Annotated in this window: 112 protein-coding genes, 2 tRNA genes and 2 pseudogenes (2 of these 116 cut by a window edge); 17 read left to right on the forward strand and 99 right to left on the reverse strand. The window is 39.3% G+C overall.

From position 1 onward, the window contains the following. Window positions 1-630, forward strand: the 3' portion of a protein-coding gene (locus tag A3217_RS04720) for an LL-diaminopimelate aminotransferase (protein ID WP_066388545.1). 588 nt of this gene lie to the left of the window's left edge; the window shows 630 of its 1,218 coding nt (coding positions 589-1,218); its start codon lies off the left edge, out of view; its stop codon occupies window positions 628-630. Further along, window positions 627-1,907, forward strand: a complete 1,281-nt coding sequence (locus A3217_RS04725; RefSeq protein WP_066388546.1) for a homoserine dehydrogenase — start codon at window positions 627-629, stop codon at window positions 1,905-1,907. Before A3217_RS04720 ends, A3217_RS04725 begins: the two co-directional genes overlap by 4 nt. Before the next feature lie 28 nt (window positions 1,908-1,935). On the opposite strand, the gene yedF is transcribed toward A3217_RS04725, so the two are convergent. The 13 genes from yedF to A3217_RS04790 form a co-directional block, all read right to left on the reverse strand. Continuing rightward, on the reverse strand, window positions 1,936-2,556 hold the full coding sequence (yedF, locus tag A3217_RS04730; RefSeq protein WP_066388547.1) for a sulfurtransferase-like selenium metabolism protein YedF: 621 nt from the start codon (window positions 2,554-2,556) through the stop codon (window positions 1,936-1,938). An 86-nt stretch (window positions 2,557-2,642) separates the two neighbouring features. Next, window positions 2,643-3,590 (reverse strand): thiamine-phosphate kinase, encoded by a 948-nt coding sequence (locus tag A3217_RS04735; protein ID WP_156471853.1) that lies wholly within the window; start codon window positions 3,588-3,590, stop codon window positions 2,643-2,645. 2 nt (window positions 3,591-3,592) lie between these two features. Then, window positions 3,593-4,444 carry a carboxylating nicotinate-nucleotide diphosphorylase gene (nadC, locus tag A3217_RS04740; RefSeq protein WP_066388549.1) on the reverse strand — a complete coding sequence of 284 codons (852 nt, stop codon included), beginning with the start codon at window positions 4,442-4,444 and terminating at the stop codon, window positions 3,593-3,595. A gap of 18 nt (window positions 4,445-4,462) precedes the next feature. Continuing rightward, window positions 4,463-5,824: a sodium/proton antiporter NhaA gene (gene nhaA / locus A3217_RS04745; protein WP_197456874.1), complete on the reverse strand. Its 1,362-nt coding sequence runs from the start codon at window positions 5,822-5,824 to the stop codon at window positions 4,463-4,465. 32 nt (window positions 5,825-5,856) lie between these two features. After that, on the reverse strand, window positions 5,857-7,437 hold the full coding sequence (gene serA / locus A3217_RS04750) for a phosphoglycerate dehydrogenase (protein WP_066388551.1): 1,581 nt from the start codon (window positions 7,435-7,437) through the stop codon (window positions 5,857-5,859). 37 nt (window positions 7,438-7,474) lie between these two features. Next, window positions 7,475-7,945 carry a hypothetical protein gene (locus A3217_RS04755; RefSeq protein WP_066388553.1) on the reverse strand — a complete coding sequence of 157 codons (471 nt, stop codon included), beginning with the start codon at window positions 7,943-7,945 and terminating at the stop codon, window positions 7,475-7,477. A 15-nt stretch (window positions 7,946-7,960) separates the two neighbouring features. Continuing rightward, on the reverse strand, window positions 7,961-9,634 hold the full coding sequence (locus tag A3217_RS04760; protein ID WP_066388555.1) for a 30S ribosomal protein S1: 1,674 nt from the start codon (window positions 9,632-9,634) through the stop codon (window positions 7,961-7,963). Between the two features lie 65 nt (window positions 9,635-9,699). After that, window positions 9,700-10,761, reverse strand: a complete 1,062-nt coding sequence (locus tag A3217_RS04765) for an AI-2E family transporter (protein WP_066388556.1) — start codon at window positions 10,759-10,761, stop codon at window positions 9,700-9,702. A 26-nt stretch (window positions 10,762-10,787) separates the two neighbouring features. Next, window positions 10,788-11,939, reverse strand: a complete 1,152-nt coding sequence (locus tag A3217_RS04770) for an Opr family porin (protein WP_066388557.1) — start codon at window positions 11,937-11,939, stop codon at window positions 10,788-10,790. 111 nt (window positions 11,940-12,050) lie between these two features. Then, entirely contained in the window at window positions 12,051-13,355 is a 1,305-nt protein-coding gene (locus A3217_RS04775) for a polysaccharide pyruvyl transferase family protein (protein WP_066388558.1), read from the reverse strand. Beyond that, complete coding sequence (locus tag A3217_RS04780) at window positions 13,352-14,623, reverse strand: Coenzyme F420 hydrogenase/dehydrogenase, beta subunit C-terminal domain (RefSeq protein ID WP_066388562.1); 1,272 nt, start codon at window positions 14,621-14,623, stop codon at window positions 13,352-13,354. The genes A3217_RS04775 and A3217_RS04780 overlap by 4 nt, the downstream gene beginning before the upstream one ends. 101 nt (window positions 14,624-14,724) lie before the next feature. After that, window positions 14,725-15,075 (reverse strand): NADH-quinone oxidoreductase subunit I, encoded by a 351-nt coding sequence (locus tag A3217_RS04785; RefSeq protein WP_066388564.1) that lies wholly within the window; start codon window positions 15,073-15,075, stop codon window positions 14,725-14,727. A 69-nt stretch (window positions 15,076-15,144) separates the two neighbouring features. After that, entirely contained in the window at window positions 15,145-16,305 is a 1,161-nt protein-coding gene (locus A3217_RS04790; protein WP_066388566.1) for an FtsW/RodA/SpoVE family cell cycle protein, read from the reverse strand. Between the two features lie 292 nt (window positions 16,306-16,597). Here A3217_RS04790 and A3217_RS04800 point away from each other — a divergent pair, with 292 nt between their 5' ends. Further along, a complete protein-coding gene (locus A3217_RS04800) occupies window positions 16,598-17,014 on the forward strand; it encodes a DUF1104 domain-containing protein (RefSeq protein WP_082807875.1) in 417 nt (138 codons plus the stop codon). Between the two features lie 748 nt (window positions 17,015-17,762). On the opposite strand, the gene A3217_RS04805 is transcribed toward A3217_RS04800, so the two are convergent. The 4 genes from A3217_RS04805 to A3217_RS04820 form a co-directional block, all read right to left on the reverse strand. Next, the gene (locus A3217_RS04805; protein WP_066388569.1) at window positions 17,763-18,686 is read right to left on the reverse strand and encodes a class II fructose-bisphosphate aldolase; all 924 of its coding nucleotides are present in this window, start codon (window positions 18,684-18,686) and stop codon (window positions 17,763-17,765) included. Window positions 18,687-18,736: 50 nt separating this feature from the next. Next, a complete protein-coding gene (locus A3217_RS04810) occupies window positions 18,737-19,564 on the reverse strand; it encodes a peptidylprolyl isomerase (RefSeq protein ID WP_066388572.1) in 828 nt (275 codons plus the stop codon). A gap of 96 nt (window positions 19,565-19,660) precedes the next feature. Continuing rightward, complete coding sequence (locus A3217_RS04815; protein WP_066388577.1) at window positions 19,661-20,329, reverse strand: uroporphyrinogen-III synthase; 669 nt, start codon at window positions 20,327-20,329, stop codon at window positions 19,661-19,663. After that, complete coding sequence (locus A3217_RS04820; protein ID WP_156471854.1) at window positions 20,326-20,859, reverse strand: DUF308 domain-containing protein; 534 nt, start codon at window positions 20,857-20,859, stop codon at window positions 20,326-20,328. Before A3217_RS04820 ends, A3217_RS04815 begins: the two co-directional genes overlap by 4 nt. A 353-nt stretch (window positions 20,860-21,212) precedes the next feature. On the opposite strand from A3217_RS04820, the gene A3217_RS04825 reads away from it, so the two are divergent. Further along, window positions 21,213-22,376: an MFS transporter gene (locus A3217_RS04825; RefSeq protein ID WP_066388580.1), complete on the forward strand. Its 1,164-nt coding sequence runs from the start codon at window positions 21,213-21,215 to the stop codon at window positions 22,374-22,376. Here A3217_RS04825 and A3217_RS04830 read toward each other — a convergent pair. From A3217_RS04830 to A3217_RS04855, 6 genes are all read right to left on the reverse strand, one after another. Continuing rightward, complete coding sequence (locus A3217_RS04830) at window positions 22,371-22,616, reverse strand: S4 domain-containing protein (protein ID WP_066388582.1); 246 nt, start codon at window positions 22,614-22,616, stop codon at window positions 22,371-22,373. The genes A3217_RS04825 and A3217_RS04830 overlap by 6 nt on opposite strands. Before the next feature lie 159 nt (window positions 22,617-22,775). Continuing rightward, window positions 22,776-22,862, reverse strand: a tRNA-Leu gene (locus A3217_RS04835). A gap of 27 nt (window positions 22,863-22,889) precedes the next feature. Further along, window positions 22,890-22,974 (reverse strand) — tRNA-Leu (locus tag A3217_RS04840). 51 nt (window positions 22,975-23,025) lie between these two features. Further along, window positions 23,026-23,358 (reverse strand): F0F1 ATP synthase subunit C, encoded by a 333-nt coding sequence (locus tag A3217_RS04845; protein ID WP_066388584.1) that lies wholly within the window; start codon window positions 23,356-23,358, stop codon window positions 23,026-23,028. 96 nt (window positions 23,359-23,454) lie between these two features. Then, complete coding sequence (locus tag A3217_RS04850) at window positions 23,455-24,837, reverse strand: peptidase U32 family protein (protein ID WP_066388586.1); 1,383 nt, start codon at window positions 24,835-24,837, stop codon at window positions 23,455-23,457. Between the two features lie 78 nt (window positions 24,838-24,915). Next, complete coding sequence (locus A3217_RS04855) at window positions 24,916-25,623, reverse strand: chemotaxis protein (RefSeq protein ID WP_066388588.1); 708 nt, start codon at window positions 25,621-25,623, stop codon at window positions 24,916-24,918. Between the two features lie 265 nt (window positions 25,624-25,888). Between A3217_RS04855 and htpG the strand changes: the two genes are divergently transcribed. Beyond that, on the forward strand, window positions 25,889-27,778 hold the full coding sequence (gene htpG, locus A3217_RS04860) for a molecular chaperone HtpG (RefSeq protein ID WP_066388590.1): 1,890 nt from the start codon (window positions 25,889-25,891) through the stop codon (window positions 27,776-27,778). 273 nt (window positions 27,779-28,051) lie between these two features. Here htpG and A3217_RS08995 read toward each other — a convergent pair whose 3' ends face one another. After that, window positions 28,052-28,228, reverse strand: a complete 177-nt coding sequence (locus A3217_RS08995; RefSeq protein ID WP_156471855.1) for a hypothetical protein — start codon at window positions 28,226-28,228, stop codon at window positions 28,052-28,054. A 51-nt stretch (window positions 28,229-28,279) separates the two neighbouring features. After that, complete coding sequence (locus A3217_RS09000; RefSeq protein ID WP_156471856.1) at window positions 28,280-28,426, reverse strand: hypothetical protein; 147 nt, start codon at window positions 28,424-28,426, stop codon at window positions 28,280-28,282. Between the two features lie 295 nt (window positions 28,427-28,721). Here A3217_RS09000 and A3217_RS04865 point away from each other — a divergent pair, with 295 nt between their 5' ends. Next, a complete protein-coding gene (locus A3217_RS04865; RefSeq protein WP_066388592.1) occupies window positions 28,722-29,318 on the forward strand; it encodes a peroxiredoxin in 597 nt (198 codons plus the stop codon). A 90-nt stretch (window positions 29,319-29,408) separates the two neighbouring features. Here the strand turns inward: A3217_RS04865 and A3217_RS04870 are convergent, their stop codons facing one another. The 4 genes from A3217_RS04870 to A3217_RS04885 form a co-directional block, all read right to left on the reverse strand. Further along, window positions 29,409-30,827: a hypothetical protein gene (locus A3217_RS04870; RefSeq protein ID WP_066388597.1), complete on the reverse strand. Its 1,419-nt coding sequence runs from the start codon at window positions 30,825-30,827 to the stop codon at window positions 29,409-29,411. Between the two features lie 68 nt (window positions 30,828-30,895). Beyond that, the gene (locus tag A3217_RS04875) at window positions 30,896-31,258 is read right to left on the reverse strand and encodes a hypothetical protein (protein ID WP_066388598.1); all 363 of its coding nucleotides are present in this window, start codon (window positions 31,256-31,258) and stop codon (window positions 30,896-30,898) included. A 77-nt stretch (window positions 31,259-31,335) separates the two neighbouring features. Next, a complete protein-coding gene (locus A3217_RS04880; RefSeq protein WP_066388599.1) occupies window positions 31,336-32,007 on the reverse strand; it encodes an HAD family hydrolase in 672 nt (223 codons plus the stop codon). A 27-nt stretch (window positions 32,008-32,034) separates the two neighbouring features. Further along, window positions 32,035-33,378 (reverse strand): MATE family efflux transporter, encoded by a 1,344-nt coding sequence (locus A3217_RS04885; RefSeq protein ID WP_066388600.1) that lies wholly within the window; start codon window positions 33,376-33,378, stop codon window positions 32,035-32,037. Window positions 33,379-33,582: 204 nt separating this feature from the next. Between A3217_RS04885 and A3217_RS04890 the strand changes: the two genes are divergently transcribed. Next, a complete protein-coding gene (locus tag A3217_RS04890; protein WP_066388602.1) occupies window positions 33,583-34,314 on the forward strand; it encodes a pseudouridine synthase family protein in 732 nt (243 codons plus the stop codon). A gap of 10 nt (window positions 34,315-34,324) precedes the next feature. On the opposite strand, the gene A3217_RS04895 is transcribed toward A3217_RS04890, so the two are convergent. The 13 genes from A3217_RS04895 to A3217_RS04950 all read right to left on the reverse strand — a co-directional run bounded on the left by A3217_RS04895 (window position 34,325) and on the right by A3217_RS04950 (window position 46,580). Beyond that, window positions 34,325-35,476: a DegT/DnrJ/EryC1/StrS family aminotransferase gene (locus tag A3217_RS04895; RefSeq protein ID WP_066388603.1), complete on the reverse strand. Its 1,152-nt coding sequence runs from the start codon at window positions 35,474-35,476 to the stop codon at window positions 34,325-34,327. Between the two features lie 16 nt (window positions 35,477-35,492). Continuing rightward, a complete protein-coding gene (locus tag A3217_RS04900; RefSeq protein WP_066388605.1) occupies window positions 35,493-36,047 on the reverse strand; it encodes a 2-oxoacid:acceptor oxidoreductase family protein in 555 nt (184 codons plus the stop codon). 2 nt (window positions 36,048-36,049) lie between these two features. After that, window positions 36,050-36,877 (reverse strand): 2-oxoglutarate ferredoxin oxidoreductase subunit beta, encoded by an 828-nt coding sequence (locus tag A3217_RS04905; RefSeq protein ID WP_066388608.1) that lies wholly within the window; start codon window positions 36,875-36,877, stop codon window positions 36,050-36,052. Between the two features lies 1 nt (window position 36,878). Next, on the reverse strand, window positions 36,879-37,997 hold the full coding sequence (locus A3217_RS04910) for a 2-oxoglutarate synthase subunit alpha (protein ID WP_066388610.1): 1,119 nt from the start codon (window positions 37,995-37,997) through the stop codon (window positions 36,879-36,881). Window positions 37,998-38,077: 80 nt separating this feature from the next. Next, window positions 38,078-38,392, reverse strand: a complete 315-nt coding sequence (locus A3217_RS04915; protein ID WP_066388612.1) for a 4Fe-4S binding protein — start codon at window positions 38,390-38,392, stop codon at window positions 38,078-38,080. 135 nt (window positions 38,393-38,527) lie between these two features. Further along, window positions 38,528-39,727: an EpsG family protein gene (locus A3217_RS04920; RefSeq protein ID WP_066388615.1), complete on the reverse strand. Its 1,200-nt coding sequence runs from the start codon at window positions 39,725-39,727 to the stop codon at window positions 38,528-38,530. Window positions 39,728-39,909: 182 nt separating this feature from the next. Next, window positions 39,910-41,079, reverse strand: coding sequence for an EpsG family protein (locus A3217_RS04925; protein ID WP_197456875.1), 1,170 nt, complete (start codon window positions 41,077-41,079; stop codon window positions 39,910-39,912). A 173-nt stretch (window positions 41,080-41,252) separates the two neighbouring features. Further along, the gene (gene msrB, locus A3217_RS04930; RefSeq protein ID WP_066388618.1) at window positions 41,253-42,329 is read right to left on the reverse strand and encodes a peptide-methionine (R)-S-oxide reductase MsrB; all 1,077 of its coding nucleotides are present in this window, start codon (window positions 42,327-42,329) and stop codon (window positions 41,253-41,255) included. Between the two features lie 92 nt (window positions 42,330-42,421). Further along, entirely contained in the window at window positions 42,422-43,207 is a 786-nt protein-coding gene (locus A3217_RS04935) for a glycosyltransferase (protein WP_335339528.1), read from the reverse strand. Next, window positions 43,188-43,475, reverse strand: coding sequence for a glycosyltransferase (locus tag A3217_RS09345; RefSeq protein ID WP_156471859.1), 288 nt, complete (start codon window positions 43,473-43,475; stop codon window positions 43,188-43,190). Before A3217_RS09345 ends, A3217_RS04935 begins: the two co-directional genes overlap by 20 nt. Window positions 43,476-43,690: 215 nt before the next feature. Further along, window positions 43,691-44,671 (reverse strand): iron-sulfur cluster assembly scaffold protein, encoded by a 981-nt coding sequence (locus A3217_RS04940; RefSeq protein WP_066388620.1) that lies wholly within the window; start codon window positions 44,669-44,671, stop codon window positions 43,691-43,693. 96 nt (window positions 44,672-44,767) lie between these two features. Further along, entirely contained in the window at window positions 44,768-45,343 is a 576-nt protein-coding gene (locus A3217_RS04945; RefSeq protein WP_156471860.1) for a hypothetical protein, read from the reverse strand. Window positions 45,344-45,413: 70 nt separating this feature from the next. Beyond that, window positions 45,414-46,580: a NifS family cysteine desulfurase gene (locus A3217_RS04950; protein ID WP_066388623.1), complete on the reverse strand. Its 1,167-nt coding sequence runs from the start codon at window positions 46,578-46,580 to the stop codon at window positions 45,414-45,416. Window positions 46,581-46,884: 304 nt separating this feature from the next. Between A3217_RS04950 and flgL the strand changes: the two genes are divergently transcribed. Together flgL and A3217_RS04960 are read left to right on the forward strand one after the other, a co-directional pair. Next, complete coding sequence (gene flgL, locus A3217_RS04955; protein WP_066388624.1) at window positions 46,885-49,449, forward strand: flagellar hook-associated protein FlgL; 2,565 nt, start codon at window positions 46,885-46,887, stop codon at window positions 49,447-49,449. Then, complete coding sequence (locus A3217_RS04960; RefSeq protein ID WP_066388625.1) at window positions 49,446-50,219, forward strand: polysaccharide deacetylase family protein; 774 nt, start codon at window positions 49,446-49,448, stop codon at window positions 50,217-50,219. Before flgL ends, A3217_RS04960 begins: the two co-directional genes overlap by 4 nt. Window positions 50,220-50,352: 133 nt before the next feature. On the opposite strand, the gene A3217_RS04965 is transcribed toward A3217_RS04960, so the two are convergent. From A3217_RS04965 to A3217_RS05080, 26 genes and pseudogenes are all read right to left on the reverse strand, one after another. Further along, window positions 50,353-51,306 carry a DUF3387 domain-containing protein gene (locus tag A3217_RS04965; protein ID WP_335339536.1) on the reverse strand — a complete coding sequence of 318 codons (954 nt, stop codon included), beginning with the start codon at window positions 51,304-51,306 and terminating at the stop codon, window positions 50,353-50,355. A 12-nt stretch (window positions 51,307-51,318) separates the two neighbouring features. Further along, window positions 51,319-51,684 carry a type I restriction enzyme subunit R domain-containing protein gene (locus A3217_RS04970; protein ID WP_066388628.1) on the reverse strand — a complete coding sequence of 122 codons (366 nt, stop codon included), beginning with the start codon at window positions 51,682-51,684 and terminating at the stop codon, window positions 51,319-51,321. Then, entirely contained in the window at window positions 51,668-51,970 is a 303-nt protein-coding gene (locus A3217_RS04975; RefSeq protein WP_066388629.1) for a nucleotidyltransferase domain-containing protein, read from the reverse strand. The genes A3217_RS04970 and A3217_RS04975 overlap by 17 nt, the downstream gene beginning before the upstream one ends. After that, window positions 51,967-52,362 carry a nucleotidyltransferase substrate binding protein gene (locus tag A3217_RS04980; RefSeq protein WP_066388630.1) on the reverse strand — a complete coding sequence of 132 codons (396 nt, stop codon included), beginning with the start codon at window positions 52,360-52,362 and terminating at the stop codon, window positions 51,967-51,969. The genes A3217_RS04975 and A3217_RS04980 overlap by 4 nt, the downstream gene beginning before the upstream one ends. A gap of 12 nt (window positions 52,363-52,374) precedes the next feature. Next, window positions 52,375-52,761, reverse strand: coding sequence for an N-6 DNA methylase (locus A3217_RS09010; protein ID WP_156471923.1), 387 nt, complete (start codon window positions 52,759-52,761; stop codon window positions 52,375-52,377). Between the two features lie 111 nt (window positions 52,762-52,872). After that, a pseudogene (locus A3217_RS09615) lies at window positions 52,873-54,110 on the reverse strand (type I restriction-modification system subunit M); the annotation flags it as partial. 213 nt (window positions 54,111-54,323) lie between these two features. Then, window positions 54,324-56,081 (reverse strand): DUF262 domain-containing protein, encoded by a 1,758-nt coding sequence (locus tag A3217_RS04990; RefSeq protein WP_066388631.1) that lies wholly within the window; start codon window positions 56,079-56,081, stop codon window positions 54,324-54,326. Between the two features lie 99 nt (window positions 56,082-56,180). Next, entirely contained in the window at window positions 56,181-56,777 is a 597-nt protein-coding gene (locus A3217_RS04995) for an HNH endonuclease (RefSeq protein ID WP_066388632.1), read from the reverse strand. After that, window positions 56,770-57,594, reverse strand: a complete 825-nt coding sequence (locus A3217_RS05000; protein WP_066388633.1) for a DNA-methyltransferase — start codon at window positions 57,592-57,594, stop codon at window positions 56,770-56,772. Before A3217_RS05000 ends, A3217_RS04995 begins: the two co-directional genes overlap by 8 nt. Then, entirely contained in the window at window positions 57,587-58,354 is a 768-nt protein-coding gene (locus A3217_RS05005) for a R.Pab1 family restriction endonuclease (protein WP_066388634.1), read from the reverse strand. Before A3217_RS05005 ends, A3217_RS05000 begins: the two co-directional genes overlap by 8 nt. Next, window positions 58,344-59,450 carry an Eco57I restriction-modification methylase domain-containing protein gene (locus A3217_RS05010; protein WP_066388635.1) on the reverse strand — a complete coding sequence of 369 codons (1,107 nt, stop codon included), beginning with the start codon at window positions 59,448-59,450 and terminating at the stop codon, window positions 58,344-58,346. The genes A3217_RS05005 and A3217_RS05010 overlap by 11 nt, the downstream gene beginning before the upstream one ends. A gap of 15 nt (window positions 59,451-59,465) precedes the next feature. After that, window positions 59,466-60,395 (reverse strand): DNA adenine methylase, encoded by a 930-nt coding sequence (locus A3217_RS05015; RefSeq protein WP_082807876.1) that lies wholly within the window; start codon window positions 60,393-60,395, stop codon window positions 59,466-59,468. Further along, window positions 60,385-61,137, reverse strand: a complete 753-nt coding sequence (locus A3217_RS05020) for a hypothetical protein (protein WP_066388636.1) — start codon at window positions 61,135-61,137, stop codon at window positions 60,385-60,387. The genes A3217_RS05015 and A3217_RS05020 overlap by 11 nt, the downstream gene beginning before the upstream one ends. Continuing rightward, the gene (locus A3217_RS05025; protein ID WP_066388638.1) at window positions 61,100-61,471 is read right to left on the reverse strand and encodes a hypothetical protein; all 372 of its coding nucleotides are present in this window, start codon (window positions 61,469-61,471) and stop codon (window positions 61,100-61,102) included. Before A3217_RS05025 ends, A3217_RS05020 begins: the two co-directional genes overlap by 38 nt. Before the next feature lie 213 nt (window positions 61,472-61,684). Beyond that, window positions 61,685-62,458, reverse strand: coding sequence for a type II restriction enzyme (locus tag A3217_RS05030; protein ID WP_197456876.1), 774 nt, complete (start codon window positions 62,456-62,458; stop codon window positions 61,685-61,687). Next, window positions 62,451-63,308 (reverse strand): DNA adenine methylase, encoded by an 858-nt coding sequence (locus A3217_RS05035; protein WP_066388640.1) that lies wholly within the window; start codon window positions 63,306-63,308, stop codon window positions 62,451-62,453. The genes A3217_RS05030 and A3217_RS05035 overlap by 8 nt, the downstream gene beginning before the upstream one ends. Next, complete coding sequence (locus A3217_RS09200; RefSeq protein WP_197456877.1) at window positions 63,266-63,448, reverse strand: hypothetical protein; 183 nt, start codon at window positions 63,446-63,448, stop codon at window positions 63,266-63,268. The genes A3217_RS05035 and A3217_RS09200 overlap by 43 nt, the downstream gene beginning before the upstream one ends. A 98-nt stretch (window positions 63,449-63,546) precedes the next feature. Beyond that, the gene (locus tag A3217_RS05040) at window positions 63,547-64,497 is read right to left on the reverse strand and encodes a DNA-methyltransferase (RefSeq protein ID WP_066388642.1); all 951 of its coding nucleotides are present in this window, start codon (window positions 64,495-64,497) and stop codon (window positions 63,547-63,549) included. A gap of 3 nt (window positions 64,498-64,500) precedes the next feature. Beyond that, window positions 64,501-65,469: a DpnII family type II restriction endonuclease gene (locus tag A3217_RS09015; RefSeq protein ID WP_156471862.1), complete on the reverse strand. Its 969-nt coding sequence runs from the start codon at window positions 65,467-65,469 to the stop codon at window positions 64,501-64,503. Between the two features lie 9 nt (window positions 65,470-65,478). After that, on the reverse strand, window positions 65,479-66,741 hold the full coding sequence (locus A3217_RS05050; protein ID WP_066388643.1) for a GMP synthase (glutamine-hydrolyzing): 1,263 nt from the start codon (window positions 66,739-66,741) through the stop codon (window positions 65,479-65,481). Further along, on the reverse strand, window positions 66,731-67,363 hold the full coding sequence (locus A3217_RS05055) for a restriction endonuclease (protein ID WP_066388647.1): 633 nt from the start codon (window positions 67,361-67,363) through the stop codon (window positions 66,731-66,733). The genes A3217_RS05050 and A3217_RS05055 overlap by 11 nt, the downstream gene beginning before the upstream one ends. Window positions 67,364-67,366: 3 nt before the next feature. Further along, window positions 67,367-67,591: pseudogene (locus A3217_RS05060) on the reverse strand (GMP synthase (glutamine-hydrolyzing)); the annotation flags it as partial. Between the two features lie 29 nt (window positions 67,592-67,620). Beyond that, complete coding sequence (locus tag A3217_RS05065) at window positions 67,621-68,910, reverse strand: modification methylase (RefSeq protein ID WP_231860202.1); 1,290 nt, start codon at window positions 68,908-68,910, stop codon at window positions 67,621-67,623. Next, window positions 68,910-69,659 carry a BsaWI family type II restriction enzyme gene (locus A3217_RS05070; protein WP_066388651.1) on the reverse strand — a complete coding sequence of 250 codons (750 nt, stop codon included), beginning with the start codon at window positions 69,657-69,659 and terminating at the stop codon, window positions 68,910-68,912. The genes A3217_RS05065 and A3217_RS05070 overlap by 1 nt, the downstream gene beginning before the upstream one ends. A 34-nt stretch (window positions 69,660-69,693) precedes the next feature. Continuing rightward, window positions 69,694-71,781 carry a glutamine-hydrolyzing GMP synthase gene (gene guaA, locus A3217_RS08775; RefSeq protein WP_082807878.1) on the reverse strand — a complete coding sequence of 696 codons (2,088 nt, stop codon included), beginning with the start codon at window positions 71,779-71,781 and terminating at the stop codon, window positions 69,694-69,696. Window positions 71,782-71,970: 189 nt separating this feature from the next. Further along, on the reverse strand, window positions 71,971-73,242 hold the full coding sequence (locus tag A3217_RS05080; RefSeq protein ID WP_066388654.1) for an ArsB/NhaD family transporter: 1,272 nt from the start codon (window positions 73,240-73,242) through the stop codon (window positions 71,971-71,973). A 162-nt stretch (window positions 73,243-73,404) separates the two neighbouring features. On the opposite strand from A3217_RS05080, the gene mnmG reads away from it, so the two are divergent. The 4 genes from mnmG to A3217_RS05100 are packed head-to-tail and all read left to right on the forward strand — an operon-like array spanning window position 73,405 to window position 77,257. Next, window positions 73,405-75,321: a tRNA uridine-5-carboxymethylaminomethyl(34) synthesis enzyme MnmG gene (gene mnmG / locus A3217_RS05085; RefSeq protein WP_066389738.1), complete on the forward strand. Its 1,917-nt coding sequence runs from the start codon at window positions 73,405-73,407 to the stop codon at window positions 75,319-75,321. A gap of 9 nt (window positions 75,322-75,330) precedes the next feature. Next, window positions 75,331-76,245 carry a PDC sensor domain-containing protein gene (locus A3217_RS05090; RefSeq protein WP_066388655.1) on the forward strand — a complete coding sequence of 305 codons (915 nt, stop codon included), beginning with the start codon at window positions 75,331-75,333 and terminating at the stop codon, window positions 76,243-76,245. A 21-nt stretch (window positions 76,246-76,266) separates the two neighbouring features. Next, window positions 76,267-76,458, forward strand: a complete 192-nt coding sequence (locus A3217_RS05095; protein WP_066388656.1) for a hypothetical protein — start codon at window positions 76,267-76,269, stop codon at window positions 76,456-76,458. Next, on the forward strand, window positions 76,433-77,257 hold the full coding sequence (locus tag A3217_RS05100) for a hypothetical protein (RefSeq protein ID WP_066388657.1): 825 nt from the start codon (window positions 76,433-76,435) through the stop codon (window positions 77,255-77,257). The genes A3217_RS05095 and A3217_RS05100 overlap by 26 nt, the downstream gene beginning before the upstream one ends. Before the next feature lie 188 nt (window positions 77,258-77,445). Here A3217_RS05100 and A3217_RS05105 read toward each other — a convergent pair whose 3' ends face one another. Together A3217_RS05105 and tpx are read right to left on the reverse strand one after the other, a co-directional pair. After that, on the reverse strand, window positions 77,446-77,874 hold the full coding sequence (locus A3217_RS05105) for a pyridoxamine 5'-phosphate oxidase family protein (protein WP_066388658.1): 429 nt from the start codon (window positions 77,872-77,874) through the stop codon (window positions 77,446-77,448). Between the two features lie 6 nt (window positions 77,875-77,880). After that, window positions 77,881-78,375 (reverse strand): thiol peroxidase, encoded by a 495-nt coding sequence (gene tpx, locus A3217_RS05110; protein WP_066388661.1) that lies wholly within the window; start codon window positions 78,373-78,375, stop codon window positions 77,881-77,883. Between the two features lie 85 nt (window positions 78,376-78,460). Here tpx and A3217_RS05115 point away from each other — a divergent pair, with 85 nt between their 5' ends. Continuing rightward, entirely contained in the window at window positions 78,461-79,885 is a 1,425-nt protein-coding gene (locus tag A3217_RS05115; RefSeq protein ID WP_066388663.1) for a PhoH family protein, read from the forward strand. A 797-nt stretch (window positions 79,886-80,682) separates the two neighbouring features. Here A3217_RS05115 and A3217_RS05120 read toward each other — a convergent pair. From A3217_RS05120 to A3217_RS05195, 16 genes are all read right to left on the reverse strand, one after another. Beyond that, entirely contained in the window at window positions 80,683-82,287 is a 1,605-nt protein-coding gene (locus A3217_RS05120) for a hypothetical protein (protein WP_066388665.1), read from the reverse strand. Between the two features lie 42 nt (window positions 82,288-82,329). Next, the gene (locus A3217_RS05125) at window positions 82,330-82,731 is read right to left on the reverse strand and encodes a GtrA family protein (RefSeq protein ID WP_066388411.1); all 402 of its coding nucleotides are present in this window, start codon (window positions 82,729-82,731) and stop codon (window positions 82,330-82,332) included. A gap of 19 nt (window positions 82,732-82,750) precedes the next feature. Further along, window positions 82,751-83,470, reverse strand: coding sequence for a glycosyltransferase family protein (locus A3217_RS05130; RefSeq protein WP_066388412.1), 720 nt, complete (start codon window positions 83,468-83,470; stop codon window positions 82,751-82,753). A 154-nt stretch (window positions 83,471-83,624) separates the two neighbouring features. Continuing rightward, on the reverse strand, window positions 83,625-84,029 hold the full coding sequence (locus tag A3217_RS05135) for a glycosyltransferase family 2 protein (RefSeq protein WP_066388415.1): 405 nt from the start codon (window positions 84,027-84,029) through the stop codon (window positions 83,625-83,627). Window positions 84,030-84,201: 172 nt separating this feature from the next. Continuing rightward, window positions 84,202-85,224: a uroporphyrinogen decarboxylase gene (hemE, locus tag A3217_RS05140; protein WP_066388667.1), complete on the reverse strand. Its 1,023-nt coding sequence runs from the start codon at window positions 85,222-85,224 to the stop codon at window positions 84,202-84,204. 24 nt (window positions 85,225-85,248) lie between these two features. Further along, window positions 85,249-86,277 (reverse strand): aspartate-semialdehyde dehydrogenase, encoded by a 1,029-nt coding sequence (locus A3217_RS05145; RefSeq protein WP_066388669.1) that lies wholly within the window; start codon window positions 86,275-86,277, stop codon window positions 85,249-85,251. Window positions 86,278-86,356: 79 nt separating this feature from the next. Next, complete coding sequence (locus tag A3217_RS05150; protein ID WP_066388670.1) at window positions 86,357-87,247, reverse strand: energy transducer TonB; 891 nt, start codon at window positions 87,245-87,247, stop codon at window positions 86,357-86,359. Next, window positions 87,231-88,361: a hypothetical protein gene (locus A3217_RS05155; RefSeq protein WP_156471863.1), complete on the reverse strand. Its 1,131-nt coding sequence runs from the start codon at window positions 88,359-88,361 to the stop codon at window positions 87,231-87,233. Before A3217_RS05155 ends, A3217_RS05150 begins: the two co-directional genes overlap by 17 nt. 47 nt (window positions 88,362-88,408) lie before the next feature. After that, a complete protein-coding gene (fliN, locus tag A3217_RS05160) occupies window positions 88,409-88,762 on the reverse strand; it encodes a flagellar motor switch protein FliN (RefSeq protein ID WP_066388673.1) in 354 nt (117 codons plus the stop codon). After that, window positions 88,762-89,175, reverse strand: a complete 414-nt coding sequence (locus tag A3217_RS05165; protein ID WP_066388674.1) for a chemotaxis protein CheX — start codon at window positions 89,173-89,175, stop codon at window positions 88,762-88,764. Before A3217_RS05165 ends, fliN begins: the two co-directional genes overlap by 1 nt. A gap of 51 nt (window positions 89,176-89,226) precedes the next feature. Continuing rightward, on the reverse strand, window positions 89,227-89,871 hold the full coding sequence (gene nth, locus A3217_RS05170) for an endonuclease III (RefSeq protein ID WP_066388675.1): 645 nt from the start codon (window positions 89,869-89,871) through the stop codon (window positions 89,227-89,229). 242 nt (window positions 89,872-90,113) lie between these two features. After that, window positions 90,114-90,875 carry an ATP-binding cassette domain-containing protein gene (locus tag A3217_RS05175; RefSeq protein ID WP_066388676.1) on the reverse strand — a complete coding sequence of 254 codons (762 nt, stop codon included), beginning with the start codon at window positions 90,873-90,875 and terminating at the stop codon, window positions 90,114-90,116. Between the two features lies 1 nt (window position 90,876). Beyond that, complete coding sequence (locus A3217_RS05180; protein ID WP_066388678.1) at window positions 90,877-91,605, reverse strand: ABC transporter ATP-binding protein; 729 nt, start codon at window positions 91,603-91,605, stop codon at window positions 90,877-90,879. After that, entirely contained in the window at window positions 91,602-92,438 is an 837-nt protein-coding gene (gene nikC, locus A3217_RS05185) for a nickel ABC transporter permease subunit NikC (protein WP_066388679.1), read from the reverse strand. The genes A3217_RS05180 and nikC overlap by 4 nt, the downstream gene beginning before the upstream one ends. A gap of 8 nt (window positions 92,439-92,446) precedes the next feature. Next, window positions 92,447-93,385 carry an ABC transporter permease subunit gene (locus A3217_RS05190; protein WP_066388682.1) on the reverse strand — a complete coding sequence of 313 codons (939 nt, stop codon included), beginning with the start codon at window positions 93,383-93,385 and terminating at the stop codon, window positions 92,447-92,449. A 160-nt stretch (window positions 93,386-93,545) separates the two neighbouring features. Then, window positions 93,546-95,300 (reverse strand): ABC transporter substrate-binding protein, encoded by a 1,755-nt coding sequence (locus A3217_RS05195; RefSeq protein WP_066388684.1) that lies wholly within the window; start codon window positions 95,298-95,300, stop codon window positions 93,546-93,548. A gap of 248 nt (window positions 95,301-95,548) precedes the next feature. Between A3217_RS05195 and A3217_RS05200 the strand changes: the two genes are divergently transcribed. After that, window positions 95,549-97,840 carry a TonB-dependent receptor gene (locus tag A3217_RS05200; protein ID WP_197456878.1) on the forward strand — a complete coding sequence of 764 codons (2,292 nt, stop codon included), beginning with the start codon at window positions 95,549-95,551 and terminating at the stop codon, window positions 97,838-97,840. A 42-nt stretch (window positions 97,841-97,882) separates the two neighbouring features. Here A3217_RS05200 and A3217_RS05205 read toward each other — a convergent pair whose 3' ends face one another. The 8 genes from A3217_RS05205 to A3217_RS05245 form a co-directional block, all read right to left on the reverse strand. Beyond that, the gene (locus A3217_RS05205) at window positions 97,883-100,000 is read right to left on the reverse strand and encodes a methyl-accepting chemotaxis protein (protein ID WP_066388688.1); all 2,118 of its coding nucleotides are present in this window, start codon (window positions 99,998-100,000) and stop codon (window positions 97,883-97,885) included. Between the two features lie 511 nt (window positions 100,001-100,511). After that, on the reverse strand, window positions 100,512-101,363 hold the full coding sequence (gene fdhD / locus A3217_RS05210; protein WP_082807881.1) for a formate dehydrogenase accessory sulfurtransferase FdhD: 852 nt from the start codon (window positions 101,361-101,363) through the stop codon (window positions 100,512-100,514). Between the two features lie 164 nt (window positions 101,364-101,527). Continuing rightward, window positions 101,528-102,604, reverse strand: a complete 1,077-nt coding sequence (locus A3217_RS05215) for a formate dehydrogenase subunit gamma (protein ID WP_082807882.1) — start codon at window positions 102,602-102,604, stop codon at window positions 101,528-101,530. A gap of 18 nt (window positions 102,605-102,622) precedes the next feature. Continuing rightward, a complete protein-coding gene (fdh3B, locus tag A3217_RS05220) occupies window positions 102,623-103,255 on the reverse strand; it encodes a formate dehydrogenase FDH3 subunit beta (RefSeq protein WP_066388690.1) in 633 nt (210 codons plus the stop codon). Between the two features lie 10 nt (window positions 103,256-103,265). Then, window positions 103,266-106,085, reverse strand: coding sequence for a molybdopterin-dependent oxidoreductase (locus A3217_RS05225; RefSeq protein ID WP_082807883.1), 2,820 nt, complete (start codon window positions 106,083-106,085; stop codon window positions 103,266-103,268). 122 nt (window positions 106,086-106,207) lie between these two features. Continuing rightward, complete coding sequence (locus A3217_RS05235; protein WP_066388697.1) at window positions 106,208-106,426, reverse strand: hypothetical protein; 219 nt, start codon at window positions 106,424-106,426, stop codon at window positions 106,208-106,210. 79 nt (window positions 106,427-106,505) lie between these two features. Beyond that, a complete protein-coding gene (locus tag A3217_RS05240) occupies window positions 106,506-107,237 on the reverse strand; it encodes a molecular chaperone TorD family protein (protein WP_066388701.1) in 732 nt (243 codons plus the stop codon). A gap of 9 nt (window positions 107,238-107,246) precedes the next feature. Next, the gene (locus A3217_RS05245; RefSeq protein WP_066388702.1) at window positions 107,247-108,842 is read right to left on the reverse strand and encodes a 4Fe-4S dicluster domain-containing protein; all 1,596 of its coding nucleotides are present in this window, start codon (window positions 108,840-108,842) and stop codon (window positions 107,247-107,249) included. Window positions 108,843-109,163: 321 nt separating this feature from the next. Here A3217_RS05245 and A3217_RS05250 point away from each other — a divergent pair, with 321 nt between their 5' ends. Continuing rightward, complete coding sequence (locus tag A3217_RS05250) at window positions 109,164-110,036, forward strand: threonine/serine exporter family protein (protein WP_082807884.1); 873 nt, start codon at window positions 109,164-109,166, stop codon at window positions 110,034-110,036. After that, entirely contained in the window at window positions 110,029-110,592 is a 564-nt protein-coding gene (locus tag A3217_RS05255; protein ID WP_082807885.1) for a threonine/serine exporter family protein, read from the forward strand. Before A3217_RS05250 ends, A3217_RS05255 begins: the two co-directional genes overlap by 8 nt. Before the next feature lie 243 nt (window positions 110,593-110,835). Here the strand turns inward: A3217_RS05255 and cmoA are convergent, their stop codons facing one another. The 5 genes in view from cmoA to argH are tightly spaced (at most 12 nt apart) and all read right to left on the reverse strand, a layout consistent with a single transcriptional unit that may run on beyond the window. Further along, entirely contained in the window at window positions 110,836-111,579 is a 744-nt protein-coding gene (gene cmoA, locus A3217_RS05260) for a carboxy-S-adenosyl-L-methionine synthase CmoA (protein WP_066388703.1), read from the reverse strand. Window positions 111,580-111,591: 12 nt separating this feature from the next. Continuing rightward, window positions 111,592-112,383, reverse strand: a complete 792-nt coding sequence (gene hisJ / locus A3217_RS05265; protein ID WP_066388704.1) for a histidinol-phosphatase HisJ — start codon at window positions 112,381-112,383, stop codon at window positions 111,592-111,594. Window positions 112,384-112,394: 11 nt separating this feature from the next. Next, entirely contained in the window at window positions 112,395-113,615 is a 1,221-nt protein-coding gene (locus A3217_RS05270; protein ID WP_066388707.1) for an EpsG family protein, read from the reverse strand. Between the two features lie 3 nt (window positions 113,616-113,618). Continuing rightward, window positions 113,619-114,347 (reverse strand): bifunctional demethylmenaquinone methyltransferase/2-methoxy-6-polyprenyl-1,4-benzoquinol methylase UbiE, encoded by a 729-nt coding sequence (gene ubiE / locus A3217_RS05275; protein WP_066388708.1) that lies wholly within the window; start codon window positions 114,345-114,347, stop codon window positions 113,619-113,621. Continuing rightward, a protein-coding gene (gene argH, locus A3217_RS05280) for an argininosuccinate lyase (protein WP_066388709.1) crosses the window boundary here: on the reverse strand, window positions 114,337-115,343 show its 3' portion. 439 nt of this gene lie beyond the right edge of the window; 1,007 of the gene's 1,446 nt are visible here — the last part of the coding sequence; the start codon falls outside the window, past its right edge — the gene reads right to left on this strand; it ends in the stop codon at window positions 114,337-114,339. The genes ubiE and argH overlap by 11 nt, the downstream gene beginning before the upstream one ends.

Consider the following 115,343-nt stretch of genomic DNA (forward strand, 5'->3'; position numbering starts at 1 on the left):
TATGAGCGTCTTGTGGCGTTGGCAAAAAAAGAACGTTTTTATATCATTAGCGACATTGCATACGCAAAGCTTTGTTTTGGGGATTATAAAGCGCCTAGTATTTTACAAGTGGAGGGCGCGCAAGATGTGGCGGTGGAGTGCTACACCTTGAGCAAAACCTACAATATGGCGGGCTGGCGCATAGGCTTTGTAGTGGGGAATACAAAGATGGTAGAGGCTTTGCAAAAAATTAAGAGCTGGCTTGATTATGGAATCTACACACCAATGCAAATCGCCGCAACAATCGCGCTCAATGGCGAGCAGGAGTGTGTGAGCGAAATTTGCGCAAAATACAAAAGGCGTATGGAAGTTTTGATAGAATCTTTTAAAGCTGCTGGCTGGGAGATGGCAAAACCACAAGCGAGTATGTTTGTTTGGGCGCAGATTCCAGAATGTGCGATGGCGTTAGGAAGTATGGAATTTTCAAAGCGCCTTTTACAAGAGGCGAAAATCGCCGTAAGCCCCGGAGTTGGCTTTGGACATCACGGAGAGGGTTATGTAAGAATAGCACTCATTGAAAATGAAAACAGAATACGTCAAGCCGCAAAAAATCTCAAAGCCTTTTTGAAGCAATTGAGGGCGCAGGCGTGAAAAAACTTAATATCGGCATTATCGGCATTGGCGTTGTGGGAAGCGCTGTTGTTAGGATTTTGGAACAAAACAAAGCACTTATTAGCGCGCGCGCTGGGGTTGAATTTGTCATCAAAAAAGGCGTGGTGCGCGATTTACAAAAAGCAAAAAAGCTCGGAATCTTAGAGGAAAGCAAACTTAGCACAGACTTAGATTCTGTGCTAGAAGATAAAGAAATTGATATTGTTATCGAGCTTATGGGTGGCGTGGAGCTAGCCTATGAAGTTGCAAAAAAGGCGTTGCAAAACAACAAAGCCCTAATTACCGCAAATAAGGCAATGCTAGCCTACCACCGCTATGATTTGGCAAATATCGCAAAGGAGCTTCCCATAGGCTTTGAAGCAAGCGTGGGCGGTGGGATTCCTATTGTACGCACACTCAAAGATTCTCTTGTCTCAAATCATATCCTTGCCATTCGTGGAATCCTAAATGGCACGAGCAATTACATTTTAAGCCAAATGTTTAACCACAATAAGGATTTTGCAAGTGCATTAAAAGAGGCGCAGAATCTCGGCTACGCAGAAGCTGACCCCACTTTGGACATTAATGGAATGGACGCAGGGCACAAACTGCTTATTCTTGCCACGCTAAGTTTTGGTATTAATGCCCTGCCAGAGGATATTTTGATTGAGGGGATTGAAGGTATTACGCCTGATGATATGGAGTTTGCACGTGAGTTTGGCTATGTGATTAAACTCCTAGGAATTGCAAAGCGCGAGGGGCAATGCGTGGAATTGCGCGTAAATCCTAGCCTTATCCCAAAAAATAGTATGATTGGCAAGGTTGATGGCGTGATGAACGGCATTAGCATCGTGGGGGATTGCGTGGGGGAAAGTATGTATTATGGTGCGGGTGCTGGAGGGAATCCTACGGCTAGCTCTGTGATCGCGGATTTGATAGAAATCGCGCGCGATACGCATTCTAGTATGCTTGGATTTTCAGGCAAGTTTGATGACATGCCGCTTTTAAAGCCCATTGAAGAAATCCGCTCACGCTATTATATCCGCCTCTACACCCAAGATAAGCCCGGTGTGCTTAGCCAAATCGCGCAAATTTTGGGACAAAATAATATCTCCATCAAAGCGCTTTTACAAAAAGAACACGACACGCAAGGTGTGGCAAAGCTCCTTCTCTCTACACATACAAGCAAAGAATCTGACATTACCACCGCGCTAGATTCTCTGCAAAAGCTCCCCATTATCATTGACACACCTTACAAAATCCGCATAGAGGATTAATTTTTTAAGGTGTTGGGTGCAAAAGAAGCTACAAACTCACCACACCTTCGCTTTTTATCATAGATTCCATTGTTTCAAGCGCATTGCCTATCATTCCAACCTTTAAGCGCTCTGTCAAAGCATAATAACTCAAGCACGAGCCACAAGAATAAATCTCCACGCCTATTTTTTCAAGCTCTTTTAGCACTTCCACGATTTCATCATTCGCAATCTCGGTATTATCAGTCGTCAGTAACACACCACGATTGACAAAAATAATCTTTTGGGGCAAAACCTCAGTATTAATGAGTGATTTTAAGAGTGCATTAATAAGCATCACGCCAAGCTCACCCTCACCCACCTTATCATTGCGCACAAAAAGCACTTTTGGCGTGATTTTATTGCTAAGCTCCTTGTCTTTTGGGTCAATCTTTGCTTTGATAAGAATCATATATTGCTCGCCTTGAGAATGTCCGATTTCAAACTCATAGCCCGCTGTGCGTAAATAGCGACTAAGATTTTCCTTTGCACTTAGCGTATTGCCCAAAATCTCGTAGTTTGCGTGCTTGAGTGCTTCTTGTGTAACGCCCATCAGCGCCTTTTTCACCTTTACCACAGGTTCAGGGCAGGGCAGATTACGCACATCAATTTGAACAACATTACCACTCATCTTTTCACTCCTTTTTATCGCAAGCCTAACACTTTACAATGCGTTGTTTTGGTTTCCTAAGATTTTAGCATATTTTGCCAGAAAATTTAATGCCATTTTTTGCAATGCAAAGACACGCGCCCTCTTGTAAGCCTCCCAAGCTCTAATAGGCTTATGCGTGCGCGCTTTGCACTTTGCTTTAACGCACGCACTTTTTTGGAATCTAGTGCAAAAAGCAATTCATACTCTTCCCCACTTTGCAAACGCCATTTTTGCGCGCTTTTTTGTAATCTCACAAACTCCCTGCTCGGCGCAAATCCAAGCCTTGCACTTGTGGAAAAATTTTGCAAATCCTGCAAGATTCCATCAGAAACATCCATACACGCACAAAGCTTTGTTCCAATATGATGCATAAAGCTAGTGCGCGGTTTTGGGGCCAAAAAACGTCCCTTAGCCTTTCTCCTCTCTTGCGTGCGCAAAAGCGCTACAAGCTCTTTGTAGCTACTCCCAATGCTACAACCACCCTTTCTCACACGCTCTTGCGTGCAAAAAAGTCGCTGATTTTTTTTTGCATTTGCGCGATACAGGGGCTTAACACATATACCAAAAAGCGTAATATGAAAATCTAAATTTTTCCCAACCGCGCTATCACCGCCCAAAATTTCTATGCCAAATTCCGCGCTTATCTCCTTTATGCCCTCTATCATTTGCAAAAGTGCGCATTTTTGCATATCTTTTGGTAACACAATGCTTAAAAGCGCGCTTTTTGGGGTGGCATTTTTAGCAATAATGTCCGAGAGATTAACCAAAAATGCCTTTTTTATCGCCTGCCTTGGACTTAGCCACGCACGCTTAAAATGGATATTTTCACAAAAGCTATCCATTGTGGCGATAATTTGGTATTTTTTTGAATGTTGCGAGATGAGATTTTTAAAATCTAGCGCGTTTAAAACACACACATCATCATCTAGCGCGTTTTTTGCGCCAGCATTTTTGCGCGCACACACGCCACTTTTTTTAAGAGATTTAATAAAAATATATTCCTGACTTTGCATAGCTATTGCATTTGCAAGCTCAAATCTATCCAAGTGGCTTGATGAATAAGCGCACCGATACTTAGCGCATTCACACCACTTTTGGCATAAGTCGCAAGGTTTTGCAAAGTAAGTTTCCCACTTGCCTCAAGCAAAATATGTGAAAAATGAGAATCCCTCAAATCCGCTACCTCGCGCACGGCTTGCGCACTCATATTATCACACATCACAATATCCGCACCCGCCTCAAAGGCTTCACGTGCTTTTTGTAAATTTGGCACTTCAATTTCAATCTTACTTCCCCAAGGAAGCTTCTTACGCGCTTGAACCACAAACGCGCGCAAATCCGCAATATGTGCTAAATGCGTATCTTTAAGCATAAGTAAAGAATCTAATCCAAAACGATGATTTTGTGCGCCACCATTACGCACGGAATATTTCTCTAGCGCACGAAGCAAGGGACGCGTTTTGCGCGTATCAAGAAGCGTGATAGATAAATGAGAATCCGCAGAATCTAGCACGCGAACAAATTCTTGTGTCTTTGTGGCAATCCCGCTACTATGCGAAAGTATGTTTAAAAGCACACGCTCAATTTGCAAAATTTTTAGATAGCTTCCGTGTAGGTTTCCCAAAATCGCACCTTTTTCAAAATTTTGAGAATCTGTAAAGTAAAACTCCAAATCAACCCCTACAAGTGCGCACAGCTCGCGCACATAGCATTCACCGCTAAAAACCCCGCCCTGCTTTGCCACAATATGCGCGCAAGATTGCCTATCTTCACTCACAAGCGCAAACAAATCGCCCCTGCCTAGATCCTCGCTCAACGCTTGCTCTAAAAATTTTCGCACAAAATTTCTCTCATTTCCAAAGTCCATGCAAAATCCCTGATTGCCTTATTTTGGGCTCTTTTTTAAACTTTTCTCACCCATAAAGAATAAAAACATCGCGCCTAAAATCCCAGCCACACTTGAAGCAAGCAAAATTGAAACTTTTGCGACATTTTGAGAATCTATGCTTTCAAACGCAAGATTTGAAACAAAAATCGACATCGTAAAACCAATGCCAGCTAACATACCCGCACCAAAAATATGCGCCCAAGAGATACCCGCAGGGCGCGAGGCGATTTTACACTTTTCGCACAAAAAAGTAAAAAGCAAGATTCCCACAGGCTTGCCTATCACAAGCCCAAAAAACACACCAAGCATAATATGGTCAATCGAAAAATTCATCTCGCCTCGAATATCCACGCCCGCATTTGCAAAGGCAAAAAGAGGCATAATTAAATACGCGCAAAGTGGCTGCAATGCGTGCTCAAGGCGCATAAGTGGATTTTGCACATCAATAGAATCTCGCGCTAAAGTCCCAAGTAGCTGCACTTGCTTATGTGTGAGCAAGATATTTTTGCGCTCATTTTTTTCGATATTTTTAAAATTTTGTGGCAATTCATCAAGAAGCTTGATAAATTCTTGACTTTGCATTTTTGGCTTTACAGGGATACAAAATGCAAGCGCGACAGCCGCGATTGTAGCGTGTATCCCGCTATGATGCACGCAAAACCACAGAATCACGCCAAGCCCAAGATAAGGCGCAAGCGTGCGGATTCCGAGTTTATTAAGCGCGATAAGTGCGCCAATAACCACAATTGCGCAAAGTAGCCACACAAAATGCAAACCTTCTGGTGATGGATAAGCCGTAGCTATCACAATCACCGCGCCCAAGTCATCAGCCACCGCAAGCGTGACTAAAAAAACCTTTAACGCCATAGGCACGCGCTTGCCAAGCAATAAAATCACGCCCAAAGCAAAGGCAATGTCTGTCGCCATTGGGATTCCAAAGCCATGCCAAGAATCTGTATTGTAATTCAACCCAAAATAAATAAGCGCTGGGACGACCATACCGCCAAGCGCGCCAATAACAGGAAATGCCGCCTTTTTGAATCCGCTCAAATCCCCAAAAAGCACCTCACGCTTAATCTCCAAGCCCACCATAAGGAAAAATAACGCCATCAAAACATCATTAATCCAATCGTGCAACCTAAAGCCATAAAAATGTTCGCCAAAACTAAAGCCAAAGTTTTCGTGCCACAGCCAAAAATATGTCTCGCTTAGAAAGGAATTTGCCACAATCATCGCGCACACCGCACAAAAAAACAGCAAAATACCGCTAAAAGATTCTGCCTTAAGAAACTCTACAAAAGTTTGCGTCAAGCTCCGTTTGGTAATATCGTGCAAATATTCATCGTGTGTTGTAATCATCGTCTGCCTTATTTAAAAGATTCTAAGAAGCCTTAGCACACCACATAGCGCAAACCAAGGCACTCTGGAATCGCCTTAAGCTCGCTTAATACACTCTCATCCAAAGACTCATCAACAACAACCACCGCTAGCGCCTCTTTATCCTTGCGCGCAAGGCGGAAGTCGGCGATATTAATATTATGCTTTGCAAGTGTATTGCCCACTGCGCCGATAACTCCGGGCACATCGGTATTTTTGAAAAACACCATTTTACCCTCCGGCGCAAGATCAAGCACAAAGCCATTTACTGCGGTGATTCTCAAATATTTATCCTCAAACACTGCACCTTCTAGGCTAAAGCTCTCGTTTTGCGTGCTAAGGGTAAGTTTGAGATGATTTTTGTAGGTTTGCGAAAGCTCTTTTGCGCTAAATTTCACCTCCAAGCCACGTTCTTTTGCCACAAATAGCGCATTGACATAATTGATATGATCACCAAGGCTCGCGCTAAGCGCACCCACAAGCGCAAAAGTGCTAAGAGAATCTTTATACTGGCTCACCTCGCCATATGCTTCAATTTGCAAACTTACAAAAGCACCTTTATTTGCCTGTGCAGCGATAAAAGAAAGCTTTTGTATGAGCTCTAAATAAGGTTTAATATTTGCGGGCAAATCCACCTCTTTAATAGGCAAATTAAGTGCATTTGGGTAGCTTGAGCCACGCGCAGATTCAATAGCGGCAAGCGCAGCTTCAATGGCGATTTTCTCTTGAGATTCTAGTGTGTTTGCGCCGATATGCGGCGTCACATAGACATTTGGTAAGTCTAGGAGTCTATTATCAGTTGCTGGCTCTTTATTGAAAACATCAATTCCTGCCCAGCGGATTTTCCCACTTTTTAACCCATCGAACAAATCATCTTCATTGTAAAGCCCACCGCGCGCGCAGTTAATAAGCACCACACCGTCTTTCATTTTAGCGATTTCCTTGGCGGTTATCATATTTTTTGTTTCGCTATTTTTAGGCGTGTGGATAGTGATGATATCACATTTCAAAATCTCATCAAAATCTGTGGTGTATTTGATGCCGACATCTAGGGCTTTTGTCGCGTTAATATAAGGATCATACGCAAATACATCCATTTCAAATGCTTTCGCACGCAATGCCACGCGTGAGCCGATATTCCCAAAACCAATAACGCCCAAACTCTTGCCCTTTAGCTCCGTGCCATACCAATCCTCTCTATTCCATTTGCGCTCAATCTTTAGCTGGGTATTTGCGCCAGGAAAATTACGCACACTATTAATGAGATGTGCCATTGTAAGCTCAACTGCGGCGATTGTGTTTGCGGTAGGGACATTCATCACAACAATGCCTCTTTTGCTGCAAGATTCTATATCCACATTATCCACGCCCACACCCGCGCGCACAATGGCTTTTAGAGAATCTACACTTTCTAAAAAACGCGTATCCACATCAGTAGAACTCCTTGTAACCACCACATCCACGCCTTTTAAACGTTTTAAAAGCTCGTCTTTTGGTAGCGATGCGAGATTTTCAAACTCGATATCATTTTGTGCCTTGAGTAAATCCAACCCACTTTGGTGTATATGATCGCACACAACAACTTTTAGTGCCATTTCCTCGACTCCTTCATATAAGATTGTGTAATTATAGCTACTTTAGCACATATTGGATTCTGTAATAATCCAAATCTTCTAAAAACTTTTTTAGCACCGTGCTATCCTCGATAAACACCATAAGGCGCAATTTTTCACCCATTTTGTAATAAGTGCTTTCAAGCTTGTGCTGTTTCAAAACCTGCGCGACACAAAAATATTTATATTCATCAAGTTCTTTAATTTCAATACTTCTAATGCTTTTTGCATCGCCCTCATCTGCAAAATCAAACTTTACAAAAAGTTCCGTGGCTGGGTATTGAAAAGTTTGATTCTGCGCAGTCGTATCAGAAAATCCCTCAAGCCACGCTTTTGAATCTTCTTGCGTGATGAGATTTTCTAAATTTGGAATCTCAGATTCTGTTGCTGATAAAGGCGGGGCTTTGCCCTGCTGATAAACGATATAAAACCCGCTAGCAAGTGCCACACACGCTAACAAAGCAATCGCAACATACAGAGCTTTTTTCATTATCCAAAAGCTTCGCTATTTTGAATCGCTTATCTTATTTTTGATTTTATCCCCTAGCGTCATTCTCTCTTCGCCTTGTCTCGCTTCAAACGCGCGCAATTCCTCTCTTTCTAGCTGTTTTTGGAGATTGCGTACGGAAGCGCGGATTCTGTTTGCATAAATATCAATACTATAAAGCACGCATTGAAGTGTATCACCTACTTTGAGATTTTCTTTTTGCGCATTTGGAATATCCTCGTTTTTAATCAGCACTTCCACGTCATCGACATTAATAAACACGCCAAAATCTTTAATCTCTGTAATTGGACCTTCAACAATGTCATTTACCTTGTATTTTTGCCCGAAATTTTTTGCTGGAGAATCATCAAGCACCTTTTTGCTTAGCGAAATGCGCTCATTTTTAGAATCTATTTTGATGATTTTTACTTCCACCTCATCACCAACTTTGAACTTATCCTTGCATTTAAGCCCGCGCTCCCAAAACGCGTCCTCATTATGAAGCAATCCATCAACTGCGCCAAGATTGACAAACGCACCAAAATCAGTGAGTGTTACGATTTTACCCTTTAGCACATCGCCTTCCTTATGCTCTTGCAAGAATCCAGCAAATGGCTTACGCAAAAGCTTTTTAAGCGAAACACGCAAGCGACGATTTTTGGAATCTATTTCAATAATCTCCACATCAAGTTCTTGATTAAGTGCTAAATACTCGCTTGGGTGCTTGATATTCTTATCCCACGAGATTTCAGAGATATGCAAAAAGCCCTCAATCTCATTGCCCAAATCCACAAACGCACCATATTCCTCAATATTACTCACCACGACTTTGATAGTGTAGCCCACTTCTAGCTCTTTTTCCACTTCTTTCCATGGATCCTCGCTCAAAGCCTTGTAAGAAAGTGCTAGGCGACGTTTTTCCGCGTCATAATCGATAATTTTTACTTTTATCTTATCGCCTACTTTGAAAAATTTATCAGGATTTACCGGACCTCTGTGACTAATCTCTGTGTAATGGATAAGCCCCTCAACCCCTTCAATTTCTACAAACACCCCAAAAGGCGTGATTTTTTTGACTTCACCATCATAGATTCTCTCGCCTTCCAAAAGCTTTGCCACGACAACTTTTCTATTGTCTTTATCGAGGTCAAAAAAGCGCTTGCGTGAAACAATGATAGAATTGCTTTGAGAATTTACATTTGTAATCGCCACTTTGTAGGTTTTACCTTCAACTTTCGCGCCTTCTTTGAAAGCACAATCTCTACGAGGCAAAAACACATCTACACCCTCATAATCCATCACATACCCGCCTTTGTTTTTATGCAAAACTTTTGCTTCGATGATTTTGTCTTTGTAGTTTTCGCCAAGCTCTTTGATTTTCTCCACTACCTTTTTTGAGCGCAATGCTCTTTTATAAGATATACTCGTTCTGCCGCTATTACGCGTAACACTCACTTCAATACTATCACCCTCTTTAAAAAGCAACTCGCCTTGAGAATCCTTAATCTCATCAAGCGACATATAGTTTTCAAACTTGCTATTTGGCAATGCCACGATAACACTTTCATCTGTTATCTTTACAATCTTACCTACTTGCAACGCACCCTGTGAGCTTACCCTTTCACTTGCATCAAGCAACTGCGCAAAGCTCTCTTCATTTTCATCAACGACATTATCCAAATTCACTCTCATCTTAACCCTTTTTTATAAAATAAAATTAGCGTGCGCGATTCTAGCCTAGATATGCTTAATTTATCCTAGTCTTTTTGCGCTTTGATAAAATTTTCTTGAAATGGGAAAATTACCTTCCTATACACTCGCAGTAGCGCAATAAAAAGCGCTGTGATGATTGGACCTAGTATAATCCCCCAGAATCCAAACGCCGTAAGCCCTGCTAAAATCGCAAAAAATATCAAAAGCTCATTAATATGTAGCGAAGTTTTGAGAATATTCTTATTCACAATGCGGATAATAATAGGCTTAATGACATTGTCAATAAAAAATGCGATAAATACAAGGCTATACAACGCGATAAAAATCACTGCATTATAATTCCCCAAATACAGCTCATACAGCGCTATTGGCACCCACACAAGCCCACCGCCGACAATTGGGATAATCGAGCAAAATCCATACATTATGCCAAAAAAGATTCCATCATAGCCAAAAAATGCAATCGCCACACCAAAGCTTGAGCCCTGCAACACGACATTAATCACCGAGGTGTAGCACACGACTTTTAGCGTATTTGTCACTTCGTTTAGCACATTTTGCACTTGGATTCTATCAAAAGGAATGAGCGCAAGAAGGTATTCATACAAGCGCATACCATAAAAATAAAAGAAAAACAAAAACACCACGATAAAGCCCGTATCCACGACAAATTCTAAACTTCTCCTGCCGATAATTGAGCTAAGATTGAGAATCGATGAAAAAAGCTCTGTGCTAGAAATCTTAGAAAGTGCCTCTTGCACGCGTATTTGCGCTTCAGGGATAATCTCACTCCACGCGATAATCTTTTCCTTTAACCCCTCAATAATCGCACTAAAACCTTGTATATCAACGCTTTTTATCATCTCTACAAGTGAGCTAAACATAAAAATTACCGGCACAATAAGTATCAAACATAGCACACACACGCTCAGAAATGCCGCTAGTATTTCAGAGCGCACGAGCTTTAAGATTCTATGTTTCAAGCCAAAAGTCGCGATGCAAAGCAAAAGTGCGATAAGTAAATTCATCAAAAAAGATTCATACAAAAAATAAATCCAATACAATGTAAAAAAGAACACACCCCAAAAAAAATAAATTGCTTTCATAAATCTATGCTTTGCCTCGCTTTATCTCAAAAATTAAACTGCAAAAATACTCTGCCTAGCACATAATTGCGCCCATCACTTGCAAAAATATAATCATCAAGCATAATATTTGCGTTATTAAACATACCTATGAGTCCCCCGCCAAATATCACATCTTGAGCAATTGCAATGCGCGCGTTTGCCTCCCAGTTGAAAATAGATTTCGAACCAATGCTTGTGCTTCTAATCGCAGATTCTAAAACGAGGTGGTTTTCAAAAGTGTATTCCAAAACGCCATAAAGTGTATTCGCATCAGCGTAAAACAAACCTTCTCTGCGCTCAAAAGGACTGCTTTGCCCAAAAGCGTCAATGCCGCTTATGCCATTTTTTGATACGCTAATAAGTCCCCCGCCAAACTTCACACCAGCCCATTTTACACCACCTTCTACCCACACAAGTGTCCCATCGCCATCAGTGCGAGAAGATTCGATAATTTGATTTTTGCCAACATAGGAGAGTAAATGCATATTCGCATACAGCGTAGAATCCCCCAAAGTCTGCTTTTCTAACATAACCTTAATCCCAAAGGCACTAAAGCGGTTTGGCGCGACATAAAAATATGGAGAAATTTTGATGGGAGATGCAGGAAGACTGAGCAATAAATCGCCAAAAAATACGCCACTTGCGCCAAAAGGATTGCGGTATTCAGACATACGATAATTTGTAACATACGCATTTGCATTAACCCACAAAAGCCGCACGGCAGCATTTTGATTAAGCGCATATTGCGCGTGCGCACCTTGATTATAGAATCGTACCCATTCAGTGGTGGTATAAAAGCGCCCTGCTTGCACTTTGATTCTATCATTGCGCTCAAACTTCGCATAGGCTTCAGTAAAAATCAAATTGTCTTTTGTAGAATCAAAATCCCCGCGCGTATATTCATACATACGCATAGCCAGCCACATAGAACCACCAAAGCTAACGCCAGAACTATTTGTAGGTGTATCATAGCCAAGCGAGAGATTCACATCAGCAAAATTCGTGCGCCGCTCTGTCATATTTTGAAAATACAACCCAAAATGTCCTCTAGGCTTCCCCATCATAAGATATTCGCCCACACTCTCCGCACCAAGCCTTGTGAGCAATGTCAAAACCAGCACCAACAACCCAGCCTTAATAGCTCCTTGTTTATTCAAAACCAAATCCTTTTGTGTATGCTTAATCCATATCTAAAATATTTTTGTTTCAGCAAAAAGGATTCCAAAAAATTAAAAAATAAATACTAAATGTGGCTTAAAACTTGCAACTTAGGGAATAAACGCAAAAACTTCTTTTTGTAAAAATGCTTTGCCCTTCTCCGCAAACGCGTTGATTCTAGAATCTACACTTTCCCAATCAATAACATTGCGCTTGTCCAAAGTGGCATTTATCACTTCTTGTGCTTGTGAAATACAGTTAAGAACACGATTTTCTAGCCCACTTACCTTTAGCAAAGTCTCTAGGCGCGTATGCGCGTCATCACTTTTTAAGCGCAGATAATAAAAAGGCGTATGCATAATAATCGCAAATACGCAGCCGTGAAAAGAATTTGTAATCATCATTTGAGAATCTCTCACTGCACCAAGCCATTCCTGTGGTGTGGGGAAAAACTGCGTTTGTAAATCATATTTGCATGAAAAATTCACATTTGCATTTGTGTATAAAAATTTATAACTTTTGAGAATCTCCACTAACGCATCTTTGTCAATCAAAGTCTCCACGCCAAGCATATAAACAAAAATATCATTTTGTGTCTGAAGTGGAGAGAGAATGCGCTCATAATCTGCCTTCTTCAAAAGCATTGTAGGATCTGCCACGCACACACCCTGCAAGCCCAAGTCCTCAAGGATTCTAAGCCCATGCTCCTCGCGCACACTTATCGCGTCAAAATCACTTAACGCCTTGCGCACATATTCCTTAGCACTTTTTGTGTTATCTGCATAATCTGGCAATTCCTTAACTCCAAAACTCGCAGCATAGGAGACTTTACGCGCATGCAGTTTGGATTTATCAACAAAATTTAGCATATAATATTCCAAGTGTTTCTCTATAAACTTAGACAACGCGCGCTGTGGCTCTGTGTGTGGATTCCACACTTGATCGCTTCCGACAAGATAAATATCTGCTCGCATATCATTTCTATAACCCTCATAATCCCTAATTTTTAGCGGAGTAAGATTGATGTTTGCCTCTCTAAACTCTAAAAATTTCCGTTTAGATTCTGCATTTTGTGTGTATTGCAAAAAATATTCAGAGCCTATCATCTCAATAAGATTATGATTGTATTCCCACTGCATAAAGTCTTCCTTGTTTAACAAAAGCTTTGCTTTCAATCTTTTTATTGCGTTAAAAGCTTTTTTGCCAAATATTTTCAGTATAAACATCTTTATATACTTGCGCCATAAGGGTTGATAAATACGAAGCGTATCAAAGTTTAGTTGCCTCACTTCAGCATTGATTGCGTTCTTTGCGATTTCATCGCGCAAATAGCGTTGCAATGCATACGCTTGCAACACCTGCCCATAATTATGCCCATCCCAGTTAAAAGTTACTACATTAATAATTTTTTTCATCTTGCCATCCTTTGTCTAAATTTTTTGATGCGAGGCTTGAGGAAGTCCTTTGCTTTGCGTGGGAGTAGAAGCAAAATGACTTTTTTAATACATCTTTTTACAAAGCGCACAAGGCGCGTTAAAATGGGGGTTTTTGTGAGTTTGTGTAGGAGATTTATCGCCTTGCGCGCCGCCTTTTGGCGCGCAAGGCTTTGTGGGGAGTCTGTGCCAAATTCTTTACATTTTTGCTCATACAGATTTATAATCTTGGTGAGAATCTTTTTGCGTTTTTTATTGACAAAACCACTTTGGACAAGCGCTCTATTCCCAGATAGCACGGCATATATGCTTGATTTTTCCACCTTAGCAAAAGGCATTATGGAATCTAACCATTTATGCGCATTTGCATTATTAAAAATCACACAGCTAATGCCCCTATCATCTACAAAATCTGGGTGGAAATTCCTCACACCCCAAAAATCACCAAGCGTAATATCCGCACCACTTCGCATATCCTTGGAAAAACAATTTTCACAACTAGGACGCGTAATCGTATGTCCCAAAAATCCCGTATAGTAAGGCGATAGAGTGTGTGGTATTGTCTTTGTCTTTGTCTTTGTCTTTGTCTTTGTCTTTGTCTTTGCGGCAAAAATGCCCCTCTCCCAACCATAATCTTTTCCGCGAAAATTAAAATCAAGAAGTTGAGAATCCTCCCCCTCAAGCATACTTTCCTTATAAATCCGCCATATTTTTGGACTAGGCACTGAGTTGCAAATCACCTCGATAGTAAGAAGGTTAGGATATTTTTTACGCAAAAATGCATTAAGTCCGTGAATCTGGCACTGCACGCCACTAAAAAGCACAAGCCTGCCTGCGCGTAAAAACTCTTTAGCCTTGATGAAGCAATCGCCAATTGGCGATTCCACATATTTTGAACGGCGGAAATTATCAAGCTCTTGCAAGGATTCTATAAAGCTGTGGCGCACTTCGAGGTTTGCTACTCCATCTATTGTCTCGCCTTGTGCGAGTGAATCGTATTTCACCTCTGCTACGCTGTGTTGCGCGCTCATCTTGGCATTTTTTTGACTTCTTAGATTTTGTGGATTCTGAGATGCAGTGTTCTTTGAGGTTTTTGTGGATTGCTTTGGATTCTTAGAATCCTCGCAACAAGACGCGGGGCTTTCGGAATCTGGCTTCACATACCCCGCGCCAAATACCACGCCACCTTGCTCCAAAACAGCGCGTGCCAAAAGGCTAAACACACCGCCACTTGAGCTTTTTAAGCGCAAAGATTCATCATTTACCTTGATTGCATAAGCCTGTGGAATAAACTGCGTTGGAATCTTGCGCGCAACTTGATTTTGTAAAGTAGAATCTGAAAGGTTAAGGTTTAAAAGATTTGTGTTGGGAGAATTTGAATATTGTGATTTTTGCTTAGTAAGTAATGCCCCCCCCCTAGGGCTATTTTTGCATTTTCAAGCGCGATGAAATGCAGTGTCTGATTTGGCATAACTTTTGGGAAAGTAGATTTTTTACGCACGCTATCATAAGGCGCGGTGTGTAAAAATGGCAATGTCGGGCAGGCAATCTCGCACTGCTTGCATTCCGTGCAAGTCATCTCATCAATATGCGGATACATAAAACCCTCAAAATCCCAATTCATCTCTATGCTATCGTGCGGACAAGCACTATAACACGCATGGCAACCGCAACATAACTCGTATTTTGGCAAAATTGGCAAACTCATTCCTTAAAGCGAGAATTTAAAAAACTACCATTGTAACTAAAAATCTTTAAAGATTTTTTAAGATTAAAGGTGCGCTTTGCGTGAAATGCTTAAAACTAAGCCAATGGCAAAGCAGTTTGCAAGCAGCGAGCTTCCACCATAACTGATAAAAGGCACTGCAATGCCCTTAATAGGTGTAATGCCAGAAATCCCAAAAGCATTGATGATAAATGAAAATGCAAGCAACAACGCCACACCCACACAAAAAAGGTAATAAGTCATATTTTGCACGCGATTTGCGATTTTAAAGATATAAAAAAGCATCGCGCAAAAAAGCACTACAACACAAAAAAGCCCCACAAAGCCCAACTCCTCGACAATCCCAGCCAAAATAATATCCGTATGCACTTCGCTTAAAAAGCCAAGTTTTATTACGCCTTCGCCCAAGCCATTGCCCAAGAATCCGCCATTTGCGATAGCATTGCTTGCATGGTAAATTTGATAAGGTTCTGGCAGATTTTCCACGCGCAAAGATTGCGCTAAGCCTTGAGGTAAAAGCGCAAGGATAGAATCTTGTGCATTTGCCCACCACAGCTTCACACGCATAATGCGATGCGGACTTGTCACAATCGCTACAAGCCCCACGCTTAGTGTTGTAAGCATAATAATCCCCAAAAGTCGCAAGCTCCCGCCTGCAAAAAGTAGCATAAATCCAAGCGTGAGTGCAAGCACAATCACCTGCCCTAAGTCATTTTGCAAAACCGCTATTAGCACCACAGCCACAAAAAACAGCACCAAATATGGAATGAAAGTTTTGATCTCATCAATTAAGCGCACATGCTTTTTGGTGCTAAATTTGCGCGAAAAACTCCACGCCAAAAAATACACAAAGCCGATTTTAAAAAATTCCGAAGGTGCGAGAGAAAAGCTAGGCAAGCGAATCCAACGTTTTGCTCCACCGGCAGAGCTCACCAAAGAAGTTGGCAAAAAATGCATACCAATCATCAGAAGAAGTGAAATCACAAACAACATAAGCCCGATTTTTTTGAAACTTTCATCGGGATCGAGTTGCGCAAACAGCCACATAAAGAGGATTCCAATGATAGCCACAAAAAGCTCGCGCTTAAGAAAATGAAATGGCTCGTAATTAAAAAAACCCACCAAATACACCGCGAGCGAATACGACATAAGCACGCCCACACAAATAAGACCAATACTAATAAAAAAAAGTCGTTTGTTTGCCAAAAGGGTTCCTTTAAGATTTGTGTTTGCCTTATGCACGCGCTAAAATCACTAATTTTCACTTTTTACACGCCCAAAACCGCGAACTCTACCCAAAAAAGCTTTTTATGTCAATACAGCGACTTTTGCGAGCTTGCAATATACGTGGATTCTAAAGATTGCAACAAACGCGATAGGATATGCAAAAATTTGGCTATTTTTTTAATACACCACAAGCTTAGAGTCTAATGGATTTAAGAAGTTTTTAAACTTAAAAAACTTAAAGTGTGACTCTTACTTTATTACAGGAGCAAATATGAAAGTTCAAGGTTTAACAATGGCGGTTTTGGCAAGCGTTTTTGCGCTGGGTGTAGCTTATGGTGCAGATTATAGCAAGAAAAGCGAATCAGAACTTATCAAGCTTAATGGCACGCTCAAAAAAATTGAAGATGCGGTGGATTTAAAACTTGAAATCAAAAAACGCATTGCAAAAATGGACGACAAGCAAAAGCCAGAGTTTGTAAAAAAACTCAAAGAATCTTATGAGGAAAACACAGCTGAAATGAAAGTCAAAGACTTACGCAAACTCGAAAGGGAGACAAAAGAAGCATTTGCAAAAAGAATACAAAAGCTTAGCGATGCCGAGAAAAAAGAGCTTGGCTTAAACAAGGAAGCTCACTCGTGCCATATGCACGGAGATGATGAGCACAAGCATAAACACCATAAACACTAATTCTATCGCTTAAAATCCCTCTATTGTGGTTTTAAGCGATAAACCTATCAAAAACATCTCTCAAGTCGCTTCAACATCAAAAAACATCAAATAGACACGCAAGCGCAAGCGAGGCGGATGGAAACAAAATTCACTTCCACAAAGATGAATGCATTCAAAGGAATAGATTCTCAAATTGCCAAACAACGTTACAGAATCTACAAGCCCAATCAATCAAAAAAACGCTGAGTATATGCATGAGCTGAAGTGGAATTTATTCCCGAGAAGGTGATACGATTGAGGGAATTAAGTGCTCTGCCCCAAACGCCACCATATTCGAAATCTAACCCTTACGCGCACAAATGCTAAACTTGACGAGAAGCTTTTTACGATCCGATACTTTCGCTCTCTCAACAAATCGCGTGCGCTACCTGCCGACAGCGAGCTTGGCTTTGCAACGCGCGCGGTGTGCTCAATGCGTATAGTTTTGGAATGTTTCGCCCAACGCCTACAAATTCTTAAAAAACAATCCATTGTTCCCACAAACTTCATCTTTGCTAAAAGAGCTTAATCTCACGCAAGAGGAAATCGATACGCTTGAAATATTTTTAAAAAACGCTTTGAAAATGCTTTGATAAAAATGGGCGCGGTAAGGTGCTTTTTGATTGATAAGAATCTAAGATACTCTCGCCTTATCTAGTTGATGAGAATCTAAAGGGCTAATCCCCAGATTCTCTAAAATCTTAGAATTTGTAGCTTTTTGAAATTATTAGGCTTTGCCCGCAGAGCCTAGCACCTGCATACGCTCGACGATGACTTTTTGCATTGCTTGCATTCCGGGGGCAAAAAATTTACGCAAGTCAAATTGTGTCGGATCTTCATTTGCCACGCGACGCACTTCCGCCATAAAAGCGATACGCAAATCCGTGTCAATATTAACTTTATTAATCCCACCTTTGACTGCTTCTTGCAAAAACTCAAAAGGCACGCCCTTGCTACCCTTGAGATCTCCACCAGTGGCTAAAAACGCTTCGCGTACATATTGTGGTATCGCGCTTGCACCATGCAAAACTAGCGGTATATTTGTTCGGCGTTTGACTTCCTGCAAACGCGCAAAATCAAGCTTTGGTTCGCCCTTAAACTTAAAAGCTCCGTGACTTGTGCCAATAGCGGGTGCTAGATAATCAACCTTTGTTTCTCTGACAAACTCTTCTGCTTCATCTGGATTGACTAGCACTGCGTCTTTTTCATCAACAGAAATATTGTCCTCTATCCCCATTAGTCGCCCAAGCTCCGCCTCTACGCTGACGCCTTTGCTGTGTGCGTATTGCACGACTTCTTTAGTTGTAGCAACATTTTCTTCAAAAGGATGGTGTGAGGCATCAATCATCACGGAAGTAAAGCCCGCGTCAATTGCCTTTTTGCAAGATTCAAAGCTAGTGCCGTGATCAAGGTTTAGCGCGACTGGGATTTGCGGGTAGCGCTTGCTTAGGATTTGCACGAGCCCTACTGCCATATCAATCCCCATATATTTTATCGCACCTTCACTTGCTTGCACGATGATAGGCGAGTTTGCCTCAAGCGCGGCGTTAAAAATTGCATTTAACATCTCAAAATTTACAAAGTTAAACGCACCTACGCCATAGCCCTCTTTATGGGCTTTTAGTAAAATTTCACTACCACTTACTAGCATTATTCCTCCTTAAATTTCAAATATGGAAGTTTCAAAAATAGAATCTTACCTTATTTGTTTATTTGAATCTTCGCGTTCTTACGTAAAGCTTGAACTTTTTCGCCTATTGCTTGATTAAACGCCTGCATTTGCATATCTTGCAGAATAATTTGTTTTGCTTGATCATAACCAATCACCTTTGGCTCAGTTTTGCTTTCTAAATAAATCACATGGTAGCCAAACTGCGTTTTAACAGGAATTTTAGTGTAAGTACCGGGCTTTAAATCAAATGCTGCTTTTGAAAACTCAGGCACCATACGCGCGCGGTGAAATGTGCCTAAATCTCCGCCATTTTGTTGTTGTTTGCCCACTGGATCGATTGTTTTTTGATTTGCTAAGTCAATAAATTTTGCCTCAACTTTTCCTCTAATTTTATTTAGATCTGCGATAATAGCCTTTGCCTCATCTTCACTTGCCACGACAATATGGCGCGCTTTGCCCTCTTGATCGATAAAACGTGCTTCATTTTCTTTGTAAATTTGGCGGATTTGCTCATCGCTAAAGTTTGGCATTTGAATTGATTGGGCTTGCTTTTGCATCCAAGAATCTAGTAATAAGCGTTTTTTAAATGCTTCGACTTTGTCAGTGTAGTCTTTTGTCGTATCCATCTTTTCCGCACGTGCTGCACCAAGAACTATGTATTCATCAATGACTTGATTAAGCACGATTTGCTTTTCTTGCTCGTTTAATTTGTCAAAATCAAAGTTTGGAAATTCTTGTTTAAAACCCTCAAAGTCCTTTTCTGTAATCGCCTTGCCATTTACCGTCGCATAGGTTTTTGCTGTCAATGCAGGTGAGAGTATCCCAACCAATGCCAAGCTTAAAAGTATTTTTTTCATAATCCACTCCGTTTTTTTATTTGCTTCGTTTAAGGCTTCAAAAACCTTAAAAACGCGTATTGTAGCTTATGAATCTTAACAAACTGTTGACTTAGCTTAAGGCAATTTCTGTGCCAAATCTTGTGCTAATTCAATGCAACCTTCGATATTTTGCTTTTGACTCACAAATGCCACTATATCAGGGTCAAACGCGCTAAAAGTCGTCATACCAATAGCCACTGCCACATAGTTTGGATTCCAATCAAAGTTTTTCTTAAAAAACACAAACGCGCTAGGTGAGGTAAAAATCAGCACGCTATCGCCCCTTGGCTTTAATGTGCTATCAAGTTTTTTTGGTTGATTGATATAGGCTACGATTTGCTTTAGTTTGATATTTGCGCTTATGAGCTTTTCATCAAGCTTTGAGACGATATTTTGCGCGCGCAAATATAGTGGATTCTTATCGCTCAAAAGCTCGATAAGTTCTTTTGCAAAATTCGCTCCATGCGCATCACTACCAATATGCGCAATGTTTGCACCAGCATTTTGCAAGGCTTTTGCACTTGAATGTCCGATGACATAGCTTGGGATATTCACCCACGCACGCAAGGATTCGTGTTTTTTAGCAGATTCTATTAAGGCAAGAATGGCGTTTTTAGAAGTAAAAATAAGACTATCAGCACCCTCTAGTGCATCTGGTGCAATATCTTCATAAGCGATTTCACTGACCACAAGGCTTTTAACCTCGCTATTTTCTTTTGTCCCTATAAGCACAATTTCCCTCAAAAGTGCCTCCTGCTAGCAAACCCTAGCACTAACCCCAAACTTCCAAAAATGATAAGTAAAATTCCTAAAAATATACTTATCAAATATGAGAGAATCTGCGGAAATATCGCAAACACAATGCCCAACACAACGCATATCACGCCAAAACTAAGGGCTGGGAGAAACATCGAGCCACCAAACTGCTTAAAAGAGCGCGCGGTGAGAATCCATAAAACACCATTGCAAAGCACGCCAACACCAATGATAAGTGCGATAATTTGCTCACCCATCTCTTCGCCTCCGACAAAAAGCGCGATAAAAAGCGCAATAGCAATAAGAATAGAGACAATCCCATCAATGAGAATCCACACCATTTTACGCATACTTTGCAAATAGAAAAACACGCAACCAACGCCTAAAAGCAAAATAAATAGCACACCAAAAAACGCAATAGTAAGCATTGTCTTTGTTGGATAAGCCATACACACCACGCCTAGCACGACAGAGCAAGCGCTCAATATAAGTAATGCAACAGAACTTTTATTTCTCAAAATCACATACTCCCTTAAATTTCAAATTTCCTAACTATCCATCTAAATACCTTAAATAAGGCGTTTAGATAATCTGCTTTAAGAGCCAAGAGTAAAGGCTGAATTATAAAACATTTTTCTAAAGCTTCACTTAAACGCATTTTATTGTGATACAATGCAAACTATAAGTGAGACATAGCACCTCTACTTGCATTTTTTAGAATCCTTGCCCTTGTAATAACACATTGCAAAACTCTTGATTCTGTGCAAGCTATGTCTGTGAGCGTGGGCATGGATAGTAATTTCTAGGTTTTTGCTTTTTGTGGTTGAGGATACCTAATTAAAGATTTTAGATTCTAAGAGGTAAAGGCTTTTTGAATAAGAAAACATATTTTTGGTTAAGCTTTGCAATTATGGTGGCTATCACATTCAATTTGCGTGCGCCTATAAATTCGATGGGACCGAGCATTGAAGCAATTAAAGAATATTTTAATATTTCAAGCTCTGTGGCAGGATTGCTAAATTCTATCCCGCTACTTGCGTTTGGGAGTATTTCTTTTGTGGTGGCGTATTTTTCAGGTGTGCGCCTTTTGTTTATTGCGCTGTGTTGTATTGCGCTTGGTGAGATTATGCGGAGCTTTGGTGGAATTGGCGGGCTTTTTGTTGGTATGGGGCTTTTAGGTGCGGGCATTGCGGTGGCAAATGTGCTTGTGCCAAGCTTCATACGCAAAAAGTTTGGCAAGAAAACGCCTGCGATGATGAGCGTGTATTCGCTCGTGTTAAATATCTCTTCTATTATTGGAATCTTATTAGCATTGCCACTTATAGCACTTTTTGGGATTAAAATTGCAATGGCATTTTGGGCAATTTTTGCACTTTTTGCAATTGTACTTTTTCTGCCAGAAGTAAAAAATCATCGCTTTTCGCGCACGCGGGCAAAACCAACAACGACAAAAAGCTTATTTGTTGATTTTAACGCGTGGAAAATTACACTATTTATGGGATTGCAGGGCTTTGTGGCATACAGCACTTTCACATGGCTTCCCGTAATTATCTATTCAAAAGGTTATAGCTTGGAATATGGGACAAATATTTTGCTTTATATGCAACTTATTTCTATGCCTGTGGCGTTTTTAGGTCCATTATTATTAGGGCGTTTGCGCGAAATATATCGCTCGGTGTATATGGCGTTTTTGTGCGGGTTGTATGCGATAGGCTATGTGGTGATGCTCTTTTTTGATTCTCAAAGTGCGATGATTGTGGGCGTGCTTTGTCTTGGGATTCCAATGGGCGGGGTTTTCGGACTAGCACTTTTATTTATCTCGCAAAAGAGCGCAACGCTTGCAATTGCGACAAAGCTTTCTTCTATGTCGCAGGGCTTTGGCTATCTCATTGCTGCAAGTGGTCCGTTTTTAATCGGTGTTTTGCACGATTTGAGTGAAAGCTATGTGCCGGGTATTGTGCTTGTGCTGTGTGTAGCATTTGCGCTCAATATTTTTGGAATCCTCACAAATAAATGTAAGGTTATCGGCTCATAATTCTTTCACAAAGAGCGCACTTTGTGCCTTTGGCACGCTTTTTGTCGTTGGAATATCTAACACGCGATAATTCTTTTCATATTCTAAGTAGCGCAGAGTGATGATGTCGTTGATTTTGATTTCTTTTGAACTTTTTGCCACCACGCCATTTACCAGCACCACGCCATTTTCACACATATCTTGTGCCACTGCGCGCCGTTTTAAAATATTAGTCGTGTTAAGAAACTTATCAATACGCAAAGAGAATCCTTAAATTATTTTTTTTATGTATTGTAACGCGTATCCCTATATTTAATGTAATAAATAAAGTCAAATTTAGAATAAAAATCGGCGAAGCGATATATTTTCAGAATTAAAATAGCACATAGTGCCTTAAAAAGTGAATTTGAAAGTTTCAGATGGTGCCGAAGGTCGGACTCGAACCGACACAGAGTTGCCCCTACTAGATTTTGAGTCTAGCGCGTCTACCAATTTCACCACTTCGGCAGAAAGTAGATTTTCAAAGTTTCACAATGGTGCGCTGAGCGAGATTTGAACTCGCACGGGTCGCCCCGCCACCCCCTCAAGATGGTGTGTCTACCAATTCCACCACCAGCGCAGGTCGCAGATTCTCTAAAGTTAGAGAATCTGCACTATTTAAATGCTTTGCTTAGATAGTTGCGATAAATCCAGCCGGTAAAAATGGATTTGTGTAAAGCGCGATAATCGCCAAAACAAGTGTATAAATAACTTGTGCTTCAATAAGCGCAAGCGCAATAAACATTGTTCCAAGCAATTTACCGCTAATGCCGGGATTACGCGCTGTGCCTGAAATAGTCGCTGCTGCTGCGTGTCCCATACCGATAGCACCACCAAGTGCTGCGATACCCACACCAATAACCGCACCTGCTACTGAAAACGCTGCAACTGTATCTGCTCCGCTAGGCTCTGCACCAAATGCTAACCCAAGCGCACCAAAAAATAGCACGAGAAAAAACTTCATCTGAAACTCCTTACAATTTAAATCTCAAAGCCTTTCGGATCACTCCCCTACTCTTAGACTTTGGAAACCGAAAGTCTAGCGCGGGATTTATAAAAATTAGTTTAAAGCACAAGATTGAGAGTGAAAAATTTCGATTTTTTGACGCAAAAAACTTAGCGGTGGCAGGGCGCTAGGTAATAAAAAGTAGTTTATGTTCCCGCTGTGAATAGAATCTAGCTCTTTGCCATTTTCTAGCACAATCCTAAAAAGGCGCAAATAATACTCTTCGCCCTCTTTGTAAATCTCGCCAATATCATTTTTCATACATATAATCTCACTGCCTAGCGGTGCAACAATCTGCTTTGGCTCATTTGGAAAAATACTAAATTTACAAAGTGCTTTTGTGCCACATTCACTCACCTGCGCATTGACTTGATAGCTCCCCTCGCTTATGGCGGTTTGGTGATTTTGAGTATTGGATTTTTCAAAAGGGCGGTGGATAATGTAGCCATCTGTAAATCCGCGATTTTTGAGCGTATTTAGTTCATCTTGATAATGTTTGTCTTGTAGCTTGCGTGCGCCATAGTAGTCATCAAGCGCTTCTTTGTAAGTGCGTGCAGTGATAGCAACATAATATGCAGACTTTGTGCGCCCCTCGATTTTAAGCGCGTCAATAGCATTAGAATCTAGAATCTCTTTAATATGGCTTGCGAGATTAAGGTCTTTTGAGTTAAAAATATGCGTGCCGATGCCCCCCTCCTCCTCTAAACGCATCATCACGCCATTATCTGGATTTTTCACATAAAATTCGCGCCCATCAAAAGGCACAAGCTTATCGCTCTGCAAATCGCGCACAAAATATTCATAATCAAATCGGCAATCATTTGCGCAACTTCCGCGGTTTGGCACGCGTCCATTTTGCAAGGCAGAGATGAGACAACGCCCAGAAAAAGCAAAGCACATACTTCCATGTACAAAAATTTCTAGTTCTAAATCAGGCAAAGCTTTTTTAATCTCTACTGCATCTTTCAAGCTTAGCTCACGCGCGCAAACAATGCGCTTCACACCCATTTCATAAAACACCTCCGCGTCAAGAACATTCAGCACATTTGCTTGTGTGGAAAGATGCAAAGGAATATGCGGCGCGATAGATTTTGTGAGCTTCACCACGCCCGGAGTCGCGATGATAAAGGCGTCAGGTTCTAGCTCTGCCATTTTTTCAATATGAGATTCTAGGAGTTTTAATTGCGCATTAAAAGGAAAGCCATTGATTGTGACATAAATTTTTTTACCAAGATTATGCGTGTAGCGCACGGCTTTGGCGAAAGTTTGCATATCAAATTCTTTGCCTGCGCGCGTGCGAAGTGAAAAGTGGCTTACCCCGCCATAGACAACATCTGCGCCAAAGTTAAGCGCGATTTTGAGCTTGTCAAAGCTTCCGGCGGGAGAAAGGAGTTCGGCGCGCTTTGGGGAGGTAGATTGCGTAGTGTAAGTTTGCATAGTATTCCTTAAAAACTATATAAAATATTTTTGTGGATTCTAAAAGGATAAATAGTAAAATTAGGGAAAAGTGAGAATCTACTTATTCCCAAAAGACGCGATGAGTGCTTCTATCTCATCATCATTGGCTACATCTGCCTTATCATCGCCCGCAATATACACAGCCGAACTCACGCGCTTACTATCTTCAATCTTGCCTTCAAAGAGAGAGTTCATATATTGCGCGAGCGCACGCATCACATTTATCACGCGCTCGATTTTTTGTCTATGGATATCTTGATACTGCATCAAATCCATTGCCTGCATACACGCATCTGCAATATCATCGCAAGAATAATTAATTTCTTTTGAAAGTTTTTGCGCTTCTTTCACCTCTTCTAGCGCGTTTGTAAAGCTTTGAATATGTGGGAACGCCTCACACAGCTTATTAAAAAGTTCCTCTTGAGATTGCAAAATCTTTTTAAGTGCCTTATTTTTCTTTACTGCTTCATCTGAAGAGCTACTCATAATTTCTAGCTGGTCAAAAATCTGCGTGCCTTTAGCTTCAGAATCTTTTGTAACATCATCAAGCTGATGCACGACTTTATGGTCGTCCGTAGGTGGCGGTGGTGGCCATTTCTTATCCGCTTCTATGCGGTAATTTGATACATCACCAAACTCCCCCTCTTCTTGTATTTTAGAATCTTGAGGACTATCAGATTGCGCTTCTTCGCCCTGCGCACTATCAAGAGAATCTAGCGTATCTTCCCCACCATTCATCAATGCGTCTAATTCTTCTTGTGTCATTTTTTTAAACCTTAAAAAAACAAAATTTGCGTCGCATTATAGTATGTTTTGTTTTTTCTTTTGTTAAAACTTTCATTTTTTACGAAAGAATTTTGCAGGAAAAGATTCTGTATTTTGCAAACTTTAAAGGGTTTTTATAATAAAAGTTTATAACACTTCTATAAAGATTATTAAATTTTTCCACTCAAATATTAGCAATTTTTAGAATTTTGTGCTAAAATCCGCGCTTTTATTTTCAAAACATAACTACATAAAGGAGCAATTTATGGCAACAAAGCATTCTTTTCAAACTGAAATCACACAACTTTTGGATTTGATGATTCACTCACTCTATTCTAATAAAGAGATTTTTTTGCGCGAGCTTGTAAGCAACGCGTCTGACGCGCTAGATAAGCTTTCTTATCTCACACTCACTGATGAGAAGCTCAAAAAGCTTGATTTTTCCCCACGCATTGACATTAGCTTTGATGAAAGCAAGGGTATTATCACTATTAAAGATAATGGTATAGGTATGAACGAGGCGGATTTAAAAGAGCATTTGGGTGTGATTGCAAAATCCGGAACAAAAAGCTTTCTTTCCCAGCTTAGTGGCGACAAGAAAAAAGACAGCGCACTTATTGGGCAATTTGGCGTGGGTTTTTACTCGGCATTTATGGTGGCAAGTCGTGTCGTAGTGCAAAGCAAAAAAGCTGGCGAAGACAAAGCCTATGCATGGGTGAGTGAGGGCAAAGGCGAATATGAAATCGGTGAATGCGTGCAAGAAGATTTTGGCACACAAATCACGCTTTATCTCAAAAAAGATGAAAAGCACTTCGCCTCACGCTGGGAGATTGAAAATATCATTGGCAAATATTCCGAGCATATTGGATTCCCAATTTTCTTACACTACAAAGAAATGGTGAGCGAGGAAGAGGGGGATTCTGCAGAATCTAAAGATTCTAAAAAAGAACCAAAGCAAAAAGAAGTCAAGCAAGTCAAGCAAATAAACTCTGCCAAAGCCCTTTGGAATCTGCCAAAATCCGAGCTTAAACCAGAGGACTACAAAGAGTTTTATAAAAGTTTCGCGCACGATAATGCCGAGCCTATGCGTTGGGTGCATACAAAGGTAGAGGGAAATTTGGAATACACCACGCTTTTTTATTTCCCATCAAAAGCGCCATTTGATCTCTACCGCGTGGATTATAAAAGTGGTGTAAAGCTATATGTCAAGCGCGTGTTTATCACTGATGATGATAAAGAGTTGCTACCGACATATTTGCGTTTCGTGCGCGGGGTGATAGATTCTAGCGATTTACCTTTAAATGTCAGCCGTGAGATTTTACAACAAAATAAGATTCTAGCAAATATCAAATCCGCCTCGACAAAGAAAATTTTGAGCGAAATTTCTGCGATGACAAAAGACGAGAATCTTTACAAAGAATTTTACGCACAATTTGGCAAAGTGCTTAAAGAGGGGCTTTATAGCGATTATGAAAACAAAGAAAAACTTTTGGAGCTCTTGCGCTTTGAAAGTAATAAAAACGCCTTTATCTCGCTAAAAAGCTATAAAGATTCTATGCCAAAAGAGCAAAAAAGCATTTATTATCTTTTGGGCGAAAATAAGGATTTGTTAAAAAATTCTCCACTCTTAGAAAAGTTCCAAAACAAGGGCTTTGAAGTGCTTTTACTCAGTGATGAAATCGATGGTATGGTGATTCCGATGGTTGGCGAGTATGACAAAGTCCCACTAAAAAACATCAGCTCAAAAGATACAATAAGCGAGATTGGCGATGATGGTGTCGATGAAAAAGTGCAAAAAGAGTTTGAGGGCATTATCAAAGCTTTTAAAGAAGCGTTAGGTGAGCGTGTAAGCGAAGTAAGCCTAACAAGCCTTATGCAAACAAACCCGCTAAGTCTTATCAAGCAAGATGATAATCCAATGATGGCACAGCTTTTCGCACAAATGGGGCAAAAAATGCCAGAATCTAAACCTAGCGTGGAGTTAAACATAAATCACGCGATTTTCCAAAAGCTTAAAAATGTAAAAGATGACACGAAAATAGCAAAAGTGGCAAATCTGCTTTTTGATAGCGTGCTTATTGTCGAGGGACAAAGTCTGCAAAGTGCAAAAGACTTTAGCACGCAGCTTAATGATGTGTTGCTAGAGTGGCTTTAAATGCCTTTGTTGCGCGAACCCAAAAATACAAAAAGGGGACAAAAGCCTACAAAGCGCAAAAAAGGCTTTCCTCTCTATGCGCTTAAACTCATCATCTAATAGCGACAAGAATACCAAGAAAGAATCTTGCACGATTTTTTTGTGCTTCTACATCACTCACAAACTCAGGTTACACCTTTGCAAATACCCAGATTCTACCGATTATCCGCATTACACTTGGTGGCAAAAGTCAATTGCTCGGCGTTGAAGGTGTGCAACACAGCCTTTTATATTTTATAGCGGAGAGAATCTACCACTGCTTTGGTGGATTTTGCAAAAACCTCTTGATAGTCCAATCTCACACACAAAGATAATGTCGGAATCTTTAAGCGCGAGCGTTTCAAAATTCACATTCACAAACGAGCCAGAATTGCTAAAATCCGAACAAGAAATCGCATTCGCCCCCGCCAATTTTTACACCAAGTCCTATTCACCCTCTTTGGCACAATTCGTAGAAAGCCCTCAAGCAAGCGCAAAATAAATCTTTGGACGCTTTGTGACTTGCGCATTTTTCTGCTCTAAAATTTTTTTATTCGCACACACCACTTCCGCACCATAGATATAACCATCTCTGGCGTTATCTAGTTTAATGTTATTCAGCCATTGCACACATTAACCCCAAGCTTAAGACTTTTTTCATCAAAATCCGCACCTAGTGTAAAAATCCCATCTCAAAGTGTAGTCATCATAATTTTACTTCACCTCTATTTCCATAAGTATGCGTCACAAACACATTTGGTTAAACTCACATCTCTGCAAAAGCAAGATTTACACTTGGTAGCGCACTAATGAGTGCTAGGGAAATTTTAGATTAATTTGGTGTTTTGTTACTAATCTTTATTACAATCGCGGGCGATAATTTTTCGTTATCAATAAATTTTAATCACAAAAAAAAGGAGTTTTTATGCTAGTAACAAAACCAGCACCGGATTTCACAGCAGAGGCTATCAAGGCAGATGGGACTTTTGATGATAATTTTAACCTTTATAACAATATTGGTAAAAATGGCGCGGTAGTGTTCTTTTGGCCAAAGGACTTTACTTTCGTTTGTCCGAGCGAGATTATCGCATTTGACCACAGGGTGAAAGACTTCGCAGAGCGCGGATTCAATGTGATTGGCGTGTCTATTGACTCTAAAGAAGTGCATTTTGCGTGGAGAAATACACCGGTGAAAGAGGGCGGTATCGGCGCGGTAACTTTCCCTATGGTATCAGATATTACAAAGCAAATTTCACGCGATTATGATGTGCTATTTAATAGCGCAGTGGCGCTACGCGGAAGCTTTTTGATTGATAGAAATAAGGTTATCCGCCACGCGGTGGTAAATGACTTGCCACTTGGTAGAAATGTCGATGAAATGGTGAGAATGTGCGATGCGCTTTTGCACTTTGAAGCACACGGCGAAGTATGCCCAGCAGGCTGGCAAAAAGGTGAAAAGGGTATGGTAGCAAACGCAAAAGGCGTAGCAGAATACCTAAGCCAAAACGCAGACAAACTATAATTTGCCTCATTAGCTTCATTGCTCGCTTAAAGTGCAAGTATCTCTTGCCTTAAGCGGCTTCAAAAACCTTATTCGGATTTCTTTTAAACTTTACTCAACCAAAAATACATAATTATTTATTGGCAGACTAAAATAATTTCGATTGCTAAAAAATAGCGAATCGTTAATTGAATTAGAATCCGTATTTTCACGATTTGACAATCTATAAATGAATTCTTTTAAGAGTGTTTTTGCGGATATATATGGCAATCCTATGCGTTCAGTCTTGTAGATAAGCTTATATTTTTGTTGCATTTGTTTTATATATGTCTCATCTATGTGATTACTGCTAGCGCGGGTTAAGATAATAATATCACCGCTTTTTGGCACACTAACTTCCGGATTATTGAGGTACGTATATGGAGAATCTGGATTTGTTTTAATATTTATACCATTTTGAAGTGATGTCTTTATATCAAAATTCCACACCTCATAAACTTCATTCAAGTAACGAATAAAATATGTCAAATACCAATCGTTATACAACAAAGGGTCTCTACCAATCCCATCAAAATATATATCTGTCTTTGATGTTTGTTTCGCGATATAATCTTGCATAAATTTAAGCGTATCGTGAAACACAACACCATAATTTTTAAGACTAGTAAAAGTATAAACTCCTTGTGGTATCGAAATAAACATATACAACACAATACACACTGCCAAAGATAGTTTCAAAATCCATTTTATAAAACCACGAAGTATATTTTGCAACACACTTACAATGCGATAAGTAGATTTTACAGCATATATTACGCCACCTATACCCATAAAATATGCAGGAAGTAAATAATAACTTTCAAAAATTCCAAGTTTTATGTATCCCACCACACATAAAGCACTTGCCACTAAGCAAGAATCCCAAAAAGGATTGAGCAGATTCCAACGACTAGATTTATCTCCATTATTAAAACAATGTAACTTTTTATAAAAAACTACTTGCAGGATTCGCACAAAAATCAAGGCTGGAACTAGAATGGTAATCAAAGAATCATTTAAGACAAAATTACCAAGTCCTCTTATTGTAAGGGCTAGTTGTTGCGAGAAAGTCCAAGTAAAATTAGAACCTCTCTCATAAAATCTTTCTATTTGTGGCATCACCAACACAGCATAAACTACCAAGAACATCATTGCGCTTAAACACACCAAGCTATGATATGTTAATATTTTCTTGTCACAAGCCCTTATTCTCTTAGCTAATCTTTTATACCAACCTGCTTGATTTTCTTCGATAAACGACTCTAGCGTATTATTTGTTTGCGCTTGCAATAGATAAATTAATAGATAAAAAAAGCTAAAACCTCCAATTAACAAAAACGCCGTTTCTTTCAAATATATACAAACATTTGCGCTTACAAGACCGATAAAGGCAAACTTAATATGTTGCGTGCGTTGATAAGCAAAACTCGAAAGCAAAAATGCACATACAAAGAATACCTCTAAGCGCTCTGGATAGCAGATACCAAGCATCGCGGTAACAAATCCAGGGTTTAAGAAACATACAAGTAAAGCTACAAATATTAATGCACTATATTTGCTTAGAAGTGCTTGGGGGGGGGGGCTATCAATGATTTTGCAGAATCTAACACATTTCTTAGGATTAGTAATACCATAAACGCCACAGCAAACACAATTGTCGCATTTATCGTAAAAAACAAATAAGGGGAAGTAGAAATTTTAGCAAGTAATTTTATATCCAAAAAAGCAAGAGGATAAAATCGCCCGCTTATTGGCTTATATCCACTATCTGTTGTAGTGTTTGAATTATAAATATCAAGCCAATACCAAATATCATCTAAGTTAAAGGTGTATCGAGAATACACCACCATACCTACACAAAACACCAGCACAAAAAACCAATATATCAAACCCCCAAACATCAATTTTTTTATTTTTGACACCAGCAAATCTCCTTACTTAAAAGCTCATTTTACTAACATAAAATCGGCGACATTATACAAAACACCCCCAGCAGAACTCAATACGATAAACTATTTTTCACAAACGCAACTGCTTCTAACGCGTTTTTACAAAGCGGGGTATTAAAGGATTCTAAACTTTGCTTGCTTCCATAGCCACAAAGCACACCAATTCCACTAATGTTGGCATTTTTTGCCGCTTGTAAATCTAAAATCGTATCGCCTACCATAAAACACTTTTCACGCGCAATACTGCGCCCCAAATTTGCCCCAATCTGCTCAAGTGCTTTTAAAATCGGCTCAGAATCTGGCTTTGGCTTTTCCACTTTCTCGATTCCAAGCACGATCGCAAAATATTCCAAAACTCCAAAACTCTCCAAAAGTTTCGCGCTAAAATCCCCGCGCTTTGTCGTCACCACGCCAAGAGTTGCAAAACTATGTGCTTGTAAAATTGCCTCTTTTGCGCCCTCTAGCAATGTCGTGCCCTCCTCCATACACGCACGATAGCACTCGCGATACGCGCTCACATAGGATTCTATCTCCTCGCTTTTCACCCCATTTTGCGCAAACATGGAATCTAGTGTGTGTCCGATACTTTGGACTATCCCATCCCTTGTTGGTGGTGGGGCATTATGCACCTTGTATGCGTGTAAAAAGCTCTCCACAATCGCAGGTGTAGAATCTATCAGCGTCCCGTCCAAATCAAATAAAATCACTGCTTCTTTACTCATTTTTACTCCTACTTTTTGTGTATTTTGCTAATTTTTCGCACCTAGCGCACCTTTGTGAAACTCATAATATATCACGCCAAGGGTTACAAAGCTGGCACATAAAAATGAAAGTGGGTAGCTCGCCCAAACCCCATCGATACCAAAATGCGCGCTCAAAATATAAAGCAATGCCACGACAAACAAAAGATTTGTTGAAATTGTCACAATAAATGAGCTTAGTGGGCGCTGGATTGACTGCAAGAAAATCGAGCTCACAAGATTAAAGCCCAAAAAGATATAACCCAAAAAATAAATGTGCATCGCATGCGAAGTAGAATCTAGCAAATACACCGTATCCTCGCGTAAAAAAAGACTAATGATATGTGTATCAAACACGCCAAAAAGCCCAAAAAGCAAAAGTCCGCACACCGTGGCAAAAGCCACCACAAAAAGATAGATTTTTTTTACCCGCGCAAACTCACGCGCACCATAATTAAAACTCGCAATGGGCTGCACACCCTGCGCACACGAGAGAATCACGGTAAAAATAATCGTCCCACTATAAAGCAAAATACTATACACAGAAAGCGCACTGCTCCCGCCAAGCTCTTTAAGCAGGTGGTTAAAAAATATCATCACAAAACTCACACTTAGCTCTGCAAAGCTTTGGGGCACGCCATTGCGAGCGGAAGCAAAAAGCGAATGGAAGTCAAAAGCACGCACAAAATAAATCTTGCCTTTTTTGAAAATAAAATGCGTGAGTAAAATACACATTCCCATAAAATGCCCCAAAATCGTAGCAAGTGCGGCGCCAAAGATTCCCATTTCAAACACAAACAAAAAGAGGTAATTTAAGATGATATTCCCTACAGAACCTATTATCATCGCGCTCATCGCAAGAACAGGGCGTTTGTCATTAATTGCAAAAACATCTAAAAGCGGATGCAATACGATAATAAACGAGCCTAAAAAAATCACACGCAGATATTCCACCACAAAAGGTGCGATTTCATCATTTGCTCCAAGCTGAAGTGCTATAAAATCCACAAAACAAAACAGCACAAAACCCAAAATAACGCTACTAAAAAACGCAAAATAGCACACCGAGCTAAACATAAGACGCGCTCTATGCTCCTGCCCCCTGCCTAGATAATACGAAGCAATGCTTGCTGCACCCATACCAAAAAGCAACTCAAATGCAATTAATACCGGAAACACAGGCCAGCACACGCCAATAGCCGCTAGCGCCTTGTCGCCGATGGCTTTGCCTACAAAGATTCCATCAAATGTGGAATAGGTGGAAAGCGCGAGCATAGCGCAGAGATTTGGGATAAAAAAGTAAAAAAATAAGCGCGTGAGGGAATCTTTGCTTATGTCGATATTTTTTGCCATTGTTTTTCCTTTGCCTTATCTTGCCTTGCTCGCCTGTTTGAAATTTGTCGTGGATTATTGCGCGTCCATTTTTGGCGGAATATTGAAATGCAATTTTAGCTTAGAATCCTAGAAAACAAGCAAAAATCTCAAAGCGCAATGCGATTTTAAAATTTATGGTATTGTTTGGGCTCATAAAACACATAAAATACACAAGGGCATAAAATGCAAAAGGCTTACAAACTCCTAGCACAGGCAAAAAATATCTCGCATAATCACGCAAAAATGCTTATTGATAAAGGACTTGTGCGCGCAAATGGCGTACGCTTGAAACTCGCGCGTGAAGAGATTGCGCTAGATTCTCGCTTTGAAGTGCAAGAGATTGCTAAACCACAGATTCTCTACCAAAACAAGGATTTGCTAGCCCTTGAAAAGCCCGCGTTTATAGAATCTTATGAGTTGGAATCTTTTTATAAAAATGATGGTTTTGTGCTATTACATCGGCTTGATAGAGAATGCAGCGGGGTGATTTTGCTAGGAAGAGAACAAAGTGAGTTTTTAGAGCAAGCAAAATTGGCGTTTAAAAAAAGGCAGGTGTATAAGGAATATCGCGCGCTTGTCTCTAGGATAATCCCAGAAGCACTCACCATCACAAAGCCTATCACAACACACAAAAAATATGGCTTTGCAAAATCACGCATTGACAAAAATGGCTTAGAAGCAATCACACATATCGAGCCTTTAGCGATACATGGCAAAAAAAGCTTGTTAAAGGTGATTATCCCAACAGGCAGGACGCATCAAATCCGCGTGCATCTAAGCAGTATAGCTCACCCGATAGTTGGAGATAGAATCTATGGTGGGATAGACTACAAACGCCTTTTACTACACGCTCATCGCATAGAAATTTTAGGGTATAAAATCACTTCCACACCACCAAAGGAATTGGAGCTTTAAAAATATTTGCTTAAAAGTTATTTATCGCGTGGATAATTTTTTGCGTGCTTTCCTCACTTTGGACTTGGCTAATTGGAATGCTAAGGATTTGAGAATGTAAATCTTGGTTTGGCAGATTGAGCGTGTTATATTGCGCGAAAGCCTTTTGCTTATGGATTGGAAGCGGGTAGTGAATAAGAGATTCTATCCCTTGTGCGCGTAAATGCTCTTGCAACGCATCTCGGCGCGATGAACGCAGGACAAAGAGATGCCACGTGTGAAAAGGCGCGTGCAAAATATCGCTAGTTTGGGTGGATTGCGCAGAATCTAGCTCATAATCTGCAAGCGTTGGCAAGCTAATGTCTTTATGTTGAATGCCTTGTAAATACGCCTTTGCAATCTTGCGCCGCGCGAAATTATCAGAATCTAGAACTTTTAATTTTTGACGCAAAAACATCGCTTGAATAGAATCTAAGCGCGAATTTATTCCCTGCAAAGTATGGATATATTTTTGCTCGCTACCACTATTTGCGATTGTGCGGATTGTGTGTATCAAAGCTTCATCATCGCTCACCACCGCACCACCATCACCTAGCGCGCCAAGATTTTTAGCCGGATAAAAGCTAAATGCCCCCGCATTTGCGTAGCTCCCTGCACGTTTTTTGGATTCTGTATTATCAAAATACGCGCCGTGTGCCTGCGCACTATCTTCAATCACAAGCAAATTGTGCTTTTTGGCAAAATCTAAAATTGCACGCATATTACACAACTGCCCAAACAAATGCACAGGCATAATCGCCCTTGTGCGAGAAGTAAGCAGAGAATCTAGCGATAAACAATCAAGCAAAAAATCCTTTTCACTCGGCGGGGCAAAAATGGGCGTGAGACTATTTTGCGTGATGGCAAATGCACTTGCGACATAGCTATTTGTCGGCACAATCACTTCATCAAAATCACGCAGTTTGCCAAGCTCTTTGTAAGCCTTTAAAATCAAAAAAAGCGCATCATACCCACTGCCAACGCCTACGCAATATTTCGCGCCACAATACGCGCTAAACTCGCGCTCGAAAGCTTGACATTCTTCACCCAAAACAAACTGCGCACGAGAAAGATTCTCTTCAAATGTCTTCGCAAAACAAAAGCGTGCATTTATTTTAGCAATATCAATAAATGGGATTTTCAACGCCCACCCCTAGAATCTAGCCTTCTAGCGCCTCTTTGGCGTATTTTTCACCTAACAAAAACGCCTTTTTATTGACTTCTTTTACTTTGTCTGGGACTTTTTCTAGCATTGTTTCAAAGACGATTTCCCTATCCACGCACTTTGTCATTGTAACGGTAATTGCAAGTGCCACAACTGATTGCGTTACGACATTTCCCACTTCCTCTTTTGCAATACTAATGATTGGAATCTCATAGATTCTATAATTTTTCCTATCTTCTTCACTAGGCTTTACGAGGTTTGGCTCTACGACAATAATATTGCCCTTTTTCACACCATTTTTGAAAGAATCATAACTCACCTGTGCAGTGGAAAGCATAAAATCAATTTCGCCCTCACTCGCATAAGGATACAAAATCTCCTCGCTATCAAGCAAAATATCCACCTTCGTCGGTCCGCCACGCACTTGACTTGTATAAGTAGCGGCTTTCACGCCATAGCCTTTGTCTTTGATTTTTGCCTCCGCGAGAATCTCACCTGCGAGCAAAACGCCCTGCCCGCCGACACCTGTAAATCGTAGCTGATGCTCCATTGTTACTTCCCTCCCTTAGCTTGCGCTCTTTTAATCACCTCATCATATGCCTTGCAATACTCTATCCGATTTGTATCGTGCTTTAGCACGCCTGTTGGAAATTTATCGATTTTTTCCTCATCGCTTAGCGCATCAAATTTCGCTTTAGAAACGAGTCTGGATTCTATCCATTGCAACATTCGCGTAGCTTCGCCCATTTTATTTTTACGCCCAAGGTTAATATGGCAGTTGCTATGAATATCAAAGAAACTAAAACCATTATGGCCAAAGCCCTCTACTAAGAGCTTTTCAAGCTTTTTGGGACTTAGCACGCTTTCACGCCCTACAAAACTCGCGCCCGCTGATACAGCCACAGAGCAAGGGTCAAAACTAGGATCGACATTGCCATATTGCGCTGTCACAGTCCAAAAGTCTTTTGGCGTTGTGGGTGAAGTTTGAGAGTTTGTAAGTCCATAGATGAAGTTATTGATAAGCACGAGATTAATATCAATATTCCTGCGACATGCATGAATTGTGTGATTCCCCCCAATAGCCATAGAATCGCCATCTCCAGAGATAACAATCACCTTTTTATCTGGATTTGCAAGCTTTATGCCCGTAGCGTAGGCGAGTGTGCGCCCGTGCGTAGTATGCACAGTGTTGCAATTGACATAAGAAGAGAATCTCCCACTACAACCAATCCCACTCACAATGCACACATCATCCATTTTCCAACCAAGAGTATCAATAGCCCTAATCACAGCCTTAAGCACCACGCCATCGCCACAGCCCCAGCACCAAAGTGTGGGCATTTTATCCATTCGTAGATATTCTTCGTAATTAAATGCCATACTACAACTCCTGTATTTTGTTAATAATTTCAGCAGGAGAAATACTCCTACCATTTGCCTTGCCAAAAAATGCCACTTCGCGTTTTAAAATACGTTCAATTTCCCCAAGATACTGCCCCTTGTTAAGCTCAACAACAAGAATCTTATTGATTCTTTTACCGAGTGCTTGAAGCTGTTTTTGCGGACTAGGCCAAAGTGTGATAGGACGAAACATTCCAACTTTTACGCCATTTTTGCGCAAAGAATTTACCGCCTCTTTGGCTGACAAAGACACAGAACCATAACAAATAAGCGCAATTTCTGCATCTTCTAGCTTGTATTCTTCAAATTTTACAATATCATCGACACTATTTTCAATCTTAGCAAAAAGCCTATCAATCAAGTCTTGCGAGAGCTTCTCGTCCTCTGTTGGGAATCCTGTCGCTCCGTGATGCAAACCTGTAACATGATAGCGATATCCTTTGAAAAATGGATTCAATACCGCAGGCTTGCCAGCCTCTACACCATAGGGCTTGTAGTCCTTTGGATCGCCTTTAAACTCTGCTCGATTGATAATCTCTATCTCACTTAATTCCGGAATCTGCGCTCGCGCGTGCATATGTCCGATAGTCTCATCAAGAAGTAAGAATACAGGTGTCATATATTTTTCGGCGAGATTAAATGCCCTAATTGTCTGCGTGTAAGCCTCGCTGAGATTCCCAACTGCTATGGCGATAGAGCAAAAATCACCATGACTTGGACTTTTTGCTTGATTAACATCGCCTTGTGAAACCCTTGTAGGAAGCCCGGTAGATGGACCGCCACGCATAACATTAACTATTACAAGCGGGATTTCCGCCATAAAGCCATAACCTATCTGCTCTGATTTTAATGAGATTCCCGGACCTGAAGTTGCTGTCATTGCCTTCTTCCCGCTCATTGCCGCACCAAGCGCAACAGAAATGCCTGCAATTTCATCTTCCATTTGGATAAATTTCCCGCCCCTCTTAGGAAGCTCCACACTCATCTCGTGTGCTACCTCGCTTGAAGGCGTAATGGGGTAGCCACCAAAAAAACTACACCCACATTCAAGTGCCGCTTGCGCCACCAACTCATTTCCCCCTGTGATTACCTCTCGCATACTCTCTCCTTAACTTATTGTGTGCTGTTACTTAATTTCACACTCTTTTAAATTTTTATGCTTGCTAGTGTGTTAGGTTTCTATTCTAGCACCATAAATTTATTTTCTTTCACCATTTGCGCGCGTGCCTTAGATTCTGCTGTGAGTTTTGCAAATTTAAATTCATCTTTGCTCGCGACAAATATCGCAAAATCCGGGCAATGCAACTCGCATTCATAGCACCCAATGCAACTTTCAGGGTGTGTCACAGAAATGATTTTCCCCAGAATCTTATGCTCATCTTTTTGCATACCAAGCACACCACTCGGACAGAGCGAAACGCAAATATCGCACGCCTTACACCTTGATTCATCAATCCAAACCGGAACATTCTCCGGTGCTTGCTTTAGCCCCATACTTCCTCCTTGTTTCTTTTTTGTATTCTAAACATTGACAATGACAAAAACAGGTATATAGTAAAGGATAAAAGTTTAAATATTTGTTAAACTTTTTCTAAAGAAAGTTTGAAAAGTTTGGGTGGTGACAAAAAGCTACTGCAAGAGAAAATAAAACCAGTCGCCAGTGATTCCATATACATTCACAGGCGTGCCATTTGGTCCATTTTCACGAAAAAGCGTATATATGCGAATTTTATTCACAAAAACAGCAAAGCTCCAAAGATAAAGTGCCACATGTGAGTTACGCAATACAAGAAAAAAGAAAAATCCAAGTGCCACCCAATAATAGAGCATACCTATGCGTCCAAAAAAGTGCAATGAAATCACAATCCCACTTAGGAAAAAGATTGGACCACAAAGGATAATAATCCATCGCCATTCAATATCTATCTTTTGAAAATATAAAATACTAAAGACAAGTAGGACAAGGTTAAAAATAAATATGCTAATAGGAAATCCAGCCTCTCCTCCTCCACCCTCTTCATAAAATACAAGCTTTTGTGAGAAAAATTCAGGCAAAAAAGTCGCGTAAGAATACAAAAATGGAAAGAAATGTCCTAAGACAAACATAACTGCCAAGATAATTACCATAAAAATACCTAATGCAGGAAACTTGCGGATAAGAACAAAAAGTGGGAAAAACAAAATCGCACTTGTATGACAAAAAAACGCAAGCGCAAGAAATACAAAAGATTGAAATCGCGTTCTAGCACTAAGCGCAAACAAAAGAAATATGCTTGAATATCCCTGTCGCATAAGCCACCCAAGCTCAAAGAATCCATAAAATAAAAATAGAAGCGCTATGCACACGCTAAGCTCTTGCCTGCTATATCTTTGCGCGCCATACTTTTCAATCCATATCAATAAAAGTGTGCCTTCTGTGATAGCATTTAAAATGTTAAACTGAACACTACTTATCTGACCAAAAAGTAACGACCAAATACTCCAATAAAGTGGTAATAAAAACTCAACGCCCTTGCCGTAATCAAAGAGTGCATCTAAGTTACCATTACTCAGATTGATAAAAGTGTTGTAGTAGTTCTGTAAATCTGAGTGACAAAGATTGCAATCACAATAGCATACCCCCCCCCCTATCACTATACAGATTCCAAGTGCTACTCGGGCAAATCTACCGGGTGAGAAAAAAGAAAGAATGAGTAATAAAAATATTGCAGTAAAAAACGCAACCGGTGCGCTAAAAGGTAAAATAAGATAAGGAATAAGCGCAATCAAGCCTTCAAACGCAAAGTGCAAACGTGCATTTGAAAAATCCATATTTTTAAGCTTTACCATTCACTACCCCCACAGATTCTGTGAAAATTGCCTGCCACTTCCTGTCATATCTAACCCTCTTGTCACACACGCACTAAATCTCCTATGAAAATTTCATAAAAAAGCGCAATTGTAACCAAAAAAGCAAAAAATGGGCTTAAAGGTGCTTTTGCTCTATTTCTAAAGAAAGTTTGGGTGGTGAGCTACTGCAAGAGAAAATAAAACCAGTCACCAGTAATAGGGTAGAAATTCACCTTATTTTCAATACGTCCAGTAATATATGTGCGAATTTTGTCAAAAAATATTACAAAACTCCAAGCATAAAGTATCACAATATTTGGACGCAATACAAGAAAAAACAAAAAGCCAAGAATCACATAGTAATACAATAAGCCCAATCGAATAAACATATTGTCCGCAACAAAAACACTAGATAATAAAAGTGGAGCGCATAAAACTATAATCCATCTCCATTGAAAATCAATCTTATGAAAATAAAAAATACCAAAACCCACGAGCAAAAATGTATATATACCATATCTTAGACTTGTAACATTAAAAGAACTGGATAATCCCTCATAATAAGCAACTTTGTGTGATAAAAAATCCGGAAATAATGAGCTATAAGAAAAAATTAATAATAAAAAATTCCTACCCACAAACAACGCAATTAAAAATACTACCACCAAAACACTTATTTTAGGATAGTTTCTTATCATATAAAAAAGTATAAAAAATACAATTGCGCTTGTATGACACAAAAAAGCAAGTAAAAGGAAGAAAAATATTTTAAATCTATTATGCGTGCTTAAAGCAAACAATAAAAATATACTTGAAAAAAATTGTCTTATTAGCCAATGTGGCAAAAAATAATCAATCATCAAAAAAACTAAAGCAATACAAATACTTGCTTCTTGATTGCTATAGCCTTTTGTGCCATACCTCTGTAACCACACAAGAAGTAAAAGCATTGCTCCAACGGTATTTAATATGCTGAAACTTACACAACTTATATCACCAAGACAATATGCCAACAGACTCCAAAAAAGCGGTAAAAGGATTTCTACGCCTTTGCCATAATCAAATAATGCCCCCCCCCAATCACCAGCAACAAGTTTTCGATAAGTGTCGTAATAATTAAGTAAATCTACAACACACTCTGTGGTGTCGCCTTGTGCAACTGCTCCCCCTATCACTATACAGATTCCAAGTGCTACTCGGGCAAATCTACCGGGTGAGAAAAAAGAAAGAATGAGTAATAAAAATATTGCAGTAAAAAACGCAACCGGTGCGCTAAAAGGTAAAATAAGATAAGGAATAAGCGCAATCAAGCCTTCAAACGCAAAGTGCAAACGTGCATTTGAAAAATCCATATTTTTAAGCTTTACCATTCACTACCCCCACAGATTCTGTGAAAATTGCCTGCCACTTCCTGTCATATCTAACCCTCTTGTCACACACGCACTAAATCTCCTATGAAAATTTCATAAAAAAGCGCAATTGTAACCAAAAAAGCAAAAAATGGGCTTAAAGGTGCTTTTGTGTTCTAACGCACAAACTCTATCAAATATCCATAACCCTCTTTTTCCATAGATTCTAAAGGCACGAAGCGGATTGACGCGCTATTAATACAATAACGCAACCCGCCCTTTTCCCTCGGTCCGTCATCAAACACATGCCCCAAATGCGACTTTGCAGCGCGTGAAAGCACCTCTGTGCGTATCATATTGTAGCTCCTATCCTCTTCAAAACTCACAACTTCCCTTGCAATGGGTTTTGTGAAGCTTGGCCATCCACAACCAGAATCATACTTATCACTTGAGCTAAAAAGTGGCTCACCACTCACAATATCCACATAGATTCCGCGCGCGTGATTGTCCCAATACTCGTTGCTAAAGGCGCGCTCAGTGTTTTTCTTTTGCGTTACACTATATTGCAGGGCGCTTAAACGCGCTTTGAGTTCAGAATCGCTAGGCTTTGGATAATCCTTTGCCTCGATGATTGGCTCGCGCGCCTTGTTTAAGTCGATATGGCAATACCCACCGGGATTTTTCGCCAAATAGTTTTGATGATATTCCTCTGCTCTCACATAGTTTTTTAGTGGCTTAAGCTCGACTTGGATTTTTTCTTTATACTTGCCTTGTAGGGAATCTAGCGCCGCACGCGCGATTGGCTCATCTTCTGTGGATTCTGGCAAATAGTAGATTCCGGTGCGATATTGACGCCCGCGATCATTGCCCTGCTTGTTAATGCTCGTTGGGTCTATCACTTTGAAATAATACTTCAAAAGTCGCTCTAACGGGAGTTTCGTGCTATCATACACCACTTTCACACTTTCGGCGTGATCGCTCGCATATAACATCTGATAGCTCGTCTCCTGCGTCTTTCCATTAGCATAGCCCACCTCGACACTTTGCACACCATAGATTTTTTTCATATATGCTTCTAATCCCCAAAAACACCCGCCAGCAAGATAAATTGTCTTAAAAATTTGGATAGATTCCATAGCTTTCTCCTTCGGATTTTCTTGAGCGTGTGATTGATTCTGTGCTAGATTCTGCGCACCAAAAGCCTGCACTGCGCAAAATAAAATAAACAGAGAAATTATATAAATTTTTTGCATACCAACTTTCTTGAATCCTCCCTTGCCACAATACACCCAAACTTTAGATAAATCAGAATCTTAGCTTGCAAATATAAATACTTATCAAAACCCTATACCACCTCTTCTACTATGAACCTTGGACGATGTTTTAACTCTTTATACATTTTACCAAGATACTCTCCAATAATCCCAAGACTAAGTAACTGCACCGCGCTAAAAAAGCATAGCACAATCACAATAGACGTCCAACCCGAAATAGTCTGCGTGGTAAAAAGCCTCATAAAAAGGGCATAAAGCCCAAAGCCAGCAAAAAACACAAAAAACACCATACCAAGCATACTTATCAATCGTAAAGGTTTGATAGAAAAGCTAGTAACACCATTCCATGCAAAAGAAAGCATTTTGGCAAGACTATATTTAGACTCTCCAGCCTCGCGCTCCTTGACACTGAATTTCACAAAATCTAACCTAAATCCCAAATCTAACACTAAAGCACGCAAAAACAGATTCCGCTCATCATAGGATTTAAGTGCCTCTAGCGCCCTTTTACTCAAAAGTCGATAATCGGCGTGATTTGTCACCAGATTCACACCAAGTGCTTGCATAAACGCATAAAATCCAAGCGCGCTGTATTTTTTAAATACAGAATCACTCCGCCTATCCTCTCTCACGCCAAGCACAATATCCGCCCCAGCCACAAATTTTGCCACAAACTCATCAAATTTCTCACAATCTTGCTGCAAATCGCCATCTATACTTATCACACAATCGCATTTGTCCCTTGCATATTCTAATCCAGCCAAAAGCGCGTTTTGATGTCCATAATTTCTGGAAAGCCTTATAGATACAACTTCTATTTTGTTGGTATTGAGATGACTAATTAGGGGGGGGGGCAATAGTATTATTTTTAGATTCTATGCTAGCTATTTGATTTATATCCAATGAATATGATATTTTTGCTTTTTTACTAGAAAAACTCACCAACATTTCCCAAGTTTTATCCTTACTACCATCATCAATAAAAATAAGCTTAGAATCTGGTGCGATACTCTTACCAACCATATATTCTAGTTTTGTTTGAAGTCGCAAAAATGTCTGCTTAATAATCGCCTCTTCGTTATAACACGGCACAACTACGCATAAACTAGGTAACGAATTTCTCATAAATTTTGCTCCAATAAAACATCTTAAATGAACTCGGATTGTAGCCTAAAAACGCTCAAACAAAATTAAGCTAGCAGCTTTCCATAACACCCACAAACCCTAGCAAAAGCAAGCTTCAATGAAAGAATCTATTCATAATTTTACATAACTTTAGCGCATTCTCATCAAGCCAAAGTCTTGCATTTGTTGCATCATTTCTCCTTGAAATCCACCCTTTATATCGGAAACACTCTTATGCTTGGGTCAAGGTTTTCCTGCAAAATATTCTCAATCGCATAAAGCGTGCCTGTCGCGCCACTCGCGCACCCACTGCACGCCCCAAGATAGCGGATATAAATATCCACATGCCCATCACTAGAATCTTTAATATCCAAAATCTCCATATTTCCGCCGTCCATCATAAGCATTGGGCGCACTTTCTCATCAATAAGAGAATCCACCACTTTTGCCCTCTGCACCATTGTCATTTCTTTAAACGCAAGCGTACCCTGCGCACTTTTAGCGACATTTTCTTTCAATTTTTCAGATTCCATTTCAGCGCGCACTTGAGCTAAAATATCCACCAAATAATATTCTCTCTTTTCGTGTCCGCCGGGTTTTACACAGCTTTTACAAAACGCGCCTGCTTTGGTGTAGTTTGTGATTTCTTCCACGCTTTTCAAATCGTTTAACCTTATCACTTCCTTAATCGTTGAAAGGCTCACGCGCGCGCACTCACACACGATGATTTCATCTTCAAAATCCTCTTCGCTTTTGCCTAGATACATTCCCGCGGCTTTTTTAATCACATCATACGCCATCACCGAGCAGTGCATCTTTTGTCCGGGTACTGCGGGCGTATCCGGATCATCACGCAAGGCATATTCGACATCAAGATTTGTGATTTTTACCGCGTCTTGCACCTTTTTACCAAGGCAGAGCTCCACCATCATATCACTACTTGCAATCGCCGTCCCACAGCCAAAACTCTTAAATTTCGCGTCAATAATTCTATCCTCAGAATCCACCAACCAATACAGCCTTACCGCATCACCACAAGATTCTGCGCCATAATCTGCCACGATGAGTTTTGCGCCCTTTGCATCAGCGTCTTTTTGCGTCAAAACACCCAAATGCGTTGGATTATCCATTCTGTCACTTACTTTTTGGCTATATGCATCCCACAACGCCCCACCTAATAAATCATTTTTTGCCATTGTGTTCCTTTCAAATGTTTGTTGTTCTAAATTTAATGAACTTTTATAAAAATTCTGCTAACAGATTCTAAACATATTAAAACTTAGGATATCGCTCTATTGTGTTTGTTTATTGGCTCTTAGTTTTGTGAGACTAACATCACCCTTAAATTCCTTTCCTATAAGTCCAACTAGATATTTCACAATATCTAGTTGATATTTTTCGTAAATTGAAATATCTGCACTGAGAAAGCCAAACCATATCATGCTTGGAGTTTCGCTCTCATCCATTAAACAATGAACAGCTATCCCTATGTTTTGAAGCACGATACTCACAGTATAAACATTTGTTATCGGTATGCTCGTGGTTGTCGTGACTGTCCTACCAGGATTAAAACCGTAGCCCGTGTATGAAGAACTAGGTATATAGGTGCTACTTTGTCTAGTCTGATAGCTTGTATAACTTCCTGTGTAACTAGATGAGGAGACATCAAGCGAGAAAGTTACAAAACACCTCGATTCTTGTCGTTCTACATTGAAGCCCAAAATACCAAATCCCTGTTCAACCATCGTTTCAGCTAATAAGATTCCAAACTTTTTATCCTTAATGGTCGGATTACTCCCGATATATATTGCCAATGGCTCTTGTGGGTCAAAAGATATTTGTGGGTCAAGCTGTGTGGAATAATACACGCTCGAACACGCACCAAAATATACACAGAAAAACAACAATAGACTACTTATGCTACAGATTTTCAACTAGTCACTTCTCATATGAGCTAGAAATCGCCCTTAGTCTTTTTACTGCCTTTTTAAATACCTCTAGCATAGTTTGGATTTCCTCTCTTGTCGTAAAGCGACTAAGGGAGATTCTAATCGCGGTATGCGCCAACTCTTTATCCGCGCCAATTGCCACCATCACAGGATTTGCTTCCAAATCCTCGCTCGCGCACGCACTTCCTGTAGAGCACGCAATGCCAGCTTTGTTTAAATCCCACAACATCGCTTCGCCCTCAATCCCACGCACACTAATTAAAGTCGTATTTGGCACGCGATTTTCCCTACTTCCCACAATAAAGACATCTTTAAGCTTCAAAAGCTCATCTTCAAGATAATCGCGCATTTTCCGCACTTCTAGATTCTCAAATTCCAAGCTCTCAACCGCTAATTTCATCGCCTCGCCCATACCAATGATATAAGGCACATTTAGCGTCCCACTGCGCCTTCCACGCATATGTTCGCCCCCATGCAAAAGTGGCGTAAGCTCGATTCCCTTTCTGATATACAGCGCGCCAATGCCCTTTGGTCCGTGAAACTTATGCGCACTAAAGCTTAGAAAATCCACCTGTGCCTTTTGCACATCAACCGGAATCTTACCAATCGCTTGCACCGCGTCAGTGTGGAAAAGCACGCCTTTTTGCTTGCAAAGCGCACCAATCTCTTCAATAGGAAAAATAAGCCCTGTTTCATTATTAGCCCACATAACGCTAACAAGCGCGGTTTTATCCGTAATCGCCTCTGCAACCTGTTTAACAGAAATGTTCCCCTCCGCATTTATCGGCAAGCGCGTAACTTCAACACCAAGAGATTCTAAAAAAGTGCATGTCGCACCTACTGCTGGATGCTCGACTTCAGTCGTTACGATATGATTTTTTTCCTTATTGAAAATAAGGTCAAAATACACGCCTTTTAGCACCCAGTTGTTAGATTCTGTCGCGCAAGAAGTGATAATAATATCATCTTCATCATCTGCATTAATGCCCTTATAAAGCTTATCTATTGCCTCTGCCACAGGTTTATGAATGCTTGTGCCATATTTGTGTAAAGAATTTGGATTGCCATAATTTTCACAAAAATACGGCTCCATAATCGCCTTTACACGCGGATCAACCATCGTTGTAGCATTATTGTCTAAATAAATACCTTTCATCTTTTCTCCTAACTAATATTTGTGTCTTTTTTCGGTATCATCGGCTTTTTAGCCATTTGAAAACTTATTGTGTTGCCTACAAGAAACGAGGCGGATTTTACACAATGTTTATTAATTAATTTTGACTTCAATTAAAAATTTTCCTTGAAAAAATATTTAGTAAGGAATCTTATTTGCTTAGTAAAAGTTTGTGAAGAATTACCGAAACTTAATGGATCAAAATCCAAGGACGGATTCTAAAACGCTAGATTCTAAAGATTTAGCGCGATACAATGCCTATTTAGCTTAATTCTAGGGAGAGAATATGCGTATCACTTTTGGCACAAAATATAATCAAATGAACTACTATCAATCCACTATGCAGCAAAAGCTCTCAGACATCAATACAAAAATTGCCTCTGGTTTAAAAATCCAATATGGCTACCAAGATAGCTCGGTTTTCAATCAGAATCTAAAGCTTGAATACGAGGAACTCACGCTCGATCAAGGGATTGACAACTCAAATACCGCCTACACACGTACGCTTAATACCGACAAAGCCTTAAGCGAACTTTCAGAAACTGCCCTGCAATTTAATACAAAGCTTATCCAAGCGGCAAATGATATTCACTCACCTGCCTCACGCGAGGCGATTGCAAGGGATTTGGAAAAACTTAAAGAGCATATGCTAAGTATCGCAAATACTTCTATCGGTGGGGAATTTCTCTTTGCAGGAAGCAATGTAAAAATCCGCCCATTTACGGAAAATGGTGAGTATAAAGGCAACGACGAAAGACTTGAGACGCTTATAAGCTCAAATAATCTTATGCCTTATAACATTACCGGACAAGAGTTATTTTTCGGGCGAGATTCTGATAGTTGTAAAAGTATCACAACAAATATCCGCAAACTTAATCAAAGCAAGCTCAACCCCGACATAATGGATAGAATCCGCCGCGGCGACATACCTGAAGAAGTGTATATCAAGGAAGGCGACACCTTGCGTGATTTGATAGGTGATGATGACAGAGATACGACAAATAATGGCAAGGAATTTTTCTATATGCGTGGTGTGCGCCCAGATGGCACGAGCTTTAAGAGTAAATTTTCCTTTGATGTGGGTTATAGTGATGAAAAAAATGCCACACGCGTGCAGGACTTGCTGGAAAAAATCGGCAGAGAATTTGGCAATACAACAAAAAATAAAGTCGTTGATGTGCGTATGAATTATTGGGGTGAGATTGAAATCAAAAACCTTGACCCGGGTAACGCAAACATTGATTTTCACCTCATCTCAAGCAATGCGGATGTAGAAAATGTAGATGATTTACAAAAAATGGGTGCGCGCGTTACAAGCTTCCAAAAAAGCCCATTTTTAGGCTCATACACGCAAAGCCATTTAGAATCTGTGCGCGATAATTACGACCATAGAATCTCCACTTTGCCTAGTGCTTTCCTCACCAAAGACAATGTGCCAGCCACGCTCACAACAAGGATTAGGGATATTTTCCCACCTGAAATTGATACACTCATCTTTGCAGGCACGCGCCCAAACACAAATGATGGTAAGGTAGATTCTGCGCCGATTGAGAATCTGCAAATAAACATCGATGATAATATGCAGGTGCGCGACTTACTAAAGGCTATCAGCCTGCATTTTGGTGGAAAACTAGAGGGCGAAATCATCAACGGCGAACTAACTTTTAGGGATAATAATGTGCGCAATAGAGATACTGATATGCTCGAGCCGCCTTTTAATGGAGAGAGTGGCTTTAGTATCAATCTCACGACTTTTTCGCGTGGTATGGAAAGTCAAGGCATACGCAATGACTACAAAATGGAGTACGACAGAGTGAGCTTTGAAAATCGTGGCTCTAAGCTTATTTCAAATGTGCAGCAGATTCTTAAAGGAGGTATGGGCTTTGCCACTGATGAGACGAAGCTTTCTGAAGTTGCAGGGGGAAGCATTGATGGGCAGGTATATAATCTTGACTTAAGCGATCATAACGGCATTCCAATCTTTGCAAAAGTAGAATTTAGCAATGCGCAAGGCTCGTTTCTTGTATTACCAAATCCAGACTTTGACCCTACAAAGCCAGAAAGCGCCGAGCTTAGAATCCCGCTTTATAATCCCCACGATGAGCCACCAGCGATAAATCTCACAAAGGCTGATGATGTAACTTACCGCCAGCTTATGGATTCCATAGGTATCGCACTAAATTTCACAAACAAAGATTCTCAAAGCTATCTAAACACGCTCTTGCAAGATGGCACACCAACACAGGAGGGCAAAAAAGCCTATGAGGAGCTTATCAAAGCGTATAAAAGTCGTATGGAAGTCGAACTCACGCCACAGGGCAAAATGGAGATAAAAGACACAATGCGCTCAATCTCACGAATGCAATTTATGATTTACAACGCGCAAAGCAATGAGTTTTCCGATGATGCCTTGCGCAATCATCGCAGTTTTCTTACTTTTAACGCAAATAATGCGCTGACAATCGACCAGCCTGATGTGAGTATTTTCGAAGGGATTGATGAGATTATTACTGCGGTGCGTAGCGGAATCTACCGCCCTGACAACTTTGGGGAAAACTACACCCCAAATATGCGCAATATTGGGATTCAAAACAGCATCGAGCTTTTTGGGCATTTTAGTAACCATATCGAAAAGATGATTGCTCAAAATGGCGCGCATGGCAGGAGTTTTCAAAACGCTATCCGCCGCAATGAAGTGCTAAAAGTGCAAATTGCCTCAATCAAAAGTGATAACATAGGCACAGATGTCGCGCAAACTTATAATCATTTCTCAAATCTCACAACAAACTATAATGCCGTGCTTTCCTCTACAAGCCGCATTAATCAAATGTCGCTGGTGAATTACCTATGAAAAATATTCCAATCATTAAATACGAACATATCCGCGATATGGCGGATTCTCACAGCATAAGAGTGAAGGAGTTTGAATCTCAAATCGCCTATCTTAAGAAAAGGGGCTATGAGTTTTTAAGTCTTGATGAGTTTAGCGCGCGTAAAATGCAAAAAGAGCCTTTGAATGAAAAATGTGTGCTTGTGATTTTTGAAGGTGGGTGGAGAGATTTTTATGAAAATGCCTATCCGATTTTAAAGCATTTTTGGGCGAAGGCGGGCGTTTTCATCGCGACAGAATGGATTGAGGAATCTAGTATTCAAGCGCTCAAAGAGCCAAATATGGCGGATTCTCACTTGTCGCATAATGAAGCGATTTTAGCCCTAGCGCAAAATCCACGTAGTGTGGTTTGCACTTGGGAAGAATTGCGCGTATGTAGTGGGCTTATCAGCTTTGGATCGATGACGCATACTTATCAGCTCTCAAACTTTGTGCGTAAGCCGTGGCACGAGGACGCAAAGCTTTCAAAAGATTTGATTGCTAAGAATCTTAAGAGTAATACTACACATCTTTTATGGCCTCGTGGGCAGTGGGACCAAAACCTCCTGCGCACAGCCAAAACACTTGGATTCGCTAGCTTTTACACCGCGCAAAATGGCACAAACTTCCAAGGCACAAGCCTTGAAGCAAACAACATCATCACGCCCACAAATAGCCTCTTTACGCTCAAAAAGCAACTTTTTGTGTATTCTAGCAGTTTGAGCTTGAAGCTATTTAGGTGGTTGTTATGAAATTTAAAAGCTCCGTAATTTAAGCCTAGCTTATCAAAACCAAAACTAAAAGTTAGCAAACAAATAAAACAAAGAAACTTCATCATATTATTTCTCCTTGCAGTGTCAAAATGGCATTACACTACAAATACCACTATACAAGATTGCTTGCCACAAGTTCGGCTTGAGCTAGGATTCTATTTGTTGCGAGTTTTTGCATATCTGGCGGATAGCCATACTTGTTTAGCACCCTTTTAACCGCTACCTTTAGCTTAGCACGCACACTCTCTTTGTGCTGCCAATCTAGCGTAACATTGCGCTTTAGAGTCTCAAAAATAGCTATGGCAAGTTCTTTTAGCTCATTCTTGCTCATCACTTCTTTTGCGCTCTCATTTTTGGCAATCACCTCATAAAAGGCGTATTCATACTCCTTTAGCCCCATATCCTCTCTTTGTTTGTCGCTAGAGATTAACTCTTTGCTTAATGCAATAAGCTCTTCTATGGCTTGTGTAACACTAAGGAGGTTGTTTTGGTATTTTTGCATTGTCTTTTGAAGTCGCTCTATAAGGCTTTTAGCGGAGAGTGCGGAACAAAGACGCGCTTTTAGCTCATCGTTTAAAAGCTTTTGTAAAGTCTGCAAAGCAAGGTTTTTGTGCTTATGGGAGGCAATTTCATTTAAAAATTCCTCTGATAAAATAGAAAGATTTGGCTTTGCAATCCCTGTGCTATCTAAAATATTCACCACCCCATCACTCACAATCGCGTCATTGATGATTTGTTTTATCGTGCTTTGTGCTATAAGGGATTCGCTCTCCTTGTCTCTTTCGTATTTTTTCAAAGTCCTTTTAATGATGTCAAAAAATGCTACATCTTTTGCGATTTTCTCTGCTTCCACGCAAGGCAGAGCCATTGCATAGGATTTTAGAAGCCTTGTTGCATTATCTAAAAATCGCTTTTTGCCATTTTCTTGGGCTAAGATATATTCTAAAACTTGGGCGATAAACTGATATTGTTTATCCCGCGCTTGAAGTGTAAAGTATTGCAAATAGTCAATTTCTTGTAGCATTTGAGCGGTGATTTCATAGTTTTCTTGCATTTTTTCTATGATTTTTGTCTTATTTTACACAAACTCGCCCTTACCTCCGCTTTGAGTATAAAATTCTAGGGCATTTTTAAGCTCATTTGCAATTCCTAAATAATCCACAATCAGTCCTGCGGGTTTGTCTTTATACACAAGATTTACCCTCGCTATGGCTTGCATAAGATTATGTCCGCTTAAAAATTTGTCCATATAAAGCGTATGCAGCGGTGGCACATCAAAGCCTGTAAGCCACATATCGCAGACAATCACCATTTCTAGCCCACTATCAATACTTTTAAACCTTTTTGCAATCTCACTTCTTTGCGCCTTGCTCGTGTGGTGTTTGCTAATCTTATCGCCATCAGCACTACTTGCGGTAATGATAACTTTAAATATCTTTTGCAAAAAGCATAATGCCTTGTGTGTCAATCTCACTTTTGAGCGCATTATCTGCCTTCGCATAATCTACAATATCCACGAAAAAGGGGAGATTAGAATCCTCAAACTCTGCCTTGATTTTGGCGATGAGTTTTATATTAATGTCGCCTTTTAGGGCAATATCTATATCACTTGTTGGCTTAAGTGTCCCTCTTGCGCGTGAGCCAAACAAAAAAGCGTGAGTAATGGCTTGATGTGGTTCTAAAATCTCTTGAATGATTCCCAAATATTTTTCTGAAAGTTCGCAATTCATGGGTGAGCCTTGAGGGTCTCGTATAAATCCCGCACGAGCGGATAAAAATCCTCTAAAATATAGCGCACATTCTCATCAAGCGCACTTTGCGTGTAGGTATGGCTTGTGATATTTCGCATTGCGAGTGCCTCTAGCCATTTTTCACAATCTTGCAAAAGCTCGTATTCAAAGGCTCTTCTTATGCTTTCTCTTGGACTTTTGATTTCAAAGCCTTCGTTTTCTAGGAAATCTTTAAGCACTTTCCAGCAAAGCTCTATGAGCACCTCAAATCTTTGGATAATGCCCTCTTTTTCTAGATTTGAGAAAGTCCGATTTTCTTGCTCCTTGACTTCATAGAGATTCAAAAAGGCTCTTTGGAAAAATTCAAATCTTTGCTTGAATCGCTTATTCATTGTTGATTGTCCTTAACTATCACAAAATTCTCCACCTATCAAAGCAAGATTTTCTAAAATCCTGTGGTTAAGCTCTTGTTCCTCTTTGATTTGGGATTCTAGCTCTGCTTTTAAGTGCGTAAATTCTGCTTCAAAGTCGAAGTCTTGCTCACTCTCTTCTAAGCCTACAAATCGCCCGGGCGTCAAGGTGTAACCAAGTGCGGCGACTTCTTGTAGGGAGGCGGATTTGCAAAAGCCCTTGATGTCGGCATAAGGCGGGGTGGATTCTAAACTTTTAGAATCTTGCTTGGATTTTATATGTTGGGATTCTTCGCTTGTTGAGATTCTTCGGGCTTTGCCCTCAGAATGACAAAAGGGAGAGTCAGTATGACAAGTGGGAGTTTTGTCATATTGCCCCATCTTGTCATATTTGCTAGTGAGGGTGAAATCCTTGCGGATTGCACGAGGCGAAGCCGAAATATCCGTATTAGAATCTTTTAAATGGGATTCTGCGTGCGCTTTTTGCGCTTTTTGCCACGCGTGGTAAGTTTGACTTATCTTTAAATATCCTCATTGGTTAAAATACGATTTTTGCGATTAATGAGCTACCCACAATTTCTTGCGTCTATGAAAAGGATTTCTTTATTTGTTTTGGAGCGGCGGATAAACCACAGGCAAGCGGGGATTTGTGTGTTTAAGAAAAGCTTCGCAGGGAGATTTACAATACAGTCAATGAGATTAGATTCTATTAAATTTTTGCGTATCTCGCCCTCTGTTGCGGTGTTGCTTGTAAGGCTACCTTTTGCAAGGACAAATCCCGCCACGCCTTTGGGAGCTAGATGATAGAAAAAGTGCTGTATCCACGCATAATTCGCGTTTGTAGAAGGTGGTGTGCCAAACTTCCAACGTCCATCTTGCTTTAAGAGTTCGCCACTATAATCAGAATCGTTAAAAGGAGGATTTGCAATGACAAAATCCGACTTTAAGTCCTTGTGTGCGTCGTTTAAGAAACTGCCCTCGCTATTCCATTTCACTTGACTAGAGTCAATTTGCCTAATGGCAAGGTTCATTTTAGCTAGTCGCCATGTCGTTTGGTTGCTCTCTTGTCCTAGCATAGAGATGTCATCAATATTGCCTCGATGAGATTGCACGAAAAGCTCACTTTGCACAAACATTCCACCACTGCCACAGCAGGGGTCAAACACGCGCTCCTTGTAAGGCTCTAGCATCGCAATAAGAAGCTACAACGCTTTTTGGAGTGTAAAATTGCCCACCCTTTTTGCCCTCGCTTAATGCAAACTCGCCTAAGAAATATTCAAAAATATGCCCTAAAATATCGCACTTTGCGCAGTCACCCTGCAAAGAGGGATTAGAGAGCAAGTCAATAAGCCACCTAAGCAAATGGAATCTAGATTCTCCTTAGCATAGACTTTGGGCAAAACGCCTTTGAGGCTTGGGTTTTCTGCCTCTATGGTTTGCATTGCATTATCTAAAAAGGTGCCGATGCTGCTTTGCTTGGCGTTTTCCATAATGTAGCCCCAGCGCGCCTTTGGTGGCACGAAAAATGCGTTATACGCAAGGTATTCGTCTCTATATTCAATGTCTCCGCCCTCATTTTGCACTTTCTTAAAAGTGGCTTGGAAGCTATCAGAAATGTATTTTAAGAAAACTAAGCCTAAAACAATGTGCTTGTATTCAGTGGCGTCAATGTTTTTGCGCAGTTTGTCCGCAGATTTAAAAAGTGTTTGAGCTAAAATTTTATGCGTCATTGAGGAGCCTTTTTAAAGTGGAATCCTTTAATTTTGACATAATTTTACTTATAAATAAATGCTTAAAATAAATATACTTTCTATTATGAAAATACTTCTCTAGCAAAAGGCTCAATCCCCTTAGGGATTGGCTGGATTGTTTTGATTATCTGCATTGACACAATACGCGGATACTCCTCCACCTCATGTTTTTATTGCATAATAGCCCTAGTGCTATTTCTCTCCAAAAACAGTCTTAAAAAACTCTGCAAATCTCTGATGAATCGCCCGACCCCTCTTTTCAATATCCTCTTTTAACCAATCTTTTTGAGTGTTATTTGCTAAATCTTGTGCTTCCATGAAATAGGAATTTTTATATTTCTCTTTCTTTTTGTTAAAATATCCATTTCCCGCTTCTATATTTTCTTTCTTTTCAAGTAGCATTTTATTACCAATATGTTCTAAATATACTTTTGCGTCCTCTTCACTCCAACCATTATAGTTTGTATCCTGCCATTTTTTAGGAAAAATATGCTCAATTTCTGCTTTAGCTAAAGTGTAATTCTTCCCATTTTTGTTCCATTGTGTTACTTGTTTTTCGCTATATATTAGCGCATAAACTGCAAGAATATAGCGAACTTGCTTAGGGAGAGCTCTACTAGAAAAATCTAAAAAATTTTCTAGTATAGGCACTTTTAAGTTAGGCAGATTTATACCCGACTCAAAAATACACTCTATATTATTGTTGATAATATTTACATTGGCTTTCATAAAGCCCCAAAATACTCCAGAACTTCCACCCTTTCCATACATAAGCCCTAAAGTATTATAAGCTACAACTTGAGGCAAGACTACATCAAAAATATCGCTATTTTTTTCCTTATCAAATTTATAAAAACACACGCTTACAACCATTTGCCACAATTTATTTTGATAAATATTTAAAACTGCAAAATATTTTTGTGCTTTAGGACTTAAATATTCATAAGGATTACACCAAAATTCACCCAATCTTTGAATAAATTCAAAAGTCTCATTTTGCTTTAATAAATCCTCATTAGCTGCAAAATTTACCTTTTTCTTTTTGGAATTTGCTTTATCTTTTTGTGTCCAAAACTCAAGCACGCTGGGTATAACCGTATCTACTTCCTTATGCTTTGCTCTAATGATATGTTCATATTGGGTAAATAAAAAGCTTATGTCTTCTTTGTTTAGATAGTTTGAATTTTGGATTTTACTTTCTAACTCTTTCCACTCCTTTGCAAATTTATTTTTCTCACCCTCTTCTTTTTTCCTCTCAAAAATCAAGCCTTTAAAAATATCGGCTGGACTTAAAGAAACTCCTCTATTATTTAAGGTATTAAAAATTCTTAAAGCCTTATCGCGCCCATCGCATTCAATGGGCAAAATCACACATGAATCTAATAAACATAAACAAAAGTTTTTCCACTCTGCTGGCTTATTTTTAGCTAATTCATCAATTTTATTTTGAAAGAAAATAAAATTTTTTTCATACAAAGAAAGCTTTTTAGACTCTTTATTAATGTCTAAAATATCTTCAAAAAGATTTTCTAAACTTTCATTATCCAAATCCGTAGCCACCTCACTTTTTAAATGTATTTTTTTAAAATCAATATTCCCTGTTAAAGCATCAATATCCCAAAGACAAGAAGCAAGATTGCTTTTTAATTTATCAATGTTATTTTGCCCTCTTGCCTTTTGGTATAAGGCGCGTATCAAAAGATTTAAAGTCGTTGTGCGTTGTTGTCCATCAATGATATTTTGTCTGCCATTATCTTTATACACTACAACAGAACCTAGAAAATATTCTTCATCTTCGTCTTTGTTTTCAAAAAAATTTAACACATCATCCCAAAGTTGTTCGCATTCATCTTCTGACCAAACATAATTCCTTTGATACATAGGAATTAAAAATTTATTTTTTGATAAATAATCAAAGATGCTTTTCCTCTTCGCTCGCATTTCTGCCATTTTTACTCCCTTTTTTCACAATTTTTGAGAATATTATCATCATTATCTAAAAATATGCTTTCCTCTCCACTCTAATCTGTTTGTGCTTATCGTATTGAATTATTTTTTCCACACAATATGCCCATTGATATTGTGTTTCTCATACACTTTTAACACATCTTCTAAAAAATCCACCAACTCTTTTTCGTTTGTATTTTTTGCAGATTCCAACATTCTTAAAAACATTTTTTTGCCTGTTTCTGTTTGTTTTAGGTTTTTCTTTAAGAAATTATGCTTACTGCAAAGCGTTTGTCCATTTTCTAAACTCGCCTTACCTCCTAAATCTTTAGGTTTAATATGGTCTATGTGAAGCTCTACGCCTTCTTTTTTACCCATTCCACAAATCACACATTGATAATTATCCCGCTTTAAAATTTGCTTTTTTAAACTTGGGCTAAAATCCTCTAAATCCTCTCTTAAATGCACAAAATTAGGTTCATAGCGATAAATGCCTTTTGCGATTTTTTGTAAATAACCCCTTTGGTGCAAACTTCTAATCCCTCTATCAGGGTCTCTAAAAACTTTGCCTGTGCGCCTCTGCCATTCCTTAACTACCCAATCTACAACTTCAGGATGAGCAATATCTCTTTTAGCATTTGCTTTGAAAAATTCCATTATCAAATCAAGCTGGCTTCCTTTTTTGATATTTTCACGCATCAAACAATCCTTTCTCTTTTTTGATTGTCTCTAAAAAGCGATTTTTTGAGAGTTCGCAATACTCTTTATCCAGCTCTATGCCTATAAACTTGCGTTTATTCAAATATGCTTCTATCATTGTTGTTCCACTCCCGCTAAAAGGGTCGCAAACTACATCTCCTACAAAGGAAAAAAGTTTGATACATCGCTTAGGTAACTCTCTAGGAAAGGGTGCGGGGTGTCCTATGCGCTTTTTAGATTCTCCATTAAAACTCCATAAGCCATTAGTCCAAGCCATAAACTCCTCTTTACTTATATCGCTTTGTCCTTTGTGTTTTTTCTTCCACTCGCCTTTATAAAGCACGAGGATTAACTCAACAGGTGCGATAACATAAGGAGCAGAAGCACTAAGCCAACTCCCCCACGCAGTGCGCCTTGAGATATTACCCTCATTCCAAATTATTGTGCTGTGATATTTCCAGCCTACTTTTTTAGCAAGAGTTGTGATGTCTGCTCCCACGCTTTGCTGCCCACCTTTGTTTTTATCAAGCGGGATATTAAGACAGAATCTTGCGCCATCTTTTGCCCAAAAATAACAATTTCTAAGCCATTTTTGCGTGAATGCAAGATAGTGTTTATAATCATTGGAATCCGCACTAGAGTTATACTCTATGCCTACATTATAGGGTGGTGAAGTGATAATTAAATCAAGACTTTGAGGGCTTAGCAACTTTTTATGCAACACAGAATCAAACAATAATGTAGTATTTTCATAGCTAAAAAAACCATTACCTATTTGCACTATATGCTTAATACGATTTATCTTATCTCTATCCATTTTGAATAAGCCCTAAAATTTCTAATACATCATAATTGTGATTCTTACTTAAGATTCCAAAAATCTTAAAAGTTTCTAGCAAAAAGTTCTTATCTTTAGAATCTAAAATAAGAGTAGCGCATTCTTTAGATTCTGCTATTCTGCCTAAAAGTAATGGCATATTTTCTTTTGCCTCTAGCTCTGTAATTGGGAAGCATACATAAAGCATAGGTTGCACACCTATTGCCCTTTGTTTTTCTTTGATTATAATTTCAAGCAAAATATCAAAATTACCAAATTTATGCATTAAAAGCGGGTATTTTACTTCGCAATAGTAAAAATTCATATCTAAAATATTTTTACTTGCAGGGTGGCTTCGTAAAATCGATAAATCAGAGCGAGAATCTAAAAATTCATCACTCTTAACATTGCTTAAAAACTCATATAAATTGCTAATTTCTTGTTGCGTGATTATCTTCCATTGGTAAAAATAATATAAATACTCACTTAACTCATAAAGTGCCTTATTTTTGCCATTTGCCCCTATAAAATGTGTCTCTTGTAAGGTGCTTAAAGCAAGTTTTTCTTTATCGTTTTTATCCACATCATAGCCGATTTGCCATTCAATATAATGCTTTTGAGAGAATGGAATTTGCCTTGTTGGAGTTGGGATTCCATATTCATAAAAGCTATTTCTCATCTTTACTCTAATCTTGCCACTTTGCGTTGTGAGTGGGAGTTCTATAAAAATTTTATTATTTTCTAATCTTTCAATCCTCATAATGCTTTCCTAATAATTTTCTAAAATACTCTGTAATTTCTGGGCTTATAGTCTTACTCTCACTTGCTTTGATAAACGCAGATTCTAAGGCTTTAAATTCCTTAAAATCTATCAAAATATCACAATTCCCCAAATAATAAGGAGTATGGGCAATCATCATTTTAAACACATCAATGTAACAATATAAACTATATTTTTCTTTGCTCACATAAATTGTATTGCTATTTTCTTTTGTTATGAAAGTTTTTGAGCGACGCAGGGCGTTAATATCACGCAAAGTGTAAAACATCGCTACTTTTACTTGAGAATCTACACGTTTTTTATTAGGATATTTATCAATATATTTTGCTATAAAATCAAAATCATTAAGCTTAAAAGAATTGCCCTCTAAGGTATGAAAAGTAAAATTTAAAATAAAATCATAATCCATTCCCTGATTGTCTCTTTCATACAAAGCAATGATAATAGGAAAATATCCCATAGATTTAGGACAGAAAATAGCAGAGCTAATAATCATAGAATCTATCAAGCGATAGTGTTTGCTAAAATCTTTCAATGCCTTAAAATTGCTTTCTTTAATGAGATAGGAAAGTGGGTGAAGCACACAAATATAATCCGCCCTTAATGCATCAAAAGAACGCAAAAAGCTAATGCCAATATCACGTGCTTGAAGATGAGAATCCACAGGGGCAGAATTACTATTTTTAAGGTGATTTTGCACGATAGAAGTTTTATCATTATAAGGAGGATTGCCTATGATTATGAGCTTGTTAGATTCTGTAATCCTAAATTTGTCTCTTTGGACATCAGCGAGTGCGTTAGTATGGATAAATAGAGGTTTGGGCGTAAAGTTCTTAAAATTCTCCTTTGCTTGTTTTAAAGCTTTTTCATCAATATCTGTGCCGATATTTTGCTTAAATCCTTCTAATTGCAAAAAGCTTCCATATCCGCAAGAACTATCAAGCAAAACATAATCTTGTGGATTGTTAATAGAATCTAAAAGCATTTGATAAGCAATGCCCACGATAGAATCAGGCGTGTAAAAACTGCCTTGATTAATTGTTTGGATTTTGTTTAAATGTGTTTGGATTGTCATTTATTATTTTCTCTCCTATTCCCACTCTAATTTACCGGGGTTTGCTTGTGCCTGCACCACGCGGTTAATACTAATTGTGTTGTTTGAATAGTTAAAATAAAAATATTTCATATTGTTTTCTATTTCAAAATTAGCGATTAAAAGTTCCTTGCCAATATTTGCTTTTTCCTGCTTGTAATTATTCATTCCATATTGCAAAGTCCATTCTTTCACGCAAAAACCCTTATAAAGCTCTCGTATAAAATTACTATCATCATAAGTTAGCAAAAAATTATGCTTTGTATTTTTAAGATTATCACAAAGTTTTTGATGATTAAAACTCGTATGCAAATCGCCTTTTTTACCATAGAGTCTTGATTTTGTAGCAGAATAATAGGGTGGATCTAAGAACATAAAGACATCTTTGCCCTCTTTTTGCAAGAGATTCTCATAGCTCTCATTGCTAAAAATAAAGTTTTGCAAGATTATATCCATATTTTTAAGCCTATCAATGGAGCTTTGTGTAAAGCGAAATTCAAAAGCTTTTTGCGAATATCCTCCACAATCAACCACTCCACTAAAAGTAATGCGATTAAGCACGAAAAAATCCACAGCCCTTTGAAAATCATCTAAATTTTCATTCCTGCGACTTAAGATATTCTCATAAAGTTCTCTGCCATTTTTATAATATTTTTTAATGTTTTGAATTGCATTAATCAAAGCTTGATTTTGTGTTTTTAGGATGCTCCAAAAACAATACACATCTTTATTTAAATCATTTGCGAAAAATTGAATTTGTTTTTGATGTAAAAGATTTTGAGCAAGATAAATCCCCACACTTCCACCGCCAAAAAATGGCTCTCTATACTCACTAAAGCTTTGCGGAAAATAATCTTTTAAAATCTTAATCGCTCTACTTTTACCACCCGGATAACGAAGTGGTGATTTATAGAATCTAATATTCATTGTTTATCCAAATTTCAAAATGATTTTGTTTGGATTCTATATTTAAGGCTTTTAAGGTAGCAATTTGAGAACCAGAAAAAGCATTGTTTTTAATAAAAGAATCCAAATTTTTGCTTGGCAAAATAATACTATCTTGCAAAATGTTTGAGGTTAATCTCAAGACAATTTTAAAACTATCATATCTTTCAATTTTTGAGAGATTATTATAAAGCATAAGCTTTAAAAGTCCATCTTTTATATCATCATTACTCGGCAATAATGCGTTTTTACTATGTTTGCTCTCGCATAAATACAATGTATCATTTTTGAAAAACACATCATCAATTGTAAAAAAATATTCTCCTCCCAAATAATTATTTATAGTAATTTTTGCTTTCTTCCCTATGCCTATATTTTCTTTGGGTTGTAAAGTTAAAGCCTCTCTATTTTGAGCTTGTTTTGCCTTACCCCTTGAAAACTCCATAAAAGATTCTCTATTTTTAGAAATTTTGCATATAAAATTATCTATATTTTGCACATTATGAAGTTTTATTTTTAATGTATGAGAAATATCAATATAAGCATTTTTTGCCATTTTTGCTAATTTGGCAAGATTTTCACTGCTTAGCTGATTAAGATTCCAATGTAATGCTGATTGATAATACTTAATAAGTTGCTTGAGTTGATCTAAAATATATGCATTATTAAATGCTTGTTTAGTGATTTTACCAGCTTTTTTTTGGGTGAATTTCTGCTTTATCATAAAATCCCAAAATCACATAGATATTTAAAAGACTCATCAAAGAAATGCTATCCCATTGCAAGTAATCCATATCACCATTAATGCCCTCATCTTTAATAATTGGAATAATGCTAACAATCTTATTTGCATAGCTATCAAAAGTATCGTACATCCTTGCATAAGGATAAGAGCGGGTGCGCTTAGGGCTAACCCATTTGCTTAAAGCTAAAGTTTTATTTTGAAAATGAATCAAACACTTGCTGTGCAAAGAATTAATATTTGTAAAAGTGAAGCTTTCCAAATTTTCTTGCCATATTTTTGTATAAGAAAAATTTTTAATTTGTGCTTGTAACATAAAACTTCCTTAGGATTCCAATTTAGCCCACAGCTTTGCAATAATTCTCTTTATCCACAATGCCGCTCTTTTTCCGCGAATTTTACACTATAAGCATTAAATGTGTGATTTTAACAACAAAATCTAGGTGTAAAAATATCAAATCCATGTAGAATCAGAGATTTACGCAAGGATTCTCGGCTATTATCTTGCAAGATTTGATTTGTTAAAATCTTACTTTGTGTGCGTAATCCTATACTTTGCACTTGCTTTAAGGCAAATGCTGTTGTAATTATTTATATCCTTAAACTCAAATTCCCAAATCAAAAATTCACCACCACGCTTTTCAAAAATAACGTTGTTACTTGTTTTTGAGTATGAATACTCCATTGTCTTAGCGGATAATAAAGTTGTCGTATGATGATATTTTTTGTTTGAGTATTTTTTTGCCTCTATTAAAACAACTTTATCTCTCCCCTCAAATCCGCTATCTACCTCTGTTTGCACAGAAACTACTTTGATATTTTTGTAATATTGTGTATCAAAAGAAAATTCCGGCGTGTATTTCCGACCTCGTATGCTTAAAACCAAGCTTTCATCATTTAAAAATGTCCTTATAAGAGACGAAGCATAAGCAAAATCTAAATGTTGCATTTGAGAGTTTCCAACTTTTGCACTTTTTAGCTCAAAATCTAATTTGCTTATATAGGTTTCGCATTGTGTTTGAATGTCTGGAATATCAACATAACCCTCGCCTTTGCAGATAATATATTCCCCATTTTTGATAGGCAAAATAAAAAGTTCGTTATCAATAAAAATCTGTGGTCTATCCTCTCTACTATCTTGCTTGCATAAAATACGCACTTCTTTTTGCGAGACTTTGTGAAAGTCTTTTACGCATTTCTTAATTTGTCCTGCCTTTAATAAAAAGGGTTCTTTATTAAAATCGTGTTGATACATTTTTAAATCATCATAGATTTTTTGCCAGCTTTCATTATTTTTACTCATAATTTCCCCTAATCAAAAGTTCAGTAATTTCCCCTCTCTTATCGCCCTTACAATTAATCACTCTTTTTGCTTGAATTTCTATAATTTCAAAATCCTTATAAAGTTCTCTTATAAATTCTGCATTAGAATTGCTTTGTAAAACTTTTATGCCTTTAGAATCTAGCTCCCTAAAAACATTATAAAGCCTGAATTGTTCTTCTTTTAAAAAATTATCCGTATAGCTTACAAAGCTAGAGGTTTGGCTAAGTGGATAATAAGGCGGGTCAAAATATACAAAATCTCCCTTTTTAGCGTTTTTGATAGCCATTTCAAAATCAATATGCATAATGCTCACATTTTTTAAGGCATTATGCGCATTCATAATCAAATCTTTATCATAAATCTTAGGATTTTTATAACTTCCCATAGGTGTGTTAAACTCGCCCTTAGCGTTGTAGCGACATAATCCGTTAAAACAAGTTTTATTAAGATAAATAAACCTTGCAGCGCGAAAAAAGGGATTGAAATTGGCAAAGTTTTTTTGTCTATCAAGATTGCGAATGTGATAAAAAGTTTCTTTATTATGCGTATTTTGTAAAATTTCTAGCTCTACTAAAAGTTTTTCAGGATTATCTTGGATTGCTTGATAGGCGTTGATAAGCTCTTTATTTTTGTCATTCAAATAAATTTTAGATGCGCATAATCCTTGATTATGCAAAGCAAAAAACAAAGCCCCGCCACCCACAAATGGTTCAAAATAGCACTTGAAATGCTTTGGGATAAAAGGCATTATCGTATCTATCAACGCCCTTTTTCCACCCGCCCATTTTACAAAAGGCTTAGATTCTGCATTTTCAAATGAGTGTTGCAATATTTTATCCTTATGTGACTCTTTTCTGTAAATTTTACACTATAAGCATTAAAAATGTGTGATTTTAATAACAAAATCTGTGGTGTAAAACTTCCTTGATTAATCGTTTGGATTCTATCTAAATGCATTTGGATTGCCATTTCTCTCCCTACTCCCACTCTAATTTAGCCGGTGGTTTGCTTGGCTTGTCTGCATCACGCGGTTAATGCCTTGTGTTTTATTGATGATACACTTCTTATCAAGCTTCTAACATTAAGATATTATCAAAAAGATTTATCCTTTCTTTGCCTGTATTTTTTAGTTTTATTTTTTGTATATCAATATGTTTTATGTTTTGTGGAATCTCAAAGTATTTTTTGAGTCCCTCCCAATCACATTCTCTCAATGTAACAATTTCATTTAAATGAAAGCTCACATAAAATTCTCCTATTTGAGACACAAAATATTCAGAATCTATTTTGTCTTGTGCAATTTCACAATACTGCTCATCTTTCTCAAAACCTATAAAATTTCTCCCGAGTCGTTTTGCGGCAATTGCTGTTGTTCCTGTCCCTAAAAATGGATCTAAAATTGTATCCCCCTCTTCACTGCTCATCAAAATAATCCTCTCTAGCAAATGAATAGGAAGTTGGCAGGGGTGGTTATCTCTATTTTTAGTGTGTCTTATGCGATGAATATCTGTCCATACATCAGAACAAAGAGGTCCAAAAGGATGCAAAATACCCTTTTTCCCTCCATAGTCTTTAACTAAAATGCCCTTCCTGTCTCTCTTGTGTGGATAGCGAACTTCTTTAAATCTACTTTTCACCTCACCTTTTGAATAAAATAATATTCCATAATGTGCGGGTTGCAAGGTTTTTCCCATCGGAGCGGTCATTGCCTCCCAACTTATCCAATGCCTAAACATAGCTTTATCATTGAGAAAATTTGCATAATAGACAAGCCATTTTGGAATATTGTGCAAAAAAATAAAGCCATCATTTTTGAGTACTCTTACACATTCGTTTATCCATTTTTCACACCATTGCAGATATTCAGATTCTAAGAGTTTATCTTTATGGGAATTGTATTTTTTTTTAAGATTAAAAGGTGGGTCGGCAAAAACGCAGTCTATACTATTACTTGGAATTTTTTTTAATAATTCTAAACAATCACCTTGTAAAATTTCATTCATAGGTAAGTTTTTCATTTTTTACACCTTAAAAATATTTTTAAGCATTAATTCAAATCGTTGTAATTCATCACAACGAAAAGTAAAAACTTCATCATAAGCCTCAACCATACGCCTTAAATCTTGTTTGCGAACATACCAGCCAATCCCATCAATAAATCCATAAAACTTAGCATTTGGATAATGCTTTTTAATCAACATTCCTACTGTAATCTCTGTTTTTGCCTTATCGCCTTGCCCAGAACTTGTTGTGCTTAAAAAAGAGGATTCTATAATAATTTGCGGATTTTGTTTATTCGGAATAATAAAATCCATAGTGCGTTTGCTAAGGTTTTCATTTAAACCTAAAAGTGGCAAGTCTCCACTATCATAATAAATAGATAAACGAGAGAGAATTTCTTTAATCGTGGATTCTGGATTATTCTGCATAGCACCTGAATAACTCCCTTTTTGGCGATAGCGAATAAGTGTGTCAATCATTGCATTTTTATCAAAATTAACTTTTTGTAAATTTAATTTATTGAGTTCAAATAAAGGTAATGTTTTAGCCAAAAAGGGGTTAGATGAGCCTTGAAAAAAGAGATTAATGAGTCCTTTTGCAAAATTTTCATTATTTTTAATGAGATTTTTTATTTTTTTATCACCCCATTCTTTTAAATCTGTCTCAGTATTATGTGTATTCCAATGTTGCATATTAAGAAGCATTGACAAATCATTATCTTTTACGATTCGTGCAATCGTAATAATTCTTTTGAGGTTTTCATTAGCAATACCATTAAGCACGAGTAAAGCTTCTAATCCAAATTCATTTGTTTGTATAAAATTGACAAAAACCTCTTCTTTACAGCCTTGATTTAAGATTTGATTTTGCAAATTCAATAGTAAAGTCTTTATAAGGTTAATTGTGTTTGCCTCATAGCTTTCTTCAAATTGTGAATTTGAAAAATAAAAAGAGTTTTTCTCAATCACAATATTATATTTCTTACTCATAATCTCCCCCTACTCCCACTCAATTGTGCCCGGTGGCTTAGAAGTGATGTCATACACCACGCGGTTAATGCCCTCTACTTCATTGATGATTCTATTGTTTGCAAATTCTAAAAAACTAGAATCTAGCACTGCATTTTCTAGGCTTCGTTGTGAAAACAAAAATCTTCCATCGCATACAAATCCAAGCTCCTCCCAATCAACATTATTGAGCCTCTCACATAATATTCCCAATATCACAGAATCCACCTTAAATTTTGGAAAAACTGCTAGGACTGAACCATCATAAGCCTTGCATTCGTGAATAAAAAATGGCTTTTTATTGCGCGTTTTAGTATTGACATAAATGCGTGATTTTTCACTTTTATAATAATCCCTTCCCCATTCCCACCAATTTTCCTCATTGAATTTTTTAATCCTCCGCCTTAAAAGCTGCCCTTTAAAATCTTGTAAATACGCACAATTTTTACCATAGATTCCATAAATCATTTTTCTCGTTTTGCCACTTTTAGCAGTAGTAGAATTTACAAATTCCACATTACCAACCTCTTCATTTGTAAAGATAGAATCTGCACCACTTACTGCTCCAACTTTGACAAAAAATAAATCTTTAAAAGGAATCGTGTAGGCTTTTTTAGTGAAAAGTAGCTGTCCATTTACACAGGAAAACTCTCTTAAACACTGCGTCTTGCGAGTAAAATTATCCTTTTCAAACCTCCAAATCGCACAATTTGGCTGGGCATTGTCAAAAATCTTTTTATCACCCAAATCAATAAAATGCGTGATACTACCTTGAGAAAATAAAAACTCATTTAAACGCACACTTGAGGTTGATTTCAAAAAATCTCGTGGGGTAATAAAAATCAACTCTCCTCCCTCTTTTAAGTGCAAAATACATTTGTAGATGAAAAAAAGATAAAGATTTGAGCGAGAATCAAAAAGCCTAGAATAAGGTTTAAGAAGTGTCTTTGTAGATGTAGCAATATCTTGATAACGCACATAAGGCGGATTCCCAATAATGCAATCAAATTTTTCATTCACAGGATAGCCAAAAAAATCTTCTTGCAAAACCGCCTTATCACAAACTACACTAGAATCTATTTCAATACCCACTTTATTTTTAGGTAGATTTTCAAAAAACGCCCCATTGCCACAGCTTGGCTCTAAAAATCGCGGATTTTGTAGAATCTTTGTGCTTTGAATGAGGCTTAGCATATCACTTACAATATAGCTTGGGGTAAAAACCTGCCCTAAAGTTTCTACATTAAGATTCATAAAAATATCTCCTAAAATGCAAATAAGCATCAGCTCTAAGTTTTAAAGATTCCTCAAAAGTTCCAAGTAAAAAAGCTTTTGCACTTTCAAAATCTCTATTTATCAGTTTGCGATTATTGTCCCATTTAGCTTGAAAGGGGAGATTGTTGCCATTTGGCAAGATAGATTCTAAACTTTTTAACGAAGTAGCAAACACATCACTAGGATTATCTTTGTTTATAATTAAAAAATAATAATCCTTGCCATTTGGTTCTAGATTCTCACTTAAAGTTTTGAAATATATTTCCCAGCTTACACCATTATTAAAAGGTGGAATTTTACCTGTTAAGGCATAATAGATTCCTAGTTTGCAGTTGAGATTATCAGTTGTTTTTGTCGTGCTAACTTTAATATTTACAGGATAAAATACATTATTTTCATAAAAACTAAAATCTACCCAATCACGCATATTTGGGTGATTTATTACAAATTTTGATTCTAAAAGTCTAAAAATTTCATCTTCGTTAAAAGCTGAATTTATCCGCCCATCACGACTTTGAGTGCTTAGTTGTAAGTTTTGTTTTTTAAGAAAAACTACTATGTCATTTAATAGATTTGGCAATGTGGTTTTGTTTTCACTCATTCCCTACTCCCACTCAATAGTTCCCGGTGGCTTAGAAGTGATGTCATACACCACGCGGTTAATGCCATCTACTTCATTGATTATGCGATTACTCACAGATTCTAAAAAGCTATGTGGCAAATGCGCAAAACTTGCTGTCATTCCATCTAGTGCCTCCACTGCACGCACACAAATGGTATTATCATAAGTGCGATTATCGCCCATTACCTCAACGCTTTTGATATTTATCTTATATTTACTTAAGATTCTAAAGCCCATTATAATTTCTCACACACAACAATATACTCTTCGTTCATTGTATTGGATTTATATCCACTTTTATTGCTTGGTGAATTTTGAAGTGGCATTGATTTGTTAGAAATTTTGCGTTTAATTGTTTGCAAGTGCATAAAACCATTATTGCAAAAAACTTCGGCAATAAATTTATCAGTAGGAAGTTCTATATTTTTTACTCTGCGATTGCCTACTATAAAAAATACTTTACCACCGAGATTTATAGAATTTATTAAAGATTGAATGTTAGATTCCAAATCAAAATAAAAGCTTGAGATTTCTAGAGCTCTTTTTTTATCTGCTTTATCAATCTCTATAATGTAATCCCTAATCAATCCTTTATTATAGAGATTTTTAGCCTTTATGCCCCCCATAAGCCTAGAGTCTAATTTCCTAGCGTCTTTAAAACCTAACCATTCGTTAATAAAAGTGCTAAATTGCCCATACGCCACAGTGGTTTTAGAATCTCCATAAGGTGGGCTTGTTAGTAAAGTATCAAATTTTTGCTTTGGATTTTGAAAATTCGCATTACTAAGATTAAGATTAACTTCTTGTAATTTTGGTTGATAAAATTGCAAATAATCCTTTAAAATAGTTTCTATATTTTTGATAAAAATGGCATATACATTGGGCTTATAATTTTCATAATTCTTCATTCTAAAGAGCTTAAATTCATTATTACGAGTATAGCTACACTCTCGCAAAGTCTCACTAAAACTAAGCATAAAGAGATTTTGCACATTTTTATCCTCTAAATTTTTAAGATGAGAAAAAATCAGTTTTAAATCTTGCTGTGCGTTTTTATCTATCCAAAAATCAAGATTGGTAATATTCTCCAAAGGATTAAAATCTAAAGAAGGTTTATTTTTAGATTCTAATTGACGCAATAATCTTTCCTTTTGTCTAATAAGATAAGAGGATTCTATATAAGTCATTCTCGCCTTTGAAATTGTTATCGCTAAAGGATTTAAATCAAAACCTACAAAATGTTTAATTCCATATTCTAAACCACTTACAAAGCTACTTCCGCTCCCACAAAATGGGTCTAAAAGATTACTTTTTTTTGCTTTAAACTCTTTTAATAACTCTAAGCCAATTTGAGGAAGCATTGTTGCGGGATATTTATGTAAATTAGGATACATTGACGCGTAAGATTGCCCCAAAAAGTCGTATTTAGGTTTATAAATTGCTAGATATTCTTGCTTTTTAGAATCTCTAATCGTGTGTTTTGGCGCAAAATCTGCATTGAAGCGGGGTTTTTCTAAAAATGTCATTAGAGTTTCTCGCTTATGTAATCAATTAAAGCACTTAAGGGTTTTATAAAATTTCCTGTTTGTATATTTTTGCCAATAAATGCGCAATCAAAAAATTTGAACATTCCCCTATGTTGAGGATTATTGATTTCATTGTAGAAATTTACAGTGGCAAAACATACAAGCGGTAATATAGGAGGATTATAAGAAATGTCATATTTTTCTTTAATGCTAGATTCTGTATTGGCGATTTCCATTAAAAGCTTCCATTTATAAGTCTGTCCCGCCCTTTCACGCAAGGAAGTTTTAAGCGACAAAATTAAACATTTGTGGAATTTATTTTTAGAATCTAAGCTATAAATCACCAAATCCACATCGGGCTTTTGTATCTCCTCCCCCACTTTGATATAAAATAAATCTTGCCATTGTGGAACAGAAGAAATTTTAGAGGTAATGAAAATATTTTGTCTTATATTGCCTTGTTCTTTATTTTTAAGAAATACCCAAACAATAAGGTTTGAAAATGCTCCTCCAGCAATACTTTTTCTCGCTTGACTCGCGTCTCTTATTTCGCCCTGTTGAATTCTATTTTGAATAAGAATTTCTACTTCATCTTTGCAATCTACAAGGTAATCATAGAGATGATTAAAAATTTCTTGCAATCCAAATTTTTGAGTAGAAATATCAACATTAATTTTTGCAATCATTGGTTGCATATAATATCTAGATTCTATATCTTGCAAGGTTTTTATTTCATCTTTGTTTAACATTTTGTAACTCATAGTTTTTATTATTTATACTCCATTACTCCCACTCAATTGTGCCCGGTGGCTTAGAAGTGATGTCATACACCACGCGGTTAATGCCCTCTACTTCATTGATTATGCGATTACTCACAGATTCTAAAAAGCTATGTGGCAAGTGTGCAAAACTCGCAGTCATTCCATCTAGTGCCTCCACTGCACGCACACAAATGGTATTATCATAAGTGCGATTATCGCCCATTACTCCCACACTGCACACATTTAAAAGCACGCAAAATGCCTGCCAAACTTTATCATAAAGCCCCGCCTTATAAAGCTCTTCTACAAAGATAGAATCCGCCTCGCGCAATAAATCTAAATCCGCCCTATTCACCTCTCCCATAATGCGAATAGCAAGTCCGGGTCCGGGAAATGGATGGCGCATAAGCATAGATTCTGGCATTCCTAGCTCCCTGCCTAATGCCCTCACTTCATCTTTAAAAAGCTCTCTTAAAGGCTCTATTAACTCAAATTGCATCCATTCAGGCAACCCGCCTACATTATGATGGCTTTTTATCGTCTTAGATGGTCCTTTCACGCTTACAGATTCTATCACATCGGGATAGAGTGTGCCTTGTGCTAGGAATTTTATCTCACCCTTTGCATTGTGCTTTTTTGCCTCTTTTTCAAAGACTTCTATGAAAGTCTCGCCGATGATTTTACGCTTCATCTCTGGGTCAATCACACCTTTAAGCCTCTCTAAAAACAACACACTCGCATCACACACAATCAAAGGCACTTTTAAGTTTTCTTTAAACATCTTCTCAACTGCCTCTCTCTCACCTTTACGCAAAAGCCCCGTATCCACAAATACAGGGATAAGGGCATCTCCTATGGCATGATATAAAAGCGTGGCAACAACGCTAGAATCCACCCCACCACTTACAGCGCATAAGACTTTTTGCCCTAGTTTTTGCGCGTTTTTAGAATCCCAAGATTTTCCAAAAACTCTTTTTCTTAGTTTTATAATCTCTGTTTGAGCAAAATTACGCATATTCCAGCTTGTATCCGCACCACAAATTTGCAGGGCAAAATTCTTTAGAATCTCCCCTCCGCACTCACTATGCACAACTTCAGGGTGAAACTGCAGTGCATAAATGTTTTGCTTCAAATTTGCTATCGCGCAATAATGCGTGTTCCCAGACTTTGCAAGCTCTACAAAACCTTGCGGGATAGATTCCACCTTATCAGCGTGGCTCATCCATACGATAGAATTCTGCTTAACATTATGAAATAAAACATTATGCGATTTTAAAGCACTTGCTAAAACTGCATTTGAAACTTCCAAATGCACAATTGCAAAATCCCTTCCTTGAGAATCTTTTGCACTTCTGCCTATCTCTTTAAATCCTAATTTCTGGTAGAATTTTAGCCCCCGCGCATTATCTGCATTGCAATCTACTACAATGCTATCAAACTGCTTCAGATGTCGCATAAATGCTTCACGCAATAATGCCCTCCCCACACCACGTCTAAAAAACTTCGGATGCACAAAAAGCATTTCAATACGATTGTGCTCTACTCCAAGAAAGCCTAAAAATGTCTCTTCATCAGTTGCTACAAGTGTATTTTTAGATTTTTCCAAAAGCGCATTAACATCGTTTTTAATTTCCAAAATAGCATTCTCTGTTAAAAATTCGTGGCTATCTCTAACAGAATCCTCCCACAAATCCACAAGTGCCACCTTTGGCATTTTTTTATGGTCAAATTCACTAAAAGTTAAATTCTCTTCTATATTGAGAATCTCCAAAACCGCCTTGCCAAACTCTTGCGCCTCTGCCCTCACCACAGAGCCACCAAAAAAATGCGCGATATATTGCATACCATAGCAAATGCCAAGCACAGGGATTCCTAACTCAAATATCCTAGAATCAGGCTTATATGCGCCCTCTTCATACACGCTAGCAGGTCCTCCGCTTAAAATAATGCCTTTAGGTTGCTTTGCCTTAATAGAATCTAGTGTTTCAAAATACGGAACAATCTCTGTATAGATTCCATATTCGCGCAGTCGCCTAGCGATTAATTGCGTGTATTGAGAGCCAAAATCCAAAACCAAAATTTCCACATTTGCTAAAAAATCTTGTCGCATAAAAACCCTTGTAAGAGATAAATTTCCAAATGATAATAGAACAAGATTCTAACAAAAATTAACTTAAGTCTATAAACTTCAAGCTACAAGCTATGCTTTAGTGTGCATTTAGCATAAAGGTAATGCTAAAAATTACAACTCCAAAAGCGAGAATTTACCCACACAATGTGCGGAGCAAAAGCACAAGTCTCACATAAGAGTGTAAATATGCAATCCCAAAAGCGCACCACATAACACAAAAGGCGTGATGAGCAAAGAGACAAATACATATTGCAAAAAGCTAATAGAGATTCCATATCGCTTCAAACTTGCAAGCCATAGCAATGTCGCTAGAGAGCCTATGGGAGTGAGCTTTGCACCGATATTGCAACCTAGTAAATGCGCAAAAATTAGCTCTCTGGCAGAATCTAAAAGTGCCAAATCTCCAAGCATTACCATTGGCAGATTATTAATTACACTTGCTCCAAGACTTGAAGCAATACCTACGCTAAAGATTCCAAAAAATGGTGAAAATGTATCAAAATGCCTTAAGCCATTTTGCAAAAACTCCACTAAGCCTATATTTTTTAGCCCAAAAACCACAACAAACAACCCCAAGCTAAAGACAACAATACTCAAAGGAGCTTCTTTTAGAATGGCAGAAAATTTAAGCTTTTGCGTTGAGATTCCACAAATTACGCTTAAACTTGCTACCACAAGCGTAAAAACGCTAAGTGGGATTCCAAACTCTTCCCCGCTAATAACACCAACAAGCAACACCACTATCAAACTTGCACAAAAAAACGTGATACTAGGCTTTGGTAAGTGGCTAGTGTTGAGATTAAACTCCAAAGTTTTTGGGAGTTTGCGCATAAATAGAATCCAAAATAGCACAATGCAAGCTAGAATGCTAAAGAGTTGTGGAAGTGCCATAAAAAGCATAAAATCTACAAATTTAATCCCAAAAAAATCTGCGGTGATGATGTTTGTAAGATTTGAAAAAGTAAATACATTCGAAGCAAAATCACTCATAAATCCTATAAATAGCAAAAAAATAATCAATGGATTGCGTGAGAATTTCACATTTTTAAGATGTGCTAAAAGCGCGATAACAAGTGGCGTTAGGATTAAAATCGCGCCATCGTTTGCAAAAAAAGTTGCTAAAAGACTTGCAAGTAAGCCCATAAGCAAATAGAATTTCCACATTTGCAAACTCTGTTTATGTGTAGAGAGTTTTAACATAAAATGCGCTAAGACTTCAAAAAAGCCAAGTTTCTCAAGTGCGAGTGCAAAAATGATAAGCCCAATGAGTGCTAAAGAGCTATTCCAAACCATTCCCCACACAAAGAAAACATCACTTAAGCTCACACTTCCTAAAGCTAGACTAAAAAGCGCGCCAAGTGTGCTAGTAAGCCAAATTGGCATACCAAATGGGCGTGTAAAAATCCCAAGCATTACAAGAGAAAATATTACAAATGCCATAAACCTTCCTACGATAATCTAACTTAAGACGATCATTATAATGAAGCAAACTTAAATAAAATCTTTGAAAATTTAAAGTTAAAGGCTAAAATGCGCGCTTCTTAAAATCCCCAAAAATTTTAAGCTCTACAAGGTAACAAAATGGATAGTAAAGGTAGCAAAATGGACGAGCATTTTGATGTGATTGTCGTAGGTGGTGGGCACGCAGGGCTTGAAGCTGCGTGCGCGGCTGCGAAAATGGGCGCAAAAACGCATCTTTTCACAATTTTACTTCAAAATCTCGCGCTTGCAAGCTGCAATCCAGCCGTTGGCGGACTTGGCAAAGGACATTTAGTGAAAGAAATTGACGCACTTGGCGGTGTGATGGGGCAAATCACAGATGAATGCGGTTTGCAATTTCGCACGCTCAATGCTTCAAAAGGTCCTGCTGTGCGTGGCACAAGAGCGCAAATTGATATGGATATTTACCCCATTATCGCAAAAAAAATCGCACTTAACACCCCAAACCTTAGTCTTTCTCAAGAGCTCATCACGGATTTAATCACAACCACAGATGAGAATCCACGCCCAAAAGTCATAGGTGTCAAAAGCAATCTCGGCAAGAGCTACTACGCAAAATGCGTGATTCTCACTACCGGCACATTTTTGCGAGGGCTTATTCACATTGGTGAAAAACAGCTTAAAAACGGACGTTTTGGGGAATTAAGCGCGGAAGATTTAGCGCATTCTTTCCACGCGCTTGGACTTGAAGTAGGCAGGTTAAAAACCGGCACATGTGCTAGGATTGATGGACGCAGTATTGATTTTAGCGATTTAGAAGCCCACCACGGAGACAGCAACCCACCACATTTTAGCGCACGCACAAAGGATTTTAACCCCAAGCAGATTCCGTGTTTTGTGACTTATACTAATGAAAAAACGCATAAAATTATCCGTGCAAATTTCCACCGCGCGCCACTTTTTACAGGACAGATTCAAGGTGTGGGACCGCGCTATTGTCCAAGCATTGAAGATAAAGTCAATCGCTTTGCGGATAAAACGCGCCATCAGCTTTTCTTAGAGCCACAAACGCGCGATTGTGTGGAATACTACATTAATGGGCTTTCAACCTCGCTCCCAACGGAAGTGCAAGAGGAGATGATACACAGCATTAAGGGCTTGGAAAACGCGCGCATTACGCGCTATGGCTATGCCATAGAGTATGATTTCGTGCAACCCACGCAGTTATGGCACACGCTAGAGTGCAAAAAATGTGAGAATCTTTTCCTCGCAGGGCAAATCAATGGCACAACAGGATATGAAGAAGCCGCCGCACTTGGGCTTATGGCAGGGATTAACGCGGTAAAAAAACTCCAAAACAGAGCGCCTTTAATCTTGCGCCGCAATGAGGGCTATATTGGTGTGATGATTGATGATTTAGTGACTAAAGGCACAAATGAGCCCTATAGGGTTTTTACCTCGCGTGCGGAATATCGCCTACTTTTGCGCGAGGATAATGCGTATTTGCGCCTTGGTGGCTATGGCTATGAGTGCGCACTTGTGAGTGAAGCGGAGTTTGAAGCGATAAATAAGGATAAAAAAGATATTGCACGTGTGCTTGAATTTCTCGCGCAAACCTCAATCACGCCAAACAAGCCAAACAAGGAGCTTTTAGAATCCCTACATTTAAAAGCCATTAATGATAAAACCACACTTTTACAAACGCTAAGTATTAATGAATTTAGCAATGACGCGCTATGCGCGCTATGCAAAGCGTTTGGTTTGGAGCTAGATTCTCTAAGCGAAAGGGCATTAGAGCAAGTGCGCATAGAATCCAAATACGCAAGCTACATTAGCAAGCAAGCAGATTCTTTGCAAAATATGGAGCAAATGCTCAGTGTGGAAATCCCGCAAGATTTTAGCTTTGATGGGATTCCGGGATTAAGTTTAGAAGTAATTGAAAAGCTAAAAAAATTTAATCCAAAATCGCTTTTTGAAGCCAGTCGCATAAGCGGGATAACGCCAGCAAGTCTTGATGTATTGCATTTGTATATTCATTTGCGACAAAAGCGCGCACAAGCTATGCAAGCCCAAATTTAAGGAGAATCTATGCTTTCAAAGGACATTTTAGCCTATTCAAAGGTGCGCTACGAACTGCGCGCATATATGACTTATCTTTTCGAGCAAAATATCCACGAAACGCCACAAATAAACCTAGAGCAGATTCTTAAAGGTGTGGAGAAAATCAAAGATGAAATCAAGGATTTTGAGTTAATTTATGTGCTAGATTCTAAGGGCAATCAACTAAGCTACATTGCTTCCAAAACAAACTTGAGTTGCGTGCATTCCAAGCTTAATGAAAATTATGCTGATAGGGCGTATTTTTATGAAGCCATAGAGGAGGAGCGCTGTATCGTAACCAACCCCTACCCGACTATGCATAGTGGCAAGCTCATCGTAACGGCATCTTATCCCATTTATGACCACAAGCACAAATTGCAGTATGTCATCTGTATCGATGTGCGCCTAAGCGACGCACTCAAAATCACCGCTACCACGCCACTTTTCAATACTTTTTCACACCTCAGTACGATAATGTATTTTATGATTTCCACTATGCTTGGGCTTATTGCATTACTATTGATGATAAAAGGTTTTATGAGTTTTTGGGATTCGGTAGAGCATTTCCGCGATTTTAAGACGGAAAATATTTTCCGCTCGACAATTCTACTCACACTCGCGCTTGCGATTTTAGACTTGGTGAAGACGATTTTTGAAGAAGAGGTGCTTGGGCGCAATATCCACGAAAACAGCGGGCTTGTCAATCGCACTATGATTCGCTTCCTTGGTTCAGTCATCATCGCGCTTGCAATTGAAGCACTTATGCTGGTGTTTAAATTTACCTTGCAATTGCCAGAAGAGATTATATACGCGGTGTATTTGTTGCTTGGTGTATCCGCGCTGCTCATTGGGCTTGCAGTTTATGTCAAACTCACCGCAACGCCAAAACGAAGACAAAATTAACCCACAACATAAGGAGAACCTATGAAAAAACAATTTAAAAAAATGCTTGCAAAGCTAAAAAATTTCTTTTTGTCAGAGAATCTACAACGTTTGGAGCAAATACTTATGGCTCAAGGCAAGGTTCTAAGTTTGCAAAATACACAAATCGCCCACGCTCTCAAATCTACAAAATCTCAAGCTGTGCTAAATGCCAACAAGGGGGGGGGGCAATAGTTATAATCTTGCGCCATTTTTTATAGAATCTGCAGAATTTCGCATCTTTAGTCAAAATGGCGAAGATGGAATTATCGATTTTTTAATCCAACTTCTTGATTTAAGCGCATATCCAAAGGCATTTATTGAATTTGGTGTGGAAAACTACACAGAATCCAACACACGTTTTTTATTGAAAAACCGCAATTTTCAAGGCTTGGTGCTTGATGGAAGTAGCGAAAATATAGAATCTATCAAACGCGATGAGCTTTATTGGAGGCACGATTTAGAAGCACAATGCGCTTTTATCACAAAAGAAAATATTAATGAGATTATCAAATCCTACCTCAAGTCGCGCGATTTAGAAAATGTTGCGCTTTTAAGCATTGATATTGATGGGAATGATTACTATGTGTGGGAGGCAATTAGATGTATCAAACCTGCGATTGTGGTGGTGGAATATAATGCTATTTTTGGAGCACAAAAATGTGTAAGTGTGCCTTATCGCGCTGATTTCAATCGCTTTAACGCGCATTTTAGTGGGCTTTATTTCGGTGCGAGTATTCGCGCGCTAATCCAGCTTGGCGAGAAAAAAGGCTATGTTTTTGTAGGGGCAGATTCTAGCGGGACAAATCTTTTCTTCATAAAAAATCATTTCAAAGAAGAACTCTCACTCATTGCTACACACAGCCTAGAATCTTACTGCACGCGTCATCTTGCACGACAATCACGCGATATTAATGCTAAGCTTACTTTCCTTTTCCACATAGCAAGAGAGAAAGAAATTGCACATTTGCCACTTTTTGAGCCACAAAAATAAGATTCTATTCCATTAAATGTATCACTTACAAGAGCAAAGCCCCTGACAAGCTCCGCTTCTATTCCTTAAAATGTATCGCTTACGCGGAAATAAATCCCGCTTCAGCTCCGCTACGCGTGCATACTCAACGCGTTTTGGCTGATGAGATTCTAAGATTCTCTCGCCTTGAATGGTGTTTTTAGATTCTATTATTCCTTAAATTGCGCTGTATTGTTTTGCATATCCTGAATCTGCGCACTAATATTTTGCAAGTAAAACACCGCAAACTCCTCACTATCGGCACTTCCATAGATTTGAGCCACAAGCGGATATTTTTCAAACATCGCTTTTTTAGCATCTTTATCTTGGCTAATGCGCGCTTGAGCCCTTAAGCGCAAAAACACGCCCTCATTATTGCACGAGCAATACTCGATATTAGCGTGGTTTTGAATATGTTTGTAGAGATTTTTTTTCGTAGAAGTTGCAAAATAGATTTTCCCATTATAAAGCAAGGCACTTTGCACGGGGCGCACTCGTGGATTCCCACAAGTGCCTAAAGTCGCCAAAAACCCAGCAGGATTGGAATCTAAAAATTCTACAATAGATTCTAAAGAATCTAGCTTTAAGGTATTTGCCACAGCAACCTACCTTACCGCGTTAAGCGCGTTGTCGTAGTTCGGCTCGTTTGTGATTTCATCACAAATCTCTTGATGCACAACCTTGCCTTGTGGATCTACCACAATCACCGCGCGTGTTAGCACACCTCTAAGCGGAGAAGATTCTAGCAAAAGCCCATATTTTTTTCCGAACTCCTTTTCTACAAAATCACTTGCTACGATAAGATTTTCGATTCCCTCAGTGCTGCAAAAGCGCCCCTGTGCGAAAGGCAAATCAACTGACACCACAAATACTTTTGCATTTGGCAAGCTTGCTGCTTTTTGGTTAAAAGTCCTTGCTTGCACCGCACAAACGCCTGTATCTAGGCTTGGTACGACATTAATGATTTGATAAATGCCCTGCGCGCCACCTACCTGCACTGCGCTAAGATCTTTACCCACGAGCTGCACGCTTGGCGCGCTATCGCCTACTTTCAAACTGCTTCCAAATAATTTCACTGCGTCTCCGCGAAATGCTGCCATTTCCTATCCTTTAAAAAAATTTGATTGTTGGCGAATTTATCCAAAACTGCTACAATCTGCGCCAAATTCTACTTGGGGCTAGTAATTGAATAGTAAATTAAACGCCAAATCCTACCTTTTAGACACTTCTATCATTTTAGATGATGTGCAAAATATCATCTATCTTTACCAAAATGGACAAAACAGGCTTTTTCTTACCGACACAATCATCGATGAGCTTGATAGCAAAAAAGAGTTGCAAAATGAAATGGGCTATTTTGTGCGCGAGTTTTTCCGCAATATCCACACGCTTAGTGAATCTAAGCTAAAAACAGAATCCGCAAAGCTTTTGCGCGCACAAGATTCTGATTTTATTAGTGAAGTGGTTTTTAAAAGTGAAAATCTTAGTGTGCCTTTAACGCTCATTTATCGCCCACACTACAAAGCCTCAGTCACCGAGCGTAGCCACAATGACTCAAAAATCATAGAAATCGCCAAAGAATACAAGCTTACGCTTTTGACAAATGATATTTCGCTCAAAATCCGCGCCCTTGCGCAAAATATCAGCGCGCAATCACTCTTTCGCAATCGTGTCGAAAATCCAGAACAAATCGATTTTTGGCATCGCTTTGAACTGCACAAAGAACAAGACCTAAGCACGCTTAGCAAAAATGCGGTGTTTCAGAAGCTTAGCGATTGGAGTTTGTGCGAAATTGATGAGATGGATAATACCGACAACGCGCTCTATTACACAGGGCGCAAGTTTTTCGCGCTCAAGGTTGAAGGAAAATGCGAGCCATGCGATATCGATGCTTTACTTGAAGCGCATAAGCCCTACATTTTGCCTGCGAATTTAGAGCAAAAGATGCTCTATGCTCTACTTTTGCACCCTAAAAATTTTCTTACCATTGCCACTGGCGCCACAGGAAGCGGAAAGACGCTCATTGCTCTGCAAGCGGGCATTAGCCTTTTAAAAAGTGGCGCGGTGGAAGGAATCATCTATCTACGCAACACCATCACAGCCACAGACAAGGAAGCCGAGCTGGGATTCCGCAAAGGTGATGAGACACAGAAATTGAGCTATTTTATGTATCCACTTTTTAGCGCGATAAATTTTATGATTGACAAACTTCAGCAAACTTCTTTGGCGAAAAAAATCGAATATCGTGGCGAGGTCAAAACCATTGAAAAAATGGAGGCAACAGAGTATTTTTTGCAAAAACATAAAATCGAGGTGATTGACATAGCCCACGCGCGTGGGATTACGCTTTCAAATAAGTTTATTATTTTTGATGAAGTGCAAAACGCCTCAAATGCGACCATCAAACTTATCGGCACGCGCGTGGGCGAGGGAAGTCGGATTGTGTTTTTGGGCGATTGGGCGCAGATTGATCACCCTTATCTTAGCAGATTCCGTAATGGCGCATTGAGCTTGCTTAAAAAGGCGCTTGAAAATAATATGATTGCTGGAATCCAACTCCGCCAAACTATCCGTAGCGAAGTGGCAAAATGGTTTGGGGATTTTGAATAAATTCTGTTTTAGAATCCTTAGCTCTATTCCTTAAAATTATATCGCCTTCGCGGGAGTGAATCCCGCTTCAGCTCCGCTTCGCGCGCATATTCAACGCGGTTTGGTTGATTGAATTCTAAGATTCTGTAATGTTGTTTTAGAATCCTTAGATTCTATTCCTTAAAATTATATCGCCTTCGCGGGAGTGAATCCCGCTTCAGCTCCGCTTCGCGCGCATATTCAACGCGGTTTGGTTGATTGAATTCTAAGATTCTGTAATGTTGTTTTAGAATCCTTAGATTCTATTCCTTAAAATTATATCGCCTTCGCGGGAGTGAATCCCGCTTCAGCTCCGCTTCGCGCGCATATTCAACGCGGTTTGGTTGATTGAATTCTAAGATTCTGTAATGTTGTTTTAGAATCCTTAGATTCTATTCCTTAAAATTATATCGCCTTCGCGGGAGTGAATCCCGCTTCAGCTCCGCTTCGCGCGCATATTCAACGCGGTTTGGTTGATTGAATTCTAAGATTCTGTAATGTTGTTTTAGAATCCTTAGATTCTATTCCTTAAAATTATATCGCCTTCGCGGGAGTGAATCCCGCTTCAGCTCCGCTTCGCGCGCATATTCAACGCGGTTTGGTTGATTGAATTCTAAGATTCTGTAATGTTGTTTTAGAATCCTTAGATTCTATTCCTTAAAATTATATCGCCTTCGCGGGAGTGAATCCCGCTTCAGCTCCGCTTCGCGCGCATATTCAACGCGGTTTGGTTGATTGAATTCTAAGATTCTGTAATGTTGTTTTAGAATCCTTAGATTCTATTCCTCTCCCCTTTTTTCACATCTCACATATTCACAAATACTTATTACAAACCCTATAAACGCAACCACACCTAAAGCAGTCACCGGCGACATATAACGCGTTTCAGGAACCGTTGAAAATGCCGCGATAAAAAATGCGCTAAAAAATCCTGCAAATCCAACGCTAAAAGCAAAGAGAATCAAGACTCTTAACTCCTTAGATTCTCTAAAAATATATTCTTTATTACCACGTCTTAGGATTTTTGCAATCTTGTCACAAAGCCAAGCTAGCGCATTTCCAAGCCTCTCTTTCTTAACACACAAAAGCACAAAGCTTAGAATCATCACCACAGCATTTGTCACAACACCTACAATGTGATTGAGCGTAAATCTATGCTCAAATAAAAATGTATAGATTTTTTCACGCAAGGGACTAAAGCTCACGCTACGTTCATTTTCTGGAAAAGGGGAGACAACGCTCATATGCCAAGGGTGCGATGGCTTTCCTTGCATTTGCTGAGAGTTAAATATCCATCCCGGATTCTGTATCCACATCGCTTTGATAAAATCACCCTCTAATCTTAAAAAATTATTCGGATGCTTTAATGCTGCTTTGAAAAATTCCCTATTAAGTCCTTTAAGTTTTACATTTGGCTTAAATGGACGCACATCATCATACGCCCAAAAGACATTCATCGGGTCTGCGTTAAGTGGGTAGTTATAAAACACTTCTTTAACATTCTCCCAAGTTTTGCCCTCCGCATACCATTCTTTTCTAAAACAACTAGAATCATTAGCAGGCACGCAAGAGCCGGCAATTTTATGCAATACCATATGGTTTGCAGGGTATGCTTTATTAACCACAAGCATTTTTGGCACACCAACCACAATGCCAAGACACAACACAGCACTAATAAATAACGAGACTATATACCAATAAACAAATTTTTTTCCCTCTAATCTGCGCAACAATAAATAACAAATCACAAAAAACGCTGGATATACGCTAAAAATCGCATTATGACGCCAAAGAATAGCAAAAAATAACAAAATCCCCACAAGTACCCACAGCACCACACGCCAAACCCTACACAAAGGCACAAGCACTAAAAACAACAGCACACTATACGCACACAAAAGCATCATAGGCAGGGCAAAGCTATGATATTGAATGAAATTTTGAAAATAAATATTCCCAATAAAAAGTGGAAAAAGTGCTAAAAATGCAAATTTACTCCTAAAATGGATATACAATCCACACACTAAGAATCCTAAACCCACATACAAAGGCACAAGATTAAAAAGAAACAAATAATATAAATGCCTTCCAAAGCATTTGTATAAAAACTCCATCACATAAGCAATAAACACAGGGTGCGCGTCATTTTTTACCAATGCAATAGAATTATAAGTATCTCCAATCACGTGATACCCCGGAAATCCAAGCCAAAATTGAAACGCAAACAGCGCACCCAAAAGCACCAAGCTAAAAGCTAAAAAGCCTTTGTCTTTTTTAGTAAGTGATGCTTGCGCACAAGAGCCAGATTCTCTATCTTTCTTAAAAAACTCCTTCACCCTCACACCAATTCCCTTTAAAACATTCATCTTAGTGGTTGCATTCATTTATTTACTCCTTTGTTTAGTTCCATTTCTTTTCATCATTCTTTACTCCCTATACACAAATCTCTTTCTTGCAAAGAATCCAAAGAATGCCACGAAAAATGACGCAATGACTTTTGCACCCAAAGCTTGCATAGAAAAAAACTCAACAAGAATCCATAAAAGCGCGGTATTGAGACAAAGCCCTATGGTGTTGATTATGTAAGTAGCAAGGATTTCATTTTTTGAGCATAAGCAATTTGCCCCAAAGACATACTTTCTATACACCACCATACCTTGCATAGAAAGCAGCACAAACATCACAATTGAGCTTACAACATAATGCACGCCTAAAAAATAAGTCAGCACATAAAAGCCGCCCCATTCACAAAGGCTTAGAATCCCACCTAAGAGAAAAAAGCGCACAAGCTTATTTGAGATGATTTTGCTTAGCATATTCTTACCCATCTTTAGCTTCTCTCTTTGCTTAGTCTATTTTCTTGTGATGAAGATATGCTATTCTGCGAGATTCTCTAATGCCTTTAACAATCAAATGCGCGAGCATTCCAGCCACGCCTAGCACGACACCAATAACCCCCACTCCAACGCACACAAAGAGCGTAGGATACCTAGCCACTGCGCTTGTCTCTAAAAACTCCAAATAAATATCAACACCAACAAAAAATGAAAGCACAAAGCACAACGCACTTAAAGTTCCAAACACAAACAAAGGACGTTCAGTAAAAAGAAGTTGGAAAATCATAAAAAGGATTTTAAAGCCATCTCTGAAAGTGTGAAGTTTAGAAAAGCTCCCTTCTGGACGTGGCTTATACGAGGTTTCTATCTCATCTACGCGCAAATTCTGCTGCAAGGCAAAGACACTTAGCTCTGTTTCTATTTCAAAGCCCTTACTTTGGGCTGGGAAGCTTTTAACAAAAGCGCGAGAAAAGATTCTGTATCCGCTAAGCATATCATCAAACTGCTTACCAAAAAAGAGGGCTGCTGTGGCACTTAGAAGTTTATTGCCAAAGCTGTGACCGATTCTATGCACGCTATCGTGTTTGCTGCGGGCGATATTTAGCATATCGAGTTGGTTTGAATGAAGTTGTGCTATTGCGCGAGGCAAGATGCTTGTGTTGTGCTGTGTGTCCCCATCTATCATCACATAAATATCAGAATCTAGCAAGGCAAACGCATCAGCTATCACCGCACCTTTGCCCTGTGTGGTGGTGGTAAAAAGGGAGAGTTTGGGGGAAGTAGCGTGAGAGTGGGTGGATTCTTGGAAATGATGAGATTCTAGGGATTGGGTGGATTCTTGGGGTTGATTGGATGAGGATTGAGATTGGGTGGAATTGGATTGGTTAGATTCTGCCTTTAAGCTGTTTGCCCCCCCCCCTCATAGCAAAATCAATAGTGCTAGCTTGGAAGTATGTTTGGGAATCTATCCCATTAATTGTATCGCCTTGTGGGAGTGAATCCCACTTCGGCTCCGCCTCTATTCCCTTAATGCTATCACCTTCGCGGAAGTGAATTCCGCTAGTCTCCGCCTCGCGTGCATACTCGGCGTTTTTTGGTTGTTCTGGGGCCGATTCTATGCTTAAGGACTTGATTTTTTCTAGCACGAGATTTTTTGAATTGTCTGTTGAGTTGTTATCAAAAACTGCGATATGCGCTTGAGGCAGGATTGTTAAGATTTCATCAATCACTTGCAAAATCGTGCGCTCTTCATTAAACACAGGGATAATCACGCTAATTTTAGGAGGCATTGCAATTCCTTTTTTAAGATGTTAGATTGCTTAAAATCTCTAGATTCTAAAAAACTTCAGAATCTAGCAAAGTGCAAAGATTGAAACGCAAAAACAAAAGGTTGGGATTCTATCCAAAAAGAGAGGGATTGACAAGGGGGGGGGGATAAAACTGCAAACTCCGAAAATCCCTCTAACGCTTTGTACGCTCACGCACCATTTTAACAAGCTCGATAACATTTTGACACGGAAGGTCTGGAATCATACCGTGTCCGAGGTTGAAAATATGTCCGCCATTTTTTCCCATTATTTTGATAATGTAATCCACGCCCTGCTCCATTTGCGCTTTGTCATACAGCCTTGCTGGCTCTAAATTCCCCTGCAACACATACTTTGCGCCTAGCTTTGCTTTAGCTAACTCTAGCGGTGTGCTCCAATCCACACCAAAAACATCAAACTCCCCATCTATGGAATCTAAAAATCCCGCAATTCCCTTTGGGAAGCACATCACAGGGATATGCGGATATTTATTTTTGAGATATTTTGCAATGTCCTTAATGTAGTGCCAGCTAAACTCCAAATACGCCTCTTTCTCTAACGCGCTAGCCCAGCTATCAAAGATTTGCACAGCATTTGCACCGGCTTCTATCTGCGCGCTCAAATAACCCTTGAGCTCCTCGCTAATCTTTGCTAGCAACGAATGCAAAAGCGCGGGATTGCTATAAAGCATTTTCTTGCTTTTTGCATAAGTTTTGCTCCCCTGCCCCTCTATCATATAAGTCGCAAGCGTCCAAGGCGCACCACAAAAGCCAATAAGTGCCTTGTCTTTTGCGAGCTTTTGACGCACAGAGCTTATCGTATCATAGACATAAGAGAGGTTCTTATACGCACCGACTTTGAGGCTTTCCACATCGTGTGCGGATTCTATCGTGCGCCCAAATTTTGGTCCCTCCCCGCTTACAAATTCAAGCTCCAAGCCCATTTCATAAGGCACGACTAAAATATCGCTAAATAAAATCGCCGCATCAACACCCAAAATATCCACCGGTTGCAATGTTACCTCCGTTGCAAGCGCGACATTTTGACACAAATCCAAAAAACTCCCCGCTCTCTTACGCACCTCTTTATACTCGCTTAGATACCTACCTGCTTGACGCATAAGCCAAATTGGCGTATATGGCGTTGGCTTTTTAAAACACGCATCGATAAAAATCATTCTTTGTCCTTCATTAATTTTTGTTTAAGCATTTTGCTTTACCCACTCTTGGGCGATTCTCACGGCATTTGTCGCAGCACCTACGCGGATTTGGTCCGCCACACACCAAAGATGCAGAATCTTTTTGTCAAAATTATCCACGCGAATGCGCCCCACATAAGTTTCATCGGTATCTGTGGCAATGAGTGGCATTGGATATTCTTTTGCTTGTGGGTTGTCAAAAAGCACGATATTTGGCGCATTTTTGAGAATCTCGCGCGCAGATTCTGCGCTCACTTCTTGTTTAAACCTAATGCTAATCGCCTCGCTATGACTACGCAAAACAGGCACACGCACGCAAGTAGCGCTTAACTCGAAGTTTGAGTGCATAATCTTGTTTGTCTCATTTATCATTTTCATCTCTTCTTTAGTGTAATCGTTGTCTAAAAAAATATCAATATGCGGGATTACATTAAGCGCGATTCTGTGCGCAAACGCCTTTGGCTCGCAAGATTCTAAATCAAAGGCAAAGAATCTCTGCATTTGCGTTACAAGCTCTTCCATACCACTTTTTCCCGCGCCAGAGACGGCTTGATAAGTGCTAACATCTACGCGCGTAATGCCAAAAGCCTTGTGCAGTGGGGCTAGGACTTGCACCATTTGGATTGTTGAGCAGTTTGGATTTGCCACAATGCCACATTTTTTGGCAAGTGCGATATCAGCGGGATTGACTTCAGGCACGACAAGTGGGATATTTTCTTGCATACGAAAAAAGCTTGTATTATCAATCACAAGCGCACCGGCTTTTACCGCACTTGGGACAAAACGCTCGCTCACGCTTCCACCAGCAGAAAAAAAGGCGATTTCCACGCTATGTGTCGCAAAAACAGAATCTGTGGTTTCTAAAATCGTATATTGCTTGCCCTTAAAACTCACACTCTCCCCCGCACTGCGCGCACTTGCAAGCGGGATAAGATTTTTAACAGGGAAATTCTGCTCTTCTAAAATTTTGAGAATCTCCTCTCCCACAGCCCCGCTCGCACCGACAACCGCCACAACAAATTCTTTTTTCATCGCCTTAAGCCCTTTCTTAAAAATATCTTAAATATTGCCAAAATCCGCAAAAAACGCGCATTATAGCAAAAAAATTCCACTAGTAATAAAACAGCTCCATACTCACGCGGATTCTAATAAGCGTCTTGCTAAGTGGGCGCGGATAGTCTTTGTAGGCGATTTCAATCGTGCGTTCAGAATTTCTATCCAAAATCACATAACCCGAGCTTTTGAGAAGTTTAAGCTCGGAAATATCGCCATTTGGGTGCAGATAAAATTCCACGATATTCATACCCTGCTGTCCGAGCCTAATAGCGTCCTTTGGGTATGTGAGATAGCGCGCGGTAATGCGCCCAATATCGCGCAGGTTATTGATGATGAAATCGCGTTCCACCACGCCATAATCGCCAAATTCCTCGCCATAGAGCTCTATCACATCGCGCTTAGTGATAGTATCCACATTACTATATTGAGAGAGAATGCGCGAGAGTGGCGCTGGCTCTTTAGCCTGCACACCACTTTGAGAGTTAAGGCTTAGGGATTGTAGATTGAGAGAGTTTGGCACATTTTGGGCATTTTGTGCGCTTTTAGAATCTTGTGCGCTTTGGGAATCTGACATATTTTCAGAATCCTTAGAATCTTTGTTTGAATTTTGCAAATGGTTCATTTCTCTTTTATTTTGAATATCTTTAGAATCTTTTTGGGTATTTTTTTGTGGATTGCTTTTGTTTGAGGTTTGGCTTTGCATTGTTGGCGGTATTGGCGCACCTTGTGGTGCACGCGCAAGATTTGTATGCGTATTTGGCGCGTCTTTAAGAAAACCAGAAATTTTAATTTTTTGCGGATTCTGCCCCGTGCCACTTTTAAAGCGCAAATTTTCACTTTTCCAAAAATATACAATCACAAGCACCGCGATTATCGTGCTATGCAACAAAAACGAAAAAAGCAGGCTAAGAGATAGGCGCTTATTTGGATTAGATTCTCTGGTCATTTTGCAGGTGTTTGAGACGTTGCTCTTTTTGCTCTAGGAGTTTTGCAAACTGCGAATCCTCGATGATTAGGTTATTTTGAATACTGACATCTTCGCTTGCAGTGTTTGCATTGTAGCGCTCAAGCAAGGTATTTCCGTGCTCACCCATAAGCACCAAATAGCGATAATTGCCCGCTTCGATGACAACAAGACTATTTTTAGAATCTATTCTTTTTTGCAAACTCACCTTAAGATTTATTCCTTTTGTCGCAAAGGCACTATTTTGCGCGAGTAGCGAGGCGAAGTTACGCTCTTTTGGCTTCAAAAAACCCTTCACCCACAATAATACCAACAATAAAATTACCATCACACCAATCACAGCCACATAGCGCCAAGTTTCTAGCTCTAGCACATTGTTTCCAACCATGTTTTGAAAATCTTGCATGGCTTGGGTAGTTTGCACATCTATTATGCTTTCTTGTGCCGTATTTTCTTCCATCACGTTTTGTTGCACGCGATTTTGTACCTGTGAATTTGCTTGTGGATTCTGCACATTTTGAGAATCTAGCGCACCTTGCCCCTTGTTTTTTGGATTCTGCAAATTTATTTCTTTTGGCTCGTTTTGCACAAAATTTGGTGGTTTTGGAAGATTGAGCATTTGCGCGCTAATATCACTTTCTTGCGAGCTTTGCGCAGGTGAAGTTTGAAACGTCCTATTCATTAGCATTTCAAGTTGCGTTGGTGGGGGTGTGATTTTTTTAAACACAATTTTATAGGTCTGCAAATCCTTTGAGGCGCTTACTTCCATTTCCATTTCCTTTGGATTCCCAACGCCTAAAATATACAAAGATTCAGTAATGTTAAAAACCTGCACTTCGCTAAGAAATGAGCCACTTATGCGTTTGTTTTGACGCATAGCACTTGCTTTGTCAAAAATCAAGCCCTTATACTCATCTTGCGAAGTCGTGCGCGGTGTGAAAGTGTAAGGTGTATCAAAGTAAAGCAAAACCTCGTTTTTATCCGCACCTGTGAGAATCTCCACCTTTTGAGCCTGCACGCCAAAACAAGGGGCAAGCCCAAATAAACAGGTAAAAAAGAGAATCTGCGCCAACCTCATAACTCTAACCTTTTGCATTTTTGCATTCTTGTAAAAAATTTATTTTGAAGCTTTCTTAAGTTTTGTTAAACCTTTTCGCGCGTGAGGTAATACACAATCGCATTGGAATCTAAAATCTCATTAATACGAATGGCGAGGTTTTTTTCATATACCATAACTTCACCTTTCCCTATCACACGCCCATTTACAAATGTCTCTATGCTCTCCCCCGCAGGCTTGCCAAGATCGATTATTGAGCCTTTTTCAAATTTCAAAATCTCGCCTAAGGGAATCTTCGTGCTACCAAGCTCGGCGTTAAAAACAACTTCCATATCAAGCAAGCCGTTGTAATTTTGCATCATATCCTCAAGATATGTCGCAAGCTCAATTTCCTTTGCAGTATGGATTCTCTGCTTGTCTAGGATTGATTCCCCAGCCATTATTTTACGCCCCTCATATAAATCCCGCAATGTCCGCGTTTAAGCTTAAAATGCAGTCCGCTATCATAATCTTTCAGTAATTTGTAGCCCACATAAGTTGGCACAGAAATATTAAAGTTTTTTTGCTTCTTAGCAGCAATGACTTTTGCGTGCCCTACGACAAGATTTGCAAGCTCTTTTGCCATATCCTCAAGCGCGTCTTTGCTCGGATTTAGTTCATCGATTAATTGCGCGCAAAAGATTCTCAAAAATGCCTTATCAAAAAGCAAAAACACATCTCTACTGACCTTGCCATTTTCAAGCATACTAATCTTTGTTAAATACCCCTTTTTGAGTGGAAGAATAGAATCTTTTGGACTCTGCGAAATGCTCTCCTGCACGACTTCCACAAAACTTTGATGAATAATATCCATATCTTAAACCCTTATGATAAAGTAAAGCTCGCATTATAAATATTTTGTCGTTTATCTTGGCTTAAAATTCTCTTTATTTTTACACAAATCGCTAACAAAACATTCCGCGCAGTTTGGTTTCACAGCCTTGCAAACATAACGTCCAAAAAGCACGAAAGCCTGATGTAAAATGGAAAGATTATCTTTAAATTTTTTAGTGAGTTCAGATTCTGTCTCAAGTGCGCTCTTTGCATAGCTCAACCCCAAACGATGTGAAGTGCGAAAAACATGCGTATCCACCGCCATATAATTTGCTTCAAAAAATTCTATTAGCACCACATTTGCCGTCTTTTGCCCCACACCTGCGAGAATCTTAAGCTCTTCTTGCGTGGTGGGAATTGCGCCATTAAAGTCCCGCATTACTTGTTGCGCCATTTTAAGGAGATTCTGCGCTTTGTTGTTAAAAAATGAAATAGACTTTATAAGTTCTTTTATATCCTCTAATTGCGCGCAAGAAAGCGCCTTGATATTTGGATAACGCGCAAAAAATGCAGGCGTTACGATATTTACGCGCTTATCAGTGCATTGAGCAGAGAGCATCACACACACGAGCAATTCATACAAATTATGATACACAAGTTCAGTTTTTGCATTTTTGTATTGTGCTAAAAAACGCTTTTTAATCTCGCTAATCTCGGTTTTCGTGGCTTTTTTCATAAATACTAGAATCCTTCCTATTCCTTAAAATGTATCGTCTGCGCAGTCAAATCCCGCCTCTATTCCTTTGAATGTATCGCTTTACAAGAGCAAAGCCCCTGACAAGCTTCGCTTCGCGCCCACACTTGACGTTTTTTGGAAGCTTTAAGATTTGTAGATTCTGCAACGCGGTTTTAGAATCCTTAAAAATCAAAGTTTGTGAAAAAATATTTTAACATTTTTTAAATGCAGGCATTCAACGCTCATTCCAGCATTTCAAGGAACTTGAAAAATTCCTTTTTGTCGTTTGTGAAAGTGCGTGTGTCTATGTTTTTGATAATCTTGCCCTTATCCATAAACATAATGCGCGAACAAAGCGTGTGGGCGAGAAAAAAATCGTGCGTGATAAACAAAAACGAGCAATTAAGCTCCTTGTGTAAATCCTTTAGCAAATCCACGACAATTTCTTTCAATTCATAACTTAACGCAGAGGTAATCTCATCTAACATAAGAAGTTTTGGCTTTATGAGCAAAATTTTCACCAAGCAAACCCTTTGCGCTTCCCCGCCAGAAAGCATAGCTGGGTATTTATAGAGCGTTTGCAAATTAAGATTGAGCTTTTCAAAAAGTGGCGCGATAAGTTCTATCATTTTTTGCTTTTCTTTGATATTGAGGAGATTTTCGAGCGGTTCTTGCAATGATTGCAAAATATTCAAACGCGGATTAAGCGAGCTTAGAGAATCTTGAAAGGTGATTTGCACTTCCCTATAAAAAGCCCTTTGCTCTCTTAATGAAGTCAATGCAAGTGGTTTATCATCAATAAAAATGCAATTTTTCTCCGCCTTTTCTAGCCCAGCAACAAGTCTTGCTAAGGTGCTTTTCCCACAGCCACTTTTGCCAACTAAGCCAATAATTTCGCCCTGTCGTATTTCAAAGCTCACATTTTCTAATACCTGCTTTTTATGCTTTGCAAAAAATGTGTGTTGCAAGTAGGAATGCGATAAATTTCTAACGCTTAAAGTCATTTTATGCGCCTTGTTTAAAGATTGAAGCAAGCCCGCTAGGACTGAAAGGAAAATCCAAGTATTGCGTAATCTCGCCATTTTTAAGAATATATATTTTATCAGCAAAATGTGCGGCAACTTCCAAATCGTGCGTGATAAATAAAATCCCCAAATTGCGTTTTTTACGCACTTTTTTGAGAATCTCTAAAATCTTGTATTGCGTGAGCAAATCTAAATCTGTGGTGATTTCATCAGCTATCAAAAAAAGTGGATTTGCCGCTAACGCAAGCACAATCATAACGCGTTGCAGCATTCCGCCACTTAGCTCAAATGGATACAACCCCAAAACTTCCCTTTCAAGCCCCACTTCTTGCAAGGAATATTCCATAAATGCCAAATCCGCGCGCATACCAAGTGCTTGAAGTGTTTCAACATAATGGCTTTTTATGCTAAAAAGCGGATTAAAGCAAGTTCTAGGGTTTTGCATAATGATAGAAAGAGATTTTTGAGCAAAGTTTAGGCGCGCAGATTCTGTGTTTTCTAGCACCTTGCCATTAAGCAGCACTTCTCCACGCGTCTTTGTGAGATTATCAGGCACATAGCCACATATTCCTAGCCCAAGCAGACTTTTCCCACTTCCGCTAGGACCTATCAAAACACCCACTTCACTAGAATCCACACTTAAACTTGCATTCTTAATAATCTCTTTATTGTGATACGACAAGCAAAAATCTTTTATCTCCAGCCTCATTTCAAGTCCTCTAAATCACTATCCAAATAATCTCGCAAGCTATCACCTAAGATATTAAACAATGCAATGCTTACAAACAACGCCACGCCGGGATAAAGCACAAGCTCAGGATTGCTCCAAATATAATCTTTACAATCACTTAGCATAACGCCCCATTCCGCAAGCGGTGGTTGCACGCCAAGCCCTAAAAATGACAATCCCGCGATATGCAAAATAATATGCCCAATATCCATACTCGCAAGCACAAGGCATTGTGTTAAAATAGGGGCTAGCATATTGCGTTTAAAACTTTGAAACGCACTTGCTCCATAAGCTTTTGAAAGCAATACAAACTCTTTGTTTTTCAATCCAAAAACAATGCTCCTTACAATCCTAGCATACCACGCCCAGTGCGTAAGTGCGATTGCGATGATGACATTGCTTAAGCCGCTGCCTAAGATTCCAACGAAAAAAAGCGATAAAACAATCGTGGGAAGGCTAAAAAATAAATCGCAGATTCTCATTATAATCTTATCCACCCTACCACCGATAAATCCGGATATTGAGCCTATGCTAATCCCAAAAAAAAGTATTAAGCATACAATAGCAAGGCTCGCTCCAAGCGAGATTCTCGCACCATAAACTAAACGCGTAAAAATATCTCTCCCCAAATAATCCGTGCCTAAAAAGTGTGTAAAACTTGGAGGTGCGAATTTAGAATCTAGCTCAATTTCATTTGGCACATAAGGCAAAAATAATGGCGCAAAAAGCGCAAATAAGGCAAGAAACACAATCAAGCTCAGTGATATTTTCCCGCTTAGGCTAAATTTTTTATGTGTAAGATTTTTTTGCATATTGTTCCTTACTCGCACAGATTCTTGCGGATTCTAGGATCTAGGATGGCATAAAGAATATCTATTGCCAAATTGCACAGCGCAAAAATTAGGCACATAGCCACCACAAAACATTGAATAATGGGATAATCGTGATTTGCAATGCCTTGAATACTATAAAGCCCAATGCCGGGTATTGCAAAAATAGATTCTATAAGCAACGCCCCGCCAATAAGCTCTCCTATATGCATTCCAAATGCCGTAACAATAGGCAAAGACGCGTTATATAAAATATGTTTTACAATGATTTTATGCCTGCTTAAGTGGCGCAATTTCGCATAAATAATGTGGCGCTCTTTTTTGACTTCTAGCATACTTGAGCGGATAAGCCTTGTATTAATGCATGCGGACATAAGCGCAATTGCGATGGAGGGCAAAATAAGGGATTGTATATTTTCGAGTCCGATTGCTGGAAGCCAACCCAAATACACGCAAAAAATCAGAATCAAAACAAATGCAAACCAAAAATTTGGAATACACACACCCAAAAAGCAAAAAAACCTTATAATAATATCAGGTGCTTTGTCTTTGTAAGTCGCGCTAAGTGCGCCAAGCGGGATTGAAAGCAACACAATAAGCAAAAATCCACCAAGTGTGAGATACAGAGTATTTGGCAAAAAATACAAAAAATCAGCCCTTACTTCTCTACCTGTCATATATGAAGTGCCAAAATCTAGCACGACAGCCTTTTTCAGCCACAAAATATATTGCTCCAAAATCGGCTTATCAAGCCCAAAATCTTTTGTGATTTCCTCCACGAGTTCTGGCGTTTGCACGAGATTTGCAGAAAGCAAATATTGTGCTACCGGGTCAGTACTATTAAGTCTTAACAACACAAAAATAAGAAAAGACGCCACCAAGAGCAGCGGGATTAGAGAGAGGATTCTAAAAAAGATATATTTCAACATAGGCTTTGGCTTTTATGAGCGCTTCACACACGCAAACTTTTGCAAATCATATCTCGTGGGGATAAATCCCGCTTCACGCACATATGGAATCTTTTTAATTGTTTAGATTTCTGTGGATTCAACGCTTGGCTGATTCTATTCTTTAACACTTTATGCGCGCTCATTTATAAAATTCCCAAAAATTTATTTCTGCCGGATTTATGCCCGCCCTTATGCCTTTGAGCTCTTTTATAGAAATGGCTTTATTTTTTTGATAAGTAAGCGGGATATAAATATTCAAATCATACACGCTAGTAAGGAGTTCTGCTACTTTTTGCCCAAAAGCTGGGGTGGCAGGACTTGTATCCAAAACCACAGAATCTATTGCCTTATAGATTTGCTCTTTTTGTGCGAGATTTTCCAAAACCGCATAGCCCAAATGCCCATAATGTTTAAATGAATACAACATCATCAATGGCTCATAAGGCGTCCCCCAAGTCCCATCAAAACACATATCAAATGCCCCTGCGGTAGTTTTGTTTTTATAAATAGTTATTTCAGTTGGGACAAGTTTTAGAAAAATCCCAATTTCTTTTAGTTGCTCTCGCAAAATCTCACCCATAGCTTTTTGCGAGGAATTATTACCAATATAAATAAGCTCTAGTTGTATTTTTTGAGATTCTATTCCTTTAGATGTATCGCCTGCGCTGGAATAAATTCCGCTTGTCTCCGCTCCAGCTTCGTTATACTTCGCTTGCGCGCGCATACTCGTTGTTTTTTGAGGGCTTAGACTTATAGATTCTGTCCCGTTATCTGGTTGCTTAGATTCTATTCCTTTAGATGTATCGCCTGCGCTGGAATAAATTCCGCTTGTCTCCGCTTCGTGTTCATACTTGTTATTTTTTACTTGATGAGATTCTAGTAATTTCACCGCAGCTTGTTTATCAAATTGTGGGGCTTGATAGGAAATATTTGCATAAGGTCTATTTGGCGCATACAGCAAAGAAGCAACTTCTTGATACTCACCATACACCGCCTTCACAAGTGCTTGCTTATTGATAGCTTGAGCGATGGCTTGACGCAGATTCCTATCTTTTAAAAAAGGATTGTTTGGGTTTAACACAAGACTTGTAGTGCTTGTAGGGTCGCTTAGATATGTGTGAAATTCCCCACTCTGCGCTACTTTGCTAAATATCTCAATGGGAATCTCATCAAGCCCATAAATCATATCCACTTGCTTTGTTTTTAGCGCAATAAGCTTTGCGTTTGGCTCGATGATGATTTTTGTCTGTATGATGTCAAAGTAGATTCCATTATATTTGTCCTTATTCCAATAATAGGGGTTTTTCTCAAAGCTATCACTCACGCCAAGCACGCTTTTTGTCAGCATATAAGGACCTGTGCCAATGGGCTTTGGGTTAAAATTAATCAAATCCAAATCCTCTGGAATCTCGCTAGGTGCGACAAAACGATAAGGACGAATAAGGCTTAGCTCCTCAAGCGTGGCACTATAAGGTGATTTTAGGATAATAGCAATGGTGAAATTATCCCTTATCTCCACACTTTCTAGCTTGCTTGAAAGCGCGCTCCAAGAATGCCTTTTAGCATTTTTTATCACAGAATCTAGATTCTTTTTCACCGCATATGCGTTAAATTCCTCACCATTAGAAAATTTCACACCCTTTCTTAGCGTAAAAACATAAGTTTTAGCGTCATTTTCCAACTTCCAAGAAGTCGCTAGCGACGGGATAATACGCCCATCATAATCAGTTTTTACCAAACCTTCATAAATCATATTTTGCGCCCACATTTGATTGTGTGCATAACCTTGCGGATTCATCACGCCTGCATTGCTTGAAGTGGCTATTTTTAGGATATTTTGCGCCCACACAAAAGAAAGCATAAAAATAAAAAGAAGTATTGCGCGAAAAGACATCATCAATCCTTGTTGTAAATTTAGATTTTTTAAGGCTTGTAGCGCTTAGATTGTAGCCAAAAATTACAATTGCGGTATCAAAATAGCTTATTTCGGCAATGCTTTTTGCAAAAAAGAAGCTTTGTTTATAAACTTGCGATACTTTAGATTTTTAGGACATTTTAAAAGCTAAAGCCTGCAGAATATTCTTAAAAAAATTAAGAAAGATTCTCTCAATGCTTTGTGAAAAGCAAAATTTAAGGATACAAATGAATATCACAGCAACACAAACGCACAAATTCGCCATCTTTTGCCTGCTTACTGCAAGTTTCATCAATCTGCAAGCCCAAGATTCACAGCCACAGAATCTACAACAAACTCCACAAGACACAAAATTTCCAAATGAAGTCCATAGGCTACAAACCGCGAAAGTAAGCGCATCAAAAAGCGCACTCACCCTTGAAGAAGCCCCGGGAAATGCGACAATCATCACTGACAAGCAGATACATTTACGCCCGAACTCTAAGATAAGCGATACACTACGAGGAGTGGAGGGCATAAGGCAAAGTAAATCTCGCGGACTAGATACTTTTGATTCTCTCACAATACGAGGCATACAAAATGGCGCGATGATTATGCTTGATGGCGTAATTTTAAACGACTTAAACAACAACACAAAGCTAATCACCGCACTAAACCCTAGCGATTTAGCGCAAGTGGAAGTCATACGAGGACCTTTCTCAAATCTCTATGGCTCTGGGGCACTCTCTGGGGCGATAAATTTTGTAACTTCAATGCCACAAGATTTTGAAGTCAAAGCAAACTTAGGCTATGGGAATCCATTCCTCAAGGACACCGCACAGCAAAACCTTACTAGAGGTTTTTTCTCAATAGGCGATGCCCTGCTTGATAAAAAATTAAAATTAAAACTTAGCTACGCCTTTAGCGCGTCGCAAGGCTATCCCGCTGATAGTGCCTTTGTGTATCCAAATGACACCATACTTACAAGCACCACGGGCGCGCTAGATTCTCAAACAAAAGACGGCGTGCCTATCAAAATAGTCGGCGATATGGGAAGGCAAGCCTACCAAACCCACGATATAAAGCTAAAAGGACAATACGACCTTGAAAACGCAAAACTTGAAGTAGGGGAGTATTTCAACCTCTATGCTTATGACCACACAAATCAAAAAAGCTACTTAAAAGATTCTCAAGGAAATCCTTATTTTGGGGATAATTCCAACACTTCTACAACCTCAAACAGACCTTTGCCTATTTATTTTGGCATCAATATTGGGAAGGAAAAATCTTACACAAACCTAGCTTATATAGGTTATCAACACTACTTTAGCGCATTAGAGCTTCATATCAAGTATTCAAGAATTGACACTTGGCGCTGGTTTAATAACCCCGATGGTGGAACAAATACACTTCAAGCAAACACAACAATGCAATATGGTGAAGGCTCACAACAGCAAGATAAATTCACGCAAAATAATCTTGATATTTTTGCAAGCATTCCTTTTGAATTTGCAAATACAAAATCACAAGAAATTCTCTTTGGCACACAAATACGACAACTTGGAATCTCTAGCAGCACGCACACTATCACAAATTGGAAAGATTTTTTAAGCACGCAAAGTGGCTTCAAGTCCTCGCAAGGCGGTAAATCTCTTGTTGCGGGCGCATTTTTACAATGGCAATCACAATGGCTAGAAAACCTCTACACGAGCTTAGGTGGGCGTTATGACTATTGGCTAGGATATGATTATCATACTTCAAACGCTGATATAGTCAAAAACAATGCAAAAACACAATTCTCCCCCAAAGCCACCATAAACTACCTGCCAACTAGCACAACAACGCTCAAAGCTAGTGTCGGGCAGGCATTCCGCACACCAACGATAAATCAGCTATTCCAGTCTCCGCGCACACTCACAGATGGCACAAAAATCGCTGGGAATCCAAACCTCGCGCCAGAAAACGCCACAAGCTTTGACATAGGCTTAGAGCAAAGAATCCTTGCAACCTATAAAGGAATTTTCAAAGCCTATTATTTTCACACAAATCTTAGCAATGTGATTTATACTTCACCAAATGGCGGTATGCCACTAAATGGCGGACGTGCGCTCATCAATGGGATTGAAACTTCTTATAAACAAGAATTGCCTCTGCATTTTGGCGTGCTAGTAACCTACACTTACACACATTCAAAAATGCTTGAAAATCCTAGCGACACAAAGCTAGAGGGTAAAAGACTTGTTGGAATTCCCGAGCATTTGGCATTTGGGCAGATTTATTATGATGATGGCAGATTTTTTGGAAGCTTTGGTGTGGAGTATATGAGCAAGCCTTTTAGCAGGGCGGATAATGCGGATACTATTAGCAAAGTGTATGGTGCGACAGATTCTTATATTTTGGCAGATGTGAGATTGGGCGCTCATTTTGCAAAGCATTACGAAGTGAGCTTAGATTTTTCAAATATTTTCAACCATAAATACTATTCCTACTACCTCGCCCCGGGCGCAAGCTTTTATCTGCAACTTGCCGCAAAGTTTTAAAGAATATTTTTGGGTTAAAAAAGCAAGAGTTTTTAGAATCCCCTAAAACCTCTTCTTATTCACATCTTCTAATATCTCTTCTGCTATGCCATTTACTCTTTGAGTAATGGTGTTTGTAGTGTTAGCTACTTCTACATTTTCTTGTGTGAGTGTTTCTAGTTGTGCTATGGCTTCATTGATTTGTCCTAAGCCTTCTGTTTGCTCTTTTATAGATTCACTCATTTCATTAACTGATTGCACCAAGACATTTACATTTGCCTCTATTTCTCCTAGTGATTTAGAAGTCCTCTCTGCTAGTTTTCTCACTTCATCAGCCACAACAGCAAAGCCTCTGCCGTGCTCTCCTGCTCTTGCTGCTTCAATAGCCGCATTTAAAGCGAGCAAGTTTGTTTGGTCTGCTATATCTTTGATAACACCTACAATGTTTTTAATATCTTCTGCTTGCTTGGTTGCATCGATTGTCTTATCACTTACATTTTGCATAGATGAACTTATTTCTTCTACTGCTGCAGCTGATTGCTCTAAACTGCTAGCTTGTGCTTGAGAACCATCTGCTAGTCTTTGCATAGAGGATTTAAGCTCATTGCTTTGAATGCTTAAATCTTTTGCAAAGTTTGAGCTAGCTACAAGCATTTTTTTAATCTCTTCACCCAAAGTGTTTGTAACCACTTCCACTCTTCCTTTAGCATCTTTTACTTCAGTGGTGAAATCTAGCCTTGTATAAGAGTCAAAAACTCTTGTTATTTCATTTGTATCGCTTCCTATCTTTTGCTCTAAGACATCAAGCATAGTGTTAAGCACATTTTTTAATTCTATCAATTGTGGATTAGCAGGATTTTTAATAATCCTTGCTTTGAGATTCCCACTTTCTATTTCTTTAGCAGTCTCTGCTGATTGTGCTATGGCTTCTTCGTCTTGAAGGAGGGATTTTTGAGTGCGGGAGATGTTGTCATTGATGATTTTTCCCATTGCTCCTAATTCATCTTGGGCTCTAATCCTGATAGTATGCACCTCTTTAGATTCATAATTAAGATAGCGGAAGAAAGAATGGAGGGTGTGGAGAACAACAGGAAGCCTCGCGCCAACAATCTTACGCACGAAAAAATACACCACTATGCTTATAAAAATCAAAACACAAAGCGCGAGTATAACGATGGTTTGTCGCAAGTCTTTGAGTGCAGCAAGTGCGGAAGATTTTGGCGTGCTAACCAAAATTGTCCATTCACTCGTATTATCCACCGTTTGGAAAGAACTCACACTCGCGTAGCTTTCTGTCCCGCCCATTGTTTCGTAATCGTCAAACACCTTCGTTTCGCCATCTTTTATAGCTTGAAACACAAGCTTTGCTCCTTCATGCGCGCTATGCTCGAAAATATTTTGCAAAATAAGATTTGTGTCTTTATGTATCGTAATAACGCCATCTCTTGTCAATAAGGCGCGTATGTCGCCCTCAAAGATATCAAGCTTAGGGTCATTTAACACACTAGAAATATTCATAAAATCAAAATTGTAGCCAATGATTCCTATAAGATTTTTCTCCCTATCAAAGAGAGGTGCAGCAATGTTTAAGCCCAACACTTCACGCCCACCAACCTTAAGAGTTGCGGGGATTCCCACATATATTGGTTGCGTTTTTCCCTCTTTCTCCTCTTTGAGAATCCTATTTATAACGGGGCTTGTCAATAGCGCATCATCGCTTTGCAACAGCGTAGCACTATTGGCATACTCGTTAGCATTATGGTATAACATAGCAAATTTACCGCTTTGTGTATAGTATTTTTTGTCAAGATTGCGAAAATTTTTGGGCGTTTCTAACAAATAAAGAAAAGTATAGGTTGCATACGCGCTATTATCAAACATATTTTTTACAACACTTTCCACATCGTGAAAATCCATCTCGTCTTTTTCCACATCCTGAAACATCGCATTGAGCGTGCTTGCTACGCCTTTATTTAGCACGATTGATTCATCTAACACGCTTTTCATATAAGTTGCGTAGTTGTTTGACGCATTTACAATCGTCTCTTCTATGCTCTCTTGCATATTTTCGCTCACTTTTTCAAGGATAACTACACTTAAAAGAAGTATTCCTATTAAAACACTGCTTACTATTGTCAAAACAAGCTTTACCCCAATACTTAAGGAACTAAACCACTTCATTTTTTTCTCCTAATGTTGTATTTTGTTGTGAATTATGGCAGATAGACATCTAAATATTTTTTTAAATGTCTTTAAGCCCAGAATTTTGAAATCCCCCAATTATGACAAAAAAAAAAAAACGCTATGCTTAAAAAATCAACATTTTTTTTGAAAATCTTACTTTTGAGGGCAACAAGGAGGTTTTAAGAAAATTTTGCAAAGAGCAGAATCTCGTAGTATGTGGAATTATTGAAGCATTAACAAAGAAAAATCTTTTATGTATAGTTTTGAAACAAAACGATAATGCAGAGGAGTAAAATTAAAGAGAGTATCAAATGAGATTCTGAAAAATCCCAACAACGCGACAAAATATCGCAACTTTAATCAACCAAAAAATACAGAATCCACAAACAAAAGCGAAGCAAAAGGCAAAACTAGAGCAAGGCAAACGAGGCGATGAAGCTAGAGCGGAGCGAATATAAAGCGAGGTAAAAGGCAAAATCCACTTCCGCAAAGGCAATACAACTAAGCCCTATCCAAAGAGTTTTTGCGCTTGGGCGTATTTCTCGCAAGGCTTGAGTTGCTGCGCGCTAAGATTTTCACTCTCGCCTAAGATTCTATAAGAATGCGTGTAGATATTGCACCGCCCACCGCGCGCAAAGCCAATAAGTGTAATGCCGAGCAATTGCGCGGATTTGACACCTAGCTCAGTGGTCGCAGAGCGCGAAATCACAATGGCGATATTATGCATTGCCGCTTTTATCACCATTTCCATTGACAAGCGCCCACTTACAACCAAAATCGCCCTTGAAGTATCGATGCCCTCTAGGCGCGCTTTTCCCACGACTTTATCAATGGCATTGTGCCGCCCGACATCTTCACTCACCAACTCTTTGCCATCTTCAAACACCAAAATCGCCTTATGCACACAACCTGTTTTCTCAAATAAATCCGTATTTTGCTCGAAATTCTCAATAAGCTCCCAAAGACGCTCTTTTGACAAGTGCAAATCCGTAGAAATAAATTTTTCTATAATTTTGCCTTCAAAATTCGCACTCACACCCACGCAACAGCCTGAAGTCAAGGTTTTTTCATGAAAGAGATTGTTGATGTTTTCTTCATTAATCTTTGCTTCCACATACACACTAAAGCCATCTTCTGCAATGCTAAGATGCGTAATGTCACTCACAGATTCTATCACACCCTCACTCATCAAAAAACCCACTGCGTGCGCGTCTTGCTCCTTTGGTAAAGACATAGTAGAAAGCAGTTTTTTACCATTAAGATACAAAGCAATTCTTTGTTCTTTGATAATAATATCCTCTGTGTGCTGGGCGCTCTCACCCTTTCTCAAGCTCACAATGGGGATTTTGCTAAAAAACATAGTATTCCTTTTAAATGTATCTCGTGTAGGTCAAATCGCACTCCAACTATTTCTTTTTGGACAATCACTTTAGTCAAAGCCAAAATAAAAACCTTGTATTCAACGGCGCGGGAGAGAATCCCGCTCTAGCCCTGCACGCATAACTTTTTTTAATGATGATACCATTAATGGTGATGTCCCGCCACGCGCATAGAATCTAGCTTGCCTTGTTTTTTCAAATCCTCATAATAGAAACTATGAAGCATTGAGACTTCCTCCTCACCCATACAGCCATTAATGATAGATTCTAACGCGCCTTCAATAGCGAATGCTGCCATGTAAATATGCGTGATAAGCAATGCCACCACACCAAAACCAAGAACATTGTGGATTAACGCCATAAGGCGCAAGGTGTTGATATCTGCTCTCTGAAAGAACATAATCGCCCCGCTAATCACCATCACAGCCCCGCCAATTGTCGCTAACCAAAACCACATTTTTTGTCCAGCGTTAAATTTATGTGCAGGGATAATGCGATTTGCCTTATCCAAATATCCGCCCATAATCACAAACCACTTAATATCATACAAACGTGGCAAGCAATCTTTAACCCACATCAAAAACATAAGCGGACCAAAAATCGCAAAAACAATCGTGCTAACGCCGTGCAAATCGCGTGCAAATCGTATGAGCGCACCACCACCGAGCTTATCACCAAAAACCATCATAAGCCCTGTTACGCACAAAAACACAAAAGGCATAGCAGCAAACCAATGCACGAAAATATTGTATTTGCTAAAAACGCGCAATTTTGACTCGTGATTATATTTCCTCGCACCAATGATTTTGTAATGCCCAAAAAACGCCAATGGCGTAAAAAGAACAATACAAAAGAAAATGAGCGCAAACCAACCATTTTGCAAAGTCGTAAAAGCCTCACCTAAACCATTCCAACCGCGAATGCCTGTGATTTTTTCTCCCATACTCAAAGGCTCAATACTCCCACCATCTCCGGGAACTACCGCACCCAGCACAACGCCTGATGTTTTGGTATCAAAACCCCAATTTTTAATCGCTTCAATTTGACGTGTGCCATAAATGTGCTTGTTATAGGAAAGATCGATTTCTTTATCGTGGATTCCGATATGCTCCGGCGCGACATAATTCCTTTTCACACCATCGCTTTGCGCACTTTGAGAATCCGCACTTAGAGAGCTTGCTAAAAGCACCACCGCAAAAAGGCTTGATATTAGTTTTTTCATTTTCGCCCCTTTGCATTCTTAGTCGCCATAGGCTTTTTTCCAAGTATAAGGAATGCGTGGCGCACCCTCACCTTTTGTCAAAGCTCTCTCGCTGATAATCGCGCTAACATCATTGCTACCACCTGCAAGTAGTGCTTTTGTGCTACACATTGCCGCACACGCTGGGACCTTGCCTTCTGCGATACGATTTTGCCCATAAAGTTGCCATTCTTCCTCGCTATGCGTTTCCTCTGGACCGCCTGCACAGAAAGTGCATTTATCCATCGCACCGCGTGAGCCAAACACATCAGATTTAGGGAATTGTGGCGCACCAAAAGGACAAGCATACAAACAATAGCCACAACCAATGCAAGTTTTTTTATCATGCAAAACAATTCCATCAGCGCGGATATAAAAGCAATCTACCGGACAAACTTTCGCACAAGGCGCGTCTGCGCAGTGCATACAAGCAATAGAGATTGACTTCTCTGCCCCCTCAATGCCATCATTGAGTGTTACAACGCGTCTGCGATTAACACCTACCGGCAAGTGATGCGCTTCTTTACAAGCCACATCACAACCATGACAATCAATACATCGCGTATCATCGCAATAGAATTTTATACGCACATGCCCGGGATCGTTAAAACCATTCATTAGATTTTCACTCATAGTTTCCCCCTTATGCTTTTTCTACGCGACAAAGTCCGCATTTTGTCTCTGGACAGCCTGAGTTGTAATCAAAACCATAGCTTGAAATCATATTTGCTGACTCACCGATGGCATAAGGCGCAGTGCCTTCTGGATAGTTTCCAAGCAGATTCTTGCCTTGATCCATTCCAGAGAAGTTTTGTGGCAACCACACGCTATTATAATCCACGCGATATGAAAGCTTAGCTTTTGTGAGAATCTTCGTCTCCATCGTGCCATGCACCCATACCATATCACCATCTTTGATACCTAGCTCAAATGCTTTATCTGGGTGGATTTCCACAAACATTTCGCCATAAACCTCAGCCAAATATTTTGCGCTTCTTGTCTCTGTCCCTGTTCCCATATGTGCGACTAAACGCCCGCTTAGCATATTGATTGGATAATCTTTTGTCCAATCTTTCTCTTTTTGACGCGTGCGATATTTCACATTTGCACGGAAGAGATTCTCTTTATCCGGGAAGCTTGGATATTTGTCAATCAAATCTGGACGCACAGAATGTATCGGCTCTCTATGCAATGGAATCTTATCATACCAGTTCCACGCTATCGCGCGCGCTTTTCCATTACCATAAGGGCAAAGTCCTGCTTCTAGCGCCTTTTCGACTAGGATATTATTCCCCATTCCAAAAGAATACGCACTAAAATCTTTAATCGCCTCCTTTTCTTCCTCTGTAAGCTTCACACCTAGAGATTCTATGTTTTGCGCGCTTACAGGTGCGTGTCCTGCGATTTTCGCACCGGGCAGAATATGAGGTGAAAGCATTGTAGCACCATCTGGCGCGCTCACGCCCCAATTTACCCTAAAGCCCATTCCACCTTCCATAACCGGCTTACTATCATCGTAAAATACCGGCGTTCCGGGGTGTTTCTCACTCCAACAAGGCCACGGAAGCCCATAGTATTCGCCCTTAAATGGACCATTACCCATAAGCGTAACCTTATCAAACATATGCCAATTTTCCTGATGCGCTTTCAAACGCTTAGGACTCATACCCTGCAAGCCTATGCTGCGAATGCTTTGCGTAAGCTCTGTGGTTGCATCTTCGGGCCAAATAAATTGGTCTCTACCATCGGCTTTTGCAATTTCATACAAGCTTCGTTGAAATTCCTCTAAGAATCCAAAACGTTTAGCAAAATCAAAGAGAATCTCTTGGTCCTCGCGGCATTCATAGAGTGGATCCATCACTTTTGAGCGCCATTGATAACTTCTGTTTGTCGCTGCAAGTGAGCCGGAGGTCTCCATCTGGCTAGCCGCAGGCAAGACAAAAAGATTATTATCTTTCTCGCAATAAATCGCCAAATCATTAACATATGGATCAATAAACACGACAAGTTCAAGTTTATTCATCGCTTTGCGTTGCAAGTCAAGCAATGAAACGCTAGTCATTCCCGTACCAATTACTACAAGTGCGCGCAGCATTGTCCCGCCGTTGTTTTTTGCATTTTCTTCATCAAGCACACCAAATTTCCAAGTAGAATGCGCAAAACCGCCTGCTTCCATCATTTGCTTGTTCTTATAGCGTCCTTGTAACCACTCATAATCCACACGCCAATGTTTCGCAAAGTGTCTCCACGATGCCTCTGTAAGCGGATAATATCCGGGTAAAACATCTGGATTTGACGCCATATCCGAGCTTCCTTGCACATTATCGTGTCCGCGCAAGATATTCACGCCACCACCATTTTTACCAATATTGCCCAAAAACATTTGCAAAATTGGGACAATACGCGTATTGCTCGTGCCAACTGTGTGCTGTGTAAGTCCTTGATTCCAAATTGCACTTGCTGGCTTTGCTGCTGCCATTTCCTCAGCAATATGGATAATAGAATCCGCTGGAATCCCCGTGATGTCTGCTGTCACTTCTGGTGGGAATTTCTTAGCCTCTTTTATAATCTCTTCATATCCATACACTCTATCTTTGAGATATTCTTCATCATAGAGTTTTTTCTCAATAATCACATGGAGTAACCCATACACAAACGCAATATCTGTGCCACTGCGGATTCTGTGGAATTCATCGCACTTCGCGGCTGTTTTACTAAAATGCGGATCGATACATACAAGCTTCGCGCCACGCTCTTTCGCACGCAAAATATGCACCATCGACACAGGGTGATTCACTGCTGGATTTGCCCCGATGATAAGAATGTATTTTGAAAACATCATATCACCTAAATGGTTTGTCATTCCACCAAATCCAAATGTATTCGCCACACCGACGACTGTTGGGGAATGTCAAACGCGATTACAGTGATCAAGGTTATTTGTGCCAAAAAATGCTGAAAACTTCCTTAAATAGTAGCATTGCTCATTTGAGAGTTTCGCGCTTCCTATCCACATAACCGCGTCAGGTCCGCTCTCCTCTCTAATTTGCATAAGCTGTTTTGAGATTTTATCCATTGCAGATTCCCAATTTGTGCGTTGCCACTGACCATTGACTTTCTCCATCGGATAGCGCAAACGCGTTTCACTTCTTGCTCTATCGATTAAGTCAGCACCTTTACAGCAATGCCCGCCTTGAGAGATTGGGTGATCTTGCGCCACTTCTTGACGCACCCACACGCCATCTTGCACTTCTGCGATGATGCCACAGCCTACAGAACAATGCGTGCAAATTGTTTTTATACGTTTCGCCTTAGGGAACATTTCTTTAATTTCCGCTTGACTTGCTTGGCGAATCACACGCTCACTATCACTTCCAAACGCACTTCCCACACCTGCAACTGATGCCAATGCAGAAAGTTTAAGGAAAGAACGGCGAGCGTTTCGTCTTGTTGTTTCGCTCATATTAATTCTCCTTACTAAAATTTGTTGTTTTAAGCTTTTTTAAGATTCCCCAAGAACTAAGATTCTCCAAAAAGGATTCTAAAAAAAAGCCACCGCCTGCCTTAAATTGCACGTTTTTGGCACTATCTTGCTACTGCAAAATATTCCTGCCAATACTTCGTATCGCTACGATAAAGCACTTCTTGCTTTTTACTTTTTCCCTTAATGACCTCTTTTTGCTCTACGCCACTTTTGCAACCACTAAGCGCCACAGAACCTACCGCCACGACCGCCGCGCCAAGTCCTGCACTTTTAAGAATCTTACGGCGCGCGCTAAGATTCTTATCTTGTGCCTGAGACATGTTTCCTCCTTTTGATGAAATTTGTGCTTGGGTGTCCCCATTTAAAGGTTCTTAGCTCAAAAACCCTTATATAGGGACATCACGCGTATTCTTCTAACTGCAAAAAGCTCGCGAGCAATGCACCCACCAAACTATAACAAGCCAAATCCTCTCTCATACTTAAGATATCTGCAATTTCCATACCCATAGGCTTAATACATTCCGCAAAAATCTGCCTTGAAAGTGCCTCTGATATGTGGCTAGAATCCGTAGATTCTGTGCTATCTTGCAATAAACAACGCATCAAAAGTAGCAAAAATCCAAAATGATCCTCGCTCTCTTTAAACTCCTTGCTATTGAGCCTAAAATGCGTTTGCTTCACAAGCTTTTTGACCTCCAAAAGTGCCTCACCATTAAGACAGCCATTTTTATAATGGCTTAGGTATAAAAATACCTGCGGATTTGGCACATTTGCGCGCTGTCCTTTGCGCCCACCAACAAAAGCTGGTAAATTCTTTGTCGCAAAAGGAATATTAAAAGTCTGGCTGTATTCGCGCACAAGACTTTGTGTGTCTGTTTGTTGCAAATAACTTTTAAGCATTGCAAATCGCGCAGAATCCTCGCTCGCAATTGGGCTTTGAGACAGAATATCAATTTGCTTTAAAAAAAGCTCCTTGCGCTTTGGCAATAATTCAAACAAGAAAAATCCCGCAAAAAAGTCATAATACAGCGCGCGCACGGAATTGAGCGTTTGGCTAAAGTTTTGCTCAGCAAGATTCCGCCCTTGATTGTTTTGTTTTTGAATGTTTTGGTTTAAACCCATAGATTCCATACTTTTCCTTTAAGAGTGCTCTTTTGGTGCAAAGATGATTTTTACTTTGCAATCCGCGCAACATTCGATACTTTTTTGCTTCATAGAATCCCCTGCAAACGCGCTACTTAAAAGCTCTTTGATTTTTGCAATTGATTTGCTTGTTGCAAAAATTTTCCCACATTCCACGCATTTAAAAGGCTCATCTTGCGCCTTTACCTCATACGCAAAGCTACTTGCTTTGACATCAAGCACATTAGATTCTATCCTTATGACTTTCTCCGCACACGCATCCGCGCAGTAGTTACACCCCGTGCAAAGAGACTGCTTAAAAAGCAATTCAAAAGATGAAGTATTATTAACAAGCGCTTTTGTCTTGCACGCCTCCACACAGGAAAGACACAAAGTGCAACCTTGAGAATCTATAAGCACATTGCCAGACTTTGGCATAGAGATTCTGCCAAAGTCATTGCCTCGCACCCACGCAAACGCCCTTTGTGAAAAAACCTCTTTTAGCCCCTCGTTTTCGCGCGGTGTGTAAATGTAATGCGCTTGCTCCAAAGGCTCTGCTTGCAAAAGTGCGGAATCTAGCTCAGATTCACTACTTGCTAGTAAAATGCAATCTTTACCAAAAATCGCTTGTGAAAGTGCATTTATGGCTTTTACGCTTTCACTCATATGCACATTTAGCTCACCATAAAAAATGAGTGTGCTGGCACTCTCTTGCACAAGACTTAGCAAGTAAGTTTCATTCAAAATATGTGGCTGTCCCATCACAAAAGGTAGCGCGCTTTTATTTGTGCTTTTTGCAAGGACTTGTAAAACCTGCGCGCTGGCAGATTCTGCATGTATGACAAGTGAAAAGCCCTTGCAAATGCGCGCTTGAGAAGTGAGAGAAAGCAAACCTTCACTCTCACGCATAAGCGCACCTGTGGGACATACACTCACGCATTCCCCACACGCTACACAATCTACAGGACTTAGGAGCATCTCCATTTTTTTCATATCGCTAAAAATCCCACGAGTAGCACAAGTGCTTACACACGCCAAGCAATAACCACTTCCATCGCTTTTAGCCCTGCGATGTTGAAAATCACAAAAATTTGGATTAAACGCAATGGGTGCTTCATAGCTATATACTCCACAATTCGCGTGTAGTTCGTTAATAAGCGCGCTTGCATTCGCATATTCACTCACCCAATGCACACCCTTAATGCTTGCCACAGATTCAAACTTTGTGAAAAATACCACTTGAGAAACCTCAAGCACAAGTGGTATTTGCGCACTAGATTCTGTATAAAGGAGTTTAAAATTCCCAAAATTCCCATTTAGCACCACGAAGCTTTGCGGTAAAACATTAAAAATCTCTAGCTCTGAAAAGTATCTAAAAGCGGGGTTTTGCTTGGATTCTGCAAGTTTGGCTAAAAAGTCCTCAGTCACGTCTCCACTGCCCACCACAGCGATGATTGGCTTAATAAATTGGCTTTTATGAGAGTGCAATGGGAGATAATCAAGCCTTGTTTCATTGACTTCGTTTAGAATCTCGCAAGTCTGCGGGGAGAAAACATCGCTTTTTAAAAAAATATCATACACATTGCTTTCAAAAAGCGTCAAATGTCCTTGCATATGTCCTCTTTGTGTGGCTTATTTTGAAAATGAAATTTTTCTTTACTTTTTTTGGCATTTTAGGTAAAGTTTTTCTTGTCTTTTCTTAATTTGGGCTTATTATAGGAAGCAAAAACCAACAGCTTCAAAGACTTATCAAATCCATAATTATACAAAATAGAATATATTGAAAAAAAGTAACACAGCAGACAGCAAACAAAACTATTAAAAAACTCAAACCGAGAGCTAATAGATTCCAACTTTTTAAAAAAGATTTAAAAATTTTAGCGTTATGATTGCGCTTATTTTCTTTACAAATAGAGAATCTTTAAGGTCTATAAAATGAGTGCAAACCTCCTCAAACAAAAATCCAAAAGCCACGCTAGAAAAGACAAGCATACCAAAGATAAGCAAAATCATAAAGGCAAACAAAATCACGAAAGTGAAGAAATAGAAGAGCTAAGCGTGTTTTTAGTTCAATACGCCGCAGCACTTCTTTCAAATGGCGCGTATTCCTCGAGGGTCTCGCGTTGCACAAAGCGCATAGGAGAAAGCTATGGCTATGATGTGAATATGATTATTTGGCTAAAAAACATCACCCTTAGCATTTCTGAACGCAGTAATCACCAAAATCGTCGCACGCAAGTTAGCTCAAATCCGCCACTTGGCGCAAATTTCCGCATAATTTCAGACTTAAGCGCGCTTAGCTGGCAAATATATGATGAAAAAATCTCACTCACGCGCGCCAAAGAGCATTTCAAAAACATTATGGAATCTAAAAATTACACTTTTTTTTACTCACTCCTTTTTGCAAGTCTCGCAAACACTGCCTTTTGTAAGCTTTTTGGTGGCGATGTAGGCACGCTTTTATGTGTCTTTTTGGGGACATTTGCAGGCTTTGCAAGCAAGCATATCTTAACCAAACGCAAAATCGATGTGCGCGGAATCTATGTGCTCGTGGCATTTATCTCGTCATTTGTCGCTTATATCGGCGTGCATTTTGGCATTACCAGCACGCCAGAAATCGCCATAGGTCTTAGTATTCTCTACCTCATACCCGGCATTCAGATTATCAACGCGCTTGCAGATGTGCTCCACGAATACACGCTAATGGCGCTAAGTCGGGGTGTTAATATGGTAATTTTGCTTATTTGCATTTCCTTTGGTGCGTATATGACATTAAGCATTGCGAAAGTGAGCCTAATCCATGTCTGATTTTTTGCAAGAATACCCACAAGTTCTCGCCATTTTGCACGCGGAATTTTTTGAAGGCAACGACATCAGCGATATTTTGCTTCGTATGCTTTTTGCGATGGTGGCAGGATTTGGCTTTTCATACCCCTTTAATCCGCCAAAACACATACTTTGGGGTATTATATTTATTTCTGGGCTTGGGTATTTTATTCGCTCTATGTTTTTGCAAATCCCTGTCTTTAGCCTTGCTGGAGCGAGTTTTTGCGCAAGTTTTTGTATGGGGATTGTGGCATTTCTCATTGCCAAACGCGCTAAAGTCCCGACAGAGACGATTGTTTTCCCATCGCTCTTGCCACTTTTTCCCGGAAGCTATGGGTATAAAAGCATTCTTTCCCTGCTCGCCTTTGCCAAAAACGCCGATGCACCAAACCAGCTAGAGTATCTCCTTGCGTTTTTCAACAATCTTACCATTATGCTTTTTGTCTCTGTTTTGCTTGTGGCTGGGGCGTTGATAACTTTTATCATCTTTTATGAGCAAAGCTTTATGATGACACGCGGAGTAAAAAGTAAGGAATAGATTCTAAAAAAGGGAGATTCTTTAGAATCTATTCCTTTAGATGCACCTTCGCGGGAGTGAATTCCGCTCAGCTCCGCTTGCGCGTTCATACTCGGCGTTTTTTTGGTTATTGAGATTTACAGATTCTGCAACGTTATTGTGGTTTTAGATTCTATTTGTTTGAGTGTATCACCTTGCTTGGAGGATTTAGCTTCTGTGGTGTTGGTTGCAATTTAAGAATCTCTTAAAAGCACCCATAAGATTTTATGCGCGCGCAATGAGTGTGCCAAAATTCACCCATTTAAACAGAACTTCCACCGCGCTAAACCCTGCGCTTTTAAGCAATGTGATATTTTCCTCCAAGCTATAAGGCACAAGCACATTTTCTAGCGCCTCGCGCTTTGAGGCGATTTCACTTTGTGAGTAGCCATTGCGAGCCTTGTATTGATGGTAGTATTCAATCATCTGCTTTGCAAAAAAGCTATCCTCGCTCACCATCTTTTCACTGATGATAAGCACACCATTTGCGCGTTTTAGGGAATCATAAAGCTTTTTGACAAGCCCTAGGCGCAAAGGCGGGCGGATAAATTGCAAGGTATAGTTACTCACAATCGCGCTAGATTCTTTAAATTTCTCTTTCGTGCAGTCCGTGACTTTGAAGCAAATATCCGCATTATAAGCCTTTGCCTTTAGCTTTGCGCGCTCAATCATCGCACTTGAAGTATCTAGCCCAATGAGCTTTGCGCAAGGCAGGTGGGGAGAAAGCGCTAAAAGCAGATTTCCAAGCGAGCAACCAATATCATACACCACGCCATTTTTGACATTTGCGCTCAAAAAATCCACACAAAGTTGCAGATTCTCCTTGTAAAATGGAATTGAGCGCTCCAGCATATCATCAAAGACACTTGCCACCTGCGCGTCAAACTCAAATTGTTTGCTAGGTGCGCTTGCAAAAAGTTCGTCTTTGAGATTCTGATACGCAGACTTGGGTTTTGTAGTGTTTTTCATAGCTTGAGGATTTTAATCTATGACGTATTCTTGCGGTATTTTATCTTTGAAAGCAAAGATATGCGTGTAACCAACCTCTTTGGCTAAGGCGCGACAATGCTCATACCGAAAGCCTATATGCTCGATTGCGTGCGCATCAGAGCTGAAGGTGATTGGCACACCGATTTCAAAAGCAAGGGAAAGTATCTCTTTTGAGGGATATTGTTCTTTGCACGGCTTGCGTAAGCCAGAGGCATTGATTTCCATCACGCATTGCGCTTGTTTGATAGATTCTAAAGTACTGGTGAGTTTTTGCAGCACGCTTTTTGGCGGTGGATTATTAAAAACCTTTAGCAAATCAAAATGCCCTATAACTTCAAAATTCCCGCTCTGCGCACAAAGCGTAATAGAATCCAAATATTCCTCCCAACATTTTTCAAGACTTAAATTCTTGTAATGCCCCAAAAACGCAGGGTTATCAAAGCCAAAACTTCCCAAAAAATGCACCGAACCGATGAGATAATCAAGTGGGGCACGCAAGATGCTAGATTCTAGCAAATCCTCACGCCCCTTGATAAAATCAACCTCTAGCCCAATTCTCACATCGATTTTATCGCGGAATTCTTCGCGCAACGCGCACATATCCGCAATATAAGTTTCCACATCCTCTAAGCGCATACGATATTCTTTGTCAAACTCCATAGGTGCGTGGCAGGTGAAGCCATAAATATCAATGCCTAGCTCCACAGCGCGTTGCAAATACTCGCGTGGCGCACCGCTGGCGTGATTACACAAGGGTGTATGATTATGCATATCAAGGCGCATATTACTTCCTTTTAATTAAGCAAAAAGTAGAACCAATCTCCACCTACCCCATAATGATACATTGCTTGTCTCTCTGCTACAAAGTTAGGCTGCCAAATATAAGTAATATAGATTTGGGCAAAAAATACAACAATAACACTGCTGTAAAGCAAGAAAGTATTATTGCGAAAAACTAAAAAGAGAAAGAATCCAAGCGGTATATAAAGAAATATAGGAGAAGCCCTATGCATAAAGTGCGTATAACCCAAATTCGCACAAAACATAAAAATTCCATAACCAAGAATGATATAGACCCAACTTTTATCAATCTTGTCTCTATAATGCCAGCAAAGAACTACTATTATCACAAACAAAGGCATTTTAGTTACTATACTCGCAAAACTCGTGTAAAAGTTTTGATAAACATAGTATCCTAACTTTGAAGCAAATATATCACCCATAACATTAGCATACTGAAACAAAAAGGGCATAAGCATAGAAGAAAGTATAAGAAAACACGATACCCCAATAAGAATAAAACCTACCTTTGTGTGATGACGCAGTAAATAATAAATGATAAAAAAGAAAATTGCGCTTACATGAGAACAAAAAGCAAAAACCAAGAAAAAAATCATAGGCAAGCGCCTTTTTTGGCTGAGGGCAAAAAGAATAAATATTGTCGAATACATTTGACGCTGTAAATGTGCTGCTTGATAATATGAAAACATAAGCAACGCAAGACATACACATAAAGCGGCTTCTTTTTTGCTAAACTTTGGCAACTCATATTTCTCTAACCAAATATAGAACAAAGTAGCCATACTCAATGAGCTAAGCATCAAAAAATGAACGCCATCAATATAACCAAAAATAAGAGAAAGAAAAGCATAATATAACGGAACGATAAATTCTACTCCCTGATTAAAGGAAAAGATGGCGTCATAATTTTTATACACCATATCAAGATATGTTGAATAATAAATCCCTTGATCGCCCATTCCTAAAAAAAGTATATCCCCATAAGTTACCGAACCTGATACCATAATAATGAGGGCTAAGGAAATGCGTGCAAATCGTGATGGATAAAAAAAAGAGAGCAAAAAAAGTGAAGCTAATCCCACAAAAAAGGCTATCGAAGCACTAAAAGGGATAAACAAGCAAGGTATAAATACGCATAATGCTTCAAAAACCATATGTAAATCAAAACTTGATGTACGTGTATTATTTGTATGTATAAAACTTTGCAATGACATTATTTACCCCTTTATTCCAATAAAAAGTGTGGAGATTCCCGCGCTATATGTTTTACAAAAGTTTTTTTGCACGCCTCTTTCTTGTGATAATTCCTCAAGTTCGCGCACTGAGATAAAATTCTCAATAGAATTTGGCAAATATTGATACGCCTTAAAATTTGAAGTAATCACCCCGCCGAGCAAAGGCAGAATCTTGCGCGTGTAATAGCTCGCAATGCACCCTAAAAGCGTGGGTTTTTCACTTTTTAAAAATTCTAGCACCACAAGCACGCCACCTTTTTTTAGTACGCGTGCAAATTCGCTCAACGCCTGCTTGTATTCAAGCACATTGCGCAAACCATAGGCGATAGAGAGAATATCCACACTATTATCCTCAAATGGCAATGTTTTTGCTTCGCCCTGCACAAAATGTGTGTCCTTGTAGCCCTCAAGCTTTGCCTTTGCGACTTCAAGCATATTTGCTGATGGGTCAAAGCCATAAATTTGCGCGATTTTCACACCTTGCATATTTGCGACATTATACCAATGCTTTATCATATCGCCACTCCCACACGCTACATCAAGGATAATAAGCGGGTGATTTATGGAATCTTGCAAAGCGCTAAAAGCCCTTACGCACGCCTCTCTGCGCCAAGAAATATCAATGCCAAGACTTAGGGTGTGATTTGCCCTGTCGTATTTTTGCGCGATAGCATCAAACATTCCAATAATCTGTTCTTGCTTATTTTGCACGCTTTTCTCCTCTGAGGTTAAATGTCGCAAGCTTAGTTTGTGCGAGATTTTCTTGCGCATAATTAAGAGAATCTTGTAAGGTTTTGATTTGTGATTCTACCTGCACACTGGCTGTGCCACCAAGTGAGTTGCGTGCTTGCATACTGGATTGCAAATCAAGCACTTTTTTTGCCTCTTTAGGAATGCGAGAATCTATGCTTGTTAATTCCTCCTCTCTTAGTTGGCTTAAATCCTTGCCTTGAGACTGCGCGTAGGCTACGATTCTACCGGTGATATGGTGTGCATCGCGGAAAGGGATATTGCATTTTTTTACTAAAAAATCTGCCAAATCAGTCGCGCTCAAATGCCCGCTTTGTGCCATTTTAAGCATATTTTGTGAGTTAAATTGCGTAGTTTTTAAGCACGCGTTTAAAGTCTCAAGGCAAATTTGTGCAGTTTTAATGCTATCAAAAACTGCCTCTTTATCCTCTTGTGTATCCTTATTGTACGCCAAAGGTAAGCCTTTCATCACTACAAGCAGACTTTGCAGATTCCCAAAAGCGCGCCCACTTTTGCCACGTAAAAGTTCGGGCACATCGGGATTTTTCTTTTGCGGCATTATCGAACTTCCAGTTGAAAAAGAATCACTCAAAGTCACAAAGCCAAACTCCGCACTACTCCACAGCACTAGCTCCTCGCTCACGCGCGAAATATGCATCATCAGCATCGCAATATCATAAAGTAAATCTAACGCAAAATCCCGCTCGCTCACAGAATCCATCGCATTGAGGCTAGGCGCACTTAGCCCAAGCTCACGCGCGACAAACTCCCTATCATTCCCATATGGTGTGCCAGCTAGCGCGCCAGAGCCAAGCGGGGAAGTATCATTGCGCGTAAAAGTAGATTCCAAACGTTTCACATCGCGCAAGAAATTGCAGCACCACGCTACAAGATGAAATGCAAGACTCACGGGCTGAGCGTGTTGCAAATGCGTCATTCCGGGCATAAGCGTGTGTG

The sequence above is a fragment of the Helicobacter himalayensis genome, from assembly GCF_001602095.1.
GTDB classification, from domain to species: Bacteria; Campylobacterota; Campylobacteria; order Campylobacterales; family Helicobacteraceae; genus Helicobacter_F; species Helicobacter_F himalayensis.

Bases quoted from the DNA above. Each gene is read 5' to 3' on its own strand.
- A3217_RS05205 (WP_066388688.1), bottom strand. From the start codon at position 100,000: ATGAAGTGGTTTAGTTCCTTAAGTATTGGGGTAAAGCTTGTTTTGACA.
- A3217_RS04940 (WP_066388620.1), bottom strand. From the start codon at position 44,671: ATGGCAAAAAATGATTTATTAGGTGGGGCGTTGTGGGATGCATATAGC.
- A3217_RS04810 (WP_066388572.1), bottom strand. From the start codon at position 19,564: ATGAAAAAAATACTTTTAAGCTTGGCATTGGTTGGGATACTCTCACCT.
- A3217_RS05235 (WP_066388697.1), bottom strand. From the start codon at position 106,426: ATGTCTCAGGCACAAGATAAGAATCTTAGCGCGCGCCGTAAGATTCTT.
- A3217_RS04870 (WP_066388597.1), bottom strand. From the start codon at position 30,827: ATGCTTGGTATCTGCTATCCAGAGCGCTTAGAGGTATTCTTTGTATGT.
- flgL (WP_066388624.1), top strand. From the start codon at position 46,885: ATGCGTATCACTTTTGGCACAAAATATAATCAAATGAACTACTATCAA.
- A3217_RS04755 (WP_066388553.1), bottom strand. From the start codon at position 7,945: ATGAAAAAAGCTCTGTATGTTGCGATTGCTTTGTTAGCGTGTGTGGCA.
- A3217_RS05040 (WP_066388642.1), bottom strand. From the start codon at position 64,497: ATGAAAAACTTACCTATGAATGAAATTTTACAAGGTGATTGTTTAGAA.
- A3217_RS05005 (WP_066388634.1), bottom strand. From the start codon at position 58,354: ATGAGGATTGAAAGATTAGAAAATAATAAAATTTTTATAGAACTCCCA.
- A3217_RS09200 (WP_197456877.1), bottom strand. From the start codon at position 63,448: ATGGCAATCCAAATGCATTTAGATAGAATCCAAACGATTAATCAAGGA.
- A3217_RS04735 (WP_156471853.1), bottom strand. From the start codon at position 3,590: ATGCAAAGTCAGGAATATATTTTTATTAAATCTCTTAAAAAAAGTGGC.
- A3217_RS04900 (WP_066388605.1), bottom strand. From the start codon at position 36,047: ATGGAGCATCAGCTACGATTTACAGGTGTCGGCGGGCAGGGCGTTTTG.
- A3217_RS04950 (WP_066388623.1), bottom strand. From the start codon at position 46,580: ATGAAAGGTATTTATTTAGACAATAATGCTACAACGATGGTTGATCCG.
- A3217_RS05095 (WP_066388656.1), top strand. From the start codon at position 76,267: ATGAAAAAACAATTTAAAAAAATGCTTGCAAAGCTAAAAAATTTCTTT.
- A3217_RS04880 (WP_066388599.1), bottom strand. From the start codon at position 32,007: ATGAGTAAAGAAGCAGTGATTTTATTTGATTTGGACGGGACGCTGATA.
- A3217_RS04995 (WP_066388632.1), bottom strand. From the start codon at position 56,777: ATGCGTGAAAATATCAAAAAAGGAAGCCAGCTTGATTTGATAATGGAA.
- guaA (WP_082807878.1), bottom strand. From the start codon at position 71,781: ATGCGACAAGATTTTTTAGCAAATGTGGAAATTTTGGTTTTGGATTTT.
- A3217_RS05080 (WP_066388654.1), bottom strand. From the start codon at position 73,242: ATGGCATTTGTAATATTTTCTCTTGTAATGCTTGGGATTTTTACACGC.
- A3217_RS04845 (WP_066388584.1), bottom strand. From the start codon at position 23,358: ATGAAGTTTTTTCTCGTGCTATTTTTTGGTGCGCTTGGGTTAGCATTT.
- cmoA (WP_066388703.1), bottom strand. From the start codon at position 111,579: ATGAAAAACACTACAAAACCCAAGTCTGCGTATCAGAATCTCAAAGAC.
- A3217_RS05270 (WP_066388707.1), bottom strand. From the start codon at position 113,615: ATGTCATTGCAAAGTTTTATACATACAAATAATACACGTACATCAAGT.
- A3217_RS05245 (WP_066388702.1), bottom strand. From the start codon at position 108,842: ATGCAAGGACATTTGACGCTTTTTGAAAGCAATGTGTATGATATTTTT.
- nikC (WP_066388679.1), bottom strand. From the start codon at position 92,438: ATGCAAAAAAATCTTACACATAAAAAATTTAGCCTAAGCGGGAAAATA.
- A3217_RS04800 (WP_082807875.1), top strand. From the start codon at position 16,598: ATGAAAGTTCAAGGTTTAACAATGGCGGTTTTGGCAAGCGTTTTTGCG.
- A3217_RS05070 (WP_066388651.1), bottom strand. From the start codon at position 69,659: ATGTTAAACAAAGATGAAATAAAAACCTTGCAAGATATAGAATCTAGA.
- A3217_RS05165 (WP_066388674.1), bottom strand. From the start codon at position 89,175: ATGGATATTATTCATCAAAGTTTTGTGGAAGTCGTGCAGGAGAGCATT.
- A3217_RS05145 (WP_066388669.1), bottom strand. From the start codon at position 86,277: ATGAAAAAAGAATTTGTTGTGGCGGTTGTCGGTGCGAGCGGGGCTGTG.
- A3217_RS05090 (WP_066388655.1), top strand. From the start codon at position 75,331: ATGCTTTCAAAGGACATTTTAGCCTATTCAAAGGTGCGCTACGAACTG.
- A3217_RS05195 (WP_066388684.1), bottom strand. From the start codon at position 95,300: ATGTCTTTTCGCGCAATACTTCTTTTTATTTTTATGCTTTCTTTTGTG.
- nth (WP_066388675.1), bottom strand. From the start codon at position 89,871: ATGAAAAAAGCCACGAAAACCGAGATTAGCGAGATTAAAAAGCGTTTT.
- A3217_RS04990 (WP_066388631.1), bottom strand. From the start codon at position 56,081: ATGGCAGAAATGCGAGCGAAGAGGAAAAGCATCTTTGATTATTTATCA.
- A3217_RS04865 (WP_066388592.1), top strand. From the start codon at position 28,722: ATGCTAGTAACAAAACCAGCACCGGATTTCACAGCAGAGGCTATCAAG.
- A3217_RS04885 (WP_066388600.1), bottom strand. From the start codon at position 33,378: ATGGCAAAAAATATCGACATAAGCAAAGATTCCCTCACGCGCTTATTT.
- A3217_RS05255 (WP_082807885.1), top strand. From the start codon at position 110,029: ATGTCTGATTTTTTGCAAGAATACCCACAAGTTCTCGCCATTTTGCAC.
- A3217_RS05125 (WP_066388411.1), bottom strand. From the start codon at position 82,731: ATGGGTAAGAATATGCTAAGCAAAATCATCTCAAATAAGCTTGTGCGC.
- A3217_RS05240 (WP_066388701.1), bottom strand. From the start codon at position 107,237: ATGGAATCTATGGGTTTAAACCAAAACATTCAAAAACAAAACAATCAA.
- htpG (WP_066388590.1), top strand. From the start codon at position 25,889: ATGGCAACAAAGCATTCTTTTCAAACTGAAATCACACAACTTTTGGAT.
- A3217_RS05030 (WP_197456876.1), bottom strand. From the start codon at position 62,458: ATGAGTAAAAATAATGAAAGCTGGCAAAAAATCTATGATGATTTAAAA.
- A3217_RS05020 (WP_066388636.1), bottom strand. From the start codon at position 61,137: ATGATAAAGCAGAAATTCACCCAAAAAAAAGCTGGTAAAATCACTAAA.
- A3217_RS04890 (WP_066388602.1), top strand. From the start codon at position 33,583: ATGCAAAAGGCTTACAAACTCCTAGCACAGGCAAAAAATATCTCGCAT.
- A3217_RS04855 (WP_066388588.1), bottom strand. From the start codon at position 25,623: ATGACACAAGAAGAATTAGACGCATTGATGAATGGTGGGGAAGATACG.
- A3217_RS05055 (WP_066388647.1), bottom strand. From the start codon at position 67,363: ATGAGTGAAAACAAAACCACATTGCCAAATCTATTAAATGACATAGTA.
- A3217_RS09345 (WP_156471859.1), bottom strand. From the start codon at position 43,475: ATGAGAAATTCGTTACCTAGTTTATGCGTAGTTGTGCCGTGTTATAAC.
- fliN (WP_066388673.1), bottom strand. From the start codon at position 88,762: ATGGCTGGGGAATCAATCCTAGACAAGCAGAGAATCCATACTGCAAAG.
- A3217_RS04805 (WP_066388569.1), bottom strand. From the start codon at position 18,686: ATGCTAGTAAGTGGTAGTGAAATTTTACTAAAAGCCCATAAAGAGGGC.
- mnmG (WP_066389738.1), top strand. From the start codon at position 73,405: ATGGACGAGCATTTTGATGTGATTGTCGTAGGTGGTGGGCACGCAGGG.
- fdhD (WP_082807881.1), bottom strand. From the start codon at position 101,363: ATGTTTTTTAGCAAAATCCCCATTGTGAGCTTGAGAAAGGGTGAGAGC.
- A3217_RS04975 (WP_066388629.1), bottom strand. From the start codon at position 51,970: ATGAATTGCGAACTTTCAGAAAAATATTTGGGAATCATTCAAGAGATT.
- A3217_RS04915 (WP_066388612.1), bottom strand. From the start codon at position 38,392: ATGGGGCTAAAGCAAGCACCGGAGAATGTTCCGGTTTGGATTGATGAA.
- A3217_RS05015 (WP_082807876.1), bottom strand. From the start codon at position 60,395: ATGAATATTAGATTCTATAAATCACCACTTCGTTATCCGGGTGGTAAA.
- A3217_RS04760 (WP_066388555.1), bottom strand. From the start codon at position 9,634: ATGAGAGTGAATTTGGATAATGTCGTTGATGAAAATGAAGAGAGCTTT.
- A3217_RS09010 (WP_156471923.1), bottom strand. From the start codon at position 52,761: ATGGGGCAATATGACAAAACTCCCACTTGTCATACTGACTCTCCCTTT.
- A3217_RS04920 (WP_066388615.1), bottom strand. From the start codon at position 39,727: ATGGTAAAGCTTAAAAATATGGATTTTTCAAATGCACGTTTGCACTTT.
- A3217_RS05065 (WP_231860202.1), bottom strand. From the start codon at position 68,910: ATGACATTTTTAGAAAAACCCCGCTTCAATGCAGATTTTGCGCCAAAA.
- A3217_RS05050 (WP_066388643.1), bottom strand. From the start codon at position 66,741: ATGAATCTTAATGTAGAAACTTTAGGGCAGGTTTTTACCCCAAGCTAT.
- A3217_RS04775 (WP_066388558.1), bottom strand. From the start codon at position 13,355: ATGAAAAAAATTATTAATGTAGTAACTTTTAACTGGGATGGGCATAAT.
- hemE (WP_066388667.1), bottom strand. From the start codon at position 85,224: ATGATTTTTATCGATGCGTGTTTTAAAAAGCCAACGCCATATACGCCA.
- A3217_RS05010 (WP_066388635.1), bottom strand. From the start codon at position 59,450: ATGACAATCCAAACACATTTAAACAAAATCCAAACAATTAATCAAGGC.
- msrB (WP_066388618.1), bottom strand. From the start codon at position 42,329: ATGCAAAAAATTTATATAATTTCTCTGTTTATTTTATTTTGCGCAGTG.
- tpx (WP_066388661.1), bottom strand. From the start codon at position 78,375: ATGGCAGCATTTCGCGGAGACGCAGTGAAATTATTTGGAAGCAGTTTG.
- A3217_RS04980 (WP_066388630.1), bottom strand. From the start codon at position 52,362: ATGAATAAGCGATTCAAGCAAAGATTTGAATTTTTCCAAAGAGCCTTT.
- nadC (WP_066388549.1), bottom strand. From the start codon at position 4,444: ATGGACTTTGGAAATGAGAGAAATTTTGTGCGAAAATTTTTAGAGCAA.
- A3217_RS05175 (WP_066388676.1), bottom strand. From the start codon at position 90,875: ATGACTTTAAGCGTTAGAAATTTATCGCATTCCTACTTGCAACACACA.
- A3217_RS05120 (WP_066388665.1), bottom strand. From the start codon at position 82,287: ATGAATGCAACCACTAAGATGAATGTTTTAAAGGGAATTGGTGTGAGG.
- A3217_RS05135 (WP_066388415.1), bottom strand. From the start codon at position 84,029: ATGCCTCCTAAAATTAGCGTGATTATCCCTGTGTTTAATGAAGAGCGC.
- A3217_RS04910 (WP_066388610.1), bottom strand. From the start codon at position 37,997: ATGCGAGAGGTAATCACAGGGGGAAATGAGTTGGTGGCGCAAGCGGCA.
- A3217_RS05200 (WP_197456878.1), top strand. From the start codon at position 95,549: ATGAATATCACAGCAACACAAACGCACAAATTCGCCATCTTTTGCCTG.
- A3217_RS05150 (WP_066388670.1), bottom strand. From the start codon at position 87,247: ATGACCAGAGAATCTAATCCAAATAAGCGCCTATCTCTTAGCCTGCTT.
- A3217_RS05155 (WP_156471863.1), bottom strand. From the start codon at position 88,361: ATGCAAAAGGTTAGAGTTATGAGGTTGGCGCAGATTCTCTTTTTTACC.
- fdh3B (WP_066388690.1), bottom strand. From the start codon at position 103,255: ATGAGTGAAAATCTAATGAATGGTTTTAACGATCCCGGGCATGTGCGT.
- hisJ (WP_066388704.1), bottom strand. From the start codon at position 112,383: ATGCGCCTTGATATGCATAATCATACACCCTTGTGTAATCACGCCAGC.
- A3217_RS04765 (WP_066388556.1), bottom strand. From the start codon at position 10,761: ATGAAAGCAATTTATTTTTTTTGGGGTGTGTTCTTTTTTACATTGTAT.
- A3217_RS05000 (WP_066388633.1), bottom strand. From the start codon at position 57,594: ATGGATAGAGATAAGATAAATCGTATTAAGCATATAGTGCAAATAGGT.
- nhaA (WP_197456874.1), bottom strand. From the start codon at position 5,824: ATGATTACAACACACGATGAATATTTGCACGATATTACCAAACGGAGC.
- A3217_RS05190 (WP_066388682.1), bottom strand. From the start codon at position 93,385: ATGTTGAAATATATCTTTTTTAGAATCCTCTCTCTAATCCCGCTGCTC.
- A3217_RS09015 (WP_156471862.1), bottom strand. From the start codon at position 65,469: ATGAGTAAGAAATATAATATTGTGATTGAGAAAAACTCTTTTTATTTT.
- A3217_RS04925 (WP_197456875.1), bottom strand. From the start codon at position 41,079: ATGGATTTTTCAAATGCACGTTTGCACTTTGCGTTTGAAGGCTTGATT.
- A3217_RS05180 (WP_066388678.1), bottom strand. From the start codon at position 91,605: ATGAGGCTGGAGATAAAAGATTTTTGCTTGTCGTATCACAATAAAGAG.
- A3217_RS05215 (WP_082807882.1), bottom strand. From the start codon at position 102,604: ATGAAAAAACTAATATCAAGCCTTTTTGCGGTGGTGCTTTTAGCAAGC.
- serA (WP_066388551.1), bottom strand. From the start codon at position 7,437: ATGGCACTAAAAGTTGTTGTGTGCGATCATATACACCAAAGTGGGTTG.
- yedF (WP_066388547.1), bottom strand. From the start codon at position 2,556: ATGAGTGGTAATGTTGTTCAAATTGATGTGCGTAATCTGCCCTGCCCT.
- A3217_RS04905 (WP_066388608.1), bottom strand. From the start codon at position 36,877: ATGGCATTTAATTACGAAGAATATCTACGAATGGATAAAATGCCCACA.
- A3217_RS05025 (WP_066388638.1), bottom strand. From the start codon at position 61,471: ATGTTACAAGCACAAATTAAAAATTTTTCTTATACAAAAATATGGCAA.
- A3217_RS04960 (WP_066388625.1), top strand. From the start codon at position 49,446: ATGAAAAATATTCCAATCATTAAATACGAACATATCCGCGATATGGCG.
- A3217_RS05250 (WP_082807884.1), top strand. From the start codon at position 109,164: ATGAGTGCAAACCTCCTCAAACAAAAATCCAAAAGCCACGCTAGAAAA.
- A3217_RS05100 (WP_066388657.1), top strand. From the start codon at position 76,433: ATGCCAACAAGGGGGGGGGGCAATAGTTATAATCTTGCGCCATTTTTT.
- A3217_RS04850 (WP_066388586.1), bottom strand. From the start codon at position 24,837: ATGCAAACTTACACTACGCAATCTACCTCCCCAAAGCGCGCCGAACTC.